Here is a 113,981-nt window from a genome sequence, read left to right on the forward strand (position 1 = left end):
TCGACCAGGCGGTGACCGACGTCGCGCGCGGCCTGATCGCGGTCGGCGCCACCCCCGGCGACTCGGTCGGGATCTTCCTGCCCAACCGCGCCGAGTACCTGCCGGCCTGGTTCGGCGCCGCCCGCGCCGGCCTCGTCGAGGTCCCGGTCAACACCGCCTACAAAGGACAGTTCCTCGACCACGCGCTCCGCCGCGCCGACGTGCGGATCCTGGTCACCGAGGCGCCGCTGCTCGACCTCGTCGCGGACCTGGCCGAACCGCCGGAAACCCTGCACACCGTCGTGCTGCTCGACGAAGCCCGGCCCCGCCGTACTCCCCCCGGAGTCCGGGTGCTGAGCTGGCGCGAACTGCTCGACGCCGGCGATCCGGCGAGCGGGCTCCCCCCGGTCGGCCCGGCCGATCCGGTGGCCATCATGCTCACCTCCGGCACCACCGGACGCAGCAAGGGCGTGGTGTACCCGAACCGGATGCAGGTGGTCGCCGCGCGGGAGTGCGCGGCGCAGATGGGCACCACGCCCGACGAACGGCTCTACACCTGCCTGCCGCTGTTCCACGGCGCCGCGCAGGTCAACCTCTGCCTGCACGCCCTCTCCGCCGGGGCGACCCTGGTGCTCGGCCGCCGGTTCAGCGCGAGCCGGTTCTGGAACGAGGTCCGCACGCACCGGGTCACCCAGTTCAACGCGCTCGGTTCGATCCTGCCCATGCTGCTGGCCCAGCCGCCGTCCGCCCGGGACCGCGATCACCAGGCGCGCAAGGCGTTCGCCGCGCCCGCGCCACCACAGGTGCTGCACCCGTTCGAGGAACGCTTCGGCGTACACCTCGTCGAGGGCTACGGGCTGACGGAGATCAAGAACGTCCTGTACAACCCGCTCGACGCGCGTAAGGTCGGCTCGATCGGCCTGCCCACCGAATCCTCCATCGTGGCGGTTCACGACGAGGCGGGCCGGCGCACCGGGCCGGGGCAGGCCGGGGAGATCGTGTACCGGCCACGCCTGCCGCACGTCATGTTCTCCGGCTACCACCGAGATCCGGAAGCGACGCTCGCGACGATCCAGGACCTGTGGTGGCACACCGGGGATCTGGGCTACACCGACGAAGACGGCTACTTCTATTTCCTCGACCGCAAGAAGGACGCGCTGCGCCGCCGCGGCGAGAACATCTCCTCCCACGAGGTCGAGTCGGTCCTGCTGGCCTACCCCGGCGTGACCGCGGCGGCCGCGATCGGCACGCCCTCGGACCTCGGCGAAGACGAGGTGCTCGCCGTCGTACAGCTGGAATCCGGGCAGCGGCTGGACTTCGCCAAGCTGTTCGCGCACTGCGACGCGTCCATGCCGCACTTCATGGTTCCCCGCTACTACCGCGTCGTCGACCAGCTACCCGTCACGCCGACCGGCAAGGTGGGCAAGGCCGACCTTCGCGGCCAGGGCCGGGGCGACGCCTGGGACGCGCACGCCGCCGGGCTCACCCCGACCCGTCACGTCTGAAGGAAACCGCGCCTGCCGGAAACACCGTCTGAAGGAACCAGTGCCTGAAGGAAACGCCATGCCCCCAGAAGTACGCATCCGCGAGATCGCGCCCCGCCTGGCCTTCCAGGACCATCTCGTCCCGGCCGAGGTGAAGATCGAGCTCTGCCGACGGCTCCTCGACGCCGGGATCCGCGCCTTCGAGCTGTCTTCCTTCGTCCGGCCCGACCTGATCCCGGGCCTCGCCGACGCCGAGGCGGTGTTCGCGAACGTGCCGCGCGTTCCCGGGCTCAGCCTCGGCTGCTGCGTCGGCAACACCCGCGGGCTCGCCCGCGCCGTCGACGCGGGTGCCGGCACCGCGGCGTTCCTGCTGTCCGCCGACGAAGAGTTCGCCCGCGCCAACATCGGCCGGTCCACAGAGGACTCATTGGCGGAGCTGGAACGCATGGCCGCGTTCGCCGCGGACCGCGACATCGTGCTCAGCACCTACGTCATCTTCGCGTGGGGCGGCCCCACCGGTCCCGGACGCGGCGCCGAACACCTCGAACCGCTGGCCCGGCGGCTCATCGAGATCGGCGTGGATCACTGGATCCTCGCCGACTCCGCCGGGTACGCCGCACCGCCCCAGATCCGCGAGCTCGTCACCGCGGCGCTCGCACACGTGCCCGCCGAGAACCTCACCGTCCAGATCCACGACGACCGCGGCCTGGGGCTGGCCGCCCTGCTGCCGCTGCTCGACCTCGGCGTCCGCCACTTCGACACCGCCCTCGCGGGCAGCGGCGGCCATCCCGCGATCCCCGGCCACCGGGGCGGCGGCCTCTGCACCGAGGACGCCGTGCAGCTGCTCGAACTGTCCGGTGTGGACACCGGCGTCGACCTGCCGCGGCTGATCGAGGCCGCGAACTGGCTGGCCACCGAGATCGGTGTGCCCGGCAAGGGATTCGTCCGGCACACCGGTGCCGTGCCCGGCCTCGGTCAAGCCGTGCCGCCCCTCGACTTCTCTTGGTGAAGACCACCATCCCGACTAGGAGGACCAGTGACGAAACCAGCGTTGCCCCGCGTTCCGACGGTGATCGTGGCCGGCACCGGACTGGCCGGGCTCTCCGCGGCGATCTCCGCGCGCGAGGCCGGGGCGAACGTGCTGCTCCTGGAGAAAGGCGGCCGCGAAGACGTCGGTGGCAACGCCGCGTTTTCCGGCGGGCTGTTCCTGTTCTGCTACGACGGGCCGGACGACCTGACGTCGATCACCCAGGACTTCGAGCCGGGCATGCGGGCCGACCGGATCGAGGCGCCGCCCTTCACCAGCGCCGCCTACGCGGCCGAGCTGATGGCGATGAGCAGCGATCAAGCCGACCGTCGACTGATCGACGCGCTCGCGGAACGCTCGCTGGACACTGTCCGGTGGCTCACGACGAAAGGGGTGCGATTCACGTTCAACCGCACCCTGGGCGCGGCAGTGCACGACGACGTTCTGCGGGTGCCGCCCGGTCAGGTCCTGACCAGTTCGGGTGAGGGGATGTCGCGCGGATTCGAGGTGATCAAGCCCCTGCTTCGGCACGCCGAGGCCATCGGCGTCGAGAGCCGCTGGTACACCCCGCTGGTGGACGTGGTCCGCGACAACGGCCAGGTCACCGGCGTCACGGCCGGCGACACCGGCGAGTTCTTGGCGGCCGACGCCGTGGTGATCGCCAGCGGCGGTTTCCAGGCCAGTCGTGAGCTCCGCCGCCGGTTTCTGGGGCAGGAATGGGAAACGGTCCGGCTGCGCGGATCCCGGCTGTCCACCGGCGACGGCATCTCGGCCGCGCTCCGGGCCGGGGCGGGCAAAGCCGGGACCTGGTCGAAAGCCCACTCGGCCGCGGTCGACCCGACCATGCCCTCACCCCAGCGCAGCGAGGCGTCCCCGCCGTACCCGTTGCACGGCTTCTGGCTCGGCGTGCTCGTCAACCGCGACGGCGAGCGGTTCGTGGACGAGGGCCCCGGCCCGTGGGTCAAGAACTATTCGAGGATGGGCAAGGCGATCAGGCCCCAGCCCGGCCACGAGGCGTTCGAGATCTTCGATCAGCGCACCGCCGCGCGCGTGGCCGACGAGTTCGCCGGAGCGGCTGTGCCGGTCACCGCGCCCACCATTCCCGAACTCGCCGAGCGGCTCGGGCTGCCCGCCGACCGGCTCGCGCACACCATCGAGACGTACAACCGCGCCTGCCAGCCTGACGACGGCATCGCCGAAGACCGTGGCACAGCGGGCATCGACCCGCCCAAGTCGCACTGGGCCGCGCCGCTGGACCAGCCGCCGTTCGTCGCCTACCACGCGGTCGCCGGGCTCACCTTCAGCTTCGGCGGCGTGCGGATCGACCCCGACGGCCGAGCGCTCGATCCTGACGGGACAGTGGTGCCCGGCCTGTACGCGGCGGGCGAAGCCACCGGCGGATTGTTCTACGGCGACTACCCCGGGGGTGCCGCCCTCATGCGGGCCGCCGTGTTCGGCCGGGCGGCCGGGCGAACCGCCGTGGCCGAAGCAATGGTGTCGGATCAGTGAATCCCGGCCGATCGGCACCGTCCGAATCGGACAGTTCCGGCCGGGCACCGGGAGGACGGGTGGCGAAGCGCGGTCAACAATCCGGACAGGGCCGGGGCGCGGTCGAGACCTCCGCCAGCACGTCGGCGATGTGCTCACTCATGACGTGTCCGCCTCGACGGTGGCCGGGGTAGCGTTTTACGATAAGGATGCTTACACTAGGTTCGCATGCTTACTACATCAACGGCCCCGGGACTCCAGACACTCAAGCCGCTCCGGAAAGGACCTTCGCGATGCTGTACGAACTCACCAAGCTCGCGCTCAAGCTCTACACCGTGCCGAAAGCCCTCTCCGCCCTGGAGTCCTACACCACGACCGGCACCGCGCACGGCCGGCTGCTCGGCTGCTGGGAGACCGAGCACGGCGTCATCGTCGGCCGGCTGCTCCTGCTCCGGGAGTTCGACGACGCCGGCGCGCTCGCCGACGAACGGCAGCGCGTCCTGACCAGCTCCGACCCCTTCGGCATCGGCGAGCACCTCGAGTCCTTCGAGGTCGAAAGCTACGCGCAGTTTCCGTTCCTGCCGCCGATCCGTCCCGGCCGGTTCGGCGACGTCTACGAGTTCCGCACCTACCGGCTCAAGGTCGGCGGGCTCGTGCCGACGATGGCGGGCTGGGAGGCCGCGGTGCCGGAGCGCACCAAGCTCTTTCCGCTCACCACCGCGATGTACGGCCTGGACGGCGCGCCCCGGATCACCCACATCTGGCCCTTCCCCAGCCTCGATGAACGGCTGGCGATCCGGCGGACGTCCTACGAGCGCGGGATCTGGCCACCCGTCAACGGCCCGGAGAACATCGCGCACGCGACCTCCACCATCGCCTTCCCCGTCGGCTTCTCCCCGCTGTCCTGAAACTGTCCTGAAAACCGGCGCACCGGCCGAGCGGGGACCCCTCCCGGGCCCGGGTCGATAGACTGCGTCGCATGACGGAGCTGGTAGGGCCTCCGGCCCCGGCCGGGCGGACGCCCAGGCGCCGGCGCTGGCCGTGGCTGATGCTGGCCGTGGTGGTGCTGGCCGGGGCGGGCGTCACCGTTTTCCTGCTGTCCCGTCCGGCGGCGAGGCCAACTGATCCCCATGGCATCGCGGAGGCCGTTGTCGCGGCGATGACCCAGTCGCCGAGCGCCGAGCTGCGCAGTTACCAATGCCCGCCGGGACCGTCCGATCCGCCGGCGGGCGACCCGGTCTACGACGCGGGCTCCTACACCCTCGGTGACGAGCTCCACCTGTCCGCCGACATCGAGATCGCGAAGGTGCTGAACCCGAACGACCCGGACGTGCGCTATTCGCTGTACCTGGTCAACTACCACGGCGGCTGGTGCCTCGGCACTCTCGCCAGGTGCAGCCGCACCAAGGACGGCAGCTACCTCGTCACGGGCGGCCCGTTCTGCCACGAGGCGTATCCGGAGATCCCGGCCTACTGACGGAATCCTGCTTCACGGGAGAGCCCGGGTCAGCCAGACCACTTCACCCTTGCCAGCTTCCGCCCGGTCGCGATCGCCGCGTCGAGCACCGCGCGCGCCGGACCAAGCCGGAACAACTCGTAAGCAATCTCCGGCCCTCAATGGTCACCCGGCCGATGATCAGCCCGCACTATCCGATGAAGGCACCCTCGACGCAGCGGCCATCGGCGGGTATGAGGTCACGTCTGCCAACCTACGAGACCACCAGGTGTGCGAAAACCACGGTGTTGTCCCGGTATTGCCGGGTGTTCCGGTCGAAGCTGCCGCCGCAGGTGATCAGCCGCAAGGACGGTTGCGGGGTGTAGCCGTAGACGGTCTGCTGGGGGAAGCCGGATTTCGGGTACGCCTTCACCGCGTCGATGGCGAACGTGGTCACTGTGTGGTCGGCGCGGACGACCCGCACCTGCTCTCCGGGCTTCAGGCCACCGAGGTCGAAGAACACCGACGGTCCGTTCCGGGCGGAGTCGATGTGCCCGAGGATCACCGATGGCCCGACCTCGCCGGGGGCCGGCGAGCCGCGGAACCAGGCGGGCTGGTCGTACTGCGACCCCTCTTGGGGAACCTGCACGGTGCCGTCCGGGTTCAAGCCCACCTCGTTGACCACGGACGACACCCCGATCGCCGGGATCGAGATGGACACCGGCGGGGACGCGGGCAGGCCAGGCGTCGCCGTGAGACCCGGGCTCTGGGGCGGCGGGCCGACGACGGGTACCGCCTGGGCCGGCTCCGGTGCGCTCTGCTGATCAGTGAGCGCGTAACCGATCGCGGATGCCCCGGCCAACGCGAGGACAGCGGCGAACACGATCGCCATCCGGCGCCACCCGGGTGGCTTTCCGTTGGTGGGCTTTGACATCACAACACCCGATCCGGCCGAAGTGGACGGTCCCGCGGGCCGGCAGTGAAGGCCGGCCCGCGAGATCAGAAGAACGCGGGACCAGAAGAACTCAGTGGCGGTCGGTGGCGCGAGCCGCCCCGCGCCGCCGGATCACGACGAACCCCGTCGCCGCCGCGAGCAGCACTGCCGCCGCGCCGCCGGTGAGCAGGCCGGTGTGCTCCAGGCCGGCCGTGCTGCCACCGCCGGTGTCGACCCCACCTGCGGGCATCTGCTTCATATGCCCCGGCAGCGCGACCACGATCGTCGCGATACCGATGGTGATGCCGCCCTTCAGCGCGTCGGTCTTGAACGCGCCGTTCAACGCCTGGGCCGCACCGTCGGACAGCTTGACCGTGGTGCCGGTCAAGGTCGCGGTGCCGGCCGCCGCGTCCGTGGTAATCGGCTTGAGCGTCGAGCCGTCCAGGTCGAACAGCACCGTGCTCGGCGCGACGACCTGGCCGCCCGCCTGCACACGCCCGCTCAGCGTGGCCGGTTTGCCCGGGTCGACGACGAAGTTGTCCAGCTCCACCTCCGTGTCACCCTTGGTCAGCTTCAGCCCGCTCCCCTGGTGCTCGATGCTGCCCTGGACGTACGGGTCCTCCTCGCCCGGCTGGTAAACGGTCACGTGGCCGCCGGTGATCGGGAACGACGCGACGCCGTCCTTCACGCTCGCGGTACCCGAAGGAGACGGCGCGACGCCCAGCGACTGCAACGCACTCACGAACCCCGAGTCCAGCGCCACCGACGTGGACTCGCCGGTCAGAGCGGGAATCGACGCCACCGGGGTGGCCGCCGAAGCGGTCACCAGGCCGTTGCCCCATCCGCCCAGGGTCAGCGCCGCGGCACCGGCCAGCACCAGTGCGGCACCTCGTCGTGTCTTGTTCATCCTCAGCTCCTCGACTCGCTTGATCCGGCGAGGTCTGGGCCGAGATGTCAGTGCTTATTCGTCGCCGGCGCGGGTTTGGCTTGGTGGAGCGGCACAATCCCGCAGCCGGGCCGCGAGCGACCGCCGGGGAGCGCGCCGCCCGGTCGGCGGCGGTGTCAGCAGGGACCCGGCCCAGCGGTCGGCCCAGCCGGACGGCAGCCGCGGTGCCGGAGCGTCGACCGGCCGGCTCACTGTTTGTTCACGGCCGGCCCGCTCGCGAGCGGTCGGCCGAAAACCGGATATCGCCATAAGTGCTCTCCCCGTTCGAGGCGAGACCACCGGGTTCTGGAGCGGCTCAGGACGTGCCCGCACTGTCACGCGGATATTCACGGCAAACGCCGGTCCGGCCGGGTGGGCAGCCCGGCACAGGGTGATTCGCAGCCCTCCGGACGCCGGATTGGGTGCTCCACCGCAGTACGTGCCAACCGGGAAACGGAGTGCGAGCGAGGTAGGGTGAGGTGGATACCGCCGGGGCGCCCAGAGCCTGCTCTCAGACGTGCATCGTCCAGCACCAGGCCGCCCCGTGCGCCGCGCTCGTGTTCCGTTCGGTCGGGACCGGGAGTGGCCGGCAACCATCACGAGCCGATCGTGATACCGAATCGGCCCTACGCACCCGGAACGCCCGGCTGGTTCATCGACCGGGCGGAATGGGTACTTCACCCACAGGTTGGAAAACAGCCACGCCCGGGACCCCGGCGGACGCAGGACCGACCAGTCCGAAACTGTCCACTGAGGATTCATCATGACTACGTCCCGAACGGCTTCAGCCGGCCCCAGCGGCGGGACCGCCGGCCTTTCCCCACCTCACTCAGCACTGGACGTGGCCGGTTTCCCCGACCTTCAGCGGATCGTGGCCGGCGCCGGCCTGCTGGGCCGGCGTCGTGGTTATTACGGCGTGAAGGTCGGTTTGACGCTGCTGGCCTTCGCCGGCGGGTGCGCCGCCTTCGTGCTGCTGGGCGACAGCTGGTGGCAACTGTTCACGGCCGCGTTCTTCGCGGTGATGTCCACCCAGCTCGCCTTCGTCGGCCACGACGCCGGCCACCGGCAGATCTTCCGCACCCGGCAGGCCAACAACGCCGTCGGCTACGCGCACGCCGGGCTCGTCGGCATCAGCTTCGGCTGGTGGATCGACAAGCACAACCGGCACCACACCAGCCCGAACCACGAGCAGGACGATCCCGACCTCGACATCCCCATGCTGGCGTTCACCACCACGCAGTCCCGCGACCGGAAATGGTTCGTCCGGTTCACCGCCCGGTACCAGGCGTTCCTGTTCTTCCCGCTGCTGCTGCTCGAAGGGCTCAACCTGCACTGGGCCAGCGCCACGGCGGTCTGGCGCGGCACCGTCAAGGCCCGCCGGCTGGAGGCGGCGCTGTTGCTGCTGCACACGGCCGGGTACCTGACCGCGGTGTTCCTCGTCCTGTCGCCGCCGGTGGCGGTGCTGTTCATCGCCGTGCACCAGGGGCTGTGGGGCGTGTACATGGGCTGTTCCTTCGCCCCCGGGCACAAGGGCATGCCCACCTACACCGACGGCACCGCGCCGGACTTCCTGCGCCGGCAGGTGCTCAGCAGCCGCAACGTCCGCGGTGGCCCGATGGTCGACTTCGCCCTCGGCGGCCTGAACTACCAGGTGGAACACCACCTGTTCCCGAGCATGCCCCGGGCCAACCTGCGGGCCGCCCAGCGCCTGGTCCGGCAGTTCTGCAGCCAGCACGGCATCGAGTACACCCAGTGCGGCCTCCTGCGGTCCTACGGCCACGTCCTGCAGCACCTGCACCGCGTCGGCGCGCCCCTGCGCGTCCGGACCGCGAGGGGTGACCTCACGTGAACCAGGCCCGGCGGCTTCCCGGTCCCGTGGCGGACAGCTGGGAATGGCAGCTGCGAGGGGCCTGCCGCGGCTGCCCGGTACTGGCCCAGTGCCGGGCGCACGCCCTGACCGCGCAGGAACTGTACGGCGTGTGGGGCGGCTTGTCCGAGACCGATCGCCGCGCCTCCAGCCTGTCGGCCGGGTACTGACATGCCACCCGCGCGATGAGCACCGAACGGCACGTCGAGCTGCTGGGCCTGCTCGACACCGGCAACAAAGACCCCGCGACGCTGCTGCGGCGGGTGTGCAGCCTCAGCGTCGAGGTCTGCGCGGTCACCGGCGCGGCAGTGACCGTCCAGGGCGGCGACGACAACACCGCGCAGGCGGTGGCCTGCGCGACCGACGGGACCAGCCTGGTCCTCGACGATCTGCAGCGCACAGTCGGCGAAGGACCCAGGCTCGCGGCGCACAAGCACGGCGGCCCCGTACTGGTCGCCGATCTGGCGGCCGCGGGCGCCCGCTGGCCCGGCTTCGCCCCCGGAGCCAGGGCCGCCGGGGTGGCCGCGGTGTTCTCGTTCCCGCTGCGTGTCGGCGCGGTCCGGCTCGGGACGCTCGACCTGTACCGCACCAGCACGGGTTCCCTGAGCCGGGCCGGGCTACGGGACGCGCTGGTGCTGGCCGACATCGCCACGCACGCCGTCCTCGACGACCTGCGCAGCCCGGACCCGATGGACATCGGCTGGCTCTCCGACGTCCACCCGGTGGTCCACCAGGCCACCGGGGCCGTCACCGCGCAGCTGGACGTGAGCATGCGCGACGCGTTGCTGCTCATCCGCGCCCACGCCTACGCCCATCAGACGCCGCTGGACCAGGTGTCCCGGCAGATCATCGACCACCAACTCCGGCTCAAGACAGGAGACTGACCCATGTCCGAACACCAGGCCCGGACCCTCCCGGACACGGCCCCGGCCCCCGGCCGCGAACAGCGGCTGGCCGACACCTTCGTCGCGCTCGCCGACACCATGGTCGACGACTTCGACGTGCTGGAGTTCCTGCACATGCTGTGCGACCAGTGCGTCGCGCTGCTCGAGGTGTCCGCGGCCGGGGTGATCCTGCTCGACGAGCGCGGCGGGCTCCGCATGGCGGCCGCGTCCTCGGAACGCGCGGAGGTGCTGGAGATGTTCGCCGTGCAGACCGACGACGGGCCCTGCATCGACTGCGTGCGCAGCGGCACCCCGGTCGCGAGCGCGGACCTCACCGCGGACACCGCCCGCTGGCCACGCTTCGCCGCGGCCGCGCACGAATGCGGATTCCGTGCTGTGCAAGCGGTTCCGATGCGGCTGCGCCAGCAGGTCATCGGCGTGCTGACCCTGCTCAAGGTCGACCAGAACGGGGTCGACGACACCAGCACCCGGCTCGGCCAGGCCCTCGCCGACGTCGCCACCATCGGTTTGCTGCAGCAACGCGCCATCGGCAGCGCGGACCTGCTCGCCGAGCAGCTGCAGACCGCGCTCAACAGCCGGGTCATCATCGAACAGGCCAAAGGCGTGCTCTCCGTCCGCGGCGGCGACCTCGACATGGAAACAGCGTTCGCCGCCCTGCGCGGCTACGCCCGCTCCCACAACCAGCGCCTCTCGGAACTCGCCCGCGCCGTGGCGGAAGGCACCGCGGACATCGCCGAAATCCTTGCGCAGCACACCCGCGCTTAGATCGCCCGCGTGTCCGTCAGGCCGTCGGCCGCGCGAGCAGCTCGCGCACGGTCTGCGGTTCACGGCCGAGGAGGGTGCCGAGCAGCGGGTCGACCCCGGCGAAGAAGCCGTCGCGGGCGGCCTCGTACATGCCGAGCAGGAAGCGCGCCATGGTCTCCTGCTGCCCCGCGGCGACCTGGGTGGCGATCCACTCGTCGCTACTGATCACCGCGAGCTTGATCGTGCGGCCGGTCAGCTCGGACGCGATCGCCGCGACGTCCTCGAACGTGGGCGCGGCGGCGGCGGTGAGGGTCGTGGGGCCGTCGTAAGCGCCGTTCGAGGCAAGGATGACGGCCGCGGCCTCGGCAGCGTCCTCGCGAGCCGTCCAGGACACCGGTCCGTCCGCCGGAACCTCGATGACGCCGGTGTCGCGCCACGGCCCCGCCAGCAAGTTGAGGCTGTGCGCGTAGAAGCCATTGCGCAGCGACGTCCAGGCGACGCCGGACTCGGCCAGCAGTTGCTCGGTCGCCGCGTGATCACGCCCCGGCCAGAACGGTGTGTCGAGCGCGGCGCCCTGATGGCTCGTGTACAGGATCCGCCCGGCTCCGGCGCTGACGGCGGCGTTGACGGCGGTGCGGTGCAGGCTCACCCCGTCGGCGGCCGGGTCGTTCGACGACACCAGAAGCACCTGGTCGGCGCCCTCGAACGCGCCCGGCAGCGAGTCCGGTTCGGCGTAGTCGCCGCGCCGCACGGTGACGCCGCGGTCCGCGAAACGCTGGGCTTTGGCGGTGTCGCGCGCGACGACGACCAGCTCCTCCGCCGGCACATGGCCGAGAAGGTGGTCGACAGTCGCGCCGTTGAGTGCGCCGGTCGCTCCGGTGATGACGATCATGGTCAGCCTTCCGTTAACGATGGAATCAGTTTGATGATACCAACGGAAACAGACGGTAGCAGTGATGCGTTATCATTGGCAACATGATCGAGACGACCAGCAGCCGGAGCGAAACGCGGTCGAAGATCGTCGACGTCGCGGCGCGGCTGCTCCGAGAGCAAGGACCGGCGGCAGTCACCACGCGCGGGGTCGCGGAGGGAGCCGGGGTGCAGGCGCCGACGATCTACCGCCTGTTCGGCGACAAGGACGGCCTGCTCGACGCCGTGGCCGAGCACGTGATGGCCACCTACGTCTCCACCAAGGCCGCGATCGTGGAGGCCGCGTCGGCCGGGGACGTCGACCCCATCGACGATCTGCGCGCCGGGTGGGAAATGCAGATCGGCTTCGGCGTCGCGAACCCGACGCTCTTCGTCCTCCTGAGCGACCCGGCGCGGGCGCTGCGCTCGCCCGCGACGCAATCGGGCCAGCACGTGCTGGCATCGCGAGTCCACCGGGTCGCGCTGACCGGGCGGCTGCGGGTCAGCGAAAAGCGCGCGGTCGACCTGATCCACGCGGCCGGCACCGGCGCCGTGCTCACGCTCCTGTCGACGCCGCCCGAGCAACGCGATCCTCAACTGGCCGACGACCTCTTCGACACCGTTCTCCGGCGCATCGTCACGGACGCTCCCGAACGCCCCGAAACCAGTCCCGCGGCATCAGCGGTCGCCGTACGCGCCATCGCGTCCCAGCTCACCATGCTGAGCGACGCCGAACGGCAGCTCCTGACCGAGTGGCTCGACCGCGCAATCGGTGCCCTGTAAGCGATCCTCGCGAGCAGGCCGGGCTGCTGCGCGACGGGGCATCCCCGGCACCTTGGTCCGCATGATGATCGGCTTAATCCACAGGCGCGCCGGGCGACCGGTTGTCCAGCAAGTGGCGGGTGTAGTCGTAGAGACGGCGGGCGTCCTCGATGGTTGACACCTCAAGGTCAAGCGGCAGAGCACGGCCCTCGTCCACCGCGGTGATACGGCCGTAGCCGCCGGGTTCCAGGAAAGGCAGGATCTCGTCGACAGCGGCTTCGACGGGCTTTCCGGTCACGCGCAGCTGGGCGATCTGGGCCGCGGTCGTCGGGTCGTGGTCACCGGCGAAGCTCGTGGAGACGGTGCCAGGGAAGTTGTTCACGTAGCGGACATTCGACGCGGGATACCGGTCGACGAAGTCCACCGCGAGCAACGCGTTCAATATCCCCGCGTGAACCATCGCGGAAAGACCGTGATAATTAGTCCGCTGCTGGAGGTCATTCCATTGTGGAGTCCCGAAACTGCCCGCACCGCCGAAATTGAGCACAACGGGGTCGCCGGCGCGATCGAGCAGGCCGATCAGCCCGTGGCTGAGCAGGAACCGGCTGAGGTAGGACAGGGCGAAGTTCGACTCCACCCCGTCGGCCGTCTCGACCCGGGCCGACCGGAGGTATCGGGCGCCCAGGACGAGGACGTTCACCTGGTCGAGCTCGGCGGACAGCTGCTCGGTCAGCCTGATGTTCTCGTTGATGAGTTCGAGGTCGGCTTGGATGAAGGAAGCTCGCGCTTCGGCGCCCAGGCGGCGCGCGGCCGCCAGGAAGGACTGGCCTTTCGCCTGGTTGGTGCCGATGACCACAGCCCGGTCGCCCCGCTCCAGATAAGCCTGGGCGAGACCGCGGCCGATGCCGTCCGTGCCACCGGTGATCACGATCGTCTTCACGAGGACGCCCCGGCGGCGGCAGTGCCGAGCGGCGCGGTCCGGAGACCGCGGAAGAAGTCCTGGACATCGGCGACGAGCAGGTCGGGTGCTTGCAGGGCGGCGAAGTGCCCGCCACGATCGTAATTCCGCCAGCGAGTGACCTTGTTGGACAGTTGCGCCAGATCCCGGATGGCCTGGTCCCCCAGGAAGTTCGCCACCGCCGTCGGGACGCCGGACGGGGCGGGGCGTCCGGCCTGCAGCTCGGGCCCGACCTCGAAGTACAGGCGGGCCGCCGAGCCCGCGGTCCCGGTCAGCCAGAAAATCGTCACGTTGGTCAGGATCGCGTCACGGTCGACGGGGGTCTGTTTCGTCTGAGTGGGGTCGTAGTCGACGAACCACTCCAGGTTCCAGGCCAGCTGGCCGACCGGCGAATCGTTGAGTGCGTAAGCGATCGTCTGCGGACGGGTGCTCATTTCGTGCATGTAGCCGGAGCGGCCGTACCACCAGCGTTCGTTGGACAGCGCCGTTTCCCGGTCCGGTTCACTCAGCCGCTCGAGCTCATCCGGGGCCATCGGCGAGGCGGCGAAGGCCAGGGCGTTGACGTGGACTCCGATCACGCGTTCAGGGACTACCCGGGCGAGCTCGGGCGCGATGACGCTGCCGAAATCCCCGCCCTGCACCGCATAACGCTCGTAGCCCAGGCGGCTCATCAGCTCGGCCCAGGCGCGGGCGGTGCGGTTGACGCCCCAGCCCTGTTCGCGGGTCGGCCCCGAGAAGGCGTATCCGGGCAGCGAAGGGGCGATGATGTGGAAGGCGTCGGCCGGGTCGCCCCCGTGGGCGCGGGGATCGCTCAGCGGCCCGAGGATCGCGGAGAAATCGGCGATCGTGCTCGGCCAGCCGTGGGTGATGATCAACGGCGTCGCGTCCGGCTCGGGCGAGCGCAGGTGCAGGAAGTGGATGTTCTGCCCGTCGATTTCGACGGTGAACTGCGGGTACGCGTTCAGCGCGGCCTCCTGCGCCCGCCAGTCGTAACCGGTGCGCCAATAGTCGACGAGGTCCCGCAGCCATTCCCGGTTGACGCCGTAGGACCACCCGGCGCCGGGCAGCTCGTCCGGCCACCGGGTGCGGTCCAGGCGCTCGGCCAGATCCCTGAGTTCGGCTTCCGGGACATCGATGCGGAACGGCTGGGGCGCGGACGTCATTCGGTTCTCCTGGGATCTCGGGCCACGACATATGACAGCAGGCTGTCGTAGTGGCAATCTAGCAATATGACAGGCTGCTGTCAAAGATGGGCCCCAGGGCTCAGCCCACGCCCACGCGCTGCCAGCCGGGCTCGATGAGGGCGACGATCAGCTCCCGGTCACGCGAGTAGGCGGCGCCGCTGTACTTGTTCGCGATCCGGTCGATGACCTCCCAGGCGGCCTCCCCCGAGAGCCACTCGACCACCTCGCCGCGGAGGATGACCGGCCGGTACAGGTCGTCGGCCGGGGCCAGGGAGAGCGCGACCCGCGGGTCGCGCCGGAGGTTGCGCGCCTTGCGGGAGTCGGGGCCGGTGAAGATCGCGAGCCGGTCGCCGTGCGTGCCGATCCAGACCGGAACGGAGTGGGGTCCGCCATCGGGCAGGACGGTGGCGAGATGGGCGAACGAGGCACCGTCGAGCACTCGGCGGGCGTCGGGGTCGAGCATGGTGAGCATCTCCCGAAACGAGGTTACGAGGGACTGTCCAACAGGGATTCATCGTTCGACAGCACTGAAGGAAGGCGCGACAGCAGCGGCCGGGGCGGTCTGTCGCAGGACGACCCGCCGGCTATGACGTAACATGACAGCATGCTGCCAGCAGTGGACAACGTAGCAACACGACAGCCTGCTGTCAAAACTGCCGAGGAGGCCTGCGGGGCCTACACCGCGCTCCTCGACCAGGTCGTCAAGCTCGCCGAGGTCGTCGAGGCGGTCGGCAACGGGCTGGCCCGGCCGGTCGGCCAGAGCCGGGCGCGCTGGCAGGTGCTGGCGGCCGTCGAAGACGAGGCCGCTCCCGTCGGGGCGATCGCCTGCACCCTCGGGCACACGCGCCAGAGCGTCCAGCGCGTCGCGGACCTCCTCGTCGACGAGGGACTCGGCCGCTACCGGCCCAACCCCGCGCATCAGCGCGCCAAGCTGTTCGAAGTCACCGCCAAGGGCCGCACGGCACTGCGGAAGATCCAGGCGGCCGAGTCCCAGTGCGCCCGTCGCGCCGCCGCGGGCATGGACCCCGAGAGCTTCGATGTCGCCCGCCAGACCCTCAGCGAACTGCAGCAACGCCTCGAATCCGAGCTGGCCTGATGCGGATCGGCGAGCTGTCCAAGCGCACGGGCGCGAGCCCGCGCTCACTGCGGTACTACGAGGAGCAGGGCCTGCTGACCAGCTCGCGCTCCGACACCGGGCAGCGTCACTATTCCGATTCCGAGGTCCAGCGCGTGTCGCTCATCCGGCAGCTGTTCGACGCGGGTATGTCCAGCCGGGTGATCGCGAGTGTGCTGCCGTGTGTGGAGACCCCCGGCGACGTGGGTGTCGTCGAGTCGGCGTTCGCGACGATGACGCGCGAGCGCGACCGGATCGACGCCGACATCGCGCACCTGGTCGAGACCCGGGCCGCGCTCGACGTGCTGATCGAGGCCAACAGCCGGCACCAGGCGGAGATGTCCGCCGCCCCGGAAGCGGTGGCCCAGCCGGCCTGATGCCGTGACCTGCGTCCCAGCCGGTTGCCTCTGACATCGGTGTGAGCGGTGAGGATGGCCGCAGGGCCCGGAACCACCGGGCCCGGTGATCCGGGAGGCGGCGGAAAATGGGGCAGGCGTGGGGTTTCGGCAGGTATGGCGGGCCCGAGGTGCAGGAGTTCTTCGAGCGTCCCGATCCCGTCCCCGGTCGCGGCGAGGTGCTGATCCGGGTCGACGTCGCCGGCGTGAATCCCCTTGACCATCTGCTGCGCGCGGGTCTGGTCCCCGGGCTCGACGGCGGGCGCCCGTTCCCCCGCGTGCTGGGTGTGGAGGCGGCGGGCACCGTTCTCGCCCTGGGTGAGGACGTCGATGGGCTCGAGGTGGGCGACGCGGTCTTCGGCTTCGCGCTCACTGGTGGCGGCACGTACGCCGAGACGACCGTGCTGTCCGCGCCGAACACCGCGCGCGTCCCGGCGGGCCTGTCCGCGACCGTGGCGGCAACGCTGCCGGTGGCCGGGACGACCGCGGTGGACGCGCTCGACCAGCTCGGCCTCCCGGCCGGGGCCACGGTCCTGGTCAACGGGGTCGGAGGCGGGGTCGGCCTCGCCGTCGCCCGGCTGGCCGTCGCGCGCGAGCTGCGGGTGATCGGCACCGGCAGTGCCGCCAAACGCGAGCACGCCGAGGCCGTCGGGGCGCGGTTCCTCGACTACACCGCCGAGGACGTCGTCGCCGAGGCCCGCGAGCTGGTCCCGGACGGCTTCGACGGGATCGTCGACCTGGTCGGCGGCACCTCGCTGCGGACGGTCGCCCCGCTGGCCCGGGATCCCCGCAACGTCATCGCCGTCGGTGACATGTCGGTGCCCGAGCTCGGTGGGCGTTTCGTCGAACGCCGTCTCGACCGCGAGAACCTGGAACGGTCCGCCCGGCTGGCCCTCGACGGAGTCCTCGCGCCCGTGATCACCGCGATCCATCCGCTCTCCGACGCCCCGGCCGCCCTCGCCACCGTCGAAAACGGCCACACATCGGGCAAGGTCGTCATCAAGGTGGCCTGAGAAGTGCCCCGCAGTCCCTCCGTTACTAATCCGACCGGAAGTAGGCGGATACGGTCTGCAGCCGATCTGCTTGTAGGGACCCGTTTCCGCCGTGGCTGTAGCCGGATTAGTAACGAACGGCACAGTACGGATCGGATTACTCTGTCGGCCCGGTCGTGCGTCCACGAGACTGACCTGCGGAATCAGTTCGGCAACGGAGGGGAAGTGAGCTGGTCGTGACGCGCGGAATCAGCGGGATCGGACGATGGGCGGTGGCCGGAGCGGTGGCCGCCATGGCCACCTTGTTCTTGAGTTCCCCGGCCTCGGCCGCTCCGCAGACGGCGGACAACATCTGCGTCAAGGTGTACCTGCACGACGTCGGGTGGCAGGACCAGCAGTGTGGTGCGGCGGGCAACGCCGTGACCGCCGGCTCGCCGGGAGCGGGCCACCAGGTGGAGGCGATGACGGCCACGGTCACCGGAAGCAGCCTCTGCCTCATGGCCAACATGCAGGGCTCCGGATGGGACCCGTCGTGGTCCTGCGCCGGTGACGGCCAGTCGGTCACGATCGGCAAGGCCGGTCAGGGCCTGCGCCTGGAGGCGGTGCAGTTCGGCGTGCAGTCCGGGGTGATCTGCGGGAACTCCTTCGTGACGGGCGTGGGCTGGAACCCGAACTGGTACTGCGGGGTCGACGGCGGGACCAACTCGATCGGCACCACCGGGCAGGACCAGCCCATGGAGGCCGTGGGCTTCGAGATCTGCCGGCCGGAGGGCTGCTGACTTTTCTTACGGGGCAGGGACTTCCTGTTTGGCCGGAAGTCCCTGCCGCGACACCTTGGCAACCGGGCCACGCCGGTTCAAGCGCGCCGTACGGTGACCTCGTCGATCAGCGTGCCGTCCTCGGCGAGCGCGCGCACCGTCATCTGGGCGGAGGCGCCGCCCGCCGCCGGAGCGACGTCGACCGCCACCAGGCCGTAACCCCGGTAGCGCACCCGGGACCACGTGACCGCGGTGTCCGTGTGGCTGGTGCTGTTCTTCTTGAAGCACTTCATCGTCGGGGTGCCACTGCTGCTTTCGTGGTCCAGATAGCTCTCCGGGGGATTCTTGTAAAACGTGTCGAGGCTCTGGCCACCGCCGCCGGCCGTGACGTAAGTGGTGCCGTCCAGTGACGGCGTGACCGTGCCCCGGGGTTTCACCGGTTTGGTGCCCTTGCCCGCCCGGATCGGGTCCGTGCGCTCGTAGAGACGGTTGTGCGCGTTCAGCACCAGGTCGACCTTGTGCTTGTCGAACAGCGGCGCCCACTTCTGCTGGGCGACGCTCTCGGCCCCGCCGGCGTCGGCGGTGGAGTACGGGGCGTGGTGGAGGTAGACCACGACGAAGTCGATCGTGGGATCAGCGCGGAAACTGCCGAGTCTGCCGTCCAGCCAGGTGGCCTGCCGGCCCTGGGTGTAGTCGGCGTTCCCGGTGTTGCGGGAGCAGATGTCGTTGCCGTCCAAGCTGATCAGCCCGACGTTCTGGTACCGCCACGAGTAGATGCCGGTGGAGCCGCTCCACGCGTTGTCCGGCATGGTGAATCGCGCCTTGGTCCCGTCGTAGCCGTTGGTGGCGTACCAGTCCTCCATCTCGCGGTTGCCCAGCGCGATCATCCACGGGGTCCCGGCGGCGACGAGCTCGTTCTGGGCGAGGTAGGAGTCCCACTTCCCGGCGTCGTACTTGTCGCTGTCCGTGTGCCCGCCTTCGGCGTTGGTCGTGCCCGAAGTGATGGCGTAGCTCAGGTTCCCGAGGGCGAGGGTGAAGGCCGGCGCGAGATCCGCGAGCTGGCTGTTCGCCCGGCGCGCGTTGTAGCCGACGCCTTGGTCGCCGAAAGCGGTGAAGGTGAACGACTCGGTGCCCCCGGCGGCCGGGGCGGTGCGGAAGGTGGCGATTTCGCCGGGACGTCCGCTCGCAGTGGGGTCGTAATCCTGGTGCCCCACAACGTAGTGGTACGTCGTGGCGGGCGTCAGGTTGTCGAGCCGGACGTGCAGGTAGTACTGGCTCATGGTGTCCGGCGCGTGCGGCGGGAAGTCGTGTTCGGGCTCCTGCCACGAAAGCTCGCTCTTCAGCGTGCGGGCCTCGGCGGCGATCGGGGAGCCGAAAGCGCCCGAGCCGGTGGCGATCCGGACGTACGGCCCGGTCACCGCGCCGAGTTCCTGCCAGGAGATCACCACCTGCGTGGACGGGTCCTGGCCGTAGGCGAGGTGCCGCCCGAGCGGGCGCAGTTTCAGGGCGGCGCTGGATGCTTTTTTATTGGGCGCTGCTGTATTGGGCGCGGCCGTCACGGCACCGGGGAGCAGTGCGCCGGCGGTGAGGACCGCGCCGCCCACGGCGCCCGCCCTGAACAACGCCCGCCGCGAGTACTTTTCTTCGTTCTGCGGAGTCTCAGCCATGAAGGAGCCTTCTCAGCTAGGTCGTGGGTAGACGTGATTGTCGTTGCCGCGCGCGGTAAAGCCGCCCGTCAGCTGCGCCGCACGGTGATCTCGTCGACCGGTGTCCCCGTCTCGGTGAGCGCGCGCACCTTCATCTGGGCGGGGCTGCCGTTCGCGGCCGGGGTGACGTCGACCGTGACCAGGCTGTAGCCGCGGTAGCGCACGCGGGACCAGGTGACCTTGGCCGAATGCCCCTCCCCGTCCTCGTCGTCGAACCGCATCGTGGCCGTGGCGTCCTTGACGTGGCCGTCGTAGGAATCGTCGATCTTCGAGTCGACCCACTCGTTGACGCCCTCGCCGCCACCGCCGGCGGTGATGTAGGTGGTGCCGTCCTTGACCGGGTCGACGGTGCTCCGGATGGCCGCCTTCTTGCCGGCCTTGCCCGCGCGGATGGGGTCGGTGCGTTCGTAGACGTGGTTGTGCCCGTTGAGCACCAGGTCCACCTGGTACTGGTCGAACAGCGGGGCCCACTTCTGCTGCGCGCCGAGCTCCGCGCCGTTGGACGACGAGGTGGAGTACGTGCACTGGTGGCAGTAGACGACGATGAAGTCGATCGTCGGATCGCCGCGGAACCGGGCCAGCTGCGCCTTGAGCCAGGCCAGCTGCTTGCCCTCGGTGTAGTCCAGATTGGACGGACTGTTGTAGCAGATGTCGTTGCCGTCCAGGCTGATCAGCCCGACGTTCTGGTATCGCCACGAGTAGATGCAGGTGGAGCCGTCCCACGCGTTGTCCGGCATGGTGAACCGGGCCCGCGCCCCGCTGTAGCCGTGGTAGTCGTACCACCCCTCCATCTCGTGGTTGCCGAGCGCGACCATCCACGGGACCTCGGCGGCGATGGATTCGTTCTGCGCGAAGAACGAATCCCACTTGCGCGCGTCGTAGACGTCCTCGTCCGGGTGCCCGCCCTCGCCGTTGAGCGCGTAGCTCATATCGCCCATGGCGAGGTGGAACCGGGGCGCGAGATCGGCGACCAGGCTGTTGGTCGCGACCGCGTTGTAGCCGACCCCCTGGTCACCGAAGGCGGTGAAGGAGAACGCGGTGGTGCTCGCCGTCGCCGGAGCGGTGCGGAAGGTGGCGACCTCACCGAGCCGTCCGCTGGTGACGGGGTCGTAGCCCTGGTGGCCCACGACGTAGTAGTAGGTGGTGCCAGGCACCAGGTTGTCCAGCCGCGCGTGCAGGTAGTACTGGGTCACGGCTTTCCCGAGATGCGGCGAAAACGTGTGGTCCGGCTTCTGCCAGGCCAGGTCGCTGACCAGCGCCCGCGTCTCGGCCGGCACCGGCTCGCCGTACTCCCCCGCAACGGTGCCGAACCGCAGGTAGGGCGCGGTCACCTGGGCGGGCGTCTGCCAGGAGACCACCACCGCGCGCGAGGAGTCCGCGCCGTACGCGAGGTGCCGCCCGAACGGCCGCAACACCGATCCGGCGACCGTCTCGGCGTTGAGCAGCACGGTCGGGACGGCAAACGGACTGGCCGCCGCGGTGCCGGGGAGCAGAACACCACCGGACGTGAGCGCGACGCCCCCCATCGCGCCCATCCGGAAGACGTTCCGGCGGGAGTACCGCCGCATGACGTCGTCGTATTGTTCCTGCAAACGGGGCTGCCGGGCGGGATAGCGGGAGGATCGAGTGCTCCTGCGCCGCGGAGTCTCTGACATGGCTGAATGTTAGGAAACTTTCCTAACATGGTCAATGGGCCACCTGGACTACGCCTGCCACGTCGAACGGGTGGTCGGCGGTGGCAGGTCGAACGGGTGGTCGGCGGGTGGCACGACTCGCGGCTCACCCCCCGCCGGCCGTCGGGGCGCCCGCGCGTCCACCAGATCGTCGTGACGCACGGTGGCACCTTGGCCTTCGTCGTCGCGCACTGGATCGGGATGCCGATCCAGTCGCTGGGCCAGGTGAATTTCCGAGTGTCCCCGGGCAGCATCACCACAGTGCGCGAAGACGACTACTTTCACAGCCGGCAGGTCGTCAGCCTTGGCGATACCCGCCATCTCGAGCACTAGGCTCGCCCGGTGAACGCCCGCAACCGGCCGTTGAGGAGCAGCGATGGATGGTCCCGCACCGAAATTCAGCCACTTCGACAACACCCGGCACGAGCACTGGACGATCATCGGTGTCGCGGATTCGCCCGATGACCCGGGCGTGCGGTCGATCGAAATCTTCCAGGGCCCGGACCGCAACGAGCCTCGGCTGGTGCTCACGCCCGAGGAGGTGCCCCAGTTCGTCGCAGGGCTCATCGCCACGGTCGTGCCCGGTGACCTGACGGCGGAAGAAGAAGACTGATCCCCACCCGGGCTTGACCGATCAACCCACCGGACGGTGGCGCGGGATGGTTCAGCCGTTGGGCGCGGAGTCCTTTTCGGACAGAACCGGGTGCGCGGTCGCCAGTGCCGCGTACGTTTCCGGCTTGCGGCGGCGCAAATACGCGGCCACGCCGAGCCCGGCCACGATCAGGATCGGCAGCAACCACGGCAGCAGCGCGATCCAGCCCGCGGCCGAACCGGCCATGGTCGGGAAGTTCAGCACGGCCAGCACGATCACCACGATCAGCCCGGCCCCGCCGATTCCCGGGGCGGCACACGTGCTCCACCAGTGCGGATCGCGCCGCCGGCGGAAGAAGACCACCACCGCGATCGACGCCATCGCCTGCAGGACGAGGATCGCCAGCGTGCCGAACCCCGTCATCGACGCGGTCAGGAACGCGACCGGATCCAGGCCGAGCACCGCGAAAACGGCGGCGACCACGGTGGCGAACGCGATCTGCGCCGCACTGGCGTTACGGGGAGTGCCGGACGCGGTCCGGGCCAGCGCCTTCGGCAGCACCCCGTCCCGGGCGAGGGCGAAGATGTAGCGGCTCGCTGAGTTGTGCAGTGCGAGCAGCGCGGCGAACAGGCTCACCACCAGCAGCAGCTGCATCACGTCGGTCAGGGCGGGGCCGAGCACGCCCTGCGAGGTGGCCAGCAACAGGTCGCCCGTGGCGAGGTGCCGCACCGCGACCGGCTGCGCGTCGGGCACGCCGATCGCGCTCACCAGCGCCAGCGAGGTGATCGCCGCGAAGATCCCGATGGAGACGACCGCGATGTAGGTGGCGCGCGGCACCGACCGGTTCGGGTCCCGCGCCTCCTCGCTGAACAGCGCCGTCGCCTCGAACCCGATGAAACACGTGGCCGCGAAGAGCAGCCCGAGGCCGACCGACCCGGACGCGACGACGGACGGCGAGAACGCCGCGAGCGAATAACCCGAGCGCACGAGCACCGCGACGTCGAACACGACCAGGATGCCGACCTCGAGGATCAGCGACACCGCGAGCACTTTCGCCGAGACGTCCACCCCGCGCCGGCTGAGCAGGAACACCGCGGCCACCGACACCGCCGACCAGAGCTCCCACGGCAGGTCGAGGTGGAACACGCTGTTCATCACGCCCGAAGTGAGCGCGCCGGACGTGCCAACGGCGCCTGCGACGAAGCAGTTGTACCCGGCGAGCGCGACGAACGCCCCGGAGAGCCCGGCCGGACGTCCGAGCGCGGCGGTGATGTAGGCGTAGAAACCGCCGACGTTGGACACGTACTTGCTCATCCGCGCGTAACCAATCCCGAACAGCAGCAGCACCACCCCGGCGAGCAGGAACGACGCCGGCATGCCCCCACCGTTGCCGAGTGCGATGCCGAGCCCCGCGATCACCACCATCCCGGTCAACGGTGCGACCGCGGCGAGCACCAGGAAGGCGATCCCGCCGGTGCCGAGCGCGTTGGCGCGCAGCCGCCCGGCGCGCTCGGGTGTCGACGGCTGCTGTGGCATCGGGCCCTCCTGCGGTCAGGATCCACTCGCGGCACGGCGATGCCCGCGGGGCGTCCCAGCGTGCCGCGACGGGGCCGGAAGTGCTTGTCACAGCAGGAAGACCTGTTGCCGATCCGCGCACCTACGCCGCGTCCCGTTGCCGGGTGCCTTGCGCCGGGTGCCTCTCCGCCAGCGCACTCCCGCGCCAGGCACCCCGGCGCCAGCGCACGCTGCGCCAGGCGCTCCTGCGCCAACACACCCTATGCCGGGCGCTCCGCCAGACACTCTGCGCCAACGCACCCTGTGCCGGGTGCCTCTCCGCCAGCGCAGTCCCGCGCCAGGCACCCTGCGGCAGCGCACGCTGTGCCGAGCGCTCCGCCAGACACCCTGCGCCAGGCACCCCTCCGCCAACACACCCCTGTACCAGGCACCCCTGCGCCGGGCACCCCGTCAGCCAGCGCACCCCTGCGCCAGGCACCCCAGTGCCGGGCGCTTCGCCAGACACCCTGCGCCGGGCGCTCCCCCGCCAGCACACCTCGCGCCAGGCACCCCTGCGCCAACGCACCCTATGCCGGGCGCTCCGCCAGACGCCTTGCGCCGGGCGCTCCCCCGCCAGCACACCTCGCGCCAGGCACCCCTGCGCCAACGCACCCTATGCCGGGCGCTCCGCCAGACGCCTTGCGCCGGGCGCTCCCCCGCCAGCACACCTCGCGCCAGGCACCCCTGCGCCAACGCACCCTATGCCGGGCGCTCCGCCAGACGCCTTGCGCCGGGCGCCCCTCCGCCAGCACACCCCGCGCCGGGCACCCCCTGCGCCAGCACACCCCTGCGCCGGGCACCCCTCGGCCAGCACACCCCTGCGCCGGGCACCCCTCGGCCAGCGCGCCCCCGCGCCGGGCACCCCTGCGCCGGGCGCCCCGGTGCCAGGCACCCCTCTCTCAGCGCACCCCTCTGCCAACGCGCCCCGTGCCAGGCGCCCCTCCGCCGGGCACGCGTCCAGCCCGTGCGGCAAGCGGCACGCGCCCACTCGGCCGAGTCCACAGTGGACCATCCGGACCTACAGCCGCCACACCTCCCGCGCAACGCCTACCCGACCGAGCGGGCCGTCCGGCTCAGATGACCCCGGCGGCGATCAGCTGTTGCCAGACCACGCTCTGGTCGACCACCTCCACGTCGAACTTCTCGGCCTTGGTCAGTTTGCTCGCCCCGACCTCGGCGCCGGTGATCAGCAGGTCCGTGCTCGCCGAGACTGAGGACGCGATGGTCGCGCCGGCCTTCTCGCACAGCCGCTGGAAGGTCGGGCGGGGGACCTTCTCCCCGGACCGCGGGTCGCTGATCGCGCCGGTGACCACCACCGTCTTGTCCGCCAGCGGCGCGCCCGCCGCCACGACGGGCGGCAGGTCCTCCTCGCGCACGTCCAGGGACACCCCGCGCTCCCGCAGCCGCTCGAGTTCGGGGCGCAGCCGGGTCAGGTGCTCGATCAGCGAGGCGGCGACCTTCGGGCCGATGTCCTCCACCGCCACCAGCCCGTCGACGCCCGCCTCGGCGACCGCCTCCAGCGAGCCGAACCCCGCCCGGCACAACCGCGCGGCGGTGCCCTCCGAGGCCATCGGGATCGCCAGCCCGATCAACGCCCGGCGCAGGCCCACCTGCCGGCTCGCGTCGATCGACTCGACCATGCGCGCGGCCGAGACCTCGCCGATGCGGTCGAACTCCAGCAGCCGCTCCTCGGTCAGCCGGTAGAAGTCCGACGGGTGCTCCAGGTCCCCGGCCTCGGCCAGCCGCTCGATCCACACCCCGCCGATCGCGTCGATGTCCGCCGCCGCCCGCGACGCCCAGTGGATCAGCCGCCGCACCGTCTGGGCCGGGCACGCGACGTTGGTGCAGAACAGTTCCCGGCTGTTTCCCTGCTCGGTCAACGGCTGCTCGCACGACGGGCATGTGGCCGGCGGCACGATCTCCCGCTCCGCCCCGGTGCGCTTCGAAGCGTCCAGCACCCCGGCGACGAACGGGATCACGTCGCCGGCGCGGCGCACCAGCACGGTGTCGCCGATCCTGATGCCGCGGGCGCGGATCACCTCCTGGTTGGCCAGCGTCGCGCGGGTGACCGTCGTGCCGCCCACGAACACCGGCTCCAGCCAGGCGACCGGGGCGATCTTGCCCGTCTTGCCCACGTCCCAGACCACATCGGCCAGCACCGTGGTCTTCTCCTCCGCGGCGAACTTGAACGCCAGCGCGCCCCGCGGTGAGCTCGACCGGGTCCCCGCGGCGGCGTAGGCCCCGCGGTCGGCCAGCCGCAGCACCGCGCCGTCCAGGTCGTAGTCCAGCTCGTTGCGCTGCTGCTCGATCGTGGTGATCACCGCCTGCGCCTCCTCCGCGTCCGCGCAGCGGCGCATGTCGGCGGCGGTGAACCCGAGCGTCCGCAGCGCGCCGTCCAGGTCGGTCTCCACACTGTCGGGCTCGGTGTCCAGGTCGAAGGCGAAGAATCGCAGCCGCCGCTCGGCGACCGCGGCCGGGTCCTTGGCCCGCAAGGTGCCCGCGGCCGCGTTACGCGGGTTGATCAGCGGCTTGTCCGGGTGCGCGATGTTGTAGGCGGCGAAAGTGGAGCGCAGCATGACCGCCTCGCCCCGCACCTCGACCCGCCCCGGCGCGCCGACCTGGTCCGGGATCCCGTCGGTCAACGCCCGCACCAGCACGGTCACGTCGTCGCCGGTCGTCCCGTCACCGCGGGTGACCGCGCGCGCCAGCCGGCCGCCCTCGTAGACCAGGGCCAGCGACAGGCCGTCCAGCTTCGGCATGACCACCACCGGCTGGCCCGGGAACCGGTCGAAGAACGCCGCCACCTGCTCGGGCTTGGTCGCCTTGTCCAGCGACAGCATCGGCCGCGAGTGCCGGATCGGCGCGTGCAGCACCGCCGGCGCACCCACCTGCTCCAGCGGGTTCGGATCCGGCGCCAGCCCCGGATTCGCCTCGATCAGCCCCCTCAACTCGTCCTCGATCGCGTCGTACTCCGCGTCCGCCACCACCGGCGAACCCCGGTAGTACGCGTCCCGCAGCGCCACGACCTGGTCAGCCAGCCCTTGAATGCGCTCCCCAACGTTCACGAGGCAAGACGTTACCCACCGCCACCGACAAAACCGGACGACCCGGTCATCACCATGAGGAAATCGCATACGGATCATGTCCATCATGCGTTGGACACACAGCCCGGCCCGGCCTACGTTCGAAGTGCGGCCCCCGGAAACCGGCCGCAGCGAAGGAAAAGAGAGCTATCCCATGCCGATGACCAAGATCTACCTGCGAGCGGGCAGCACGCCCGAGCACAAACGAGCCATCTCCGACGCGGTGCACGAAGCGCTCGTCGCGGTGCTCGGCATCCCCGAAGACGACCGGTTCCACATCTTCCACGAGCTGGCCGACGAGAACTTCCTCCACGAACCGGTCATGTTCGGCCTGGAACGCCGCCGCCAGGTCGTCGCCCTCCAGCTCTACTTCGGCCCGCGCCCGGTGGAAGTCCTGAACGAGCTGTTCACGGCGCTCGTGGCCAACCTGACGCGCAAGACCAGCCTGGAGAGGCGCGACATCCTCCTCAACGTGATCGAGTCGCCCTCCCCCAACTGGTGGGTCGAGGGGCGCGTGCTCAATCCGGAGACGGGCTTCGACGAGCGCATCGCCGAGGACAAGGTCCCCAGCTGAGACCTCAGGCGAGCGGAAGCCCGGCCGCGGCCTCACGCAGGCAGTCGGCGAGCGCGGTCGTCGCGGCAGTGGCCGCGCCCGGCAGGCGGGCCATCACCACGCGTCCGGGGACCGGATCGCCGTCGGCGACCCGGACGAGCCGCACGCTCGCCGGAACCAGGCCGACGAGGTAGGGCGGGATCGTCGTGACGCCATGGCCTGAGCCGACCAGCGTGAGCTTGCCGAGCCAGTCACGGGCCACGTGCCTGACGGCGGGCCGCCGGGGCAGGGCCGGCCACACCCCCATGGCCGGCTCGCCCGCCGTCTGCGGGCTCGCGATCCACGGCGTCCCGGCCAGCTCCGCCACCGTCACCGAGCCGTCGAGGCCGAGGTCCCCGCGTGCCGGCACCGCGACCAGCAGATCGCCCTCGATCAACGTTTCGAGCTCCAGCGGGGGCTCCTGATCGTCGGGCGGGCGGTAGGGCAGGCGCGAGGAAATCACGGCCACGTTCATCGTCCCGGCCCGCACGCTCCGCGTGAGCGCCGGCGTGGACCCCTCACGAGTGGTGACCTCCACCTCCGGCGCGCGGCGCCGCATCAGGGCCAGCGTCTCGGGCAGCAGCGCGGGGCCAACGCTCGTGAACACGCCCAGGCGGACCGGGACCACGCTGGGAGCGGCTCCGCTCAGCTGGCGTTCGGCGCGGTCGACCTCGTCCAGCGCGGCCGAAGCGTGCCGCAGCAGGACCGATCCGGCCGCGGTGAGACGGGCCCCGGCGGGCCCCCGGTCGACCAGTCGTTCACCCGCCGCCCGCTCGAGGGCGGCGATCTGCCGGGAGACCGCGGACTGGCTGTACCCGAGGGCCGCCGCGGCCGCGGTAAACGAACCGGTCTCGGCGAGCGCTCGATACATCCGCAGCGTCGTCGAGGACCATTCCATGACCAAACAACATACTCGGCGCCGGCACTAGGCGGTTTCCGCATCGCACGACCGAACGGAGCACCATGTCCGACCACCTCGGCGGCCGCTTGCCGCTGCTGCGCCCGGCCGACCTCGACGACGAGCAAAGGCAGTTCTACGACCTCCTGACCCGGGTCGTCGTCCCGGAGGCGGCGGCGGGCGGGTTCACCGCCCAGCTCGCCGACGGGAGGTTCATCGGCCCGTTCAACGCCCTGCTGCGCGCGCCGCGAATCGCGCTGGGCCTCGGCGGCTGGACGCGCGAGATCACCCAGGCCGGGCTCGCCGAAGACGTGCGGCAGGCGGTGATCCTGACCGTCGGCAGCGCCTGGAACGCGGCGTACGAGATCGACGCGCACACGGCCGCCGCCCGCGTGGCCGGCCTGCCCGAGGCGGCCATCACCGCGCTTGTCGAGGGCACCGCGCCGACCGGATTGAGCGCCGACGCCGACCTCGCCCATCGGCTGACCGCCGGCCTCCTGACCGATCATGGCGTTCCCGACGCGCTCTACGCCGAGGCGATCGGCCGCTTCGGCGAGCCGGGCGTCCTCGCGATCCTGTGCCTGATCGGCCAGTACCAGACGATCTCCTCGATCCTCGTCTGCTTCCAGGTGCCAGTGCCCGAGCGCTCAGCCCCGCGAACTGCCGATCAGCTCACCTCGTGACCGCACCTTGAGCTTTCGCAGCACATTGGCCACGTGCTGCTCCACCGTTCGGCGCGACAGGAACAGCACCTCCGCGATCTCCCGGTTCGTGTGCCCGTCCGCCAGCAGCTGCACGACGTCCCGCTCGCGCGGGGACAGCTCGTCGCCGTAGCCCCGGCGGCCTCGGCGGGACGGGGCCGTCGCGCCCGTCGAACGGAACGTGTGGCGGCAGCGGGCCGCGTCGCGAGTCGCGCCCAGTGCGTCGAAACCGTCCGCCAGCGTGCTGAACGTCGTCGCGTCACAGTCTCCATAGGACAGTCGGCAGCGGGCGAGCCGTTCCGTCACGAGGGCCGCGTGGTACGGCGCCGGCAGGCGTTCGTAGCGGGCCCGGGCGTCCTCGAAGAACTTGACCGCGTCCGGGACCTCGCCCTGGTGGGCGGCCACGATCCCGCGGCCCGCCGCCAGCCCGGCCTGGGCCAGCGGGGCCGCCAGCGCACCCGTCTCCCGTTCCAGCTCCGCGAGCAGCTCACTCGCCGCGCCAGGCCGTCCGATCCGGCAGAACGCCTCCGCCGCCGGGGGGATCAGGTCCCCCGCCCATGCCCAGACTCCCTTGGTACGCAACAAATCCAGCCCGCGTTCCGCCTCGGCCGCGGCCGCTTCGACGGCGTCCTGCGCCAGCAGCATGCCCGCGATCCCGCCGTGCGCGGCGATCGCCACCGGCGTGAACGCGTTTTCCGGCTCGTCGACGCCGGTCGCCGCGAAGCACACCGCCGCGCGTTCCCAGGCGCCGCGGGCCGTCGCCAGCAGGCCGCGCACCAGGGACAGCTCGCTGGTCACCGGCAGCAGGTCGTGGTACTCCGCCAGCAGCGCGCGGGCCCGCTCGTCGAGCCCGGCCCAGCTCCCGGTCAGCCAGTCGATGTGCAGCCCGGTCGTCCGCGCGGTGCTGACCACGTACGGCGTGCCCGAGTCCGCCGCGAGCTGCATGCCGCGCCGCAGCAGGCCGCCCGCGCGCCGGTGGTGGCCGGTCCACGCGCCCGCGTCGGCCGCGTTGCAGTACAGCCGGGCCAGCTGACGCTGTTCCTCGGGTGAACCGGCGCTCGCGGACACCGCGTCGAGCGACGTCCAGGCGCGCGGATCGCCGATCTGCAGCCGGGACGGGATGTTGTTGGCCATCAGGGTGAGCTCGAGAGCGCGGTCCGGCGCCTGCGCGATGAGCGCGTCGACGCGGTCGAGCCAGGGCAGGTGCGTGCGCAGCGGCGTCGAGCCGACCCACGGCTGGGCCAGCGCGGCCATCCCCCGCCCGGCCAGGTCCGGCCGGTGCGCGAGGCCGGCTACGGCCACCTCGATCTCGACGCGCGCGGCCTCCAGCCCGCCGGCCTGGCGGAGCAGGATGAGGCCGAGGCTCAGCCGGATCTCCGCGGCCAGCCCGCCGGACAGCCGGTCGTCGGCGAGCAGGCGCTCCAGCGCGGTGATCACCTCCGCCTGGGCGAGGCCGTTCGTGGCGACCGCGGCGAGCTTCATCGCCAATCTGTCCACATCGGACGGTTCGAGGCCCTGGCCGGCGACCAGCGCCCGCAGCAGCCCGATCGCGGTGGCCGGGTCGCCCACCTCGATCGCCCGGTCGGCCGCCGCTTCGCCGTAACGCAGGGCGTCGGCGGGCTGCCCGGCCTTGCGGCTGTGTTCGGCGAGCCGCATCAGCGGCGCCGGTCTCCGCTCGCGCAACGCGGCCACGGCGCGCGCGTGCAGTTCCTGCCGCAACGGCCCGGGAATGGTGCCGTACGCGGCTTGCTGTGCCAGCGCGTGCCGGAAGCCGTAACGGCATTCCGGGGACTCGATCAGCACCGCCTTCTCGAGCGCGTGCACCAGGGCGTGCCGTCCGCGGGCCTCCCCCAGCCCGGCCACCGTCGCCAGCAGGTCGGCCGGGACGGGCTCGGCGAGCACCGCGGCGGCTTCGGTGATCCGCCGCGCCGCGAGCGGCAGCGCGCCGAGCCGTTCGACGGTCGCTTCTCGCAGCAGCGCGGGCACCCCGGCGGAGTCGAGCAGCCGACGGGCGGCCGCGCCGTCGGCGTGGACCGCGCCCGCCGGGTTGCGCAGCGCGTGCAGTGTTTCCTCGACGACAAAAGGGATCCCGGCCGTGCGCTCGTGCAGCCGGGCGGCGAACCCGGCGGAGACGTCCGGCTCGCCGAGCAGCGCCGCGGCCAGCCGGCGCACGCCGCCGGGGCCGAGCGGGTCGAGCCGCACCAGCGTGCTCGTGCTGCCCGGCGCCGGGCGGTGCGCGCGGCCGAGCGGGATGCCGCCCGGCACCTCCTCGGGCCGGTAGCTCACCAGCAGCGACAGCCCGGACGGCGGTTCGCTCATCAGGAACCGCAGCAGCCGGCGGGTGCCGTCGTCGGCCCAGTGCAGGTCCTCGACCACGAGCAGCAGCGGGCCCAGCGCGTCGAGCAGTTCCCGCACCGCGCGGAAGAACCGGTGCGCCTCGGCCTGCCGGTCGCCCAGCGGCGCGGGCGGCGACGGCAGCCGGCCCGCGAGCTCCGGCAGGTACCGGCCGAGGACGCCGGCCAGCGGGCTCAGCGGCGCCGCGGGCAGGTACCGGCCCGCGCCCCTCAGCGCTTCGACGACCACGCCGTACGGGAAGGGCTCGCGGAGTTGCTGGCAGCAGCCGGAGAACACCCGCCGCCCGGCCAGCTCGGGGCGGGCCAGCAGCTCGCCGGCCAGCCGCGTCTTGCCGACGCCGGCCTCACCCTCGACCATGACCACCGCCGGTGGGCGGACGACGGCCGACAGCAGGGCCGCGAGCTCGTCGTCCCGCCCGATCAGGACCGGCGAACTGGTCCTCGCCACGATCCCGTTGGTCATCGGCTGGCCCCCGATCCGGTCACCGAAATGCGGCACGGCCCCCCAAACCACCCTGTCCGGGTGGTCGGAGCCTATGTCGGCCGATCGGGCTCGGGAAGCCGCGCGGGGCAGCCCGGAACTTTCGTAGGGGCGCCGCCGGACGCATTAGTTACGTAGTCATACGGGTCGCTGCCTCGCTTGTTCGGGCAGGTGAGCGCCCCTGACAGTGAGACCACGGTGGCTCTCGGTCACCATCTGCGCCGCGGCTGACCGCGACGTGATTCACCTGTTCGAGTGAGTGGAGCTGAAGCATGCGAACAGTCCATCCGAAGCGCAAACTCCTGGTCGCGGGCGCGACCGCCCTGTTCGCCCTCGGGCTGGCCGGCACCGCCGCCGCGGCCCAGCCCGAAGGCACCGTGATCCCGGCCAAGCAGCACTACGGCGACCAGTACATCGTGGTGCTGAAGGACACCCAGGCCCTCGCCGGGTCGTCGTCGCTGCTCCAGCGGTACGGCGGCGAGCTGCGGTCGACGTACTCCCGCACGCTGCACGGCTTCTCGGCGCGGCACCTCACCGAGCAGCAGGCCCGGCGGCTCGCGGCCGACCCGGGCGTGGCGGCGGTGTACCAGGACGGCACGGCCCGGATCGCCGGCACCCAGGCGAACCCGACCTGGGGCCTGGACCGGATCGACCAGAAGAGCCTGCCGCGGGACAACTCCTACACCTATCCCAACACCGGCGAGGGCGTCACCGCCTACGACCTCGACACCGGCATCAAGACCGGCAACCCGGAGTACGAAGGCCGCGCCTCGATCGGCAAGGACTTCGTCGGCGGCGACGGCACCGACTGCAACGGCCACGGCACGCACACCGCCGGCACGATCGGCAGCAAGACCTACGGCGTGGCCAAGAAGGTCAAGATCGTCGCGCTCAAGGTGCTGGGCAACGACTGCTCCGGCAACGGCCCGGACTCCGCCGCGGTCGACGCGATGGAGTGGGTGACGGCCAACGCCGCCAAGCCCGCGGTGGCGAACATGAGCCTCACCATGGACCAGGTCGGGGTCGGCGACGACGCGATCAAGAAGTCGATCGCGGCCGGGATCGTCTACTCGGTGGCCGCGGGCAACAGCTCCACCGACGCCTGCGGCACCAGCCCGGCCCGGGTGCCGGAGGCGATCACGGTGAACGCCACCGACGAGAACGACAACCGCGCGTCGTTCTCGAACTACGGCAGCTGCACCGACATCTTCGCGCCGGGCAACAACATCACGTCGCTCGGGCTGTCCGACGGCAGCACCGCCAACATGAGCGGCACGTCGATGGCGACCCCGCACGTGACCGGCGCGGCCGCGCTGTACCTGGCGGCCAACCCGGGCGCCACCGCGCAGCAGGCGAGGGACGCGCTCGTCGGCGGTGCCACCGACGGCGTGGTCAAGAACGCCGGCAGCGGCTCGCCGAACAAGCTGCTCAACGTCTCGTTCATCGGCGGCGGCACCCCGCCGTCGAAGTGCGGGGCGAAGTCGAACACCACGCCGGTGTCCATTCCGGACGCCGGGGCCGCGGTGACCAGCTCGGTGACGCAGGACGGCTGCGACGGCAAGGCTTCCCCTTCACTGGCGGTGAAGGTGGACATCAGCCACACCTACTCCGGTGACCTGGCGATCGACCTGGTCGGCCCGAGCGGCGCGGTCTACCCGCTGCAGAAGTCCGGCGGGGCCGGCTCCGCGGCCGGCGTGCACACCAGCTACACGGTGAACGCGTCGTCGGAGACGGCGAACGGCACCTGGCAGCTGCGGGCGCAGGACGTCTACCGGTTCGACACCGGGACGATCGACGGGTTCACGATCACCTTCTGACCCCGCCCGGCGAGTGCGCCCCAATGTGGCGTTGGTTGCGTTGAACGCACCCAATGTGGCGTTCGGTGCGTCCAACGCACCGAACGCCACATTGGGGCGTAACACCGCGGCGGCCTCCCCCTTTGTCCTTATTGGACAGTCAGGGTGTACTTCGCCGTGGCCGTCTTGCCGCTCGTGTCCTTCGCGGTCACCGTGACCGGGTAGGTCCCCTTCTGGAACGGCGCCGCGACCTGCATCTGCGACGTCCCGGCGCCGGCCACCGTCGAAGGGCTGAAGAACGGCGCGAACGGCAGCCCCGGGCCCGCCGCGGACAGCGTGACGGTGCCGGTGCCGCCGGCCACGGTCACCGTGACGTTGGCGAAGAAACCGGGCTGCACGGTGCCGGAGCCGGGGCTCACGCTCACCTTGAGGTCACCGGTGGGCTGGCCCGCCCCCACCGTCAAGGTCAGCTTCGCGGTGGCCGAGCCGCTCGGGCCGGTGCCGGTGATCGTGAGCGGGTAGTCCTTCTGCGGGGTGTCCGCCGCCGTCTCGATGGTGACCTTCGCGCTGTCACCGGAATTGATCGACTGCGGCTGGAACGTCGCCTTCGCACCGTCCGGCAGCCCCGACACCGACAAGTCGACCTTCTCGCTGCCGTTCTTCCCCGCGGTGCTGGTCACGGTCGCCGAGACGTACTTTCCGGGATCGACCTTCACGGCCGACGGCGAGGTGCCGAGGGAGAACGTCTCCGGCGGCGTGACGGTCCCGATCTGCTGCTGGACCCAGTCGCCCATGTCGTTGTTCAGGCGGCCGTAGACGCTGTACCACTTGAAGTCGCTGCGGCTCCACGAAGCGACACCGGTCACCTTGCCGTCGACGACCAGCGGCCCGCCGCTGTCGCCGGGCAGGATCGAGACGTGACCGTCGCTGTAGCCGCTGCAGATCATCGTGGCGTCCTGGAAACCCGCGCCGACGCCGCTGCAGTTGCTGCCGGCCACGATCGGCAGGCTGAACTTCGACAGGGTCACGTCGCGGGTGGAGTCGTTGAAGTCCTTCTTGCCGTAGCCGAGGCCGAGGCCGGTCTTGCCGGGCTTGTTCAGGTCGGTGTCGGCCGACGTCGCAACCTGCGCGTACTTGCCGCCGGGCACCGGGATGTCGCGGTCGGTGGTCACGACCGCGACGTCGTAGCCCTGGTCGAAGTTGACGTACTTCGGATGCGTGTCGTAGCTGACGACGCCGATCTGGGTGCCGCCGCCGGCGTTCAGGTCGTCGAGCCCGTACAGGAACGACTTCTCGCCCTCGGCCGCCTTGCAGTGCGCGGCGATGACGATCTTGCGCGGCGCGACGACCGAGCCGGTGCACGTCTGGCCCAGCGGACGCGGCCCGCCGTCGCGCAGGCCGGCGATGATGAACGGGTAGTCCTTCACTGAAGCCGGGGACCCGCCGACGGACGAGGGGGAGACACCGGCCGGCAGTTCGGTGCCGCCCAGCGGGGCGACCGCGGGCGGATTAGCGGACGGGTTCGTGAGTGGGGTCGTGGTTGGGTTCGGGGACGGGTTCGCGGCGGCACTCGCGGCCGGCACGGTCAGCAGGGGCAGGGCGAGCACGGCGGCCAACGTGCCCAGGAAGCGTTGTCTCGGGTTCACAGGAGCTCCTTCCAAGGTTGCCGCCGGTCACTCTCCGGTGACGCCGTGTGCCAGAACAACCGGGGACCCGGCCCGTACGGCTACGGATCTATTGGCGGGGACCGGAAATTCGGCCGTCGTACACCCGCGGGACAGCAGCGGGCCATGATCGCTCGGGGTGGCTCGCTTACGTTCTCGGAAGACACGTGACGTGAGGAGTATTCGGGTTATGGATCGCAGGGCGTTCATGGCGGCCGCCGGTGCCGCGGCGGGCACGGTACTCGTGCCCGGGCAGGCGGAGGCGGCGGAGGCCACGGGCCGGGGCTGGCCCGGATCGGTGGTCCGCTTCAACATCCTCAGCGACATCCAGGGGGACCTCGACGACTTCGGCCGCGCGCTCGACGACCTGCGCTCGATCAACCCGGGCAGCGCGGGCCTCGGCATCGCGGGCGACATCACCTCGCGCGGTTACGACTTCGAGTACGCCGAAGTGCGCGCGACCCTCGACAAGCACCCGCACCCGCGGGAAGTCGCGTGGGCGATCGGCAATCACGAGTTCTACGTGCCGAAATGGCGGGACCCGGACACCCTCGCCCAGGAAACCTGGCCCAACGGCACGACGGAGGACTCGCTCTTCCGCAGTTTCTTCCGCTTCGCGGGCCGCAACACGATCTACAGCGAAACGTCGTTCGGCGGGGTTCCGGTGCTCTGCCTCGGCACCGAGCGTTACGCGAAGTACCACGATCCGAAGCTCTGGGACGAGGTGTGGATCAGCGACCAGCAGTTCACCTGGCTCGAACGGCGGCTGGCGTTCTGGGCGCGCTTCCGGAAACCGGTGATGGTGCTGACCCACCACCCGTTGCCGAACACCGTTTCCGGCACCCACAACAAGCTCTACCTGTCCGACTACCTGCAGCCCGACCGGCTGCTGTCGATCCTCGGCCGGTATCCGGACGTGTTCCTGTTCTCCGGGCACACCCACTGGGACCTGAACCTGTCCGACTGGGTGGTGCGCCGGGTCGTGCCGGGCACCGGCAACCTCGAGGGCTTCACCGTCGTCAACACCGCCGCCGTACAGGTCGGATGGATGGACGACGGCAAGGGCGGCGAGGTCTCCCTCGGCGGCGCGTTCAACCAGGGCCTGCAGATCGAGGTCTCGCCTCGTGCCGTGGTCATCAAGGCCCGCGACTTCACCACCCGCACCTGGCTGAAGCAGATCACCGTCCCGATCACCGGAAGACTTGGTTGAGGGACGAGCGCCCGTCGGATAACATCCGATGAATCGTCCCGTTGTGTGATGCCGCCGCACAAAAACCGTCAAGCAATACCGTGCGGAGGAAAACGTGCTCAAGCTGTTCACCCGGCCTGCGGTCACCGTCACGTGCGCACTCGCCCTGGCCGCCCTTTCCGTGGGCCCGGTCCAGGCCGGCGCCCGTTCGCCGCTCTGGTCGGCGGATCCGAGCAAGGGCGTGGGGGCGTTCAAGTCGATCCAGTGCGACACGAACACGTTCACCACCACGACTTCTCCGGCCAAGGGGCCGGTGTGGCAGGTGAAGCAGCTCGCGAACCAGGAACGGTGCGAAGCGGAGGGACCGGACGTGTCCCACGGCAGCACCTACTATCTCGGCTGGTCCTCGAAATTCGCCATCACCGACTCGACCAGCCGCTACCTCTTCCAGCTGAAGTGCAGCCCCAGCACCGGCACCGCGAACCACCCCATCGTCCTCGAGGTCATCGGCGGTGAGATCCAGCTGCAGAACTGGACGCACGAGCACGAGAAGGTGCTGCTCTGGTCTGCCAAAGCGGTGAACAACCAATGGAACGACTACGTGCTCAAGGTCTCCGAGGACCAGCAGAAGGGCACGATCCAGTTCTGGTTCAACGGTGTGCTCCAGAAACTCAGCAATGGCTCGGACACCTTCACCGGGACCACGTACGACGGAACCCGGAACTACCTGAAATGGGGCCTCTACCACCCGGCTCCCGCTTCGGCGACGCAATGGCTCAGCACCATCAAAATGGGCACGAGCCTGGCCGATGTGACCGGCTGACCGAGGTGAGCCCCGGCGACCGGCGTCTCGTCCGGCGGTGCAAGGTTCCTTCAAGGTGGCCTGACTAGCTTCCACCCCGGTGTCGCCGGTGTCGCCGCACCGGACGGCCGCGGCACCGTCGTCGAGCCTCGGTGTCGACACCGTCGCGCAGTGTGAGAACTACGTGCGAAGCATCGGCGGCACCGTCGGGCCGATCACTCGCGACGCTTGTGGTAAAGGCGCGCAGGGCGACCGGGACTTCTGCGAAAGCCAATTGCAGAACCCGGCCGGTTGACTCGCAAAGAGGCGCAAACCGCCTGCGACTTCGCGGTGCTTCGTTAGCCGTCCCCCGTCGCGGGCGCTCCCGCCCGCGACGGGTGGGGTGCTGGGCCCAAGCGCCGGCCGGGGATCGTCACCTACAGTTCGATCATGGCACCCGGCCGCGTCATCCTGCTCAACGGACCGTCGAGTTCCGGAAAGTCCGGCATCGGGCGGGCGATGCTGCCCCTGCTGCCCGATCCCTGGTTCCTCGTCCCGGTCGACGGCATCAGCGGGATGCGGTCGACGCAGCACACCCGAGTCCTCGACGAGGCTGAAATCCAGCAGATGCTGCGACGAACCCGGCTCGGCTACCACCGCGTCGTCGCGGCGCTCGTATCGACGGGCAACAACGTGATCATGGACTACCCGCTCAGCGAACCGTGGCGCATCGAAGACCTCCTCGCCGTCCTCGACGGCTACGACGTCACCCTGGTCGACGTCCACTGCTCCGCCGAAGAACTCAACCGACGCGAACGCTCGCGCCGGGACCGCCCTCTTGGTCTCGCCGCCTCGCAGACGCACGTCTATTCCCATGGGGACAACGACATCGTCGTGGACACTACCCATCGCAGCGCCGAAGGCTGCGCCCGCGAGATCGTCGACCGCCTCGACGCCCTTGGTGGCCCGAAGGCGTTCGAGCGGCTCCGGGTCGCTCATACCCCGTGATCGATAACTTTGCGAAGGAATACCTGCACGGCGACCTGCGGGAGATCCGCGAAGTGCTGCTCCGGAAGCTCGACGGGCTGTCCGAGTACGACATCCGCCGTCCGCTGACCGCGACCGGGACCAACCTCCTCGGGCTGGTCAAGCACTTGGCGGTATGGGAGTCGCGGTACTTCGGCGAGGTCTTCGACCGGCCGTTCCCCGGGCCCGTCCCCCGCTGGGACGACCTCGGGCAGCGCGGCGCCGACCTCTGGGCGGCCGAGCACGAGACGCGCGAGGAGATCACCGGCCACTACCGGCGCGTCTGGGAGCACTCCGACGCGACGATCACCGCGCTGGTCATCGACTCGCCCGGCTACGTGCCCTGGTGGCCGCGTCCCGACGTGATGCTGTTCAACGTCCTGGTCCACATGCTCACGGAGACCAGCCGGCACGCCGGGCACGCCGACATCCTGCGCGAACAGCTGGACGGCGAGGTCGAGATGGACCAGGACGGCATGGCCCGGCGGGGGCAGGACGCGGCGTTCTGGGCGGGCCGGCGCGCGGAGATCGAGCGAGCGGCCAAAGCAGCCGAGGCCTGACCAGCCCGTATCGGGCGGTCGTCGGCCCGTCCGCTGGGCGCATCGACCGCGTCGTGGTCGACATCGACGAGAAGATCGCCCCGCCGCAAGGGTTCCCACCGTGGCCCACCGCGACGCCGAAATCGAGTTGTCCGCTACCCGTCGCCCCGCAGATACTCGGCGGCGTGTCCCGGGCCAGAGCAGTGACCGCGCCCCTGCGTCATCCCGACTTCCGGCGGCTGGTCACCGGGCGCACCTTCGCGGAGTTCGGCAACGCGATCGCGCCGGTCGCGATCGCGTTCGCCGTGCTGGACCTGACCGGGTCCGCAGTCGACCTCGGGCTGGTGGTCGGCGCGCGCTCGGTGGCCAACGTGGTGCTCGTGCTCTTCGGCGGCGTGCTCGCCGACCGGCTTCCCCGCTCGGTGATCCTGCAGGGCACCGAAACCGCCGCCGCGCTCACCCAGGCCACGATCGCGGTGAGCGTGCTCAGCGGGTTCGCTTCGATCCCGCTGCTGGTCGGGCTCAGCGTGGCCAACGGTGCGGTGTCGGCCATCGCGCTGCCCGCGTCCTCGTCGATCGTCCCGCAGACCGTGCCCGCTTCGCTGCTGCAGCAGGCCAACGCCGTGAACCGGATCCTGTCCAACACGGGCCGGTTCGCCGGCGCCGCGGCGGGCGGGGTGCTCGTGGCCGCGTTCGGCTCGGGCTGGGCGATCGGCGCGAACGCCGGGCTGTTCCTCGTCGCCGCGCTCGTTTACCGGCGGCTGCGGGCGGCCCGCCCCGAGCGGTCCGGCCGGACGCGGCCCTTCGCCGAGCTGGCCGAAGGCTGGCACGAATTCCGTTCGCGCACTTGGCTCTGGGTGGTCGTGCTCCAGTTCATGATCGTGAACGCCGTCGCGGCGGGCGGGATCCTGGTGCTCGGGCCCGCCATCGCCGACGAGGCCTTCGGCCGGGCGGGCTGGGGCCTGGTGCTCGCCGCCGAAACCGCGGGCTGGGTGCTCGGCGGGGTGCTGGCCGCGCACTGGCGGCCGCACCGCGCGCTGGCGATCGGCGTCGTTTTGGTGCTCAGCAACGCGATTCCACTGGTGGCGCTGGCAAAAGCGCCGAACCTGGTGCTGCTGGTGGTCGTCATGCTGCTGACCGGTGGCGCCATCGAACTGGGCGCCGTCGCGTGGGACGTCTCGATGCAGGAGAACGTGCCGGCCGACAAGCTCGCCCGGGTCTACTCCTACGACGTGCTCGGTTCGATCATCGCGGTGCCGATCGGGCAGTTGGCCGCCGGGCCGCTCGCCGAGCGCTGGGGCCGCGAGCCGGTGCTGCTCACCGGTGCCGCGCTGATCGTGGCCGCGACCCTGCTTGCCTTGTGCAGCAGGCAGGTCCGCGGCCTGCGACGGCTCACACCCGCTCCCGTTTCCTAGCGACGCGCGCCACCGACTACGCGGTCAGCTAACGCCCTGCCACCGCCACCGTCCGCAGCTGCGGCGAGCGGCCGATCTGGTCCTCGCTGTAGCGCTCGGTCACCCATTGCTTGCGCGAGAACAGCTGTGTCTGGTCGTTGTGGTGCGGCGAGGTCGGGTCGGTGGACTGCGAGTACGTCAGCAACGTCGTCGTGTGCGGGCCGGTGGTGGTCAGCTCGGTCGCCATCACGAAGCTCGACCCGAAGGTCACCGGCGGGAACCGGCCGTCCGCGCCCAGCGGAACGCCCTGGCCGACGACGTTGTAACAGCCCTCCGCGCCCGTGCAGCCGGGCACCGGCACCGCCGGGCCGCCGACCGTGGTCTGCTGCGCGGCGGAAAGCGGCGCGTCGAGCGGGACGCCGAGGTCGGCCATCCGCTGCACGGCCGCGGCGAGGGCCTGCCTGACGCCCGCGCTCGCCTGATTCAGAGTGCTGGGCGTCGTCGTCGGGTGCTGCGGGTCGAACGGCACGCTCCACAGGTCGGACGCGCGGCTCGCGCCGGTCCAGAATTGGCGCCACAGCACGGAACCCCGGCTGTCCGGATCGCCCCGCAGGTCCCAGCCGGCGAGCACCGGGCAGGCCGCGGCGACGTCCACGGTGCGGCCGTCCGCCGTGGTGAGCCGGGGATTTTCCCGGCACAGGGCCACCACCGCGTCCCGCGCCTGCTCGGCGCTGTAGTTCCGGTCGCCGTACCAGAGCTGCTGCATGCTCGTCAGGTCGAACTTCGCGGGCCCGAGCCCGTCGGCGCCCTGCAGGCGCTCGGAGATCTGCGCCAGCCCCAGCCGGGTCCGCAGCGACCGCGGGGTGCCGACGTCGCCGTAGATCCGCGGGTACGTCAGCGGCGCCGCCGGGTTCGTGAGCCACGTGCTGTCGTTGCTGTTGGTGGTGAAGTCCGTGCGCGTCAGCGCGGGATTCGTGCGCGGGCCGAAGATCCCGGGCTGGATCGCGTCGGGGTCACTGCCCCAGGCGCAGCCCGACTTCGCCCCGTCGAGCACGATCTGCGCCGGGTACTGGGCTTTCCCCAGCGGCGAGTCGACGCACCGGGCCGCGAGCTCGTCGGTCACGTGCGGCACGACGGACGAGTCCGCGGTGTAGGAGACCCCGCTCGAATCCGCCGCGATCGTGTTCACGAACGGGATGCCCTGGTACCGGTCCTGCGCGGCCCGCAGCTGCGCCACGCTGTCCGACCGGCCCATCGCGAGCCATTCGTTGAGCGAGCGCATGTTGTCCGTGTTGACGCCCTTTATCGAAAGCGCGGTCGTGCCCGTCCAGTTCGACGCGAGCAGCGGGCCGTACCGCGACGAGTAGAGCGTGCGGGTCACCGTGGACCCGCCGCCGACCGGGACCGTGATCTGCTGGTGTGTCATGGCTTCCGGCTTGCCGTCCACTGTGTACGACGTCGGATCGCCGGGCGTGAGCGCGAGCTGGTACAGCGTGAAGCGCTGAGCCGTGGAGACGGTGTGCGACCAGGCGAGGTGCTGCGTGTGGCCGATCTCGACGACCGGGCTGCCGTACAGGCTCGCCCCGCTGACGTCCATCGTGCCCGGGATCGTGAGCTGCACCTGGTAGAACCGCTCCCCGCCGACCCACGGGAAGTGCGGGTTGGCCAGCAGCACGCCGTCACCGGCCTTCGTGCCGTCGCGGCCCACGGAGATCGCGTTGCTGCCCGCCGGCGGCGGCGCCGGCTCGTTCAAGGCCGCGGCCGCACCCGGCGCGGCGTTCGCGATCAGCGGCTTCACCGCGTCGGTGCCGCCGAACTGGTTGAGGCCGTACATCACCCGGTAGATGTCGAGGTCGGTGATCGGGCGTACCCACGGCTTGGCGCGGCAGGTCGGATCGGTGAGGTGCGCCGCGCCGGTGTCGCGCAGAAAACGGTTCGCCCCGGCCACGTAACCGCTGACGAGCTGCTTGGCCTCACCCGTGGGCCCGAGCGGCGCGGGCTGCGCCACGAGCCGTTCGATCCGCTGGTCGTCCGCGATCGCGCGGTAATACACGTCGCTGTCGAGGTTCGACACCGGTTGCGACGCCAGCGCGTCCCCGGAGTCCGCGTCCGGGCCGAACACCGCGGACCGCCCACCGGAGGCCGTGAGCACGCTGTTTTCCAGCGCGCACAGGTTGTCCTGCGCGAACGCGTACCCGTAGCCGTAACCCAGCCCGCCGAAGTCGGCCGCGAGCACGTGCGGAATCCCGAACTCGGTCCGCCGCACGACCGCCGAGTACTGGCCGTCCCGCGCCGTCTGAGCCGTCTGGACCGCCTGAGCCGCCTCGGCCGACGGTGGCGCCACCAGCCCCGCGGCCGCCACGACCGCCAGCGCCATCGGCCTGAAACCCCGCATGCCCATCCCCGATCCCTCCGGCCAAGACCCGTCGAAACGATCTTATCGAGATCGAACCCGCGTGGACGGCCGCGTTCGGTATCGGTCTGCTCCTGGCGGACGGCCGCCGTGTGCGAAACTGGCGGAATCGGTTCCGGTCGTGAGGGGGTCACATGCGGCGCGTCTCGCTCGCAGATGTCGCGAAGGCGGCGGGGGTGGCCAAGGCGACCGCGTCGCGGGCATTGTCGGCCCAGCAGCACGACGTGGGCGCGGCGACGCGAGCGCGGATCCAGGAGGTCGCCGCGGATCTGGGCTACCGGCCGAACCGGGCCGCCCAGAGCCTGCGCACCGGGCGGCGGCAGTTGCTCGGCGCGGTGGTCCCGGCCGGGGCGACGGGCTGGGAGCCGGTGCTGCGGGGCGCGGCCGAGCAGGCCCGGAAACGGGGCTATCACCTGGTTTTGCACACCGTCGGCACCGGCTTCGACGCCACGCGGCTGGCCGCGGACCTGACTGAGCTCACCATCGACGGAGTACTCCTGATCGGTCTGGGACGCGCGTTGCCCGCGCCCTCTCGCGAAGACGGTCAACCGCTGTCCACCGTCCTCGTCGACGAAGAGCTGACTCACGCCGACGGCACCATCGTGCGCACCGCCCTGTGGAACGCCGGCCGCACCGCCGCCCGCCACTTGCTGGACGAGGGACGGACGGCGCCGGCAGTGCTGGCCCCGCTCGAAAGCACGGAGAGCACAACGGCACTGACACAGGGCTTCCGCGACACGTGCGCGGAGGCCGGCCACCCCGTCCCGGACGACCGGATCCTGGGCATCGACCCGGCCGCGACCGGTGGCCTGGAATCGTTCCTGCGTCCCGTCGACGGCTTGTTCGCCTGCACCGGACTGCTGGCCGTGACCGCGTTGCGGACGTTGCGCCGGATGGACGTCGCCGTCCCGCGTTCCGCATCGGTAATCGCTTACGGCGACGGCGATCTGCTTCGCCACGCCGATCCGCCGCTCACGGTCCTGCGGCTGCCCCACGAGACCCTCGGCGCCCGGGCGGCCGACGTGCTCGTGGACACGATCGAGCAGGTCATCGCACCGCCGGTGATGGTCGAACTGGCGGCCGAGCTGGTCGTACGGGGTTCGTCCGCGCCGTAAGCCGCAGGGCCTGTCGTGGGGCCTGCCGCCGGGCCAGCCGCCGGGCCTGCCGCCGGGCTTGACCAGATCCAACTCGGGTGCCAGACTCTCCGGAATCGGTTCCGGAATCGATTCCAGTGGGCGGCGCTGCTCTCCGGTCCGACAGTCGCCGTGGTCAAGAAGCGGAGGCTTTCGCGTTGGGCGAGCGCACGTGGTTCCTGTTGGTGATCCTGGTCGTGGCCATCGGGTTGCTGGTGACGTTGATCAACTCCCGGTTGCGGCTGCACCCCTTCGTCGCGCTGCTGGTGGTGTCGCTGGCCACCGGCCTGGCCGCCGGGGAGCCCGCGGGCCAGATCGCGAAGTCGATGGAAACCGGGGCCGGCGACATCCTCGGCAACGTCGGCGTCACGCTGGCGCTGGGCACGATGCTCGGCCGCCTGCTCGCCGATTCCGGGGCCACCGACCGGATCGCGGCCGCGGTGGTGGAGCGGTCGACGCCGCGGACGCTGCCGTGGCTGATGACGCTGGCGGCGTTCATCATCGGCATCCCGATGTTCTTCGAGGTCGGCCTCATCGTGTTGCTGCCGCTCGTGTTCAGCGTCGCCGAACGGCTCCGTCTGAGCGGCGGCGCCGGCAAAGCCTCGTCCTACACCCTGCTCGCGACGCCGACCATCGCCGCGCTGGCCACCCTGCACGGCATGGTGCCGCCGCACCCCGGCCCGCTGATCGCGGTTTCCGGGCTGCACGCCGACCTCGGCAAGACCATCCTGGTCGGCCTGGTCTGCGCCGTGCCGACGGTGATCCTCGCGGGTCCCGTCTTCGGCCGCTGGCTGTCCACCCGGCTGAGCATCGAGCCGGACCGGGCGCTGGTGGACCAGTTCACCCATCGCGGCGCCATCGACGAGCGCGACGGCGAGCGCGACCTGGCCGGAGCCGGTGTGCCCGCGCGGGAAACCGGCTCCGGCGGCGGCCCGTGCCGGGCGGTGCCGACGCGGACCGCGGTCGTCTCCATCCTGGTGCCGGTCGCCCTGATGCTCCTGCGGACGCTGACCGAGATCGTCCTGCCCGACGGCAACGGGTTCCGCGCGGCCACGGTGCTGCTCGGCGAACCCGTCATCGCCATGCTGGCCGGCTTCCTGTTCGCGCTGTTCGCCCTCGCCCTGCTGCGCGGGCGCGACGGGGAATCCGTCCGGCGGTCACTGGCGGACAGCCTGAAGCCGGTCGTCGGCATCCTGCTCATCATCGGCGGCGGCGGCGCGTTCAACGAGGTGCTGCAGGACTCGGGCATCAGCGACGCGGTCGGGTCCGCGGCCGGCGGGCTCAGCATCAGCGTGCTGGTGCTCGGCTGGCTGCTGGCGCTGCTGCTCTCGGCCTCCACCGGCTCGGCGACGGTCGGGATCGTCGCCTCGACCGGGATCGTCGCACCCCTGCTGCACAACGGCGGCGGCTGGTACACCTCGATGGTCGTGGTCGCCATCGGCGCCGGCTCGATCGGGCTGAACTACGTCAACCACGCGGGTTTCTGGCTGGTGAAGGAGTCGTTCGGCATGTCGATGGGCCAGGCGACGAAACTGCACACGACCGTGCAGACGCTGGTCAGCGTGCTGGGCCTGCTCATGCTCCTCGTGCTCAACCTGTTCGTCTGAGCGGTTTTCACCTCGGAAGTGGCGCGGTGAGGTTCTCCGCCACAGGTCGTCGCGGGTCGTACTCGGCCCAGCCCGGGTCCCCGGTCCGGGCGAACGCGACCCAGGCCGCGTGCACCCGGGCCGCGAGACCGGGCGGGGCGGGGTCGGGGCCGAGCAGGCCCGTTTCCCCGTGCAGCCAAGGTTTGTCGGCGACGTCGAAGACAAAAGGCAGCTCGACGGTGTGGGCAGCGCCGAGCCGCCCGTTCAGCGCCGTCGAGCGGTAGCCGAACGAGTAGACGTGCGTGCGGCCGCCCGAGATCCGCGCGTGGGCCCGCGCCAGGCGCGCCGTGCCGGCCCCGAACAGGGCCTGCCCGAGCACCGCGGAGCGTAGTTCGCCCGGTGTCGCGTCCGGCCGGGCCGCGCGGTGCGCCGCGACCTCGGCCTCCGGGGCCGTGGCCACCCGCGCGGCGAGCGCGAGCACGTCAGTGTCCGTAGAGGACTCCAGATTTCCTTGCGGTACCAGGTAAAGGTGCCCCTCCTCGGTATTGGTGCCGATCAGCAGGCCGACGTCGCCGGCCGGGCCCGCGGCGAGACCGTCGGCAGGCTGGACCGGGAGGACCAGGCTGAACGGGCTCAGTCCGGCGAGCGGGTCGGCGGCGGTTTCGGTGCGCAGGTCGAGCCCGGCCAGCGCGGGCAGGACCTCCAGGAATCGCTCGTCCGGGATCGGGGCGAACGCCTCGGCCGTCGGTTCGACGCCCAGCGCGGCCGCCGCCGCGACGGTGACCCGCTGCGCCTGCTCCGGGGTGAAGGCGCCGGCGCCGTTCCCGCTCTGGACGATCGCCCGCCGGAACAGGCCCTTGGCCTCCGGCGTCGCGAGCAGCGCGCCGGTGAGCGTGGCGCCCGCGGACTGGCCGAAAAGCGTGACGTTGTCCGGGTCGCCGCCGAACTCCGCGACCGTGTCGCGCACCCAGCCGAGCGCGGCCAGCACGTCGAGCAGCCCGCGGTTGGCCGGAGCGCCCTTCAGGTCAAGGAACCCGGGGACGCCGACGCGGTAGTTCACCGTCACGAGGACGACGCCGTCCCGGGCGAACGCGCTGCCGTCGTAGAGCGCGGCGCGGGTCGAACCGGTGACGAACCCGCCGCCGTGCACGAAAACCATCACCGGCCGCCGGCCGTTGTCGGCGGCGGGCGTGCGGACGTCGACGGTCAGGTATTCCTCGCCCCGTACCCAACCTGGCCCGAAGTAAGGGGTCAGGTCGAGCCGGCCGAAATCGCGGGACGGCTGGGGCGCCGTCGGCGAGGGTTGGGTGCCGTCGCGGACACCGGACCAGCCCGGGTGCGGTGCGGGCGGGGCGAAACGGCCGGCGCCGGTCGGGGCGGCCGCGTACGGGATGGCGCGGTAAAGCTCGCCGGAGTCGTCGCGGACGCCGCGCACGGCGCCCGCCGGGGTTTCGACGACCGGGTTTACCTGCTGGGTCACGGGAAACACTTCCTTTCCGGGGAGCATCAAGCGATACGGGACAGGCCCGCCCACTCCTTGATCGTGAACTTCGAACCGGTGCGCTCGACCTGCACGGCGCCCTGGCCGCCGAAGTGCGCCGGGAAGACGAGCGCGTGGTTCTCCGCGGCGTGGCCCAGCAGCTTGTGCCGGGTGGCCCGCGACTCGGCCGGGTCCTCGCAGAAGCAGGAATTGGTCGCCGGCTCCTCGATCTGCAGCGGGCTGTGCACCAGGTCCCCGACGAACAGGGCCCGGTCGCCGCCGGACTCCAGCGTGAGCACGGACGAGCCGGGGGTGTGCCCGGGGGCCAGGTCGAGGCGCAGGTTCTTGTCGATCCGGTACGAGCCCTCCCACTGGTGGGCCAGCCCCGCCTGGTGGACCGGCACGACGCTGTCCTCGAAGACGTTCTGGTTGCCGCGGCCGAACACGGTCTTGTGCTCGTTGGCCGGGTCCCAGAACTCGAAGTCCCGCTGGGTCATCAGGTATGTCGCGTTCGGGAAGGTCGGCACCCAGGCGCGGCCGTCGAGCCGGGTGTTCCAGCCGACGTGGTCGATGTGCAGGTGGGTGTTGACCACGATGTCGACGTCCTCGGGCCGCACTCCGGCGGCGGCGAGGTTGTCCAGGTAAGCCGTGTCCAAGCGGCTCCAGACCGGCGCGTACGGCCGGTCCTTGTGGTTGCCCACGCCGGTGTCGACCAGGATCGTGCGGCCCTCGCTGCGCAGCAGCCAGGACTGGAGCGCCGACTGGCACTCGCCGGTCTCCGGGTTCCAGAAGTCGGGCGCCAGCCCGTTCCACGCGCCGTCGGGGCTGTCCGGGAAGAACTCGCGCGGGGTCATCTCGACCGAGCCGTAGAACTCCTTGATGCGGGTGACGGTGACGTCGCCAAGGGTGATCTGTTCCATGACACCGAGCCTGGACACCCGGGCGGGCGCGGACCGCTCCCGCGTTGTCCTACCCCTCACAGGGTGTGGCTGGGCCCGGCCGGCGGCGCGGATACTGGCGTCATGGACGGACCTGGCCCCCTCGGCGACTTCCTGCAGGCCCGGCGAGCCCGGCTGCGACCGGAGGACGTCGGCCTGCGCGACCTCGGGCCCCGACGGCGCGTCAGTGGCCTGCGGCGGGAAGAGCTGGCCCAGCTGGCAGGCGTCAGCGTCTCGTACTACACGCGGCTGGAGCAGGGCCTGTCCCGCGGGGCCTCGGCCGAGGTGCTCGACGCGATCGCCCGCGCGCTGCTGCTCGACGACCACGAGCGCGCCCACCTCGACCGGCTCGCCGGTGCCTCTCGTCACACGCCCCGGGTGCGCCGGCCGCGGCCCGAAAAGCTCGCCGACGAGACGCGGGACCTCCTGCGCGCCGTCGACGGCGTCCCGGCGCTGGTGCTCGGCCGGCGCACGGACGTGCTGGCGTGGAACCCCCTCGGGCACGCCCTGCTGGCCGGCCACCTGGACTTCCTCAGCCCGGAAACCCCGGCGCGACGGCCGAACATGAGCCGGCTGCTGTTCCTCGACCCGCACTGCCGCGAGCTGTACACGGACTGGAAGCGCAAGGTCCGCGCGGTGGTCGGCAACCTGCGCATCGCCGTCGGCAAGCACCCGGACGACCCGCTGCTCGCCGAGCTGATCGGCGAGCTGACGATGAAGAGCCCGGAGTTCGTCGCGCTGTGGGCCGACCACCGCGTGCTGCCCTGTGACGCCGCGTCCTACGAGCTGCACCATCCCGTCGTCGGCACGGTGACGGTGACTCAGCAGACCCTGGCGGTCGCCCGTTCCCCGGAACAGTCGCTGATCGTGTGCACGACCCCCGCCGGGTCTCCTTCCGAGGAAGCCGTCGCGCTGCTCCGGCAGGCGAGCGGGCCGTCCGCGGAGCACGAGCGCGGTGCTCAGGCGGCGGTCGCCTTCGGGTAGTGGGGCCGGAGGCTGGCGGCGAGGATCCGGTCGAGGAGCCGGTCCGGCAGGACGCGGGAGAGCCGGGTGAGCAGCGCGGCGTCCCGGCCGATGGTGTAGCGGGTGCGGGGCCGGCGGTCGGTGACCGCCCGCGCGATCACGAGGGCGGCCTTCTCGGCGGGCAGCCCGTTGCGGGTCATGGCGGCCGACTGCGCGACGATCGCCTGGACGAGCGGGCCGTAGCGGTCGTTCTGCCCGTCGGTCATGCCGCCGGACTTCGCGGCGCAGGGAGTCGCTGACCGCTTCGAAGGCGAACTTCGTTCCGGCGTACGCCCCGTAGGTGGCCATGGCGATCTTGCCGCCGACCGAACTGATGTTGACCACCCGCCCGGAGCCGGCCAGCAGCGCGGGCATGAGCGCCTGGGTCACGGCGATGTGGCCGAAGAGGTTCACCTCGAACTGCCGCCGCCACTCGTCGAGGGGAAGCGTCTCCACCGGGGCGTTCACGGCGAACGCCGGCGAGGACGTGAAAGCCCCTTCTGGCCAGCTCGCGGGCAGCGGCCGCGCCCATCCCGGTGGAGGCGGCGGGCATGGTCACCCGTCTGGAGTCCGCGGCCGCCACCCGCCGGGCCCTCATCGATGCCGGCGTGCGAGCCGCCTCCCGCGCGCAGGAGGAGTTCCTGTCGATCGTCGCGGCCGTCGTCGGGCCGGACGAGACACGACGGTACGGCGCGCTGCTGTTCACCAGCGCCCACGGCATCGCCGGGACGGAGCTGAGCGGGCATTTGACCAGGGAGAAGTGGGACACCACCGCTGAAGACATCGTCGGCACCCTGGTCGCCATGACCGAGCGCCGGCCCGGATAGGCGCGTGCGCCGTCACCCTGAACGCGAGCCGGACGGCAACCCCCTGCTGCGTCCACTTCGGACAATGGCGAACCCGATCAGCACCAGCGCGCCGGCCACACCGATCCACGAGACCGCGTCACCGATAACCCGGTAGAGCGTCGACACCCCCCGAGTGGGGACGTCGGAGTACCAGATCTCCGAGTCGACCGTTGTGTCCTTTGTGGACAGAAGGCGGCCGTACGGGTCGTAGGCGCCGGACTGGCCGTTGAAGTCCTGGCGCACCAGGGAGTAGCCGTTCTCGATCGCGCGCAGGCCGGCCATCCGGGTGTGGGTGCGGCCGAACTCTGGCCAGTCGCCGCCGGGCACCAGCAGGATGTCGGCGTCCGGGTGCACGATCGCCGGGAAGTCGGCGTCGTAGCAGATCACGGTGGAAAGGCGGCCGTACGGGGTGTCGACCACCGGGGCCGCGTTGTCTCCGGGAGTGTAGATTTCCAGTCCTGGTATGGGTTTCGCCTTCTGGTAGGCCCAGAGTTCGCGCCCGTCCGGCCCGAAGAGGTGGGTCTCGTCGCGGCCGTGGGGCGCGGCGGGCAGGTAGACCAGCTCGGCGACGTCCAGGTAGATGCCCTCGGTGTCCGCGAGCCGGGCCGCCTCGGCCAGGAACGCCGCCTGTCCGGATTCGACCACCCGTGCGGCGTTTTCCGACCAGACAACGATCTTCGCCCCGGCCCGCGCCGCCTGCCGGGTCTGTGCGAACAGGTCGGCGAGCATCGGGGCGGTCGCCGCCGCGATCTTGTCCCGGTCGGCGAGCCGCGGGTCCGTCACCGCCAGCCGTGACTTCCCGAGCACGGCGGTTTCCGCGTCGAGGGCCGCCGCTCCCGGGTTGATCCCCGCGACGCGCACCGTCGGCGACGCCGTGTCGGCGACGGCGAGCCGCGCCTGACCGCCGAGCAGGATGAGGCCCAGCACCGCGGCGTAGACCGCCACGACGCGGACCGTGTGCCGCACGAGGCCGCGCTCCCAGACGGCGTTGACCACCGTGGCGAGCGCGCCGACCAGGAAGGCGATCGCATAAGGACCGGTGAGCGCGGTCACCTGCAGCAGATCGGTTTCGGTGTGCAACGTCGCGGCAAGCAGGCCGTAAGCCGTGCCGAACGGGCCGAAGGCGCCGAGCAGGAACTCCACCGTCATCAGCACGGCGGGGAACAGCAGCACCCGGCCGGCCGCGCCCAGCCGGTGGACGAGCAGCCGGTCGGCCACGTACGGCACGACCAGGACGGTCCCGAACGCCAGATCACCGGCGACGGTCACCGGCGTCAGCGGCACTGCGGACAGCGCCATCCAGGAAACCGCAGCCACGACGGACATCAGCCAGACCGCGAGGAGCGCGATGGCCGGACGGCTCACTCGCGCGAATCGCAGCAGGAACACCGGAGCAAGCCACGCGGCGAGCGGCAGATCCCACCGGCCGCCGACGGCGAGCAGAGTGGCGGCTGCGCCGAGGGCGAGCCACAGATACCGGCGGCGGTCACGAATAGCGGTGTCCGGCCCGGAACTTTCCCTCGTGGTGAGAGCGGAGGTCATGCCGTCACCTCCGAATTCGGCGCCACGACGTCCGAAACCCGGTCGAAGCCCGCTTTCCTGGTGATCCGGGCGGTGATCGTCGCGACGCGGCGGCGAGGCAGGAAACGGGCGCCCCAGGTCTTGCGACGGTTGCTCGCCCGGCCCGGGTAGGACGCGTGCTTGCCGCTCGCGAAGTCGTCGAGTGTCCCCGCGGCGACCGCTTCGGGAGTGTCGGTGGTCCGGGGGTCCATGGTGGCGGTGGTGCCGTCGAAGAACCCGGTGTCGACCGGGCCGGGATGCGCGGCCATCACCCGGATTCCCGACCCGCTCAGTTCTTCCGCGAGAGCCTCGCTGAACGAGAGGACAAACGCCTTTGTCGCCGCGTAGCCGGCTTGGTAGGGCATGGGCTGGAAGGCGGCCGTCGAGGCGACGTTGATGATCCCGCCGCGCCGCCGGGCCCGCATGCCCTGGCCGAGGAGGTGGGTGAGGGCCAGGAGTCCGGTGATGTTGACGTCCACGGAAAGCGCCTGCTGCTCGAACGGCCGATCGAGAAACGGCCCCACTGAGCCAAGACCGGCGTTGTTGAGCAGCAGGTCGACGTCGATGGCCCGCGCACGCAGCTCTTCGGCGACGCGCGACGGACCGGTCCGGTCGCCGAGGTCGGCGGCGATCACCTCCACTCGCACGCCGTGCGCTTCGCGGATTCGAGTCGCCAGACGTTCGAGGGCGTCGGAGGATCGGGCGACGAGAACGAGGTTCGCGCCCCGGCGCGCGAGTTCGAGGGCATAGGCGGTGCCGAGCCCCTTCGACGCGCCGGTCACCAGCGCCGTGATTCCGGTGTACTCGTTCACTTCGCCACCGAGTCTCGCGCGCCAAGGCCGGAGGTCGCGAGATGCCCCGGTAACCAAGCGCGGTAACGACGCCGGGCGCGGGCCCGGCGGAGCCGTTCGCCCAGGAGCGCGAGCAGCGCCGGTCGCCGGGTGACGCCGGCCCCTCCCCCGGCGAGGCGGACGAACTGCCGCAGGGCGAGCGCCTGCGCGGCCGCGGCGGCGAGGGACTTGTCCCGGATTCTGACGCGACGCAGCGGCGCGGCGGCTTCGTCGCCAGCGAGCCATTGCTTCGGCGAGTCGGGGGCCATGGCGAACGCCGTTGCCGCGCCCACCATCGCGACCCCGCCGGCGAGGACCTGCTCGGCGACGGTGCGCCGCCGGATCCCGCCGGTGACCATGAGCGGCATCGACGCCGTGGCGACGAGGCGTTCGGCGAACTCGAGGAAGTAGGCCTCCCTGGCGAGCGTCCGGCCGTCGGCCGGGGTGCCCGAGGTGGCCAGGCTTTCGATGCTGCCGCCGGAAAGCCCAACGAGGTCGACGGCGTGGGCGCCGAGCATCCCGAGCACCTCCCCGGCGTCGTCGACGTCGAACCCGCCGCGCTGGAAGTCCGCCGAGTTGAGCTTGACCGCGACCGCGAACCCCGGTGACACCGCCGCTCGCACCGCGTCGACCACCGCGAGCAGGAGCCGGGCCCGGTTTTCGAGGGAGCCGCCCCAGCGGTCGGTGCGGAGGTTGGTCATCGGCGAGAGGAACTGCGAGATCAGGTAGCCGTGGGCGGCGTGGATCTCGACCCCGTCGAATCCCGCGGCTTCGGCGCGCGCGGCGGTCGTGGCGAACCGGCTGATCGTCTCGGCGAGCTCCGCCTCGCTCATCGGCCGCGGCCGGCCGAACAGGCCGGAGAAGGCGCCCATGTCGATCGGCACGTCGGAGGCCGACCGGGTGGGCGTGCCCAGGTCCTTCTGCACGACGCGGCCCGGGTGGTTGATCTGCATCCACGCCCGCGCCCCGCCCTACTTCGCCGACGCCGCCCACTGCCGGAACGGTTCGAGCGGGGTCGCCGCCTCGAGCACGACGTCCGCGGGCTGCGCGAGCGCGCGGGAGTCGATCATGACGTGACCGGTGATGAGCAGGCCCGCGCCGCCGCCGGACCAGCGCCGGTACAGCTCGGCGAGCTCGCGCCCTGGCACCTGGCCGCCGGCCGCGAGGTTCTCCTCCGTCGCCGCCTTGGCGATCCGGTTCGGCAGCACCGCCCCGCTTCCGAGCACCAGCGGATCACGCAACCCCACCATCGAAATCTCCTGTCGAGCCGGGTCCCCGGCCAAGTCCTTCGAGCCTCGAAGTATATTTCGACTGTAACAGCTTCAAGACTCGAAGCAAATGACTAGACTGCGGGCATGGACGGTTCGGACCTGGAGCGCGTGGTGCGCGGCGGCCACGAGATCTTCATGCTCACCAACGACCGGATCGCGGCCGTGCTCGCCGAGCACGGCCTCACCTACGCGACAGCGCAGGCGCTGTGGGCCATCGAACCGGGCAAGCCGCCGGCGTCGATGAAGGTCATGGCCGAGCGGCTGTTCTGCAACGCGCCGAACCTGACCTTCGTGGCCGGCCAGCTCGCCGCCCGCGGGCTCGTCGAGCGCGCCGTCGACCCGGCCGACCGGCGTTCACGCGTGCTCGTCCTGACCGAAGAGGGCGTCCGCGTGCGCGCGGAGGTCATGCGCGTAACCCTCGAGCAGTCGCCGTTCGCGAACCTCGACCGGGATCAGCTGGCGACACTGCTGCACCTCTTCGGCGTCGCCCTCGACGCTCCGGCCAGGGAAACCACTGAGGACGCCGAAACCCGCTAACAATCGGAAACCCGCCAGCGATAGCGCGAAGGTGAAACTGTGCGCAAAGTACGCAGCCGTCGCACTCCTCATCGGCGGGCTGACCGCCGGGGCCGGGCTGGTGCCCTCGGCACAGGCCGACACCGCGGACAAGCCCGCCTGGTGCGCCGACCATTCGGACGTCTCCATCATCGGGACCTCCGCGGACACCGGCTACGGCACCACCGGCTACCCCGCCGGCCGCGAACTCCCGGCGCCCACCCAGTACGGCTGGACGACGAAGTTCACCAACGACCTGCACGCGGAGTGGGGCACCACGGTCGACAACCGGGCCCACAACGGCGCCATGGCCAGTGATTTCCTGCCCGGCGGCCGGTGGAGCGACACCACCACGGCCACCTCGGACATGGCCCGGTCCCAGCCGGACCTCGTGGTCATCGACCTCGGCGGCAACGAGTTCCTGATCCAGAAGGACCCCGCCCAGTTCGCCGCCGACTTCGCGAAGGTGGTCGACAACGTCCGCGCCGCCCGGCCGGACGCGACCATCCTGCTGTCCATCTACGCCGAGCTCAAGTGGACGCAGACCCCGTCGTCCCCGCCCACCCAGACCCACACCTGGAGCGAGTACGCGGCCAAGATCTACAACACCGCCGTCACCAAGGGCGTCGCACTCGTAGACCTCCGCCAGTACATCCCGCCCGCCGCGTCCGCGACGCTGCCCAACCCCTCGCCGTGGCTCTCCGACAACGTCCATCTCAACGACGCCGGCAACCTCGCCGAGTACGGCGCCTACTGGGGCTGGGCGTCCTCCATCGCCTCGATCTGCTGAAATCGTCTACTGTGGACGGCCGGGTCAGCGCTCGAAGACGCCGGTCAGCCGGGCACGGCCCAGCACGGGTGCGGTGATCGCGGCCAGCGCTGCGCGGGGCCGGGCCGCTGATGGTCCGTCCAGGGGCTCCGACAGGGCGAACAGCTGGAAGACGTAGCGATGCGGCCCGTGGCCCTTGATGGGCGCGGGACCGTGGTAGCCCCGTCCGATCGTGGAACGGAGCACCCGCACCCCGGCAGCGGGCCGCCGCGCGTCGAGGGCGCCGGGGTCGAGGTGCCCGGCCGCCGGGTCGATCAGGGCGAGGCAGTGCACGGCCGGCTTGCTCAGGGGGACGTCGATGTCTTCGACGACCAGGAGGAGCTGGGCGGTGCCGGGAGGTGGCGGCGTCCAGGCCAGGTGGGGCGACCGGTCGTCGCCGCCGATGTTCTTCGCGCAGTTCTCCAGCGGCATGGCCTCGCCGTCGCCGAACTGACGGCTGGTGAGGACCAGCGGTTCAGGGCCTTGCAGGTTGGGCCGGTTCCACGCCAGGTGGGTCTCGCCGGCCCTGCGGTTGGTCAGGATTCGGCCGAGCAGTGTCATGACAGTTGTTTCTCCCGTGGTTGTTTGCTGATAACCGGGTTGGTGCCGCGCAAGAGGGACGCGATCGCGGCGAGGAAGGCGAGGGTGGCGCCGAAGGCGAACACGATGACCAGGCCGGAGTGGAAGGGGCCGGCGATCAGCGACGGGAAGAACTCGCGTCCGGTCAGGGTCTGTTGCTGCGCCGCGGTCAGGTGGGCCAGGGTGCCGCCGGGCTGGAGCAGGTGCTGGATCGGGTTGACGCCCAGCTGAGCGGCGAACAGCGACGAGACCGGGGGCAGGCTCCCGATCTGGGCCGCGACGCCGGCCGGTACACCCTGCTGCTGCAGTCCGCTGGTGAGCGTGTGCGGCAGGCTGCCGGCCAGTCCGGCGATCATGAGCGAGAAGAACAGCCCGATGGAGACGGCGGTGCCGGAGTTCTGGAAGGTCGCGCGCATGCCGGAGGCGACGCCGCGCGACCGCTCGGGCACGCTGCCCATGATCGAGGACGAGTTGGGGGAGGCGAACATGCCGCTGGAGATCCCGTTGAGCGCGATCAGCACGGCGAAGACCCAGTAGCTGAAGTTGATCGGCAGGAGCATCAGCCCGAGGAAGGTGGCGCCGAACAGCACCGCGCCGCCGGTGGCCAGGCCCCGCGAGCCGAGCCGGTCGGACAGGTAGCCGGAAACCGGGCCCGCGGCAAGGAATCCGGCGGTCAGCGGCAGCATGAAGATGCCTGCCCACAGCGGTGTGTCGCTGTAGTCGTAGCCGTGCAACGGAAGCCAGATGCCCTGCAGCCAGATGATCAGCACGAACTGCATCCCGCCGCGGCCGATCGCGATGGCCAGGCCCGCCAGGTTGCCGAAAGTGAAGGCCCGTAAGCGAAAGAGCGACAGCTGGATCATCGGCGCGGACACGCGGTTCTCGACGGCGACGAAGGCCGCCAGCAGGACCAGCCCGCCGGCGATCAGCCCGTCGACCACCGGGTTGGTCCAGCCCATGGTGTGCCCGCCGTAGGGCTGCAGGCCGAAGGTGACCGCGATCAGGACCGAGCTGAGGCCCACCGCGAAGGTGATGTTGCCCCACCAGTCGATCCGGCCGCCGCCGCGCCGGCCGGTCTCACGCAGGGTCCGGTAGGCCCAGATCGTGAAGAACAGCCCGACCGGCACGTTCACCCAGAACACCGCCCGCCAGTCCCACGCCGACAGCAGCCCGCCGGCGACCAGGCCGATGAACATCCCGGCCAGGCCGGCGACCTGGTTGATGCCCAGGGCGAAGCCGCGCTGCTCCCGGGGGAAGGCGTCGGTCAGGAGCGCGGCCGAGTTCGCGGTCAGCATCGAGCCGCCGACGGCCTGCAGCACGCGCCAGCCGATCAGCCACATCGCCCCGTGGCCGCCGTCGAAGGGGTCGAACGACAGCAGGATCGACGCGAGGGTGAAGACCGCGAACCCGGCGTTGTAGATCCGGACCCGGCCGTACATGTCCCCCAGCCGGCCCACCGTGACCACCAGGACGGCCTGGACCAGCCGGTAGCCCATGATCATCCACAGCAGGTAGGCGATGTTGCCCGGCGCCAGCGGGTCCAGGTCCACGCCCCGGAAGATCGCCGGCAGGGCGATCAGCACGATGGATCCGTCCAATGAGGACATGAAGACCGCGGCGGTCGTGTTCGTCAGCGCCGTCCACTTGTAACGGTCACCGGGCGCGCGAAGCGGGGCACGCGACTGCGGAGAATCCGTCATCAGCTTGCTCCCTCGAAGTCTCCGCTCGCGTCCGATGTTCTGGGGTCAGATGTTCTGGGCCAGCCGCTCCAGCAGCGGTGCGGCCGCCGCGAGCTGCTCCAGCTCCTTCGGGGTGAACGCGCCGCTGGTCAGGACCTGGGCGATGAGCTCGGTCCGCGCGTTGCGCTTGTTCTTCAGCGCCTGACGGCCGGCGTCGGTCACAGTCAGCACCACACGCCGGCCGTCGTCCGGGTCCGGGCCGCGCTCGACCAGGCCCTGGGCCCGCAACGAGCCGAGCGTCGCCCCCATGGCCTGTGCGGTGATCTGCGCTTCCCGGGCCAGCGCCGAAGAAGTGGTGGGGCCGGCGCGGTCCAGGCGGGACAGGGCGTGCCGCTCGGGCATCGTGAGCCCGCCGTCGATGGGCACCTGGCGCACCCGCCGCACCAGCACGCCGATGCCCGCCAGGAGGGCCGCGGCGACTCCGTCCGGGTCCAGGTCGTCGTTCATATACTAAGGTTAGCTTATCAACCTACCTTAGTAAATTCTCCCCCTCAGCCCGCCCGGATCAGCGACCGGGCGTCCATGCCCTCGACGAGCTCGTGCAGGTGTTTCGCGATCGCGGCCAGCGTGCTCCGGTATCGCTTGGTGGAGCTGCGCAATCCCTCGGCGGCCGTCTCGTCGTGCGGCGCCGTCGTGAGCAGCACACGGATGACACTGCCGTGCTCCTCGCGCGCCGCCCGGCTGGCCGAGGCCAGCACCTCCTGCGGGTCACGCAGCTCCGCCAGGCGCGTCAGGCTCTCCCGCAGGATCGGCGCCCCCTGGTCGACCAGGATCCGCAACAGGCCCTGCTTTCCGCCGGTGACCCCGGGCAACACCCAGGCGTCGGCGATCATGATCGCCGAACGGGCGGTTCCCGCATCGCCCACGCCACAGCCTGACGTGCGCGGAGCTACCGGCTCAGCGACTGGCGAGTTCGGCGAAGATCTCCACCAGCTCGGGCCGCTCGAACGGGCCGACGTGAGGCGCCGCGACGCTGCGCACGTCGGTCAGGTTGTCCGGGGTGAGGCGGTCGGCCTCGGCGATGAACCGGTCCTGCAGCGCCGGCGGGATCAGCCGGTCGCGGGTGAAACGCACGTACGTCCGGGGGATCCGGCCCCAGGTGTGCGCTTCGCCGCGAGCGTCGGCCAGCGGGATGCCGGCGGGCTCGTCCGGCTCGAGCAGGTTGAGCAGCCGGCCCATCGCCTCGTCGGTGAAGTCGCCGGCGAGGCACTGCCTGATGCCGTCGATCACCGACGGGTCGGCCGAGCGCCAGTTGATCCGGGCCACCCCCACGACCGCCGGATCGGCGACCATCGCCCGGGTCACCAGGGGCAGCAGGCTTTCGCGGTTCTCCGGCGTTTCGAGGTAGGCGGTCATGTTCGGCAGGTCGACGCAGCAGTACGCGGACAGGTACACGACCCGTTCGAGCAGTTCGGGGATGGCGTTGCCGACCCGGCTCAGCGTGACGCCGCCCTGGCTGGCGCCGGCCAGGATCACCGGCCCGTGGCGGCGGGCGCGGCGCACCACGTCGACAACGCGCTCGACGTAGTCGTCAACGGTGATCTTGGCGAGCGGCGACGGCTCGGTCGCCAGCCCCTCGACGTCCTGCGGCGCCTGGTAGGAGCGGGGGAAGAACCCTTCGGTGCCGTGCCCCGGCAGGTCGACGGCCACGCACCGGTGGCCCCGCAAGGTGAGTTCGGCGATCAGTCCCGAGCAGAAGTACGCCGAGGAATTGGTGCCGTGGACGAAAACCAGGGTCGGCGGCCGGCGGTCAGCGGTGGTGTCAGTCGTCATCGAGTTTCTCCCTTGTAGTGGTGGAATTCGTGGAATGGACCGAGCGGTCAACGGCGCGGTCGCCACATCGGCCACAGCGGCGGGCTGTCCGCCACGAGAACCGGCTCGCCGAGGTCTTCGAAGCCGTACCGCAGGTAGAGGGCGCGGCTCCGCGGTGAACTCGCCTCCAGGTACGCGGCGAGCCCGTCGGCGTCCGCCCGCGCCAGCCCGTGACGCAGCATGAGCGAACCGAGGCCGGCGCCCTGCCGTCCGCGCACCACCCCCATGCACGAGAGGTAGAGGTGCGGCTCACCGCGGGGATGCCGTTCGGCCAGCGCCTGCCCCAGGACCTGCAACCGCGCGCCGTTCTCGCCGAAAACTGAGCTGGGCGCGTCCTCTTCGAGGGCCTGGCCCGCGGCCAGCGCCAGCCACACCGAGGCGCCCTCGCCCATCAGGTAAGCCTCAACGGCGGCGCTGTCCAGCAGCTGCCCGTAGAAATGGGCCTGGAGACGACCGCGTTCCGCCGACGCCGGGAAAAGCCAGCAGGCGACCGGATCGTTCATGAATGCCTCGACGAGGACGTCCGACACCGCCTGCCGGTCCGCGTCATTCGTCTGCCGCACGAGTGCGTACGGTGTATCTTCGACCATGCGTACACCGTATCTAAGCGACGCCCGGATTCCCCTTAAATCCGCCGGTCAACCAGATAAAGTGTACTAGCCACGCGGAGAGTGAACTAGTACATTGCCAGCGCACCAGCAGATCGGAGAGCACCCCATGCCTTCCCCGGCGCAGCGCCCGGACCCGCCGTACCTGCGAATCGTCGAGGAGATCCGCGGCCGCATCCTGAGCGGCGAGCTGCGGCCGGGCGACCGGATCCCGTCCGTCCGGCAGGTCGCCCAGCGCTGGGGCGTCGCGGTGGCGACCGCGACCAGGGCGATGGCCACTCTCCGCGACGATGGGCTGATCGAAGCGACCGTCGGTTCCGGCACGGTGGTGAGCAGGCACCCGAGCCGCAAGCCCCCGGCCGCGCCGCAGCGGGCCGGCGCGCCCAAGCCGCTGGGCAAGCAACCCCTGAGCCGGAACCACGTTCTCCGTGCCGCCATGACGATCGCCGACGTCGAAGGACTCGACGCCGTGTCGATGCGGCGGCTGGCAGCCGACCTCGGCGTCGGTCCGATGTCGCTTTACCGGCACGTGGCGAACAAGGACGAGCTGGTGACGCAGATGGCCGACGAAGCGTTCGGCGAAGCCGAGTTACCCGCCGCAGGACCGGACGGGTGGCGGGCGAAGCTCGAACTGATCGCCCGCTGTCAATGGGAGCTGTGCCGTCGGCATCTCTGGCTGCCCCGGGCCGTCTCCTTCACCCGCCCGGCGCTCGTGCCCACCATGATGGCGCACACCGAATGGACCCTGCGCGCGCTCGACGGGCTCGGCCTGCCCATGGCGACCCGGACCCGCGAAGCGCTCACGCTTCACGGACTGGTCATCACCGTCGCACTGTCCATGGCGGCCGAGATCGAGTCGGAGCAGGAAACCGGGGTGACGCTCGACGGGTGGCGGCTGGCCCAGCGCCGGCGCGCCGACCGGCTCCTCGACAGCGGACGGTTTCCCTTGCTGGCCACGATCCCGGCGGAAACGGCGTCCGACCTCAATGGACTGTTCGAGTACGGCCTCGCCCGCCATCTCGACGGTTTCGCCGCCCTGATCGGGAATCCGGCCTGACGCCCGCGGTCACCCCGTCGCGATGGCCGGATCGCTGGTCGACGCCTTCCCGGTCTCGACGTGGCCGGAGAAGCGGCGGACGTAAGCCTCGTCGGTGTCGATCGCCACGGTGATGTCGTACCACTGGTTCGCCTGGCTGACGCCCCAGTCGGGCACGGTCTGGGACGTGCCGGCCGCGACGTTGTAGGCGTAGCTCTTGGACGGGTCGTAGGCGTCGGTCCCGACGAATTGAACGGGCCCGCTGCTGGGATTGACGAAGGTGAGGGTGACGTGGCCGCTCGTGGCGTCGTCCCGGGCGACGACCTCCGGCCCCACCTTGCCGACGGTGCCGCCCAGTTCGCGCAGCCAGCCGTTCGGGCCGAAGATCGAGAGCTGGAACGCCGCGTCGTCTCCGCCCTGCAGGGCCCAGCTGTCGGTCTCGGACGCGCCCGCGCCGACGGTGTACACCCACGGCGTGTCCTTGCGGATCTTCGACGTGATGTAGAAGGCCGCCCCGGCCTCACCGGAGTTGACGAAGGTCAGGTACATACGGCCGTCCTTCGCCTCGTAGTCGACGGCGAGGGCGTACGGCAGCGGGCGGGCCTTGCGCAAACCGCTTTCCTGCTGGGGAAGCGACCCGTCGGCAGGCGGCACCGGGGTGTAGACGGGCGGCGTGCTGTGGTCGGCAGGGGGCGCGTAACCGCCGGTGTCGGGCAGGCCGGGGACCGTGCTGTTCGCCCCGGTGAAGTCGAACGCGCGGGTCAGGTCACCGCACACCGCGCGCCGCCACGGCGAAACGTTCGGGCTGCGCACGCCGAAGCGCTGTTCGATGAACTGGATGACCGAGGTGTGGTCGAAGGTCTGGGAGCAGACCCAGCCGCCCACGCTCCACGGGGACAGCGCCAGCAGCGGAACCCGCGGCCCTAGCCCGTACGGGTTGTCCTTGCCGTAGTCGGCCGAGGCACCACCCTGGTAGACCTCGTTCGTGGTGTCCGCAGTGGACAGTCCCCAGTTCGCGTTCAGCGGCGGGAACGGCGGCACGACGTGGTCGAAGAAGCCGTCGTTCTCGTCGTAGGTGATCAGGAAGACCGTCTTGCTCCACACCTCCGGGTTCGAGGTGAGCGCGTCGAGGATCCCCGAGATGTACCAGGCGCCGTAGTTGGCCGGCCAGGACGGGTGCTCGCAGTAGGCCTCGGGCGCGGCGATCCAGGACACCGACGGCAGGCTGCCCGACTGCACGTCCGCCCGCAGGTGGTCGAACAGGCCGTCGCCGTTCTCCACGCGGGTGCCGGTGCGGGCCTTGTCGTAAAGCGGGTCACCGGCCTGGGTGTTCTGGTACTGCTTGAAATACAGCAGCGAATTGTCGCCGTAGTTGCCGATGTACGGGTCGTCCGTCGTCCAGCCCCAGCCGTGCTCGAGGTCCAAGCCGTGGCCCGCGTCCTGGTAGACCTTCCACGAGATCCCGGCCTGCTCCAGCACTTCCGGGAACGTCGACCAGCCGTAGCCCGCCTCCTCGTTCCCGAGCACCGGCCCGCCGCCCGAACCGTCGTTGCCCACCCACCCGGAATACAGGTAATAACGGTTGGGATCGGTGGAGGTCATCAGCGAACAATGGTAGGCGTCGCACACGGTGAACGCGTCGGCGAGCGCGTAGTGGAAAGGAATGTCCCGCCGGTCCAGGTAAGCCATCGTCGGCGGGCTCTTCGCGGGGACCCACCCGTTCCAGGCGCCCCGGGCCCACGCGTTGTGCGTTCCGTTCCAGTCGTGGTTCAGGTCGTTGAAGAACGTCAGGCCGAGATTGTCCTCGTCGGGCCGGAACGGCAGGGTCACCTGCCCGCCGGAATCGGGCTGGTGCCAGACGGACTGGCCGCCCGGCAGGTAGACCGGCCGCGGGTCGCCGAAGCCGCGAACCCCGTTCATCGTGCCGAAGTAATGGTCGAACGACCGGTTCTCCTGCATCAGGACGACGATGTGCTCCACGTCGGCGAGCGTGCCGCTCCGGATCGCGGCCGGAATCGACGCCGCGCGGGCGATGCTCGGTATCGCCGAGGTCGCGGCCGTGGCCGCGGCGAGCTGGAGGAATCTGCGGCGATTGACTGCTGACATCGTTGTCTCCTCGCTGCCGCCGACCGCGAGATCCGTTGTCTCCCAACCGGGTTGCAAACGTCGAAAGGATGCGGTGGACGCCCGCGCCGTGTCAACCGACGATCGGCCCTACCGTGGGCCGGAAGGACTTCCGGGCATCCGGTCGTGCCCGAACGGACGCCCCGCGCGCCGGCGGTGGCTGCCCACCGCCGGCGCGCGGGATCACCGGCGGTATTTGGCGGCGACCTGTTCGGCGAGTTCCTGGGAGCGCTGCAGTGCTTCCTTGGCCGAAAGGTCACCGGCGATCGCGGAGCTGAACAACTGCGAGGTCTTGTTGCCGAGGTCCTGGAACTCCGGCACGTCGACGAACTGGATCCCCGGCGTCGGCCGGGGCTGGACCCCCGGTTTCAGCGGATTGACCGATTCGATGGCGAGTTCGGTCGGGCTCGCGAACGCCCCCGAATCCGCCAGGTACTGCGGGTCGGCGTAGGTCGACTTGCGCTTGCCCGCCGGCACCTTCGCCCCGCCCAGCAGCTGGGCGGCCAGCTGCTCGTACTTCTTGCCCGAGGCCCAGGAGATGAACTTCCAGGCCGCGTCCTGGTGTTTGCTCGCCCGCTCCATGCCCCACGCCCACGCGTAGAGCCAGCCCGAGGAGCTGGTGTTCGTCACCGGCGCGGAGAGGTAGCCGACCTTGCCCCGGACCAGGCTGTTCGGGGCTTCGAGCTGGGTGGCGCCCGCGGTCGAGTCGTACCACATCGCGACCTTTCCCTGCAGCATCGCGTCGAGGCATTCCGCGTAACCGGAGTTGGCGGCGTTGTCCTCCCCGTGGTCGTGCGCCAGGTTGATGTAGAACTTCGCGGCGGCGCTGAATTCGGGCGAGTCGACGGTCGCCCGCCAGTCCTGGCTGAACCAGGCGCCGCCGAAGGTGTTCACCACCGTGGTCATCGGCGCGATCATCTCGCCCCAGCCCGGCTGGCCGCGCAGGCAGATGCCCCGCATGCCCTTGTCCGGCTGGTCGGCCGCGGCCGCCGCGTCGGCGACCTGCTGCCAGGTCGGGGTGGCCGGCAGCTTGATCCCGAGCTGGTTCAGCACGTCCAGCCGGTACATCAGGAACGACGACTCGCCGTAGAACGGCTCGGCGTAGACCTTGCCGTCGTCCCCGGTGAGCGAAGACCGGATGGAATCGATGATGTCATCCTGGTCGAAATCCGCGTCGTCGGCGGCGTAGTCCGACAGCGGCGAAAGCAGGTTCTGCCGGGCGAACAACGGCGCCTCGAAGTTGCTGATCGAGGCGATGTCGTACCGGCCGGCCTGGGCGGTGAACTCTTTCGTCACCTCGTCGCGCAGCTGGTTCTCCGGCCGCAGGGTGAAATTGACCTTGATGCCGGTGTCCCGGGTGAAGACGTTCGCGGTGAGCTGCTGAAGCTCGACCATCTGCGGATTGTTGACCATCAGCACGTTGATGGTCTCGTCCTGCTGCTGCGTCCCGCAGGCCTGAGCGCCCAAGAGCACCACGGCCGACGAAAGAATGAGGAGAACCCTGCCACGACGCACACTCTCGACCATCCAGCCGTTCCTCCCACCTCATGGGCGCGGCCCCGATCTCCAGCGATCGCGGAATCACTGGAAAGGGTGGCGGCGTCGTCACCATCGGTACGTGTGAACGACGGAAGCTACCCGACCTAACCCGATCAGGCGAGCTGAACGGCGCATTGGGGCAAGTAGCCGTCACGAGCTGACGCGAACGGCACGGTTCGGCCGGGCACTCTCGCCGCGGCCGGCCGGCCGGCCGGACCCGGAACCGGTTCCTCCACTCCGCCCGGGTGACGGCCCGCGGCAGGAAGCCGCTCATTCGCGACGCCTTGCCGGAACCGTGCCCCGGACGGGGTGAACGCCGTCCCCTGAAAATGCGCGGGCGATCACCGGTGAATAAGGGTGAACCGATTTCCTCGCCCAGTCGGGGGTATTCCGGCCGTACAGTTGCGCCCGATGGGCTGAATGAGGCAAGAATCGGACTCATGCGCGCAAGGCGGTTCGCCTCGATCTCAGCCAGTGTCGCCGCCGCCGTGTGCGTGGTGGCCATTGTGGCCTCTCCCGGCGCGGCCGCCGCGCCGTTGCCGGGCGGGCTCGGCCCGTGCCTGGGAAGCGCGTGTCCCCATCCTTATCCACCAGTGAACAATGGCTCGTTCGCCGGCCGGGACGAAGGCATCAACGTTTTCGTCGGCGGTGACTTCCGGGTGGGTGGCGCGGCCGCGGAAGCCGAAGGAAAACTGGTGGCACTCGGCGATTTCGGGATGGCGAAGCGACCTGGTGTGTCCTCTGTGTACAACATCGGCATCGTGGGCGCCGGTTCGCGGGTGCCGCCGCCCGACGGGTCGGATTTCCTGACCACCGGCGGCAACGTGACCATCGCCCCGGGGCAGCGGCTGCTCGCCGAAGACGGGGTCGTCCGGCACGCGGGAACCCTGACCGGGACCGTCAACGGCACGACGGTGGCCGACCCGGACGCGGCCAAGCCCTACCGCGACCTGCGCGCCCAGCTGAGCCAGGCCAGTAACTGCTACGCGCACCCGGACTCCGGCCCGCGGCCCGCCACGGGCACGGCCCGCAACGAGGGGTACCGGACGCTGTTCACCGGCGACGGGAAGTCCCCGCTGCAGGTGTTCACTGTGGACTTCGACCTGACCGGGGCCGGCGGCGGAATGCAGGGCATCGAATTCCAGGACATCCCGGCCGGGGCGACCGTGCTGGTCAACCTGACCGGTGCCGCCCGCACGATCAACACCTACAGCGGCGACCCCGGCGACCAGGACCAGCTGAACACACTGCGGGAACAGCTCCTGTGGAACTTCCCGGACGCCACCAGCGTGCGGATCGCCGGGGGCGCGCAGTTCCAGGGCAGCGTGCTGGTCGGCAACCCGGGCAGCCTCTCGACGATCACCGCGTCCGGGATGAACGGCCGCTTCTTCACCACCGGCTCCCTGCTGCACACCTCGGAGGCCACCGGCGGCGGCGGGCAGGAACTCCACGCCTACCCGTTCGACGGCGACCTGCCCGACTGCACCACGGCGCCGACCACGACTCCCACGACCTCGACCTCAAGCAGCACGACCTCCAGCAGCACGACGAGCAGCCCCACCACGAGCACGACACCGACCAGCTCGACGACTCCGACGAGCAGCACGAGCACCACCACCAGCACGACCCCGACGACAAGCACCACGTCGTCCACTCCGACGTCCAGCACCACATCCAGCACGAGCACGACCAGCACGACGCCGACCACCAGCACCTCGTCCGCGACATCAAGCACCACGTCCAGCGCGACGCCGACCACGAACCCCACGTCCACGGCACCAAGCACCACATCCAGCACCACCACCCCCGGCCCAGGCGTGACCACCGGCACCACACCGGACCACCCGGTGGGCCCCGGAACCGGTCCGGGCGGCGGCCCCTCCGGCGACAAACCGCTGGCCTCGACCGGATCCGACCTCCGCGGCACGCTGACCGTCGGGGCTTTCCTGCTCACCCTCGGCGGCGCACTGGTGGCGTTGACAATCCGGCGTAAACGCCGCGAATCCTGATTCGCCCAGGCGGCAGCCCCCCAATCCGCTGAGGGACTGCTGTAATGGCCTGATGAACCCGACGATTCGCCAGAATCTGGATGACATTCACGGGCCGGACAAAGCGGCCCAGAACCGCGCGTACGAGGCCGTCATCGCGGCCACGGACAGCTCCGTCGAGTGGGCGTACGACGTCTGGGACGAGGTCGTCACCGACTTGCGGCACAAGGACAATCACGTCCGCGCGATCGCTGCCCAGCTGCTGTGCAATCTGGCGAAGAGCGACCCGGAAGTGCGCATTACCTCCGACTTCCCGGCACTACTGAACGTGACCCGAGACGAGCGATTCGTGACAGCTCGTCACTGTCTCCAGTCACTGTGGAAGGTCGGCGTCGCCGGTCCGCCCCAGCAGAAAATCTGGCGCGAAGGCGTAGTCCTGCGCTTCACCGAATGTCGGACGGAGAAGAATTGGTCGTTGATTCGCTACGACATTCTCCAGAGCATGCGCAACGTCTACGACGTCACCCCGGACGACGGGATACGCACCGCGGCCCAAGAGCTGATCGACAGCGAAACCGACGACAAGTACCGCAAGAAGTACGCCAAGCCGTGGAAGGACGTCTGACCACCAGGCCGGGTCAGGGCTGGTGGTCAGGCCAACGACGAGGCGAGCTTGATCCAACGGTCGAGCAGCCCGGCGGCGGCACCGCTGTCCACGGCGGCACGCGCCCGGTCCAGGCCGTCGGCGAAGGCGTCCTCGAAGGACGTCACACCCCCGCCGATCCCGCTGTGGGCGGCCAGGCCGCCGGCGGCGTTCGCGAGGACGGCGTCGCGCGCGGCTCCGGGCGCGCCGCTGAGCACGGTGTGGACGGCCTTCGCGTTGTACGCGGCGTCGCCGCCACGCAGCCCGTCCGGCTGTGGGCGGGCCAGGCCGAAGCGGACGGTGTCGAACGTGGTCCTGCGCACGTCACCGTCGGCAGAGGTCATCCACACATCGGTGGGCGCGGCGGTGGTGATCTCGTCCAGGCCGTCGTGGCCGTGCACCACCAGCGCGCTCGCGCCACGTTCGGCCAGCACGGCGGCCAGGACGGGGGCGAGCTGGACGTTGGAGCAGCCGACCAGCGCGGCACCGGGGCGGGCGGGGTTGGTCAGCGGCGCGAGGTAGTTGATCGCGGTGGGCACGCCGAGGATGCGCCGGACCGGGGCCGCGTGTCTGAGGCCCAGGTGGAAGGCCGGGGCGAAGGTGAAGCCGATCCCGAGGTCGGTGACGCACCGGGCGACCTGCCCGGCGCTCAGCGTCAGCGGCAGGCCGAGGGCTTCCAGGACATCGGCGGAGCCGCTCTTGGACGAGACCGAGCGTCCGCCGTGCTTCACCACCGGAGCACCGGCGGCGGCCGTGACGATCGCGGCCATGGTGGAGATGTTCACCGTATGCGCGCCATCGCCACCGGTGCCGACGATGTCGACGACGCCGGACCCGTCGACCGGCAACGGCACCACCCGCGCCATCAGGGCATCGAGCAGGCCGCTGATCTCCGCGGCGGTCTCCCCCTTGGCGCGCAGCGCGACCAGCAGCCCCGCGAAGGCGACCGGCTCGTGGGCGTCGTTCATGACCTCGCCCATGGCCCACCGGGTGTCGTCCGCGGTCAGGTCCTCACCGCGCAGGAGCGTGGCGAGAAGCTGGGGCCAGGTGCGGACGGGTGCGGTCACGGCGGTCCCCTCGATGCGGCCCCGGATCGCAGGCCGGGCCGGGCGTGTCTGCTTCGGACGCCCGAGCATAACGAGTGGCGGCCCCGTCACCGGCCTGGGTGCGCGGCCGCCGGCACCGCAGAACAGTGCCCGCTCGGAGTCACCCCGATCATCCACAATGGACACAATGGCGCTCGCCGGATCCGGCGAGCCGGTGACCACGTTTTCCTTAGCCGCTTGACGAATCCCCCGTCGCCACGCGGCCGGTTTCGGCAGACTGGCCGCATGACAAGTCTGACCGGCGAACTCGTGGTCGATGCCCATGCCCCGCAGGCCCCGGCGCTCGCCCCGGACGGGCGCCGCCTTTGCTACGTCCTGACCCCCACCAGCCGGACCGGCGACCACCTCGACACCGAGCTGTGGCTCGCCGAAACCGACGTCGGCACGGCCGCCGCACCACGCCGGCTGACCACCGGCACCGCGACGGAATCCCAGCCACGCTGGTCCCCGGACTCGGCCGCGGTGTTCTTCCTCTCCGACCAGGCCCAGCGCGGCACCCCGCAGTTGCACCGGTTCACCGTCGCCGACGGCACGGTGACCACGCTGACCGGCTGGCGCGCCGGCCTCACCGGCCACCTCCCCCTCACCGACCCCAACCTGATCGCGCTGCTCGCGGAGCCCGAACCCACCGAGGAGGACGCGCGCCGCGCCCAGGACCGGGACGACGCCATCGTTGTCGGCGAGCGAGAAGCCCGCGCCCGGTTACGCCTGCTCGACCTGCGCACCGGCCAGGTGACGACTCCCGAGGTGTTCGCCGATCGGCACGTCGTCGAGCTGCGGCAACGCCCGGACGGCGGCCCGCTCGCCGTGCTCACCCAGTCCGGCGCTGACAACGACTACGGCCCGCGCACCGTCGAACTGCACCTGTTCGACCCGGTCACCGGCGCGGGCGAGGACCTCGGGCCGGTCGAGGCGACAGCCGGTTCGCTGGCCTGGTGGCTGGCCGATGACGGCTGGCATCTCGGCTACGTCGCCCTCACCCCGCCGGTGCTCCAGGCCGGCACCGCGGTCTTCGACCTGGCCCTGGACACCCGCGTCCGCCGTAACCGCACCGCCGGCCTGCCGATGTGCCCGGCCGAACTGCACCAGACCGACGCGGCCCCCTTGGTCCTGTTCGCCGACGGGCTCGACACCACCCTGGCCCGGCTCGATCCCGACGGCCCGGTCGCGCTGGCCCGGCACCCCGGCCGCCTCGACGGCCTCACCGCCACCCCGGCCGGCGACCGGATCGCGGTCCTCGCCGGTACCCGCTACCAGCCCGCGAACGTCCACATAGGACCGCCGGCAGGTCCGCTGCGCCGGCTCACCGACACCCGCCCGGAACTGCACGACGTCACCTTCGGCACCCAGCAACCATTGTCGTACCGCGCCGCCGACGGCCTTGACCTGGACGGCCTGCTCGTCCTGCCCGCCGGGAAAACCGCGTCCGACGGCCCGTTTCCACTGGTCACCGTCCCGCACGGCGGCCCGTACGGCCGTTACACCGACAATTGCCAGCTGTCCTGGGCTCTCAGCGCGCAATGGCTGGCCACCGCCGGTTACGCGGTGTTCCTGCCCAACCCGCGCGGCGGCGAGGGCCATGGCCACGAGTTCGCGGCCGGCGTGGCCGGCCGGGTCGGCCAGGAGGAGTGGACGGACGTCGAGAGCGGCATCGACCTGCTCATCGCCGAGGGCGTCGCCGACCCGGACCGGCTGGGCATCGCCGGCTGGAGCCACGGCGGGTTCATGGCGGCCTGGGCCGTCGGGCAGACCGGCCGGTTCCGCGCCGCGCTGGTGGGAGCCGGTATCGCCGACTGGGGCATGCTCGTCGCGACCGGCGAGTACGGCCAGTTCGAGGCCGCGCTCGGCGGCAGCAGCGGCTGGTCCGGCACCGGCCCGCACCCGCACGACGCCGTCAGCCCGATCTCCTTCGCCGCCCGCATCCGCACCCCGGTGCTCATCCTGCACGGCGCCGAGGACACCAATGTGCCCATCAGCCAGGCCGAATACCTCCACCGCGCCCTTCGCCACTTCGGCGCCGAGCACGAGTACGTGATCTACCCGAGGGAGAACCACTCCATCCGGGAGCGTAACCACCAGCTCGACGTGCTGCGCCGTACCCGCGCCTGGTTCGACCGCTGGCTCCAGCCCTGACGCCGACCTGCGGAAAGGCGCGTCGCGGGGCCTGGCCGCATCCCCCGCGCGGGGGTTCGTGCTCAGCGCGCACGTCATACGTCCACGCGGCGGAGGTTCCACCGGCGTACCCGGTCGCGTCGTCGTCGCGCGGGCGGGTGCGGGGATGAGGCGCCGGGCCCGCGTAGGGGGCGGGCCCGGCGCCAACCCCCATCCCTGCCGGTGTACGAACGGGCAGCCGACGTCCGGATCGGCAACCCCTCGGGCGATCGGGCGTCTGGTCCAGTGAGTAGTTTGACGGGGAAAAGATCACGAAGAAGGGACGACAGTGGTGAAGCTGCGACAGGCAGGCGGGCGGGCGATTCTGCTCGCGACGGGGGCGCTCGCCGTGGCGGCGGTGGCCGCTTGCGGGGGAGGCAGCCAGACGGCGTCGGGCAGCTCTGCCGGCTCCACGCCCGCTGCGGCCCCGGAGACCAGCCAGGACCCGGCCGGAGCAGCCGGCGGGGGCCAGCCGGCCACCGCGAACGCGCCCCACAAGAGCGGCGCGTGCCGGGCCGCCGACCTGAAGGCCGCCTTGGGCCCGAAGCAGGAGGTGCCCACGGACGAGCAGGGTCAGCTCGGCGCCGCCGGCACGCACTACTCGGTCAACCTCGTGTGGACCAACAAATCCGGCCAGGCGTGCACCATGCAGGGCTTCGGCGGGGTCGACGTGGCCGGCCCGGACCAGGGAGCGGCCGGCCGCCCGACGTACTCGCTGCCCCGCGCGGCCCTCACCCCGGACACGGTCAAGCTCGCGGCGGGCGGGACCGCGCACACCACGATCCGGTACATCGACCCGAGCGGCTCCCAGCCCGGCGCCGCTCAGCTGTGGACACCGACCCACCTGTCGGTGACTCCGCCGGACGAGACCACCCACATCTCCGTCCCGTGGACGGCCGGCACGCCGTTCTACCAGGACGCGGCGGACGGCGCCGTCGCCGCCAGCATCTCCCCCGTCCTCGGCGGCTCCTGAGCCAGGCGCACGAAACCAGCTCCGGGTCAGTGCCGGCCCAGCGTCGCGATCAGTCCACTGTAGATCCAGAACATCGGCTTCGGCCGGTAGTCGTCGGTCATCAGGCCGAAGTTGTCGAACGCGCTGGCGGACCCGGTGACGTCGTCCCGCAGGTCGAACATTTCGTAGCTGACCACGTTGTCGACCGTCCGATCCCGGTCCACGGCCAGGATTTCGGTGGTCAGCGCCTGCGCCTGGCGGGCCGGGCCGCGCTCGGCGGTGTCGGTGGACCAGCCGCTCTCCGAAACCCGGATCGGCACGTCCGCGCCGAGGCCGGCGATCGGCATCTCCTCGGTGCGCACCACCCGCAGGGTCTGGTCGATGAACCCGGCCAGGTCCGGGACGTCCGGGACGCCGGGCAGCCCGGAGCCCGGGTAGAGGTCGACCCCGACGAACCCGACCGAGCCGGCGAACTCCGCGCCCCCGAGCTTGGCCAGGTCCTGCCAGAACGCGGTGAACGGCTGGGTGAAGGCGACCTCGTCGAACCCGATCCGCAGCCGGTCGAACCGCTCCCGCACGGCCGCCTGCTTGGCGGCGATCACACCCTGCACCAGCGCGGCGTCCCCGTTGGGCTGCGGCAGCACGTTCTGTTCCAGCGTCACCGAAATCGTGTCGGTGACCGGGCCGTAACGCTGGACGTCCTGCCGCACGCACGCCAGCCAGTCCGGCAGGCTCTCACCCGCGTAGCTGATCACCAGGTCGAGCCGCCGTCCCGGGGTGAGCAGCGGCATCTCGGCGTCGGGGAACGGGCTGCCGCAGCCGACGTAGTCGCGCAGCAGGAACGGCGAGTGCCCGGACTGCACTGTGGACAGTGCCGCGCCGATCTTCGCCGGGTCGTCGGGCTTGCCGGTGGTGGAGCCCCCGCCCGCGTAACCGCCGGGATAGATGCCGAAGGTCAGCGGCGGCACCGTCCGCGGCGCCGCGCTCGCGGCCCCGGGTGCCACCACGAGCACCCCGGCCGTGACCACGGCCACCGCTACCATTGTCAAGCTGCGTAATGGTTTCATGGCCTGAGTATCGGTAGCCGCGAGGGACGGCCGGGGTGACGGATGTCATTGCCGGACCACGGCATCCGTCAGGCTCGCCGCGGCCGGGCGGGCTACTTGCGGCTCGCCGTGTAGTTCCGGAACAGCAGGTAGGTGTCGACGATGTCCGAGGACGCGCTCTGCACCGACCGGTAGATGCCCCACTTGGGACGCACGTAGTCGCCCTGGTCGGGGATGTTCACCTCGGTCATGCTGCCCTGCGCGGCGATCGGGGCGGTGCTACCGGCGCCGTCGCGGATGAGGAAGGCCGCGGTGCCCTTGGCGCCGATCGTCAGCGTCCACTGCACGCTGACCCACTTGTCCCGCAACGGGGCCAGCTCGGCCGACGCGATGCTGGGCGAGCCGGAGTTGGCGTAGGCCCGCGCCGAGATGAGTTCCTTGCCGCCGCTCCGGGTCAGGTCCAGCGTCACCCACGGCCCCGCGTTGGTCGAGGGCGTTTTGGTCTGGAAGATGTGCGTGAACTTGCTCGTGCCGTGCAGGGTGGACGGCAGGTACATGTCGTAGGCGATGGTCCAGGTCTCGCCGTCGTGCATCTTGAGCGCGGTGCCGTCCTGCACCATGCCCTTGACCTCGGTGCGCTGCCGGTCGCCGCCGCCGGTGGTGTCCCGGTCGTCGCGCCAGATGGCGAACCGGTAATGGTCACCCTCGGCGTAGACGTACTTGCGGTTCGGGTGGAGGTGGCCCCGGTCGGCCTCGACGCCCTCGAAGGCCTTCAGGCCGTCGGTGGCCGGCACCGGATGCCACAGCGCGGCCGCCTTCGGCGGGCGAGGTGCCGTGGCCGCGCCGGCCGGCTGCCCGAGCACGGCGGGCACGGCGACCGCGGCGACGGCCAGTGAGCGGAGCGCGGTCCGGCGGGGGAACGCGCGGGAAAACGGGGAGTCCGACATGTCGGTGTGTCCTTCCTGGCTGCGGTGCGCAGGGGGTACACATCGGGCGGCGGGCGGAACCGGCCCGGCGACCGGAACATCCGATGTCTTACGCTACGACGGTAGGGCCGAGCAGCCGGCCGTGTCAACGCGCCAACCCGGCGACCCAGGCCGCGCCGCCGAGCGGCGAAGCACGCCGGGCTGCCATCCGGCCTTGGATTTCTGTTCTCCAGCAAGGGATTCCATGACGTTTTGGCCAGACAAGACCACCATCACCCCGTAACGGGACCCGGCACGGATCGAGCGCCGGAACGAGTGGACGGGCAGCCAGGTGATCGGACCCCCGCCCGGCGGGAACCGGGACTTGGGAGACCTGGTCGCCAGACTTCGAAGACCGCGTCACCCGCGTCCGGAGTCACCACAAAAGCACTACCCAGAGCAGTGCCGGGTAACTTTGGGTGACAACCAGCGTGGTGTGGAGACGCCCGCCCACGAGTCACTAACGTAGGGATCCGCAGTACCGGCGCCGCGATCTCAGGGAGTAGTCAACCGTGTCCGATTCGTTCGTCCACCTGCATGTGCACACCGAATACTCCATGCTGGACGGCGCGGCCAAGGTCAAGCCCCTGCTCGCCGAGGCCGAGCGGCTGGAGATGCCGGCGATCGCGATGACCGACCACGGGACGATGTCCGCGGCCGCCGAGTTCTACCGGGTCGCGAAGAAGAGCCCGGTCAAGCCGATCATCGGGGTCGAGGCCTACGTGGCGCCGGAGAGCCGGTTCCACAAGAAGCCGGTGTTCTGGGGGCAGCGCAACCAGCGCGGGTCGGACGAGTTCGGTGAGGGCGGCGACGTCTCCGGCGCGGGCTCGTACACGCACATGACGATGTGGGCGCGCAACTCCGACGGCCTGCGGAACCTGCTCCGGATGTCCTCGCTGGCGTCGTTCGAGGGCTACTACCGCAAGCCGCGCATGGACCGCGACCTGCTGGTCGAGCACCACGAAGGCATCATGGCCACCACCGGCTGCCCGTCCGGCGAAGTGCAGACGCGGCTGCGGCTGGGCCAGCGTGAGCAGGCGATCCAGGCGGCATCGGACTACAAGGACCTCTTCGGCGCGGACAACTTCTTCCTCGAGCTGATGGACCACGGCCTGCCGATCGAGCGGTCGGTGCGCGAGGGCCTGCTCGAGATCGGCCGGCTGCTCGACCTGAAGCCGGTGGCGACCAACGACTCGCACTACGTCACCCAGGACCAGGCCGAAGCGCACTCGGCGCTGCTGTGCGTGCAGGCGGGCAAGACCCTCAACGACCCGACCCGGTTCAAGTTCGACGGCGACGGCTATTACCTCAAGTCGGCCGACGCGATGCGGGAGTACTGGGACAAGGAGGTCCCGGGCGCCGCGGACAACACCCTGCTGATCGCCGAGCGGGTCGAGTCCTACGCCGACGTGTTCGACTTCAAGGACCGGATGCCGCGGTTCCCGGTGCCCGAGGGCAAGACCGAGGACGACCTGCTGCGCGAAGAGGTCGACAAGTTCGTCCCGAGCCGGTTCCCGGGCGGCCTGAACCAGGAGTACAAGGACCGGATCGACCGTGAGCTGGGCATCATGGCGAAGATGGGCTTCTCGGCCTACTTCCTCGTGGTCGGCGACCTGGTGCGGTGGGCGAAGAACGAGAAGATCCGGGTCGGCCCCGGCCGTGGCTCGGCCACCGGTTCGCTGGTCGCCTTCATCCTGCACATCACCGACCTCGACCCGATCGAGCACAGCCTGCTGTTCGAACGGTTCCTCAACCCCGAGCGCGTCAGCCCGCCCGACATCGACCTCGACTTCGACGACCGCCGCCGCGGCGAGGTCCTGCAGTACACGATCGAAAAGTGGGGCGCGGAGAACGTCGCCCAGGTCATCACCTTCGGCACGATCAAGACCAAGGCCGCGATCAAGGACTCGGCGCGGGTGCACTTCGGGCAGCCCGGCTTCTCCATCGCCGACCGGATCACCAAGGCTCTGCCCCCGCCCATCGCGGCGCAGGACATCCCGCTCTCGGGCATCTTCGACCCCCAGCACGAGCGGTACAAGGAAGCGACCGAAGTCCGCACCCTGACCGACACCGACCCCGAGGTCTCCCAGATCATGGGCACCGCCCGGGGCCTCGAAGGGCTGATCCGCAACGCCGGCGTGCACGCCTGCGCGGTCATCCTCTCGTCCGAGCCGCTGCTGGACGTGATCCCGCTGTGGCGGCGCGACGACGGCTCCACCATCACCGGCTTCGACTACCCCTCGTGTGAAGACATGGGGCTGCTGAAGATGGACTTCCTGGGTCTGTCGACGCTGACCATCATCGAGGACACCGTCCGCGCGGTGAAGGAGAACCACGGCCGGGACATCGACCTCGCCACCCTCGAGCTCGACGACAAGAAGACGTACGAGCTGCTGGCCAGGGGTGACACCCTCGGCGTGTTCCAGCTGGACGGCGCGGCCATGCGGAGCCTGCTGCGCGCGATGGCGCCCACCCACTTCGGTGACATCGCCGCGGTCCTCGCGCTCTACCGGCCGGGTCCGATGGCCGCGAACGCGCACACCGACTACGCCGAGCGCTCGAACGGACGGCAGCGGATCACCCCGATCCACCCCGACCTGAAGGACGCGCTCGAGCCGATCCTCGGCGAGACCTACCACCTGCTGGTCTACCAAGAGCAGGTCATGGCCATCGCGCAGCAGCTCGCCGGCTACAGCCTCGGCGGCGCCGACCTGCTCCGCCGCGCGATGGGTAAGAAGAAGAAAGAGATCATCGAGAAGGAGTTCGAGCAGTTCCGCGCCGGCATGCTCGGCAAGGGCTTCTCCGAACAGGCGTGCCAGACGCTCTGGGACGTCATGCTCCCGTTCGCCGGGTACGCGTTCAACAAGTCCCACACCGCCGGTTACGGGCTGGTGTCGTACTGGACCGCCTACCTCAAGGCCAACTACCCGGCCGAGTTCATGGCGGCCCAGCTGACCTCCAACGGCGACAACAAGGACAAGTCCGCGATCTACCTCGCGGAGTGCCGCCGGATGGGCATCAAGGTCCTGCCGCCGTGCGTGAACCAGTCGAACCTGCAGTTCCGCGCGATCGGCTCCGACATCCGCTTCGGCCTGGGCGCGGTCCGCAACGTCGGCGCCAACGTCGTCGACTCCATCGTCAAGACCCGCAAGGCCAAGGGCGAGTACACCTCGTTCAGCGACTTCCTCGACAAGTCGGAACTGGTCGCCTGCAACAAGCGGGTGCTGGAATCGCTGATCAAGGCCGGCGGGTTCGACTCCTTCGACACGACCCGGCTCTCGATGGTCAAGGTGCACGAGGACGCCGTCGAAGCGGTGGTGCCGCTCAAGCGCCAGGAAGCCATGGGCCAGTTCGACCTGTTCGGCTTCGGCGGCGAAGAGGACGGCGACGCCGAGGTGGCCGCGTCCTCGTCACCGCTGGCCCACCTGAAGTTCGAGGACGAGGAGTACCCGCGCAAGCAGCTGCTCGCCTACGAGCGGGACATGCTCGGCCTGTACGTCTCGGCCCACCCGCTCGACGGCGCGGAGCGCATCCTGCGCCAGCACGCGCCGAAGCCGATCGCGGCGCTGATCGACGACGCGCCCAAGGAAGGCGAAGTCGTGCTGTCCGGCATGATCTCCGTCGTCGACCGCCGGGTCAACAAGAAGGGCGAGCCCTGGGCGATCGTCGCGGTCGAAGACCTCGACGCGTCCATGGAAGTCCTGTTCTTCGCCAAGTCCTACTCGATGTGGCAGGCCGAGCTCGTCCAGGACTCCGCCGTCGCGATCAAGGGCCGGGTCAACTGGCGCGACGACAAGATGTCCGTCTTCGGCGGCAACGTCATCACGCTCGACATCAGCGACGCCGAACGCAATCCCTCGGACGGGCCGCCCCCGTTTGTCATCCGCGCGGACGCCGTGAAGATCGACCGCGACGTCGTCGCCGAGCTACGCGGCACCCTCACGGCCCACCGCGGCGACACCCCCGTGCACCTCGTGCTCGCCGGAAGCCGGGAAACCGTCTTCGTGCTCGACAACTACTCGGTGAACGCGACCGCGTCGCTGGCCGGTGAGCTGAAGGGCATCCGCGGCATCTCGATCGGCGCGTAACCGGCCTCGCCTTTACGAGGCACTGCCCAGTCGTCTGACCAAACGGAGACCGGCGTCCGTGAAGCCGGCGCGGTGGTAGAAGCGCACCGCGCCGGCGTTGCGGTGGTGGATTCCGGCTGACAGGTACCGGATCCCCTGCTCGGTGGCCCACCGTTGCGCCGCCTCCAGGAGCGCCGTGCCGGCTCCCCCGCCGCGGACGTCGCCCAGCACAACCGTGTGGACGTCCGCGGACGGCTCCGGCCGCAGGATCTGGTGCTCCGGCGGCCCGGGGTGGCGCAGCACCTCGACCATGCCGACGACCCGGCCGCCGGGGGTCTCGGCGACGAAAACCGCGTCCTGTCCCGTGCCGTCGGCCAGCACGGCCGCGAAGTGCCGGGCCACCACGTCCCGCGACGGGACGCGGTAGGTGCCCGGGTCGAGAGCCACGTGCGCCTCGGCGTTGGCGACGCGCAACTCCACCAGGGCAGCGACATCCGCCGCGCTCGCCGGCCGAACCTTCACCTCTGTCGTCTCCACGACGGCGATCCTAGGCTGGCGCAGCACCCCGGCTCGGGCTGAGTGGCAGGCGGGCGGCGGCTGCGGCGACGGTGGCCAGGTCGTCGCTCGAGAAGCCGGCGCGACTCAGCACCGCCAGGGATTTGTTCGTTGCCAGCGTGCACAACGCCAGCTCTGCCGCCTCCTGCCCATCGGCCCCCGCCGCCAGCAACGCCTGCTCCAGCATCGCCCGCAAACTGTCGATCATGGCGCGGACCATCGCCTGGCCCTCCGCGTCGAGGGCCGGGAACTGCGTTGCCGACACCGTGAGCAGGCAGCCGTCCGGGACCGCCGGGTCGGCGATGCGGTTCAGGGTGACCTGCAGGTAGGCGGCCACCACGGCGCCCGGGCCCGGGTGGGGGCCGGACAGCGCCTGGTCGTACAACGGGTGGTAGGTCCGCGCGTACCGCTGGAGGCTTTTCCGGAAGAGGGCGCTCTTGTCGCCGAAGGTGCTGTAGAGCGAGCTCCGGCCCAGGCCCGTGCCCTCGGTCAGGCGGTCGATCGAGGCCTCCGAATAGCCCCAGCGCCAGAAGACGTGCATCGCGCGTCGTAGCGCCTCGTCCACGTCGAATTGCTTGCGGCCCGCCATGGTTCGTCAGCCTACACATCTTGCACCGATCGTTTCAAGATGTGTAGGGTCCCCGGCATGACAAGTTGCACTGATCGTTCCATGATGGGCTTGAGTTCGCTGCGGCTGCCCGACGGGTTCACCGACGTCTTCACCAGCCGGCTCGTGGAGCTGAACGGGCTGCGGCTGCACGCGGTCACCGGCGGGGACGGCCCGCCGCTGCTGCTGGTCGGCGGGTGGCCGCAGACCTGGTACGCCTGGCGGGAAGTGATGCCCGCGCTCGCCCGCGAGCACACCGTCGTCGCCGTCGACTCGCGCGGGGCCGGGCTCTCCGACAAGCCCGACGACGGTTACGACGCCGGCACGCTGGCCGCCGATCTGGTCGCGCTGATGGCCGCGCTCGGGCACGACCGGTTCGACGTGGCCGGCCACGACATCGGCATGTGGACCGGATACGCCCTCGCCGCCGATCACCCCGGGCGGGTGGGCCGGCTCGCCGTCGTCGACGCCATCATCCCCGGTCTCACGCCGGCCCCGCCGGCCTTCAGCCCGGCCGCGGTCAACCAGCGGTTCTGGCACTTCGGCTTCAACCGGCTGACCGACCTCAACGAGGAGCTGGTCCGGGGGCGGGAGCGGCTCTTCTTCGGCTACCAGTTCGCCAAGAAGGCAGCCACCCCGGACGCGATCCCCGCGTACGCCGTCGATGTCTACGTCGATGCGATCGTCGCGGATCCTCGCGGGCTGCGGGCGAGCTTCGCGTACTACCGGGCGCTGGACGAGACGATCGCGCAGAACGAGCAGCGCAAGAAGACCCGGCTGACGCTGCCGGTGCTCGCCGTCGGCGGCGCGCAGTACAGCGGCGCGATGGCCGCCGAGACGATGCGGCTGGCGGCCGACGACGTCACCGAGGTGGTCCTCGACGACTGCGGCCATTACGTGGCCGAGGAGCAGCCGGCGCGGTTTGCCGAGATCCTGGCGGACTTCCTCGGTGGCAAACCGGCAGCAGGCGTGCCGCACGGCTGAAACATTCGTGGCGGAGTTTCGCCCTGTCTGTCTTGCGCGCCCCCTCATTCACGGTGCAGCGCCTCCCTCGCGCCAAGAATCGACGGCGATGCGCATGCCGTCGGTGGTGCGAGGAAGGATGTCGATGTCCACAGTGAGGTTTCTCAGTGGGGCTGGGTGGGGTGGGTGTTGTCGTGAGGTGAGGCGTGGGGCCGCTGGTGGGACTGGATCTGCGAAGATCGAATCCTAGAGTCCAGGGGCCCCACGTGATTTCCTGTGGTGCCACGCTTGACGGGGCGCGCGAGCTGGCCCTGTTCGTCGCCGGCGTGCTGGGTGCCGAGCGCCGGCGCCGGGGCACTCGCCGCGGTCGGCGCGCGTTGACCCCGTATCGGCAGGCAGTGCTGGTGCTGCGCTGGTTCCGGGACGCCACCCCCGTGCACTGGCTCGCTGCCGATCACCACATCAGCATCGCCACCGCCTACCGCTACCTGCACGAAGCCATCACCGCCTTGGATGCCCACACCCCGGACCTGCACCAGGTCCTGCAGCAACGCCGGGCCGCCGGCGACACCCACGTGATCCTCGACGGCACCCCCATCCCCGCCGCACGCGTCGCGGCCACCACCATCAAGACCAAGGGGAAGAACCGCGGGGCCACGGTGCATCTGTGGTACTCGGGTAAGCACCGCAGCTTCGGCGGGAACATCCAATTCCTGGCCGGCGCCGACGGATTCCCACTCTGGGCCTCCCCGGTACTGCCCGGCTCCCGCAACGACCTCTCCGCCACCGGCATCCTGACACCGGTCAAGAAAGCCACCGGCCAACCACCCCTCGCCACCGACCAGCAGACCAGCAACCTGCTCCACACCCGGCTACGCGCTCTCGGCGAACGCGCCGCCGCGCTCCTCAAAACCCGCCGGCAAGCCCTGCACCGCATCACCCTCTGCCCCGAACACATCGGCACCATCGTCCAAGCAGCACTCGTCCTCACCCACCACGAACACCACAGACGCTACTGAGAAAACCTCAATGTGGCACCGACGGCCGAGGCGGAGCGGAGCGACCAGGTAAGGACAGCGGAATCTCGCGGCGCTGACCCAGCTTTGGAGGTTCCTCGCTATGTGCCGGGGTCAGGCGGCTGCCTCGCGCCCGGCCCCGCCTGCGGTGTCTCTCGCCCGGCTCTCGTGCAGTGGCGGTGGCGTTGTCGCATACACCCGCCCGGTCGGTGTGGTGATCGTGCCTTCACCGCCAGGCGCCGTGGTGCAGGACCAGTCGGGTTCGTCTTTGAGGCGGTGGTGTCGCCGACAACGCGGGCCAAGGTTGTCTTCGGCGGTCTGGCCGCCCTGTGCGAAGTCCCGGGTGTGGTCGATATCGCTGAACTGCGACGGACGACGACAGCCCGGGTGCTGGCACACCCGGTCCCGCACCTGCACCAGGTCGGCGAGGGCGGCTGGTGGCCGGTAGCGGGTCCGGCCGACACTGAGCACCTGCCCGGTGTCGGGCTCGGTGATGATCCGCCGCCACACCGAATTCGAGTCCGCCGCAAGCTCCCTCGCCAGCCACGCCGGAACCGTGCCACAACCCGACAACTCGGCGGGCTCCTCGTTCAATCCAGCCAGCGTCAAAAGGTCCACATAGACATAGACAACGGGCTTGATGCCGCTCTCGCCCGGCGCCCGGTTCAGCAGCCGATCGACCAGGACGTCCGCACGCAGCTGCTCCAGCGTCCGGGCTTCGTCTCCGCGACGGAGCTTCCGTGCTTGGTGGTCGAGGGTGGTGTAGATCGCCGAGGCTTGTTCCACGGGAAGATCGCACAGCAACGTGGACATCGTCTCATCCTGATGAATCAAGCAGACGTTACGCTCGCGCCGCCGCGCCCGGGATCTTCGCTCATATCCTTCGGCGTCCACCTTCTGCACCACCCGATTCACGGCGGCCCGTAACGACGACGGATTCTTCCCCGTCAACCGGGTCGCCACAATAGCGTCGACCTGGCGAGCCATTTCATCGGACAAGGCGATGGTCGGCTCGAATATCATTCGCGCTTTGAAACCATCGATCTCCCCACGCTGGAACGCCGCGAACGTTGCCGGGAGCCGGGTTGTCAGTGCCTGCGCCAACGCGACATCGGCCCCGGTGCGCCGTTCTGTCATCGACAACTCCAACGCCAACTCGGCCGCGACGGACCGGGCAGAACCACCTGTCGCCGCGAACAACGCGACATCAGCAGCCTGCTCGGCCTCCAGCTGCGCCACTCGAATGGCCCGTTCATGAATCCGAGACAAAACATCGGAAGCAGCATCTCTAAAACAACTCACCCTTTAATTTTACCGACGCCACCAACCAAAAACGTCACCAAATAGAGTGAACAAAACATCTCCATATCGGCTACTGAGAAAACCTCATTGGGGACGCAAACCAGCCAGAGTCACAAGACAGCTAGACAACCCGCCCCAACCCACCATGCCGTCCGGCGATCTTGCCGATCACCGGCAGCAGCGCGGCCAGGGCGGGGTTGTCGTTGCTGCGCCGCCAGGCCAGGCCGAGCTTTACCGGGTTCGCGTCGATTCCGGTGACCGGGCGCAGCACCAGCCCGCGGTAGTGCAGCGCCGTTGCCGCGGCGGGGACCAGTGCGATGCCGAGGCCGGCCTTCACCAGCGCGAGCATGCTGTGCACCTGGCTGAGGTACTGGACGTAGTGCGGCGCCACTTCGGCGTTGCGGAAGATGCTGACCAGGATCTCGTGGAAGTACCGCGCCTCCGAAGGCGAGTACATGATGAACGGCTGACCGTCGAGGTCGTGCACGCTCGGGGCGGCCTTCCGCGTCGCGAGTGGGTGGCTTTCGGGCAGTGCGGCCAGTAGCGGTTCGCGGTAGAGCAGGGTGGCCTCCAGGTCCGCGCCGGCCACCGGTGGCCGGATCAGGCCGACGTCGATGCCGCCTTCCAGCAGCTCCTCGACCTGGGCCGAGGTGACCATCTCGCGCAGCCCCAGCTCGACGTTCGGCAGCTCGGTGCTCGCCGCGGCCACCACGTGTTCGAGGAACGAGTACGCCGTCGTCGCGGTGAAACCCAGGGTCACGACGCCGGATTCGCCGCGGGGTGTGCGGCGCGCCGAAAGCGCCGCCTCGTGCGAAAGGTGCAGTAGCCGCCGGGCGTCGGCGAGGAAGACCCGGCCCGCCGGGGTCAGCCTGATCGCGCGGTGCGCGCGGTCGAACAGCAGCACCCCCAGCTCGTCCTCCAGCTGCTTGATCTTGCGGCTCAGCGGCGGCTGGGTCATCGACAGCCGCGCCGCGGCCCGGCCGAAGTGCAGCTCCTCGGCGACCGCGACGAAGCCCTGAAGCTGCTCTAGGGAGAACACCGATACAGATTAGGCATCGGATCATCCAAAACAAGTGTTGGACGGGTATCGGTAGCCGGACTTACCGTGACCGCCAAGCAGTCCACGATGTCCGCCCGCCGGCGAAGATGCCCGGTTCCGGAGGTCGCGCCCCTGGACGGGCCCGCGCGATCCGAGACGAGCGGGCCGAACCAGGAGGTGCCGCCGCACGAGCAAGTTCTCCCTCTGGTAGTTCCCCCGCCGCCCTGAGAAAAACCGGAGACGTCAATGTCGCTGTCGTCCGACCAGCCGCTGTCCGTCGAGGACCCCGCCTACCGCCGGGCGGTGCGCAAGTTCTTCCGCCGCATGATGCCGCTCGTGGTGTTCATGCTGGTGGTCAACCAGATGGACCGGACCAACATCGGGTTCATCCAGTCCCACCTCAAAACCGACCTCGGCATCGGCGCGGCCGCGTACGGCCTGGGCGCCGGGCTGTTCTTCGTCGGGTACGCCCTGTTCGAAGTGCCGAGCAACGTCCTGATGGAACGCTTCGGCGCCCGGGTCTGGCTGACCCGGATCATGATCAGCTGGGGTGTCGTGGTGGCACTGACCGCGTTCACCACGGACGCGAACATGTTCTACCTCCTCCGGTTCCTGCTCGGCATCGCCGAAGCCGGCTTCTTCCCGGGCGTCATGTACTACTTCACGAAGTGGCTGCCGAACGCCGAACGCGGCCGGGCCACCGCGATCTTCCTCGGCGGCTCGGCGACGGCGTACATCGTGACCGGGCCGGTCAGCGGTGCGCTGCTGGAGATGCACGGGCTCGGCGGGATCGCGGGCTGGAAGTGGATGTTCCTGCTGGAAGGCGGCTTCTCCGTCCTGATCGGCATCATCGGCGGCTTCCTGCTGGTGTCCCGGGTCAAGGACGCGAAATGGCTCAGCGCCGAGGAAAAGACGGCACTGAGCGCGGCCGTCGAACGGGACGAGCTGGCCCGCCAGAGCACCACGACCGTGAAGACGTCCCGCTGGAAGCTCGCCACCCAGCCGCAGGTGCTCCTGCTGTGCTGGCTGTTCTTCGCGATGAGCATGACCGGGTACGCCATCACGTTCTGGCTGCCGAGCATCGTGAAGAACATGGGCGACCTGTCCGACTTCCAGGTCGGGCTGCTCTCGGCCGTCCCGTGGATCGTCGCGATCATCGCGATGTACTCGCTCGCCTGGTTCACCGACCGGACCGGGGTCCGGCGGCCGTGGGTCGCGGTCGGCCTGGTGCTCGGCGCCGTGGGCACGTTCCTCGCCACGACCGGGTCACCCTGGTTCGCGCTCGTCGCGGTGTGCCTGGCGGCGGCCGGGTTCAAGTGCGCGGCCTCGGCGTTCTGGCCGATGGCCCAGCACAGCCTCGACTTCAAGGTCGCCGCGGCCGGCATCGCGCTGATCAACTCCATCGGCAACCTCGGCGGCTTCGTCGGCCCCACCGTGCTGGGCTACTTCGAGGAGGCCACCGGCAAGACCACCGGCGGGCTGTGGGGCCTGTCCGCGGTCTCGGTGATCGCCGCCGTCACGGTGCTGCTGGTCCGCGCCCGGGACGACGCGGGCACGACGTCGGTCACGAGTCCCGCGGTGCCGCCGGTGGTGCACTGACCCGGCCCAGGGGACGCCTACCATGACGGCGGTCCCCTGAAGCCCGGCCGGGAACCCCGCGAGCGGACCCCGTGAACGTGCCCGGCCCCTGCGGCTAAGAACAGACGTGAGAACCATGATCGAGGAGCCGGCCGGCGACGGGCTGGCCACCTGGGACGGATCCGCCCGCCCGGACCTGTCGGGTGCTTCGCCGGGCCGGGATTTCGAAGAGCTGTTCATGCGGCACGCCGGGGAGCTGTACCGCTACCTGTCGAGATGGGTCGGGCCGGCGGCCGACGACCTGGTCGCCGACACCTTCGTGGCCGCGCTGAAGAGCCGGATGACCTACGACCCGGAGCGGGCCACCGCGCGCGCTTGGCTGTTCGGGATCTCCACCAACCTGCTGCGCACGCACTTGCGAAGCAGAAGCCGGGAGAACACCGCGACGGACCGGCTGGTGTCGTTCATGGTCACCGAGGTCGAAAGCCACGAGCGGCGGGTGGTGGAGCAGATCGACGCGGAGGACGACGTGCGCGCGCTCGCCACCGCGGTTTCGGCGCTCAGCCAGGACGACCGGGACGTGCTCCTGCTGACCTCGTGGGCCCGGCTCGATTCGAACGAAGTCGCCGCGGCACTGGAGATCCCGGTCGGCACCGTGCGTTCACGGCTGCACCGGGTCCGCCGTTCGCTGCGCATCCGGAGTGGCTGGGGGACCGGCCGATGACCGAAGAAGGAGCACGTGTGCACTCGATCCTGACCGACGACGGACTCGACGCGTCGCTGGCGGCGCTCTGCCCGGAACTGCCGTTCACCGACGACGTCCGGGCCCGGATCCGCGCGCGGGCCGGGCTGCCGGTGCAGGAGGAGCCGGAGGCTCAGCGGGCCAGGCCGCGTAAGCGCTGGTTCGCCGTTGCGGCGGCCGCGGCCGTCATCGCGGTGGCGGGGCTGGCGGTCAAGCCGCTGCTCGGTGACGACTTCGTGCCGGCCGCGAGTGCCGCCGCCGCGCAGGATCTCGAACACGCCGCGACGACGGCCGAAGGCGATCCGGACCTCGTGCCGGGACCGGGCGAGTACCTGTACGTCGGCGTCCGGGACGCGAGCCTGAGCAGCGCGTTCACCTACACCGGCAAGCCACTGACCGCCATTGTCGACACGTCGACCCAGGTGTGGATCCCCGCGGACCGGCAGCAGGAGTGGATGCGGCGGAGCAAGACGGACGAGCCGAAGCGGTGGCTGGTCGGCTCGGCGGACCTCGCCCGGCGCGAAGGCGACAACGGGATGCTGGACCCGAAGACGTTCGCGCCGAGCGAGGTCCGCGCGGCCTGCGGCGACTTCCCCGGGTGGAACGGGGAGGCCGGCGCCACCGGGCCGGCCGTGGCGACCGAGATCGGCCCGGGCTGCGACGGGGACTCCGGCGACTGGGGCCATGTGACGCCGGGGTTCCTGGCCGGCCTGCCCACCGACCCGCAGCGGCTCTACGACCGGATGCTCGCCGACATCGGGTCGCACGATCCGAGCCAGGTGCTCGGCCTCGCCACCGCCGTGCTGCGTTCGGGCCAGGCCGACCGTGAGCTGCGCACGAGCCTGTACCGGGCGCTCATGCTCGTGCCCGGCCTGGACATCACCGACGGCGAGGCGAACCTCGCCGGGCAGACCGGCGTCGGGCTCGGCGTCGTCCAGGGCACCCTGCGCAGCGAGATCGTGCTCGACCCCGCGACCGGCCGGTACCTGGGTGACCGCGAGGTCCTCCAGACGCCGGGAACCGGGGTGTGGCAAGGACTTCCGGCGGGCACGGTGGTCAGCTCGTCGGCGGTGACCACCGCGGTCGTGCGGGGCCTCGGCTCCGGGCCCCGATGACGCGGACCCGGGCGTGATGCGACGGCACGAGCGCCGGCAGCTCAGGGAGATCGAACGGGCCCTCCTGGCCACGGACCACGCCTGGGCGCGGTCCGTGTTCGGGGAGCTGTCCGGGCCGGAGCGGCGACGGCGGACCGCGGCGCGGGTGACGGCCGACCTGGCCGCGGTCACCGTGCTGGCGATCGGCGCGTTCACGGTGTCGATGCCGACGCTGTTCGCCGGGACAGTACTGGCCAACATCGCGCTGTGTTGCCACCTGGGCGGCGCCACCGGCCGGTCGCCGATGCCGCCGCCTGCCTAGGCCAACGGCCGCCGGTTCCCGTTCCCTTGACGGGACCCGGCGGCCTGCCGTATTTTTAGTGAAGTACCTCAATAAGTGGTATATCACTAAGTGGTACCTCCGAAGGTTGTACGGGGGAACGGGCGGTCGCTCACCCGGCCGCGGCGCGCAGCTTCGCCAACGTCGCCAGGAACGCCGCCCGCTCGTCGGCCGAAAGGCTCCCGAACACCTGCTCGTACGCGGCCATGAACGGCTTCCGGGAGGCCCGGAACGCGATCCGGCCCGCGTCGGTGATGGTGACCAGGCTGGCGCGCCGGTCGCCGGGGTCCGGTTGCCGCACCGCCAGTCCGTCGCGCTCCAAAGCGTCAACGGCCTGGGTGGCCGACCGCACCGCGGTGTGCGAATACGCGGCGAGGTCGGTGACCCGGCTCGGCCCGTGCTCCGCCAGGAGCTTGAGCAGCTTGCTGCGCGCGAGCGGCACGCCGGACTCCGTCATCGCGGTGTCCATGTACTTCCGCAGGAGGTGGGACAGGATGAAGAACTCGTCCCCGACCTGCTTGATCGCGGCTCGTTCGCTCGAGTTCGGCATCAGCCCGCTCCTGCCTGGCGTTGGTGAGGTACCTCCCGAAGAGGATACGGCTCGCACGAGGCCGATCTTCGACGGTCACAGAAAAGGGGATGCGCAGTGACGCAGCTGAACATGTTCCGCACCTTGGGCCGCTCCGGTCTGCGGGTCAGCCCGGTCACGCTGGGCACGATGATCTTCGGCGACGCCAAGTCCGGCGCCGACGAGGGGACCTCGGCCGCGATCCTCGACCGGTACCTCGACGCCGGCGGGAACGTCCTGGACACCGCGAACGCCTATCTCGCCGGCCGGTCCGAGGAGGTCATCGGCGCGTACCTGGCCAAGCGCCCGGGCAAACGGGACCGGCTGGTGCTCGCGAGCAAGTTCGCGGGCAACCTGTTCCCCGGCGACCCCAACGGCGGCGGCGCGGGCCGCAAGGCGATCCTCGACCAGGTCGAAGCGTCACTGCGCCGGCTGCGCACCGGCTACCTCGACCTGTACTGGCAGCACAACTGGGATCGGCACACCCCGCTCGAGGAGACGATCTCGACCCTCGACGACCTGGTCCGGGCCGGGAAGATCCGCTACGTCGGGCTGTCCGACACCCCGGCGTGGGCGGTGGCCCGGATGGCGACCATCGCGCAGCTGCGGGGCTGGGCGAACGTGGCCGCCATCCAGGTCGAGTACAACCTCCTGCAGCGCACCGTGGAAGGCGAGCTCTGGGGCGTCGCCCGGGAACTCGGCCTCGGGGTCACGCCGTGGAGCCCGCTGGCCAGCGGGGTGCTCACCGGGAAGTACACCCGCGAGAACACCTCGCCCGAAGGCTCGGGCCGAACCTGGCACGCGGCGCGGCGGATGAAGGAGGAGACCTTCGTCGTCCTCGACGTGCTCCGGCGGGTCAGCGACGAGCTGGGGGCCTCCATGGCCGCCGTCGCGCTGGCCTGGGTCCGCCAGCAGCGCGAGGTGACGTCGACCATCTTCGGCGCCCGCACCGTCGCGCAGCTCGACGCGAACCTCGACTCGCTGGAGGTGGCCATCCCGGACGAGCAGCTCGCGGAACTGGACGCGGTCAGCCGGCCACAGCTCGACTTCCCGGCCGATCTCCTGCGGGACGTCGCGCCCCGCTATCAGCAGGCCGGGGCCACGATCAACGGCGTCGAGTCCAGCGTGTTCAGCACCGACTGACCGGGGCCACACTCAGGCGTGCGGGCGGACGAACGGGAACAGCACCGTCTGCCGGATCGAGGTCCCGGTGAGGAGCATCAGCAGCCGGTCGATGCCGATCCCGAGGCCACCGGTCGGCGGCATGCCGTGTTCCAGCGCCTGCAGGAAGTCCTCGTCCAGTTCCATCGCCTCGACGTCGCCGCTCGCGGCCAGCAACGACTGAGCCTCCAGCCGGCGGCGCTGTTCGATCGGGTCGGTCAGCTCCGTGTACGCGGTGCCGACCTCCGAGCCGAACGCGATCAGGTCCCACCGCTCGGCCAGCCGGGGATCCACGCGGTGCTGCCGGGTCAGCGGCGAAACCTCGGTCGGGTAGTCGGTGTAGAACGTCGGCAGGACCGTGCTCGGCTCGACGAAGTGCTCGTGGGCCTTAAGAACCAGGTCCCCGGCACTGGCGTCCTCGGTGGCTTCGATTCCCGCTTTGGCGCACAACCGCCGAAGGACGTCCACCGGCGTCGAGGCGTCGACCTGCTCGCCCAACGCGGCGGAAACCGCGTCGTGCACGGAAACCACCGGCCAGTCACCGGAGATGTCGATCTCGACGAGGTTCCCGTCCGCGTCCGGTCGCCGCACAACCTGGGCGCCGTACGCGGCTTCGGCGGCATACTGGATCAGCTCGCGGGTCAGCACGCGCATCGAGTTGTAGTCGCCGTACGCCTGGTACGCCTCGAGCATGGTGAACTCGGGGTTGTGTGTGGCGTCCACGCCCTCGTTGCGGAAGTTCCGGTTCAGCTCGAAAACCCGCTCCACCCCCGCCACACACAGCCGCTTCAGATACAGCTCCGGCGCGATCCGCAGATACATCCGCATGTCATACGCATTGATGTGCGTGACGAACGGCCGCGCGTTCGCTCCACCGTGGACAGTCTGCAACATCGGCGTCTCGACCTCGAGATAATCACCCTGATGCAACCGCTCACGCACCGCCCGGACCACAGTGGACCGCAACCGCAACATCTGCGCCGACTCCGGATTCACCGCCAGGTCGAGATAACGCTGCCGCACCCGCGTCTCCGGATCCGTCAGCCCCTTCCGCTTGTCCGGCAACGGATGCAGACACTTCGCCGTCACCGTCCACTCATCCACCAGCACCGACAACTCACCACGCCGCGACGTCACCACCTGACCACTCACACCGACGTGATCACCGAGGTCAATACCACCGCGCCAGCCGGACAGGTCGAGCTCGCGTGCGTCGAGCATCAGCTGCAGCTCGCCTGAGAAGTCGCGAACCCTGGCGAAGCACAGCCCCCCGAGGTTCCGCAGGGCGATCACCCGGCCCGCGATCCGGACGCGGTGGCCCGTGCGCGAGTCCGGCGCGAGGCCGCTGAACTTCTTCACCACGTCGCCGAGCACGTCCGCCCGCTCGAAGCCGACCGGGTACGGGTCGATCCCGGCCGCGCGCAGCTTGTCCAGCTTGGCGATCCGGACACGCACCTGCTCCGGCCGCCGGGCTGCCTTCGAGACGAGCTGGGCGGCGTTCTCGTCGATTTCCTTGGCCTGGGCGACGAACTCGCCGGACACCGTCTCCAGCCGCAGCGCCCGCCGGGAAGTGCCAGTGGGCAGGAACCCTTCGAGCGCACCGGCCACGATGCTGACCCGCGGCAGTTTCCGCGCGGAGGAGTAGCAGAGGAACCGGGGCTCCCAATCGGGGCCGTACTTCGCGTTGGACCGGTACAGCGACTCCAGCTGGAAGAACCGCGACGCCCGGCTCAGGATCGCGCGCCACAACCGCAGCACGGGCCCGGCGCCGATCCGCTCACCCGCGGCGAACACCGCGCGGAACATCGCGAAGTTCAGCGAAATCCGTTGCGCGCCAAGCTGTTGGCCGGCCGCGACGACCTCCGCGATCAGGTACTCGTTGAGCCCGTTCTCGGCGTCGCGGTCCCGGCGCATCAGGTCGAGCGAAAGCCCGCGCCGGCCCCACGGCACGAATGAGAGGAGACCGCGCAGCTCGCCACGCGCGTCGTACGCCTCGACCATGACGCTTCGGCCGTCACTGGGATCGCCGAGCCGGCCCAGCGCCATCGAAAAGCCGCGCTCGGTCTCGTCGCCGCGCCACCGTTGCGCCTGGTTCCGCAGCACCGCCATCTCGCCGGCGGGGATCTCGCTGTGCCTGCGGACCTGCGCGGTGTAGCCGGCGCGCTCGATCCGTTTGACCGCCTGGCGGACCGAACGCCGGTCCGGCCCGGCGAGGCTGAAGTCGCGGACGTCGAGCACGGCCTCGTCGCCGATCTCCAGCGCCTTCAACCCCGCCGCGGCGTACACCTTCGCGCCCTGTTCGCTCGCCCCGAGCACGCCCGGGGTCCAGCCGTAGACCCGCGCTTCGTCGAGCCACGCGCGCACGGCGTCCGGCCACGCCTCGGGGTCGCCGATGGGGTCCGCGCTGGCGACGGTGGTGCCCGCGAGCACGCGGTAGGTCACGGCGGCCCGGCCGGACGGCGCGAAGACCACGCTCTTGTCCCGGCGGGTGGCGAAGTAGCCGAGGGAGTCGTCTTCGCCGTGTTCGGCGAGCAGCTTGCGCAGGCGCAGCTCTTCGGCGTCCGTCCTCATGCGACTGGAGCGCACCCCGCGGAAGAAGACGACCAGCGCGGCCACGCCGGCGAACGCCGCCAGCGCGTCGAGCGTCCCGTCGAGCCAGCCCGGCCCGGCGCCGATCCAGCGCAGCTGGAACAGCCCGCCGGTCGTGTGGTTGGCCACCCACGCGAGCTGGTCCCCGGTGCCGCGCAGCGTTCCGGGGACCACCTCGGTCACCAGGAAGCCGAGGACGATCACCGCGGCCAGCCCGCCCACCAGCACCGTCAGGCCCCGCCACCACGCGCCGCGGGCCAGCCGCGCCGGGAAGACCGGCCGCAACGCCAGGAGGAAACCGATCAGGACGGCCGAGATCACCGTGGCGCCGGCGTTCCAGATCACCTGGCCGGACACGTCCGGATAGTCGTCCACGTCGAGCGCCTCGCCGGGATCGGTGACCAGCACGGTGATCCACAGCAGGGACAGCACCGCGGAACCGACCTGGAACCAGACCAGCGTGAGCAACGCGGCGCGTTTGCGCGCCCGCAGCGCCGCACCCAGCGCGGCGAGCACCAGCACGATCACCAGCGCGCTCTCGACCGGCACACCGAGCACCGAGAACAGGGTCACCAGTCGATCGCCGAAGTCACCGCCTCCGTTGAACAGCAACAAGAACAGCGAGGCGACCGCGCCGGCCTGCACGACCGTGGCCACCACGCCGCCGGCCCGGTCCTTCCAGCGGCCAGCGGGCTTCGGTTCCGACGCGGGGTTCACGAGCGCCCCAGCCGGGTGAGGTAGATGTCGCGGGCGGACAGGCTGGCCGCCATGTGCTTGGCCAGCGGGTCGAAGAACGATTCGCGGTACTTGGCGTCGGTCACCGTCGATGCCGCGAAGTAGAGCCCGGAGAACGCGGCGATGAACAACGAAACCTGCAGCAGCTCGTTGGCCACCGGGACCTGGATCCCGAACAGCACACCGCCGGACGGCGGGCGGGCGATCCACGCCTTGATCACCTCGTTGCGGATGGCGACCGCGCCGAAGACGACGAAGAACACGAACATCAGCGTGGCGAAGACCACCGTCTGCAGGACCTGGGTGAGCATCAGCACCAGCACCATGTTCGCCTGCTCCAGCTTGCGCAGCGGGACCCGCGGCAGGTCCGTGGCGCCCGGGTCGGCGGCGATGACCCCGAACGGCGTGCCGCGCAGGGCGTCCACGGCGAACGGGATGCTGTGCGAATGCGTGAGCGTGCGGACCTCGTCGGACAGCATCGACGCCAGGAACACCACGGCCACCACGATGAAGAAGCCCACCACCAGCCACATCTGCGAGCGTGGCAGGGACGCGCAGACCTGCCAGATCTCGGTGGTGAAGAACCCGAAAACGGTGAACAGCAGCAACAGCGGCAACGCCCGGCTGGCCAGCACCCCCAGCGCCTGCGCCTGCCGGAACGCCGCCCGCAGCGCCCAGCCCACGATCGAGCCGCCGCCGACGAACGCCAGGCCCAGCAGCACCACGACGATGACGGCCTGGACCACCACGTCTTCCACGATCCCCTCGTCCGGCGAGATCAGGCGCGTGACGCTGGGCACGGCCGCGACGAACAGCGCCACCGCGACCGCCGCGAGGGTGATTCCCCGCTGGTCGACGATCCGGCGCCGGACCCAGCGGGCGGCCAGCCAGGCGGCCAGCGCCGGGACCACGACCAGTCCGGCCAGGAGGCCGTTGTAGGCCCACGCGTAACCCGGGTCCTCCATCAGCCGGTCGAACTCTTCGTCGGACTGGCCGTCGACGGCCGCCAGCACCGCGGAGAGCAGCTGCCAGAGCCCGGCGAAAACCACCGCGGGCACGATGCGCACGAGGAGCTGTTCCGGCCGTCCCCGCACCACCGCCGGCAGCCCGCGCCGCCGGAACCACTGCTCGGCGGCGGGCTCGTCCAGCTCGTCGGTCACCACTCGTCCTCCATCGCGGGATCGGGCTCGGGCAGGTCTGGTCATGATGGGGGCCGGACACTGTGGACAGCGTTCATCGCGGGCCGCCGCGCGGCGCCGTTCCTCCGGTAGCGTCATCGGGGACGGCGGCGGTTACCATCCGTAAATGGGCGTGCGGGCCCCCGCCGATCGGCGGGAATACGCCCCGCCAACCGGCTGGCCTAATCTCGGCCTGGCCCGGACCACTGGGGTGCGAGGAGGGGAACCGACGTGATCAGGGTAGTCGTGGTGGATGACGAAGCGCTGGTCCGCTCAGGCTTCCGGCTGATCCTCAACGCCGCCGCCGACATCGAGGTCGTGGCCACCGCGACCGGCGCGGAGGCAGTGCGCGAGATCACCGTGGGAAAGCCGGACGTCGTGCTGCTGGACGTGCGGATGCCCGACGTCGACGGGCTGACCATCCTGCGTGAGGTCCGCGCGCTGGCGAATCCGCCGGTCGTGGCCATGCTGACCACGTTCGACTCCGACGAGTACATCGCGGCCGCGCTGCGCTCGGGCGCGGCCGGGTTCCTGCTCAAGGACACCGATCCCGAACAGCTCGCCCACCTCGTGCGGACGCTCGCCGGCGGCGGTGTGGTGCTGTCGCCCAAAGTCACCCGATCGGTGGTGGACCGGTACCTCGACAGCGGAGCCGGCTCGCCGACGTCGGCCCGGATCGACAAGCTCAGCAACCGCGAGCGCGAGATCCTGATCCAGCTCGCCGAGGGACTGTCCAACAACGACATCGCCGCCGGGGTCCACCTGAGCGTCGGCACGGTCAAGGACCACGTCAGCGCGATCTTCACCAAGCTGAAAGTGTCCACGCGGGTGCAGGCCGCGCTGCTCGCCCAGCAGGCCGGGCTGCTGGCCCCGCGCGAAGATCGATGACCCCGCGCCTGCCGGCCGCGCTGGCGGCCGATGGCGCCCTCGTCGCGCTTGCCCTGCTCGACGTGTGGCTCAACCTCGACTACACCGATGACCTCGGGCTCGTGTGCGCCGTGGTGGCGGCCGTGGCCCTTGTCGTGCGCCGGCGTTACCCGTACGTGGTGTTCGCGCTGACCATGCCCGCGCTGTTCATCGGGCCGACGGTCATCGCGGCGCTCATCGCCCTCTACACGGTCGCCGTGCACGCCCGCGACCGTCGGGTGGTCATCGGGTGCGCGGTGATCGTGGCCATCGGCTGCGCCTTTCCGTGGCCGCCGTCCGGCGTCGGCGACGAGACCCGCTCAACGGTCCTGCTCGACGTGCTGTACGCGACGATGGCCGCCGCCGCACCGGCGTTGCTGGGGATCCTGACCAGGACGCGCAGCGAACTGTCCGAGCGGCTCGACGAGATCGAGCGGGCCCGTGAGCACGAGCGGGTGCTGATCGAGCAGACGACGCTGGCCCGGGAGCGCACGCAGTTGGCCAGGGAGATGCACGACGTCGTTTCGCATCAGGTGAGCTTGATCGCGGTCAGCGCGGGTGCGTTGCAGGTTGGTGCGCCGGATTCGGAGACGAAAGAAGCGGCGTCGACGATTCGCGCGTTGAGCGTCAACACGCTGGACGAGTTGCGGCACATGGTGACGCTGCTTCGGGCTTCAGGCAGCCAGCCGACCGAATTGACGCCCCAGCCCACCCTCGCCGAGCTGGAACGGCTCATCGCCACCAGCGGAGTCGACGCCGAGCTGCGGGGCGACCTCCCCGGCGACATCAGCGCGCCCCTGCAACGCGCGATCTACCGCACCGTCCAGGAATCGCTCACGAACGTCCGCAAGCACGCGCCCGGCGCGACCGTGGTGATCCACATCGGACAGACCGGCACCACACTGACCGTCGAGATCACCAACGGGCCGCCGACCCGCACCATCGTGCCGCTGCCGAGCGCGCAGCACGGGCTGATCGGCCTGCGTGAACGCGCGGAGCTGCTCGGCGGCACGCTGGACGCCGGGCCCACTCCCGGCGGCGGTTTCGCCCTGCGCCTGCGGGTCCCCGCCAACGCCGGCTGACGGAGGGGTTCCGGTCGACCGGCGGGTGCGGCCCCGACCGTCAACGGATGGTCGCGCGGGCGTCGCGGCGCGAAGCTGTTGAAGCACACAGCTTCCCGTTGCCCGTACCGCTGATCCTGGAGTTACCGATGACCATCGCGATCGTCCTGGTCGTACTCGCCGCTGTTGTCCTGCTGGTCCGCGCGGCCGTGCAACGCTGGCAGGCCACCAGGCAGCGTCAGCTCGACGACGCGGCCGCCGACGCCCGGCGGTGGATCGAACGGCTCGGCGGCCAGGTCCTGACCCTGACCGGCACGGACACCGCGTCGCAGCAGGCGCTCGCCGACGCCGCCGAGCGCTACAACGCCGCCGCCTCCCAGGTGGAGCAGGCGGAGAGCGCGGAGCAGGCCCGGCTGGCGAAGGAGACCGCGCTGGAAGGCCTGTACTACATCCGGGCCGCCCGCGTCGCCATGGACATGGACCCCGGCCCCGCGTTGCCGGACGAGGCCGAACGCGAGCGGGCGGGCAAGGTCACCGAGCACCGCGCGGTCGACGTGGACGGGCAGACCTACGCGGCGTCCCCGGAGCCGGGTCAGGACACCCCGCACTACTACCCCGGCGGCGAAGTCGCGGGCCGGCCGGTGCCGCAGGGGTGGTACAGCGAACCGTGGTGGAAGCCCGCGCTCATCGGCGGCGCGTGGGGCCTCGGCGCGGCGGTCCTGTTCGGCGCCATGTTCTCCGGCATGCCCGGCGTCACCGATGCGAACACTTGGCAGGACGGCTACGAAGCGGGACAGCACGACGTCGGCTTCGATGACGACGACGCCATTTTCTGAGCTGCACCCGAGAGACGAGGACGCGTCATTCCCCGCCGAAGACCGCCGTATCCCGGTCACCCGATCCAGCGATCGCGCGCCCGTTTCCCGGCACCGGCCGAAGGCCTTCATTACGCTTCCCCGGTGCGGGCTCCCGCGCATGCGTGACGGAAGAGGGTGCCGGTGATCCCCAGCGTGATCGCCGCGACGGTGGTCGTGCTGCTGTGGTCGCTGACCGCCGGACGGCTGGAGAAGTGGCGCGTCAGCGCGCCGATGGCGATGGTCGCCGCCGGACTGGCCATCGGCTTCACCACCCGCAACGTGCTCGGCGGCGGCCTCAACACCGAGATCGCCCAGCACATCGCCGAACTCATCCTCGCGCTGCTGCTGTTCGTCGATGCCACGGCGGTCAAAGGGGGCTACCTCGGGCACGACGGCCGCACCGTCATCCGGCTCCTGTTCGTGGCGCTGCCGCTGTCGATCCTGATCACCATGGGCGTGGGCCTGCTGGTGCTGCCGGGCCTGGGGTGGGCGGCGGCGCTGCTGATCGCCTGCATCATCATGCCGACCGACTTCGCCCCGGCGACGTCGGTGGTGCGGGACGCCCGCATCCCCGAACGCATCCGGCACGTCCTGAACGTCGAGAGCGGCTACTGCGCCGTTCGTTACTAATCCGACGGCAGCCACGGCGGAAACGGGTTTCTCCGAGCAGATCGGCTGCAGCCCGTGTCCGCCTACTTTCGGTCGGATTAGTAACAACGACGGCATCGTCGCCCCGGTGTTCATCTTCGCGCTCACCCTGGCCGGCAGCCACACCCAGGCGAACACCCCCGTCGAAGCGCTGCAGACCGCGGTTCCCGCGGCCGTGCTGGCCGTGGTCGTCGGCGTGCTGGTCGGCGGGCTGTCCGCGCTGGCCATGAACAAGGCGACCGCGCACCACTGGGCCACGGAACACTCCACCCGGGTCGCGACCGTCGCCATCCCGCTGCTGACCTACGGCATCGCGATCGCCGTCGGCGGAAACGGCTTCGTCGCGGCGTTCCTTTGTGGAATCGCGTACAAAGCCGCTCGTAAACACTCCACCGAAGCCGAGTTCGTCCTGGTCGACGACGTCAGCGCGTTGTGCGGCCTGGCGATGTGGTTCGTGTTCGGCCTCGCCGCGCTCCTCCTGCTCGACTTCGGCGTGACCTGGGGCGCGATCGTCGTCGCGGCGGTCGCGCTCACCGTCGCCAGGGCCGGGCCGGTCCTCGCCGTCCTGCTCGGCTCGGACCTGAAGTGGCGGGACCGGATGACCATCAGCTTCCTCGCCCCGCGCGGCGCCGCGTCCATTGTGTTCGGTCTGCTGGCGTTCAACTCGCTCGACAACGAAGCCGCGGACCTCGCGCTGGCCATCATGGTCATGACGGTGCTGGGCAGTGTCCTCGTCCACGGTGTCGGCACGTCGGTGCTCACCAATCGGAAACGCCGGTAGTCACAGCATTTTCGACTCGGCTGCAGGCCAGGCCTCGGTGCCGGGGATGCCGTCCATGCCGTCGAAGAGCCCGGTGAACACGGCCGCCGCGCCGGGCCCCCAGGTCCCGCGGATGACCGCGGGCTTCCACCAGGGAATGCTGTACCAGCCCTGCGGCACCGGACGTCCCGCGACGTTGCCGCCGGGATGGTAGTACGGCGTGTTGTCCGCGGGCTGCGGTGAGATTTCGTAGGTCTGGCCGTCGACGTCGACCTTGCGGTATCCGGTGACGGTCCCGGCGCCGGCGCGGGCCTCGCTGCCGGGCACGGTGAGGCCGGGGTCGAGGTCCATCGCGACCCGCGCGGCCCGGACGTAGGCCAGCCCCTCGAGCGCGGTTTCCCGCACCTCATCCGCTTGCTCCGTCGAACGTGCTTGCTCGAACCGGCGTCCGGCGACGTCGTAGCACTCGGCCGCCTCGGCGAGGGCCTGTTTCGAGGCGTCATTACGGCCGAGGATCTGGACGATCTGCCCGCCGAGCCGGTCGACCCATTGGCGGGCCTCGGCTTGCGCGTCTTCGAACCGGCGCTGCCGGGCCGCGGCCTGGGCGCGGGAGACGAAGATCGCGACGGCCGTGATCGTCATCAGCACGATCAGAACGAGGGTGATGCCCATCGATGGCTCCCGGGTCGAGGGGACCGGGCAGCGGTCGCCGGCCCGGCCGTACCGGTCAGCCTCGCGAAGAGCACGCGCCGGCACCATCCGTTGACTGTCCGGAGCGGGCCCGCCGGTCGGTGGGAATCCGCTCCGCCGGTCAGCTTTCCGCACGGGGGAGCCGCAGGTGGACGCGGTAGCCGCCGCCCGGCGCCGGGCCCGAATCGAACGAGCCGTCCAGCAGCTCGGCTCGTTCGCGCAGCCCGACGAGCCCGTGCTGCGCGCTGGGCAGGTTCAGCGTCGGCCGGGTCAGTGGGCCGTTCACGATGGTGACGTCGACTTCGGCGGTGGTGTGTTCGATGTGGACGGTGACGCGCGCGCCCGGAGCGTGCTTGCGCACGTTGGTCAGCGCTTCCTGGATCGTGCGGTAGATCGCGCGTTGCTGGGCCGCGCCGACCTCGGCGGACAGGTCACCGTGCAGCTGCACCGGAATGCCGCTGGTGGCGATGAGCCGTTCCAGCTCGGCGAGGGTGGGCTGGGGCGTCAGTTCGGTCGGCTGGCTGCCCGAGGCCCGCAGCAGTGTCACCATGTGCCGCAACTCGTCCAGGGTGTTGACGCTCAACGCGCGAATCGTGGACGCGGCTTCTTTTGTTCCTGGATCGGGTGCGCCGACCTGCAGCGCGCCCGCGCTGACCGCGATCAGGCTGACCTGGTGTGAGACGACGTCGTGCATTTCCCTGGCCAGCTGGGTGCGTTCCCGGGCCAGCGTCGTCTGTTCGATCAGCCGGCGCTCCTGTTCACGGGCCTGCTCGATCTCGTCGAGCCGCAGCGAAAGCTCACGGCTGGTGCGGGTGAGCAGGCCGAGGAACACCGGGGCCGCCGCGGTCATGGTGGCGTAGATCAGGCCCAGCAGGGTGTCGTTGTGGGAGATCGCCAGCAAGGATGGCCACGGGGTGGCGTAGCCGAGTGCGACGACCGTGGTGAGGCCCGCGAGCAGCCACCGGTTCCGGTAGTGGCCGCTGACCGTGTAGAGCGCGATCAGCGCGGGCAGGACGGACTCCGAGACGACCAGCGACGGGAGCGCGATCGCCAGCACCGTGAGCGGGAAGTGCCGGCGCAGCAGGAGCGCCACGGTCGCCACCGCCGCGGCCCCCAGCTCGTACGGCGTGACATGCTTGGCGTTGAGCCACGTGTCGAGCGCGGCGAGCCCGACCGGCGCGAGGTCGAAGACCCAGGACGGCAGCTCGGGCAGCCGCCGCGGGTAGCGGAACACCGCACCGCCACTGGTCATCCGGCCGCCTCGCTTCCGTCGCGTCGGCTGCCGACGGTAGTCCAGTCACCCGGCGGGGGCGGCTTCCCGCCGATCGGCGGGGGTGCTGCCCTTCGGTAAAAGTCCACAGTGGACTCAGATCGGGGACTTTCGCTCCCGGGCGCGTACTTCCGGGCGGTGCCGGTGACTCAGAACGGCCCGCCGAAGTCGCCGAACCCTCCTGGCCCACCGGGCCCTGGGCCGAACAGGTGGTGGTGGCCGCCGAAGCCGTCGAGCAGGGTGTCGAACAGCAGCGCCCCGCCGATCCCGGCCGCGCCGGCGACCAGAGCCGTTTTCCACCACGGCGTGCTGTACCAGCCGGACGGCACCGACCGGCCGCCGACCCGGCCGCCGGGGTAGTAGTACGGCGTGGCGTCACCCGGCTGGGACGAGGCGTAGTGCTCCTGGTTGCCGACCACGACCCGCTGCCGTCTGGTGATGCCCTTGGTTTGGTCCAGGGCCGGGACTTCGGGGCCAGGGTCCATCCCGAGCGCGACCCGGGCCGCGCGGATGTAGTGCAGGCCCTCGATCGCGGTCTGTCCCGCGAGCGTGAATTGGGTCGCCGAGCGGGCCTGCGCCAGCTCCGCGCCGGCCGCGTTGTGCCGCTCGGCCGCGTCCGCCAGCGCCTGCGTCGCGGCCGTGTTGCCCGTGCCGCTGAGGTTCGTGATCCCGGCACCGAGCCGGTCGACCCAGCGGCGGGCCTCGGCCGCGGCGTCCTGCTGCTCCGCCAGGGGAAAGCCGCCCCCGGAGGCACCGGACCGCCTGCGGAAAGCGGCGATCAGGCCGCCGGCGAGCACAACAAGGATGAGGAGGGAGAACAAGCCCATCGGAAGCCTCCTGTGGCCGAATACCGGGTCAGGTCGTCCGGTTGCTGACACCTGCGACTTTGGCCGCGGCTCCTGGGCCGGTGGTATGCGGAAGCTTCGAGCGAGCTGTGAAAGGTGCTACGGGTGTTTCCTCAGCGCCGCCCATTCCAAAGGACGCGTTCGACGGCGTGGTCGTCGACGGTGGTGGCCGAGTCGGTGTCGAAACGCATGGCGACGCGGTGACCCGGGGAGTAGGCGGGCCAGCCGGGGTCGCCGGTGGCGGCGAAGTCCACCCAGGCTTTGTGCATGGCGTCGGCCAATTGCCGCGGCGGCTGGTCTCCGAGCAAGGGCGCGAATCCGGGGTCGTCGAGATTGTCGAAGACGAAGGGGAGTTCGACGACATGGCAGGCGCCGAGCTTGTTGTCGAAGGCGGGCGAGCGCCAGGCGCATTCGTACACAAAGGTGCCCGGGTGTGCTTCCGCGAGGCGCAGCGCGGGAATCCGGTAGTACCAGTCGGTCACGATCGCGGAGAGCAGGTCGCCCGGGGTGGCGCCCGGGCGGCCGGTGCGATAACTGCGGACCGCGCGGAAGGCCGGCAGCCGATAGCGCAGCGCCGCGGCGTGGACGATGGGAGCGCTGATCTTCGCGTCGGCGCCGGTGGGGATCAGGAAGAGCCGGGCCTCCTCGCTGTTGGTGCCGATGAGCACGTCGACCTGCCGGCCCGCGCCCGCCGCGATGCGCTCGATGGGCGTGGCCGGCAGCAGGTCGCCGTCCACGACCGGCTCGAAGGGCATCACGTTGCGGGCGACCTCGCCCCACCGTTTTGTGCTCGGGCTCGCGATGACCTCCTGGCCGAGCTGCGCCTGCGCCGCGAGCAGCCGTGCCACGGGGACGCGGGCGATCGCCTCGCGGGTCGGCTCGACGTCCAGGATCGCGGCCAGCCGGGTGCCGATCAGCCGGGCGGTGGCCGGGGTGATGGTGCTGTGGCCGGCGCCGGACTCGGCGATGGCCCGGTGGAACAGGCCTTCCGCGGCGGGCATGGCGAGCAGGGTGCACACGCTCATCGCGCCGGCGGACTCGCCGAAGATGGTGACGTTGCCGGGGTCGCCGCCGAAGCCGCCGATGTTGTCGCGGACCCAGGCCAGCGCGGCGATCTGGTCGAGCAGGCCGAGATTCGGGGTGCCCTGGCCGAACCAGAGGAAGCCGTCCGCGCCGAGCCGGTAGTTGAGGGTCACCAGCACGACCCCGTCACGGGCGAAGCGGGTCCCGTCATAGCCGGAGAGCGAGCCGGAGCCACTGGTGAACGAGCCGCCGTGGATGAAGACCATGACCGGGAGCCGGCCGGCGGTGTCCGGGGTCCAGACGTTGAGGTTGAGGTAGTCGTCGCCGGGGATGACCACCCGGGGCGCCATCTCGGCCAGCGGTCCTTCCCCGCCGTCCTCTTGCGGCGCGGTGGGTCCGTAACGGGTGGCGTCGCGCGGCGCTGTCCACGGCTCGGGCGGCTGCGGCGGCTGGAAGCGGTTCGGGCCGACCGGCGGCGCGGCGTAGGGGATGCCTTTGAAGACAAGGACACCCTCGTCGGAGGCGTACCCGCGGACGTCCCCTTGTTTGGTGGTGACGCTGGTCAATGGTCCTCCGTGAGGTCGCGTGGTCGGTTTCGGCGGTGCCCGGTTTCCGGGGTCGCGGCCTTGCGCGCGGCCGAGAGCGCACCGCCCGCGGCGTGCAGCATCAAGTCCAGCAACTGGTCCTGGGGGAGATCCCGCCGCACGAGCCAGTCCGCGAGAACGCCTTCGATGAACCCGATCCAGCCCCGGACGGCATAACGCACCACCTCGCTCTCCCGGATGGGCGGCAGGCCGAGCTCCACCCGGGCGTCGCTCATCCCGGCCAGCATCAGGTCGACCTGCTTCTGCCGGGCGCGCCCCATGATCTCCTGCAACTCCGGATCGGCCCCGGCGCCTTGGCCGAGCAGGATCCGCAGCGCCTCGCCGTAACTGTCCGCCCAGGTGATCAGCGCGGCGAGGACCGCGGCGGTCCGCTGCGCCGCGGGCACGCCGGGGTCCGGTGTCGTGCAGCGAGCCAGCTCCTCGGCGGCGGCACGGACGGTCTCGACGTACAGCGCGCGTTTACTGGGGAAGTAGTAGTACAGCAGGCCTTTGGCCAGCCCGGCCTCGGCGGTGATGTCGTCGATGGACACGTGGTCGTACCCGTGCCGGACGAACAGGCGTGTGCCGACGTCGAGCAGCAGGACGCGGGGGTCGGGTTTCGCCGGTCGGGCACGCACCCGGGCTGGTCTTGGCACCGGTCGACCCTAACAGTTTGAATCAGAGTCAATATTGACTCTGATTCAAACTGGTGAGTAGCATCCTCCCGGTCGGCAGCCTGCGCAGTCTGTCGGTCAGCCGGCCCACACGAGTACGGGCACCGGTGGCCAGGGCGGGTGCCGGGGTTTCGTGACCGCATGTGACCGGTAAAGCTTCGGCCCTGGAGGCGTTATGAAGCGTTCGTTGGCGACTGCCGCACTACTGACCGCATGGGTGGTGACCGCGGCCGCAGGTCTTGTTCCCGCGCAAGCCACTCCGGCCCCCGCGAGCAGCTCGGGCGACGCGTTCTACACCCCGCCCGCCGGGTACGAGTCGGCCGCGCCGGGCACGATCCTGAAGTCACGGGAAACCCAGGCCTCGCTGTTCAGCCTGGTGCCACAGCGAGCGCAGGCGTGGCAGCTGCTGTACCGCACCACCGACCAGCTCGGGAATCCCGAAGCCACGGTTTCGACGGTGCTGCTGCCCGCTGGAGCGACGCCGGATCCGAAACGCCCGCTGGTCAGCTACCAGTACGCGACCGACAGCGCGGACCCGGACTGCGCGCCGTCCCGCACGATCACCGCCGGGAACCCGATCACCACCATCGCCGGGCAGGCCGAGATCCTCCTGGTGAACGCGCTGCTGGTGAAGGGGTACGCCGTCAGCATCCCCGACTACGAAGGCCCGAACGCCGCCTTCGGCGCGACTCGGCAAGCCGGGCAGGCGGTACTCGACGGAATCCGCGCGGCAGAGGGCTTCACACCGTTGGGCCTGGGCGGAAAGCAGACGCCGGTGGGGATGTTCGGCTATTCCGGCGGAGCCGTCGCCACCAACGGCGCCGCCGAAGCCCAGCCCGCCTACGCGCCCGAGCTCACCATCCGCGGCAGCGCGGCCGGCGGCTCCCTCGGAAACGATTTCCCCGGCGTCATCACCAACTTCAACGGCGGCCCGTTCGCGAGCCTGGCCGCCAGCGCGATCGCCGGCCTGTCCGAGGCCTACCCGGCGATCACCGACGTGCTCCTGCAGTACGCCAACGACAAAGGCAAGAAGGCCATCGAGTCCCTGAAACACATGTGCGTGACGGAAGCGGCACTGAACTTCCTGTTCGCGAACATCGACACCTTCACGACGGTCCCGCTCGCCCAGTTGCTCGCCCTGCCCGAAGTCAAGCAGGTCATCGCGGACGACTCGCCCGGCCAGCACACCCCTGCGGCACCGATGTACCTGTACCACGGTGTGTTCGACGAGGTCCTGCCCATCAAGGGCGTCGACAGCATGGTGCAGAACTTCTGTGCGAACGGGGCCACCATCACCTACAACCGCGACCTGCTCGCGGAACACGGGATCGCCCTGCTCACCGGGGTCGGCGGCGCGCTGAGCTGGCTGGACGACCGGCTTGACGGCCAGGCGCCGAACCCCGGCTGCCACACCAGCACCGTCCTGTCGGACATCTTCCAGCCCGGCACCGCCGAAGCCTTCGGCAGCCGGCTGATCTACGCCAACTTCCTGTCCCTGCTGGGACTTCCGGTCGGTCCTGCCGGTTTGTACGGACCTCCGGCCAACGCCACGAGCTGACCCGCGCCACCCGGCCGGTCAGGGCAGGTGCCGGACCTCGCCCGGGCCGGGGTCCGTGCGCAGCCGCGCGGCGTCCTGCCCGGGCGGGGCGCCGAACTGGCGGCGGTACTCCCGGTTGAACTGCGAGGGGCTGTCGTACCCGACGAGGTGCCCGACGCCGGCGATGTCGCCCGCGTGGGAGACCAGCAGCGAGCGGGCTTCCTGGAGCCGGATGCGCTTCTGGAACTGCAGCGGGCTCATCGCGGTGACGGCGCGGAAGTGCCGGTGGAACGCGGAAGCGCTCATCCCGGCCAGCTGGGCGAGGGCCTCGATCCGGACCGGTTCGGCGTAGTTCTCCCGGATCCACCGGATGGCCCGGCCGACGTGGGACAGGGTGCTGTCGGCCAGGCCGGCTTGGCGGACCAGCCCGCCGTGCGGGCCGGTGAGCAGCCGCCAGACGATCTCGCGTTCCACCATCGGGGCGAGCACGGGCGCGTCCTCGGGATGGTCGAGCAGCCGCAGTAGTCGGGTCACCGCGTCGAGCAGGTCGGGGCCGGCCTCGCCGGTCGCCATCGCGGGCAGTTCCGCCGCGGTCCGCGACCACCGGCCGGCGGGTGCGGCCAGCAGCAGCGGGGCGATCGTGGCCGGGCGCAGCGCCAGCCCCATGGCCAGCGAAGGGGCCTGCGGGCCGGCGTCGAGGAAGTGGCCGGTCACGGGCAGGTCGGTGGTGACCACCAGGCATTGTCCCGCCCGGTACTCGTACACCTGCTCACCGAGCAGCAGGCGTTTGCCGCCCTGGGCCATGACGACCAGCAGCGGCTCGGTCAGTGAGTGGTGCGGCTCCTCGCTGTCCACTTTAGACAGGTGCAGTCCGTCGATCGGCGTCCGGCCGTCCGATCGGGCATGGGCCGCGATGCTGCCGCGGATCTCGTCGAGGAGACCGGAGGTGGTCTGCATGCCTCACGGAAGCATCCCGGAGCGGCCTTGACAAGCCCGATCGGGGCGAGGCTGATCGGATCGGGCAATCATCGAAGCGGATCGACCTACCGTGGCCGGCCCGCTCGCGCTTCGATGAAGAGGACCATTTCGACCAGCACTGGAGCCATCCTCATGTCGCTCGATCACTACGTCACCCTCGGCCGCTCCGGGCTCCGGGTCAGCCCGTTCGCCCTCGGCGCAATGACCTTCGGCGACGATCCCGGCAGCGTCGGGTGCGGCGTCGAGGAGTCGGAGAAGATCCTCTCGACCTATCTCGATCTCGGCGGGAATTTCGTCGACACCGCGAACTTCTACACCAACGGCCACTCCGAGAAGATCCTCGGCGACTACTTCGCCGCACGCCCGGGGCAGCGCGAGCACGTGGTGCTGGCGTCGAAGTTCTTCTTCAACATGTTCCCCGGCGACCCCAACGGCGGTGGTGCCGGCCGCACGTCGATCATCGCCCAGCTCGACGAGTCGCTGCGCCGGCTGCGGACCGACCACCTCGACCTGTACTGGTTGCACAATTGGGACCGGAACACCCCGATCGAGGAAACCCTGCGCACCCTCGACGACCTGGTCCGCGCCGGCAAGATCCGGTATATCGGCTTCTCCAACACCCCGGCCTGGGTCACGGCGCAGGCCCAGACCACGGCGTTGCTGAAGAGCTGGACCCCGCTGATCGCGCTGCAGGTCGAGTACTCCCTGCTGGCCCGCACCGTCGAGGGTGAACTCGCCCCGCTCGCGCTTGATCAGGGCCTGGCGCTGGTTCCGTGGGGCCCGCTCAAGAACGGCTTCCTGTCCGGCAAGTACCGGCGGGGCGCCCAGGTGGCCGACTCCGCTCGCACGGCGTTCATCGGCAGCCCCGACGAGGACCAGTTCACGGTCATCGACGCCGTGGCCGCCATCGCCGACGAGCTCGGCACCACCTCGGCCGCGGTGTCGCTGGCTTGGCTGCGGGCCAGGAAAGGCACCGTCGTGCCCATCGTCGGCGCCCGGCGCGTCGAGCACCTTCAGGACAATCTCGCCGCCCTCGAACTGGCCCTCACCCCCGATCACCTCCGCACCCTGGACGAGGTCTCGGCCCCGACCCTGGACTACCCGGCCCCGATGCACGGCGCCGGCCGGGCGATGCTCCAGTTCGCCGGCGCCACCGTCGACGGCGAACCGTCCACTGTGTACCAAGCGCTACTGGCGAGCGACGTCCGGTACTGATGTTTCCCCGGGGCGGCGAGCGCTCGCCGCGATCACCCGTACTACCTGCCGGCGTCACCCGCGGCGGTCCGCCGTTACTACGCCGAGCTCGACACGACACTCGGCGCGGACGCCGAGCTGGCCGGGCTGCGGTCGGCCGCCGGGCCGAAGATCAGCGGGGAGACCACGGCCCGTGTCGCCGAGTACGTCGCCGCGTCACCCGCGGGTTTCGCCGTCTGCTCCGGGAACGACGTCGAGTTCGCGCACGTCGTGCGGGCCGGCGGCGCCGGTACCACCTCCGGTGTGTCCACCGCGAGGCGAACGGGTAGCCGCGTCAGCGCTCGTCGGTGAGGCGGTTCACCGTGTCTCGCTGGTCGCCAGCTGCCCGGTCTCGACGTCGCCGACCGCGGCGAGACGTTCGCGCACCCGGCAGGCCGCCATCACGTGCCGCGTGGCAGTGGCGACGGTGCGAGATCCGCGTAACGCCTTGCCGTCGACGGTGATCGCCCACTGGCCTGTCGCATCGCTTTGTCGAGTTTGGACGATGGGGTGGCGGCGACGCCGGCGCTGAGCAACGCCGCGATCATCGCGGCCGGGACTCTGCGGTAGCAGACTGCGGTTTTCTCAGTAACGTAATAGTTGGATATGAAGATTATTTGTTCACTCGATTCGGTGACGTTTTCAATGGGTGGCGTCGGTAGAATTACAGGGTGAGCTGCTATGGGGATTCTTCTTTGCATGACGCTTCCGATGTTTTGTCTCGGATTCATGAACGGGCCATTCGAGTGGCGCAGCTGGAGGCCGAGCAGGCTGCTGATGTCGCGTTGTTCGCGGCGACAGGTGGTTCTGCCCGGTCCGTCGCGGCCGAGTTGGCGTTGGAGTTGTCGATGACAGAACGGCGCACCGGGGCCGATGTCGCGTTGGCGCAGGCACTGACAACCCGGCTCCCGGCAACGTTCGCGGCGTTCCAGCGTGGGGAGATCGATGGTTTCAAAGCGCGAATGATATTCGAGCCGACCATCGCCTTGTCCGATGAAATGGCTCGCCAGGTCGACGCTATTGTGGCGACCCGGTTGACGGGGAAGAATCCGTCGTCGTTACGGGCCGCCGTGAATCGGGTGGTGCAGAAGGTGGACGCCGAAGGATATGAGCGAAGATCCCGGGCGCGGCGGCGCGATCGCAGTGTGTGCCTGGTTCATCAGGACGAGACCATGTCCACGTTGCTGTGTGATCTGCCCGTGGAACAAGCCTCGGCGATCTACACCTCCCTCGACCACCAAGCACGGAAGCTCCGTCGCGGAGGCGAGTCCCGGACACTGGATCAACTGCGCTCGGATGTCCTGGTTGATCGGCTGCTGAACCGGGCGCCGGGCGAGAGCGGCATCAAGCCCGTTGTCTATGTCTATGTGGACCTTTTGACGCTGGCCGGGTTGAACGAGGATCCCGCCGAGTTGTCGGGTTGTGGCACGGTTCCGGCGTGGCTGGCGCGGGCGCTCGCGGCGGACTCGGGCGTGTCATGACAACCGTGTAAGTCAGAGGTGTACCAAGATCGACTCGCTGGTTTGGCGGTCGGAAAGGACACCGAGTGACTCAGGACACATCGTCTCGTGAGGGTGACGAGACGGCGGCGCGGCGGCTCGCGGACGCGTTCTCGCCGTCTGCGATTGACGCGTTGCTGAAGGACGCGAAATCGGCCGGCACGCCGATCGACGGCGTGGACGGCCTGCTGAATCAGATGACCAAAGCGGTGCTGGAACGCGCTTTGCAGGCCGAGTTGACCGACCATTTGGGCTACGATGCCGGTGACCCGGCAGGTCATGGGTCCGGAAATTCTCGTAACGGAAAGTCCCGGAAAACTGTGTCGACCACGAATGGCCCGGTCGATATTGAGGTACCTCGTGACCGGAATGGCTCGTTCGAACCGGCTATCGTGCCGAAACGAGCACGGCGTATCGGCAACATTGATGACATGATCCTGTCGCTCTATTCGCGCGGTATGACGACACGTGATATCGAGGCGCATTTACGTGAAGTGTATGGCGTGAACGCGTCTCGGGAATTGATCTCGAATATCACCGACGTGGTGGTCGACGAGATCAAAGCATGGCAATCGCGCCCGCTGGACGAGGTTTATCCGATCCTGTATGTCGACGGAATCCGGATCCGGGTCAAGGACAACGGGGTCGTCACCACCAAGGTCGCTTACCTGGCCATCGGGGTCGACGTGGACGGCCGCAAGCACGCCCTGGGATGCTGGATCCAGGACACCGAAGGAGCGAAGTTCTGGCAGAAAGTCTTGTCCGACCTGCGTAACCGAGGTGTCAAGGACATCCTCATCGCCTGCTGCGACGGACTGACTGGCCTGCCCGACGCGATTCACGCGATCTTCCCGGACACTGTCGTGCAGACTTGTGTTGTGCACGTCATCCGCAACGCGATGCGATTCGTGTCCTACGGCGACCGCAAGAAGATCGTCAAAGCGATGAAAGAAATCTATACCGCACCCACTCTCGAAGCAGCCGAGCTCGGCCTGGCCGAATTCGACAAACAATTCGGTACCCAATACCCGGGCGCTGTCGACGTGTGGCACAACGCATGGGACGAGTTCATCCCATTCCTCGACTACCCACCCGAACTCCGCAAAATCGTCTACACCACCAACGCCATCGAGTCTATCAACTTCCAACTCCGCAAAATCACCAAGAATCGCGGCCACTTCCCCGACAAAGACGCCGCAATGAAACTTCTCTACCTCGGACTCCGCAACATATCCAGTCAACGCGGTGGTGAATCAGGAACCGGAACACGCGGCTGGAAGGTGGCACTCAACACACTGATCGACATCTTCCCCGGACGCATACTCTTCTGATAACCTACAAATGTAAGCAATCACCTCTAGCTTACACAAAAAAAGTGACAGGCTCGCGGACTCGAACTCGGTGTGGCGGCGGATCATCACCGAATCTGATACCGGGCAGGTGCTCAGTGTCGGCCGGACCCGCTACCGGCCACCCGCCGCGCTCGCGGACCTGGTGCAGGTGCGGGACCGGGTGTGCCAGCACCCGGGCTGTCGTCGTCCGTCGCAGTTCAGCGATATCGACCACACCCGGGACTTCGCACAGGGCGGCCAGACCGCCGAAGACAACCTTGGCCCGCGTTGTCGGCGACACCATCGCCTCAAAGATGAACCAGGCTGGTCCTGCACCACGGCGCCTGGCGGTGAAGGCACGATCACCACACCGACCGGGCGGGTGTATGCGACAACGCCACCGCCACTGCACGAGAGCCGGGCGAGAGACACCGCAGGCGGGGCCGGGCGCGAGGCAGCCGCCTGACCCCGGCACACAGCCACCGGCGACGAACAGGGCCAACTCACGCGCCACATCAAACGTGGCACCAGACGAAATCACGTAGGACCGCTGAACTCACGGACCCGGTCCTCACAAACCCAGCCCTACCAGCGGCCCCACACCTCACCCCACGACAACACACACCCCACCCAGCCCCACCGAGAAAACCTCAATGTGGCGTTCGGTGCGTTCAACGCAACCAACGCCGCATTGGGTGCGTCCAGCGCAACCAACGCCACATTGGGGCGCTGCAGGCCGAGCCGGAGCCCGGCGCGGCCGGTTGCCCGGCGACAGACGATCGCCGGGCCCGGCGCGGCCCGATCGGCCCGGCCCCAGGCCAGCCCAGCCCCAGGTCGGCCCGGCCCGATCAGCCCGGCCCCAGGCCAGCCCAGCGCGGCCCAGCCCAGCGCGGCGCGGCCCAGCCCAGCGCGGCGCGGCCCGATCAGCCCGGCCCCAGGTCAGCCGACAGCCACCGTTCCGGCCGCAGGTAGAGCGCGACGTGCTCACCGATCTGACTCCGTTCGTACTCCACAAAACCGGCCACCTTGTCCGGTGGCAGATACCGCGCAGCCATCTCCCACGCCAGCTCGTGACTGTCCGGCCCGGTCCTGAGCACCGGTCCTTCCACCGACACGTAACGAACGGTCGGCTCGGTCCGCTGCACCATCAGGCTGAACCGGCCGGCCGCGGCGATCGCGCGGGCCTTCCGAGAGCCGGGTGGCGTGCGTATCCACAACTCCCCGCCTGGGGTGTACTGGTACCAGATGGGGATCGTCAGCGGCGCACGATCAGGCCGCTCCACCACCGACAGCGCGCCGATGTGCGGCTCGGCCAGGAATTCTTCACGTTCTTCCACCGAAAGTGCCATGCGCAGGAAGCTACCCGACAGGTACGACAAAAAAACTCGACCGAGCCCGAGCCCCGAAGCGATGAGTCCTTTATGGACAGACAGCTCCGGGGCCTCAGCAGCTCAGCCCCGCAGCTTCTCGACCGCGGCTTTCAGCTCCGCCATCGCCGCGCGGTAGAAACCCGGGCCATAGGAAACCCTGGCCACGCCCAGCGACCGGAGCGTGGCCAGGTCCAGGTCCCCGCCGCTGTTTCCGTTGACCGGCCCGGGCAGTTCGGCGACCAAAGTGGCGAGGACGCCCTTGTCGCGTACGCCGATCGGGTAGAGGCAGTCGACGCCGGCGGTCCGGTAAAGCCGGCCTCGCCGGACCGCTTCCGCCAGCCGGTCCGGCTCCGGTATCCCGCCGGTGGGCAGGAAGGCGTCGATGCGGGCGTTGACCACGATCGAGACGCCGGCCTCGTCCGCGGCGGCGCGGACGCCGGCCAGCCGCTCGGCCTGCGCGCCCGCCTCCACCAGGCCACCCGCCCGGTGATCGGTGTCCTCCAGGTTGCAGCCGACCACACCGATCTCCAACAGCCGGTCCACCAGCTCACGCGGCCGCAGGCCGTACCCCGCCTCGGCGTCCACCGTGACCGGCACCGAAACCGCGCGGGCGACCCGGCCGGCCGCGGCGAACATCTCCGGCCACGGCGCCCCCTCGCCGTCGGGATAGCCGAGCATCGCCGAAACGGCGGCGCTGGCGGTGGCGATCGCGGGAAAACCGGCTTCGGCCACGACCGCCGCGCTGGCCGCGTCCCAGACATTGGGCAGCACCAGCATTTCCGCACTGGTCGAACCCACTCCGTGCAGCTCGCGGAGCCGTTCCGCGTGCGCCTTCAGATCCACAGCCATCAAAATCCTCCACATCCCAGGGTCTGGACCGAACTCAGTCGACGATGACCCCGCCGGTCAGGTTCGCGACCGTGCCCGTCATCGCGGCCGCCCGGTCGGAAGCCACGAAAGCGGCCACCTCGGCGAACTCCGCCAGCGTGGTCGCGCGTTTGCGGTGGGCCGTCTCGGAAATCGTGGTCGTGAACTGCTCTTTCGTGACGCCGAGCGCGTCGGCGTGCAGCCCGAAGACGACATCGATCGTCGAGGTCTCGACCATTCCGGTGGTACGCAAGCAGACGGCCCGCACCCCGTAGCGCGCATTCCACCGAAAGCTCCCGGTTGAGGGCTTCGAGCGCGGCCCAGGCCGGCCCCATCCCGCCGAGCATCGGGACGCCCACGCGGGCCGGTTCCGCCGTGTGCATCAGAATCACCCCGGACCGCTGGACCGTCATCCGGCGCGCGGCGGCCCTGGCGGTCACGAAATGCGCCTGGGCATACGTCGTGACCGGCCGGAGGAAACTCGCCACCGGCAACTCGGTGAGCGGGATCCCCTGCAGGCCCGGCTGCCGAATCCCGATGGCGTTGAAGGAGATGTCGATCCGTCCGGCCGCGTCGAAGTGCTTCTCGACGGCCTCCTCGTCCAGCGCGTCGACCACCGCCGTCTCGGCTACCCCACCGGCGGCCACGATCTCCTTGGCCAGCGCGTCGAGCGCACCGAGGTCCCGGCCGGTCAGGAAGACCCGCGCCCCTTCACGGGCGAAAGCGCGGGCCGCCGCACCGCCGGCCGCGCCCGCGGCCCCATAGATGACCGCGTTCTTGTTTTCCAGCAACATTTCCGGCTCTCCCACGGCCGATTTCACGATCGAACGGCACTGGCCGACGCGACCATCGCGTACTGACGCTCGAGTTCCTTCGCCGCGCTGGTGCGCCAGCTCTCGGCCTGGGACTCCGCCATGGCGTCGGGGAAGATGTCCTCCTCGCCTTTCTCCACGCCGTCGAAGATGTTGCGCGCCACGGACTCCGGGGAAGCTTTCGGCAGGTCGACGCCCCGTGACATCTCGGTGTCCACGATGCCGGTCAGGACGGCGTACACGCTGACGCCCTGTTCGGCGACCAGCGCGCGCAGCGATTGCGTCATGGAAAACGCGGCCGCCTTGGAGATCGAGTAGGCCGGAATGAGCGGCAACGGCGCGAAAGCGTTGACCGACAGATTGTTGACGACAGCTCCCCCGGAAAGCCTCAGCGCCGGCAGGAAGGCCTGCGTCACGCTGTGGGTGCCGAAGAGGTTGACGGCGAGGTGCTGCTGGAGGACCGAACGGTCGCTGAGGTCGTCATAGGACGCGATGCCCGCGTTGTTGACCAGGACATCGAGAGTCTTGATGTCCTGGGCGGCCCGCTGGATCTGCGCCGCGTCGGTCACGTCCAGAGCCAGCGGCGTGACCCGTCCGTCTGGGTGCGAGAGGGGCTGCCGCATACCGGCGTACACCCGCTTCGCGCCCCTCCGCAACGCTTCCTCGACGAGCGCCCGTCCGATGCCGCGGCTGCTCCCGGTGATCAGGACTGTTTTGTCCGCGATGCTCGTCATGCTGGTGATCTCCTCTGTCCCGGGTGGCGGATCGAGCCGCCCGAATAGAGACAATCGAGCTCGCCGGAACTCATCTCACCCAGTGGTGCGGCGAAAACCCGGCCCGCGACAGCGGCCAGCGGTGGCGACACGTCAAGCAGGCTCGTCGCCAGTTCGGCGGGAATGGGGTGGTCCGCCCCGCAGGCCCGCGAGATGTCCCAGGCATGCAGGACCATTTCCGCGGCGGCGGTGTACACGACGATCTCCGGGCGAACCCGCCGATCCCCCACCTGACACCAGCCGGCCCGTGGCGCGACGGCCCACGCGACCAGCAGGTCGACGGTGCGGGCGCGGACGGCCGCCACCGGATCGGCGTCCGGGCCGTCCAGGGGAGAACACCCCGTCAGCACCTCGGTGAGATCCGCCAAAGAGGACCGGACGTGGCCGAGGAGCCGGCCGAGATCCCAGCCCGGGCACGGGGTGGGCGCCGACAGGTCGGCGGCGCGCACCAGCCGGACGCTCCGCGCCAGATACCGGGCCGCACCGCCGAGCGCAGTCCGCTCGGTACCGTTCACATCCGGGCAGCGCTCGGTGCCGTGAACACCTCGGGCAGCTCGAAGGCCGTGACCAGGCTCGGGTCGAGGAAGGCGTTGATACGCGCGATCTGCCCGCCGATCAGCGAAAAGACCTGCACCCCGTAAGCGCGGAAGAGGCCATCGGTGGCGCGCTCGTACACGGCGACGGCGGGCGCGCCGTTGGCTCGCGTGGGGACCATGCGCCAGTGGTCCGGGATCGGCAGCACCACCCGGGCGAGGAACGCGCACACCACGTCGCGGCCGGTGAACCAGGTGCGAATCGGGGGCATTTCCAGCTCGACGTCGGCGCGCAGCAGGGCAGCCAGCGCGGCGACGTCCGAGTGCTCGAAGGCCGACGCGTAACGGTCGAGCAGGTTCCGCAGTTCGGGTTCCGCGGGCTCGGCGAGGTCGTCGGAAACCGGGCCGGTCTGCGCCAGCTGGCCGCGGGCGCGTTGCAGCGCGCTGTTGACCGCGGCGACGGAGGTGTCGAGCATCTCGGCGACCTCCTTCGCGTGCCAGCCGAGGACGTCACGCAGGATCAGGACCGCGCGCTGCCGGGCGGAAAGCTGCTGGAGGGCCGCGACGAACGCCAGCCGCACCCCGCTGCGGCCGGACACGATCGCCGCGGGGTCGGCGGTGGAGGCGTGCAGCAGGCTGTCGGGAGCCGGCTGCAGCCAGGGGACGCCCGGTTCCGGCCCGGCCAGCGTCACCCCGGCGTCGTCCGACGGCGCGCTGAGACCGGACGGCAGCGGTCGCCGCGCGCGGGTCTTCAGCGCGGTCAGGCAGGTGGTGGTCGCGATCTTGTACAGCCACAGCCGCACCGAGGAACGGCCCTCGAACCGGTCGTAGTACCGCCAGGCGCGCAGGTAGGTCTCCTGCACGAGGTCTTCCGACTCGTGCAGGGAGCCGAGCATGCGGTAACAGTGCGCGAGCAGTTCCGGGCGATAGCGGCCGGCGAGTTCCGCGAATTCCGCGGCGCTGGTGGCCGTCATCACCGGGCCACCCGGCCGGCGCCCGCCCTGGTGGCGAGGTGCATGAGGTTCTCCGTCCCGCCGGTTGACGCGCCGGCGCACTGATAGAGACAACCGGGCGTCCGGAAACTCATCGCGAAGTCAGCACCTCATCGACCTGGACAAGCAAACCACGGTTCCGGCGTCGCGCCCGCGAAGCGCTGGACGCGACGCCGGTGGGTCCGACGTCAGGCCGCCAGTGAAGACAGCGGCACCGCGAACACCGACCGGCCGCAGGTCTGGCCCTTCGCCGTGCAGTCGGCCGTCGACCACTCCGACTGCGACCACACCAGGCCGGTCGACCAATCGTAGGTCAGTGCTTCCGGGTGAACCGCCCAGCAGGCCGTCGTCGAAGGGGACCCGCAGGTCGCCGAGGTGCTCTCGGCCGTCGTCTGGGTCCAGAGCTGGCCGTTGAGCGTGGCCGAGCTGTGCGCGACGTACCACTTGCCGCCGTGGGACAGGACGCCCTGCATGTTGCCCACGGAGCTGCGGAACGCCTCGGTCGCCGGCGCCGTGCCGGACGACGTCGCGAGCAGGTAGTCCGTCCCCATCGCGTACCGGTAGAGCCGGCCGTGGCGGCTCTGGTCGGAGAAGTACTCCGTGGTCACC

106 protein-coding genes and 3 pseudogenes (2 of these 109 cut by a window edge) are annotated in these 113,981 nt (G+C 70.4%); 53 read left to right on the plus strand and 56 right to left on the minus strand.

The genetic code is table 11. The features are described 5' to 3' along the window. The 5 genes from OG943_RS25490 to OG943_RS25510 all read left to right on the plus strand — a co-directional run. Nucleotides 1-1,484, plus strand: the 3' portion of a protein-coding gene (locus OG943_RS25490; RefSeq protein WP_328603438.1) for an AMP-binding protein. The gene continues 130 nt to the left of window position 1, outside the view; the window shows 1,484 of its 1,614 coding nt (coding positions 131-1,614); the start codon falls outside the window, past its left edge; the stop codon is at nt 1,482-1,484. Nucleotides 1,485-1,542: 58 nt separating this feature from the next. Then, entirely contained in the window at nt 1,543-2,472 is a 930-nt protein-coding gene (locus tag OG943_RS25495) for a pyruvate carboxyltransferase (RefSeq protein ID WP_328603439.1), read from the plus strand. A gap of 27 nt (nt 2,473-2,499) precedes the next feature. After that, the gene (gene tcuA, locus OG943_RS25500) at nt 2,500-3,999 is read left to right on the plus strand and encodes an FAD-dependent tricarballylate dehydrogenase TcuA (protein WP_328603440.1); all 1,500 of its coding nucleotides are present in this window, start codon (nt 2,500-2,502) and stop codon (nt 3,997-3,999) included. A gap of 272 nt (nt 4,000-4,271) precedes the next feature. After that, the gene (locus OG943_RS25505) at nt 4,272-4,886 is read left to right on the plus strand and encodes an NIPSNAP family protein (RefSeq protein WP_328603441.1); all 615 of its coding nucleotides are present in this window, start codon (nt 4,272-4,274) and stop codon (nt 4,884-4,886) included. Between the two features lie 71 nt (nt 4,887-4,957). Next, a complete protein-coding gene (locus OG943_RS25510) occupies nt 4,958-5,455 on the plus strand; it encodes a hypothetical protein (RefSeq protein ID WP_328603442.1) in 498 nt (165 codons plus the stop codon). A gap of 232 nt (nt 5,456-5,687) precedes the next feature. Here the strand turns inward: OG943_RS25510 and OG943_RS25515 are convergent, their stop codons facing one another. Both OG943_RS25515 and OG943_RS25520 read right to left on the minus strand, forming a co-directional pair. Further along, nucleotides 5,688-6,305 carry a class F sortase gene (locus tag OG943_RS25515; RefSeq protein WP_328603443.1) on the minus strand — a complete coding sequence of 206 codons (618 nt, stop codon included), beginning with the start codon at nt 6,303-6,305 and terminating at the stop codon, nt 5,688-5,690. A 133-nt stretch (nt 6,306-6,438) separates the two neighbouring features. Then, nucleotides 6,439-7,254 (minus strand): hypothetical protein, encoded by an 816-nt coding sequence (locus OG943_RS25520; protein ID WP_328603444.1) that lies wholly within the window; start codon nt 7,252-7,254, stop codon nt 6,439-6,441. 781 nt (nt 7,255-8,035) lie between these two features. On the opposite strand from OG943_RS25520, the gene OG943_RS25525 reads away from it, so the two are divergent. Genes OG943_RS25525 through OG943_RS25540 form a run of 4 tightly spaced genes read left to right on the plus strand, consistent with a single transcriptional unit; the run spans nt 8,036 to nt 10,809 of the window. Beyond that, nucleotides 8,036-9,121, plus strand: a complete 1,086-nt coding sequence (locus tag OG943_RS25525; protein WP_328603445.1) for a fatty acid desaturase family protein — start codon at nt 8,036-8,038, stop codon at nt 9,119-9,121. Then, nucleotides 9,118-9,309, plus strand: coding sequence for a WhiB family transcriptional regulator (locus tag OG943_RS25530; RefSeq protein WP_328603446.1), 192 nt, complete (start codon nt 9,118-9,120; stop codon nt 9,307-9,309). The genes OG943_RS25525 and OG943_RS25530 overlap by 4 nt, the downstream gene beginning before the upstream one ends. A 15-nt stretch (nt 9,310-9,324) precedes the next feature. After that, nucleotides 9,325-10,023: a GAF and ANTAR domain-containing protein gene (locus OG943_RS25535; RefSeq protein ID WP_328603447.1), complete on the plus strand. Its 699-nt coding sequence runs from the start codon at nt 9,325-9,327 to the stop codon at nt 10,021-10,023. A 3-nt stretch (nt 10,024-10,026) separates the two neighbouring features. Then, nucleotides 10,027-10,809, plus strand: a complete 783-nt coding sequence (locus OG943_RS25540) for a GAF and ANTAR domain-containing protein (protein ID WP_328603448.1) — start codon at nt 10,027-10,029, stop codon at nt 10,807-10,809. Nucleotides 10,810-10,825: 16 nt separating this feature from the next. Here the strand turns inward: OG943_RS25540 and OG943_RS25545 are convergent, their stop codons facing one another. After that, complete coding sequence (locus OG943_RS25545) at nt 10,826-11,680, minus strand: NmrA family NAD(P)-binding protein (RefSeq protein WP_328603449.1); 855 nt, start codon at nt 11,678-11,680, stop codon at nt 10,826-10,828. 83 nt (nt 11,681-11,763) lie between these two features. On the opposite strand from OG943_RS25545, the gene OG943_RS25550 reads away from it, so the two are divergent. Continuing rightward, nucleotides 11,764-12,480: a TetR/AcrR family transcriptional regulator gene (locus OG943_RS25550; protein WP_328603450.1), complete on the plus strand. Its 717-nt coding sequence runs from the start codon at nt 11,764-11,766 to the stop codon at nt 12,478-12,480. Between the two features lie 73 nt (nt 12,481-12,553). On the opposite strand, the gene OG943_RS25555 is transcribed toward OG943_RS25550, so the two are convergent. The 3 genes from OG943_RS25555 to OG943_RS25565 form a co-directional block, all read right to left on the minus strand. Further along, the gene (locus tag OG943_RS25555) at nt 12,554-13,399 is read right to left on the minus strand and encodes an SDR family NAD(P)-dependent oxidoreductase (RefSeq protein WP_328603451.1); all 846 of its coding nucleotides are present in this window, start codon (nt 13,397-13,399) and stop codon (nt 12,554-12,556) included. Continuing rightward, a complete protein-coding gene (locus OG943_RS25560; RefSeq protein ID WP_328603452.1) occupies nt 13,396-14,580 on the minus strand; it encodes an epoxide hydrolase family protein in 1,185 nt (394 codons plus the stop codon). The genes OG943_RS25555 and OG943_RS25560 overlap by 4 nt, the downstream gene beginning before the upstream one ends. A 100-nt stretch (nt 14,581-14,680) precedes the next feature. Further along, the gene (locus OG943_RS25565) at nt 14,681-15,064 is read right to left on the minus strand and encodes a TIGR03618 family F420-dependent PPOX class oxidoreductase (RefSeq protein WP_328603453.1); all 384 of its coding nucleotides are present in this window, start codon (nt 15,062-15,064) and stop codon (nt 14,681-14,683) included. A gap of 141 nt (nt 15,065-15,205) precedes the next feature. Between OG943_RS25565 and OG943_RS25570 the strand changes: the two genes are divergently transcribed. From OG943_RS25570 to OG943_RS25585, 4 genes are all read left to right on the plus strand, one after another. Continuing rightward, on the plus strand, nt 15,206-15,697 hold the full coding sequence (locus OG943_RS25570; RefSeq protein ID WP_328603454.1) for a MarR family winged helix-turn-helix transcriptional regulator: 492 nt from the start codon (nt 15,206-15,208) through the stop codon (nt 15,695-15,697). Continuing rightward, nucleotides 15,697-16,092, plus strand: coding sequence for a MerR family transcriptional regulator (locus OG943_RS25575; RefSeq protein ID WP_328603455.1), 396 nt, complete (start codon nt 15,697-15,699; stop codon nt 16,090-16,092). The genes OG943_RS25570 and OG943_RS25575 overlap by 1 nt, the downstream gene beginning before the upstream one ends. A 107-nt stretch (nt 16,093-16,199) precedes the next feature. Continuing rightward, a complete protein-coding gene (locus OG943_RS25580; RefSeq protein WP_328603456.1) occupies nt 16,200-17,123 on the plus strand; it encodes an NADP-dependent oxidoreductase in 924 nt (307 codons plus the stop codon). Between the two features lie 272 nt (nt 17,124-17,395). Further along, a complete protein-coding gene (locus OG943_RS25585) occupies nt 17,396-17,881 on the plus strand; it encodes a hypothetical protein (protein WP_328603457.1) in 486 nt (161 codons plus the stop codon). A 77-nt stretch (nt 17,882-17,958) separates the two neighbouring features. Here OG943_RS25585 and OG943_RS25590 read toward each other — a convergent pair whose 3' ends face one another. The 3 genes from OG943_RS25590 to OG943_RS25600 all read right to left on the minus strand — a co-directional run bounded on the left by OG943_RS25590 (nt 17,959) and on the right by OG943_RS25600 (nt 21,401). After that, nucleotides 17,959-19,527, minus strand: coding sequence for a purple acid phosphatase family protein (locus tag OG943_RS25590; protein ID WP_328603458.1), 1,569 nt, complete (start codon nt 19,525-19,527; stop codon nt 17,959-17,961). Nucleotides 19,528-19,595: 68 nt separating this feature from the next. After that, nucleotides 19,596-21,101 (minus strand): purple acid phosphatase family protein, encoded by a 1,506-nt coding sequence (locus tag OG943_RS25595; protein ID WP_328603459.1) that lies wholly within the window; start codon nt 21,099-21,101, stop codon nt 19,596-19,598. Between the two features lie 168 nt (nt 21,102-21,269). After that, entirely contained in the window at nt 21,270-21,401 is a 132-nt protein-coding gene (locus OG943_RS25600) for a hypothetical protein (RefSeq protein WP_328603460.1), read from the minus strand. 9 nt (nt 21,402-21,410) lie between these two features. Between OG943_RS25600 and OG943_RS25605 the strand changes: the two genes are divergently transcribed. Together OG943_RS25605 and OG943_RS25610 are read left to right on the plus strand one after the other, a co-directional pair. Then, nucleotides 21,411-21,572 carry a hypothetical protein gene (locus OG943_RS25605; RefSeq protein WP_328603461.1) on the plus strand — a complete coding sequence of 54 codons (162 nt, stop codon included), beginning with the start codon at nt 21,411-21,413 and terminating at the stop codon, nt 21,570-21,572. Between the two features lie 43 nt (nt 21,573-21,615). Then, nucleotides 21,616-21,852 (plus strand): hypothetical protein, encoded by a 237-nt coding sequence (locus OG943_RS25610; RefSeq protein ID WP_328603462.1) that lies wholly within the window; start codon nt 21,616-21,618, stop codon nt 21,850-21,852. Between the two features lie 51 nt (nt 21,853-21,903). Here OG943_RS25610 and OG943_RS25615 read toward each other — a convergent pair whose 3' ends face one another. Continuing rightward, on the minus strand, nt 21,904-23,367 hold the full coding sequence (locus tag OG943_RS25615; protein WP_328603463.1) for an APC family permease: 1,464 nt from the start codon (nt 23,365-23,367) through the stop codon (nt 21,904-21,906). Nucleotides 23,368-24,458: 1,091 nt separating this feature from the next. Then, nucleotides 24,459-26,450, minus strand: coding sequence for an NAD-dependent DNA ligase LigA (gene ligA / locus OG943_RS25620; protein ID WP_328603464.1), 1,992 nt, complete (start codon nt 26,448-26,450; stop codon nt 24,459-24,461). A 172-nt stretch (nt 26,451-26,622) separates the two neighbouring features. On the opposite strand from ligA, the gene OG943_RS25625 reads away from it, so the two are divergent. Continuing rightward, entirely contained in the window at nt 26,623-27,042 is a 420-nt protein-coding gene (locus OG943_RS25625) for a tautomerase family protein (protein ID WP_328603465.1), read from the plus strand. 4 nt (nt 27,043-27,046) lie between these two features. Here the strand turns inward: OG943_RS25625 and OG943_RS25630 are convergent, their stop codons facing one another. Continuing rightward, on the minus strand, nt 27,047-27,958 hold the full coding sequence (locus OG943_RS25630; protein ID WP_328603466.1) for a LysR family transcriptional regulator: 912 nt from the start codon (nt 27,956-27,958) through the stop codon (nt 27,047-27,049). Between the two features lie 65 nt (nt 27,959-28,023). Between OG943_RS25630 and OG943_RS25635 the strand changes: the two genes are divergently transcribed. After that, nucleotides 28,024-28,641: a carboxymuconolactone decarboxylase family protein gene (locus tag OG943_RS25635; RefSeq protein WP_328603467.1), complete on the plus strand. Its 618-nt coding sequence runs from the start codon at nt 28,024-28,026 to the stop codon at nt 28,639-28,641. Here OG943_RS25635 and OG943_RS25640 read toward each other — a convergent pair. Then, nucleotides 28,606-31,476: an ATP-binding protein gene (locus OG943_RS25640; protein WP_328603468.1), complete on the minus strand. Its 2,871-nt coding sequence runs from the start codon at nt 31,474-31,476 to the stop codon at nt 28,606-28,608. The genes OG943_RS25635 and OG943_RS25640 overlap by 36 nt on opposite strands. 290 nt (nt 31,477-31,766) lie before the next feature. Between OG943_RS25640 and OG943_RS25645 the strand changes: the two genes are divergently transcribed. Next, entirely contained in the window at nt 31,767-33,311 is a 1,545-nt protein-coding gene (locus OG943_RS25645) for a S8 family peptidase (protein WP_328603469.1), read from the plus strand. Nucleotides 33,312-33,439: 128 nt separating this feature from the next. Here OG943_RS25645 and OG943_RS25650 read toward each other — a convergent pair whose 3' ends face one another. Then, the gene (locus OG943_RS25650) at nt 33,440-34,936 is read right to left on the minus strand and encodes a trypsin-like serine protease (protein WP_328603470.1); all 1,497 of its coding nucleotides are present in this window, start codon (nt 34,934-34,936) and stop codon (nt 33,440-33,442) included. A 208-nt stretch (nt 34,937-35,144) separates the two neighbouring features. Here OG943_RS25650 and OG943_RS25655 point away from each other — a divergent pair, with 208 nt between their 5' ends. From OG943_RS25655 to OG943_RS25680, 6 genes are all read left to right on the plus strand, one after another. Then, nucleotides 35,145-36,164, plus strand: coding sequence for a metallophosphoesterase family protein (locus tag OG943_RS25655; RefSeq protein WP_328603471.1), 1,020 nt, complete (start codon nt 35,145-35,147; stop codon nt 36,162-36,164). Nucleotides 36,165-36,258: 94 nt separating this feature from the next. Then, the gene (locus OG943_RS25660) at nt 36,259-36,966 is read left to right on the plus strand and encodes a heparin lyase I family protein (protein ID WP_328603472.1); all 708 of its coding nucleotides are present in this window, start codon (nt 36,259-36,261) and stop codon (nt 36,964-36,966) included. A gap of 79 nt (nt 36,967-37,045) precedes the next feature. Next, nucleotides 37,046-37,240 carry a hypothetical protein gene (locus OG943_RS25665; RefSeq protein ID WP_328603473.1) on the plus strand — a complete coding sequence of 65 codons (195 nt, stop codon included), beginning with the start codon at nt 37,046-37,048 and terminating at the stop codon, nt 37,238-37,240. Nucleotides 37,241-37,374: 134 nt separating this feature from the next. Next, the gene (locus OG943_RS25670) at nt 37,375-37,932 is read left to right on the plus strand and encodes a chloramphenicol phosphotransferase CPT family protein (protein WP_328603474.1); all 558 of its coding nucleotides are present in this window, start codon (nt 37,375-37,377) and stop codon (nt 37,930-37,932) included. Then, a complete protein-coding gene (locus OG943_RS25675; RefSeq protein ID WP_328603475.1) occupies nt 37,929-38,510 on the plus strand; it encodes a DinB family protein in 582 nt (193 codons plus the stop codon). The genes OG943_RS25670 and OG943_RS25675 overlap by 4 nt, the downstream gene beginning before the upstream one ends. A gap of 164 nt (nt 38,511-38,674) precedes the next feature. Beyond that, nucleotides 38,675-39,904, plus strand: a complete 1,230-nt coding sequence (locus OG943_RS25680; protein ID WP_328603476.1) for an MFS transporter — start codon at nt 38,675-38,677, stop codon at nt 39,902-39,904. Between the two features lie 28 nt (nt 39,905-39,932). Here the strand turns inward: OG943_RS25680 and OG943_RS25685 are convergent, their stop codons facing one another. Beyond that, nucleotides 39,933-42,278: a penicillin acylase family protein gene (locus OG943_RS25685; RefSeq protein WP_328603477.1), complete on the minus strand. Its 2,346-nt coding sequence runs from the start codon at nt 42,276-42,278 to the stop codon at nt 39,933-39,935. A gap of 152 nt (nt 42,279-42,430) precedes the next feature. Here OG943_RS25685 and OG943_RS25690 point away from each other — a divergent pair, with 152 nt between their 5' ends. Beyond that, a complete protein-coding gene (locus tag OG943_RS25690; RefSeq protein ID WP_328603478.1) occupies nt 42,431-43,411 on the plus strand; it encodes a LacI family DNA-binding transcriptional regulator in 981 nt (326 codons plus the stop codon). Between the two features lie 176 nt (nt 43,412-43,587). Beyond that, nucleotides 43,588-45,036, plus strand: coding sequence for a GntP family permease (locus tag OG943_RS25695; protein ID WP_328603479.1), 1,449 nt, complete (start codon nt 43,588-43,590; stop codon nt 45,034-45,036). A gap of 7 nt (nt 45,037-45,043) precedes the next feature. Here the strand turns inward: OG943_RS25695 and OG943_RS25700 are convergent, their stop codons facing one another. Both OG943_RS25700 and OG943_RS25705 read right to left on the minus strand, forming a co-directional pair. Continuing rightward, the gene (locus OG943_RS25700; RefSeq protein ID WP_328603480.1) at nt 45,044-46,495 is read right to left on the minus strand and encodes a carboxylesterase/lipase family protein; all 1,452 of its coding nucleotides are present in this window, start codon (nt 46,493-46,495) and stop codon (nt 45,044-45,046) included. A gap of 26 nt (nt 46,496-46,521) precedes the next feature. Then, nucleotides 46,522-47,415, minus strand: a complete 894-nt coding sequence (locus OG943_RS25705) for an MBL fold metallo-hydrolase (protein WP_328612147.1) — start codon at nt 47,413-47,415, stop codon at nt 46,522-46,524. Between the two features lie 102 nt (nt 47,416-47,517). Between OG943_RS25705 and OG943_RS25710 the strand changes: the two genes are divergently transcribed. Continuing rightward, the gene (locus tag OG943_RS25710) at nt 47,518-48,417 is read left to right on the plus strand and encodes a helix-turn-helix domain-containing protein (RefSeq protein WP_328603481.1); all 900 of its coding nucleotides are present in this window, start codon (nt 47,518-47,520) and stop codon (nt 48,415-48,417) included. Here the strand turns inward: OG943_RS25710 and OG943_RS25715 are convergent. Both OG943_RS25715 and OG943_RS25720 read right to left on the minus strand, forming a co-directional pair. Beyond that, nucleotides 48,393-48,662: a hypothetical protein gene (locus tag OG943_RS25715; RefSeq protein WP_328603482.1), complete on the minus strand. Its 270-nt coding sequence runs from the start codon at nt 48,660-48,662 to the stop codon at nt 48,393-48,395. The two genes, OG943_RS25710 and OG943_RS25715, sit on opposite strands and share 25 nt — an antisense overlap. A gap of 49 nt (nt 48,663-48,711) precedes the next feature. Further along, nucleotides 48,712-48,903 (minus strand): annotated as a pseudogene (locus OG943_RS25720) (SDR family NAD(P)-dependent oxidoreductase); the annotation flags it as partial. Nucleotides 48,904-48,986: 83 nt separating this feature from the next. Between OG943_RS25720 and OG943_RS25725 the strand changes: the two are divergent. Beyond that, the gene (locus tag OG943_RS25725; protein ID WP_328603483.1) at nt 48,987-49,262 is read left to right on the plus strand and encodes a hypothetical protein; all 276 of its coding nucleotides are present in this window, start codon (nt 48,987-48,989) and stop codon (nt 49,260-49,262) included. A 12-nt stretch (nt 49,263-49,274) separates the two neighbouring features. Here OG943_RS25725 and OG943_RS25730 read toward each other — a convergent pair whose 3' ends face one another. The 4 genes and pseudogenes from OG943_RS25730 to OG943_RS25745 all read right to left on the minus strand — a co-directional run bounded on the left by OG943_RS25730 (nt 49,275) and on the right by OG943_RS25745 (nt 52,923). Further along, entirely contained in the window at nt 49,275-50,825 is a 1,551-nt protein-coding gene (locus tag OG943_RS25730; protein ID WP_328603484.1) for a nitrilase-related carbon-nitrogen hydrolase, read from the minus strand. Then, complete coding sequence (locus OG943_RS25735; RefSeq protein ID WP_328603485.1) at nt 50,822-51,655, minus strand: SDR family NAD(P)-dependent oxidoreductase; 834 nt, start codon at nt 51,653-51,655, stop codon at nt 50,822-50,824. Before OG943_RS25735 ends, OG943_RS25730 begins: the two co-directional genes overlap by 4 nt. Further along, nucleotides 51,652-52,629: pseudogene (locus OG943_RS25740) on the minus strand (oxidoreductase); the annotation flags it as partial. The gene OG943_RS25735 and the pseudogene OG943_RS25740, both read right to left, overlap by 4 nt. Nucleotides 52,630-52,644: 15 nt before the next feature. Next, the gene (locus OG943_RS25745; RefSeq protein ID WP_328603486.1) at nt 52,645-52,923 is read right to left on the minus strand and encodes a hypothetical protein; all 279 of its coding nucleotides are present in this window, start codon (nt 52,921-52,923) and stop codon (nt 52,645-52,647) included. 105 nt (nt 52,924-53,028) lie between these two features. Here OG943_RS25745 and OG943_RS25750 point away from each other — a divergent pair, with 105 nt between their 5' ends. Both OG943_RS25750 and OG943_RS25755 read left to right on the plus strand, forming a co-directional pair. Further along, a complete protein-coding gene (locus OG943_RS25750) occupies nt 53,029-53,481 on the plus strand; it encodes a MarR family winged helix-turn-helix transcriptional regulator (RefSeq protein WP_328603487.1) in 453 nt (150 codons plus the stop codon). A gap of 31 nt (nt 53,482-53,512) precedes the next feature. Next, on the plus strand, nt 53,513-54,289 hold the full coding sequence (locus OG943_RS25755) for an SGNH/GDSL hydrolase family protein (protein ID WP_328603488.1): 777 nt from the start codon (nt 53,513-53,515) through the stop codon (nt 54,287-54,289). Nucleotides 54,290-54,313: 24 nt separating this feature from the next. Here OG943_RS25755 and OG943_RS25760 read toward each other — a convergent pair whose 3' ends face one another. From OG943_RS25760 to OG943_RS25785, 6 genes are read right to left on the minus strand one after another with little or no spacing between them, the layout of a single operon-like run. Continuing rightward, nucleotides 54,314-54,868: a YbhB/YbcL family Raf kinase inhibitor-like protein gene (locus OG943_RS25760; protein ID WP_328603489.1), complete on the minus strand. Its 555-nt coding sequence runs from the start codon at nt 54,866-54,868 to the stop codon at nt 54,314-54,316. Next, the gene (locus OG943_RS25765) at nt 54,865-56,586 is read right to left on the minus strand and encodes an MFS transporter (protein ID WP_328603490.1); all 1,722 of its coding nucleotides are present in this window, start codon (nt 56,584-56,586) and stop codon (nt 54,865-54,867) included. Before OG943_RS25765 ends, OG943_RS25760 begins: the two co-directional genes overlap by 4 nt. Nucleotides 56,587-56,631: 45 nt before the next feature. Further along, nucleotides 56,632-57,072 (minus strand): MarR family winged helix-turn-helix transcriptional regulator, encoded by a 441-nt coding sequence (locus OG943_RS25770; protein WP_328603491.1) that lies wholly within the window; start codon nt 57,070-57,072, stop codon nt 56,632-56,634. Between the two features lie 44 nt (nt 57,073-57,116). Continuing rightward, nucleotides 57,117-57,491, minus strand: a complete 375-nt coding sequence (locus OG943_RS25775; protein WP_328603492.1) for a hypothetical protein — start codon at nt 57,489-57,491, stop codon at nt 57,117-57,119. Between the two features lie 31 nt (nt 57,492-57,522). Next, a complete protein-coding gene (locus tag OG943_RS25780; protein WP_328603493.1) occupies nt 57,523-58,398 on the minus strand; it encodes an alpha/beta fold hydrolase in 876 nt (291 codons plus the stop codon). A gap of 47 nt (nt 58,399-58,445) precedes the next feature. Continuing rightward, complete coding sequence (locus OG943_RS25785) at nt 58,446-59,027, minus strand: GNAT family N-acetyltransferase (RefSeq protein WP_328603494.1); 582 nt, start codon at nt 59,025-59,027, stop codon at nt 58,446-58,448. A gap of 127 nt (nt 59,028-59,154) precedes the next feature. On the opposite strand from OG943_RS25785, the gene OG943_RS25790 reads away from it, so the two are divergent. Next, nucleotides 59,155-60,102 (plus strand): GntR family transcriptional regulator, encoded by a 948-nt coding sequence (locus OG943_RS25790; RefSeq protein WP_328603495.1) that lies wholly within the window; start codon nt 59,155-59,157, stop codon nt 60,100-60,102. Nucleotides 60,103-60,111: 9 nt separating this feature from the next. Here the strand turns inward: OG943_RS25790 and OG943_RS25795 are convergent, their stop codons facing one another. Continuing rightward, a complete protein-coding gene (locus OG943_RS25795; protein WP_328603496.1) occupies nt 60,112-62,187 on the minus strand; it encodes a phosphocholine-specific phospholipase C in 2,076 nt (691 codons plus the stop codon). Between the two features lie 201 nt (nt 62,188-62,388). Beyond that, nucleotides 62,389-63,732 (minus strand): extracellular solute-binding protein, encoded by a 1,344-nt coding sequence (locus OG943_RS25800; RefSeq protein ID WP_328603497.1) that lies wholly within the window; start codon nt 63,730-63,732, stop codon nt 62,389-62,391. Nucleotides 63,733-64,184: 452 nt separating this feature from the next. Here OG943_RS25800 and OG943_RS25805 point away from each other — a divergent pair, with 452 nt between their 5' ends. Together OG943_RS25805 and OG943_RS25810 are read left to right on the plus strand one after the other, a co-directional pair. After that, nucleotides 64,185-65,753 carry a choice-of-anchor A family protein gene (locus tag OG943_RS25805; RefSeq protein ID WP_328603498.1) on the plus strand — a complete coding sequence of 523 codons (1,569 nt, stop codon included), beginning with the start codon at nt 64,185-64,187 and terminating at the stop codon, nt 65,751-65,753. A 52-nt stretch (nt 65,754-65,805) separates the two neighbouring features. Then, nucleotides 65,806-66,357, plus strand: a complete 552-nt coding sequence (locus OG943_RS25810; RefSeq protein WP_328603499.1) for a hypothetical protein — start codon at nt 65,806-65,808, stop codon at nt 66,355-66,357. A 26-nt stretch (nt 66,358-66,383) separates the two neighbouring features. On the opposite strand, the gene trpD is transcribed toward OG943_RS25810, so the two are convergent. Then, nucleotides 66,384-67,442, minus strand: a complete 1,059-nt coding sequence (gene trpD, locus OG943_RS25815; RefSeq protein WP_328603500.1) for an anthranilate phosphoribosyltransferase — start codon at nt 67,440-67,442, stop codon at nt 66,384-66,386. A 264-nt stretch (nt 67,443-67,706) separates the two neighbouring features. Here trpD and OG943_RS25820 point away from each other — a divergent pair, with 264 nt between their 5' ends. Both OG943_RS25820 and OG943_RS25825 read left to right on the plus strand, forming a co-directional pair. After that, entirely contained in the window at nt 67,707-69,614 is a 1,908-nt protein-coding gene (locus OG943_RS25820; RefSeq protein WP_328603501.1) for a S9 family peptidase, read from the plus strand. A gap of 310 nt (nt 69,615-69,924) precedes the next feature. Then, entirely contained in the window at nt 69,925-70,605 is a 681-nt protein-coding gene (locus OG943_RS25825) for a DUF4232 domain-containing protein (RefSeq protein ID WP_328603502.1), read from the plus strand. A 26-nt stretch (nt 70,606-70,631) separates the two neighbouring features. Here OG943_RS25825 and OG943_RS25830 read toward each other — a convergent pair whose 3' ends face one another. Together OG943_RS25830 and OG943_RS25835 are read right to left on the minus strand one after the other, a co-directional pair. Further along, on the minus strand, nt 70,632-71,618 hold the full coding sequence (locus OG943_RS25830) for a hypothetical protein (protein ID WP_328603503.1): 987 nt from the start codon (nt 71,616-71,618) through the stop codon (nt 70,632-70,634). A gap of 125 nt (nt 71,619-71,743) precedes the next feature. After that, nucleotides 71,744-72,577 carry a hypothetical protein gene (locus OG943_RS25835; protein WP_328603504.1) on the minus strand — a complete coding sequence of 278 codons (834 nt, stop codon included), beginning with the start codon at nt 72,575-72,577 and terminating at the stop codon, nt 71,744-71,746. Nucleotides 72,578-73,152: 575 nt separating this feature from the next. Here OG943_RS25835 and dnaE point away from each other — a divergent pair. After that, nucleotides 73,153-76,683: a DNA polymerase III subunit alpha gene (gene dnaE / locus OG943_RS25840; RefSeq protein ID WP_442874809.1), complete on the plus strand. Its 3,531-nt coding sequence runs from the start codon at nt 73,153-73,155 to the stop codon at nt 76,681-76,683. Nucleotides 76,684-76,695: 12 nt separating this feature from the next. Here the strand turns inward: dnaE and OG943_RS25845 are convergent, their stop codons facing one another. Beyond that, a complete protein-coding gene (locus tag OG943_RS25845; RefSeq protein WP_328603506.1) occupies nt 76,696-77,199 on the minus strand; it encodes a GNAT family N-acetyltransferase in 504 nt (167 codons plus the stop codon). A 10-nt stretch (nt 77,200-77,209) separates the two neighbouring features. Continuing rightward, entirely contained in the window at nt 77,210-77,806 is a 597-nt protein-coding gene (locus OG943_RS25850) for a TetR/AcrR family transcriptional regulator (RefSeq protein WP_328603507.1), read from the minus strand. Nucleotides 77,807-77,890: 84 nt separating this feature from the next. On the opposite strand from OG943_RS25850, the gene OG943_RS25855 reads away from it, so the two are divergent. Together OG943_RS25855 and OG943_RS25860 are read left to right on the plus strand one after the other, a co-directional pair. Further along, the gene (locus tag OG943_RS25855) at nt 77,891-78,808 is read left to right on the plus strand and encodes an alpha/beta fold hydrolase (RefSeq protein ID WP_442874563.1); all 918 of its coding nucleotides are present in this window, start codon (nt 77,891-77,893) and stop codon (nt 78,806-78,808) included. A gap of 245 nt (nt 78,809-79,053) precedes the next feature. Further along, nucleotides 79,054-79,806 (plus strand): IS5/IS1182 family transposase, encoded by a 753-nt coding sequence (locus tag OG943_RS25860; RefSeq protein WP_328612149.1) that lies wholly within the window; start codon nt 79,054-79,056, stop codon nt 79,804-79,806. A gap of 111 nt (nt 79,807-79,917) precedes the next feature. Here the strand turns inward: OG943_RS25860 and OG943_RS25865 are convergent, their stop codons facing one another. Both OG943_RS25865 and OG943_RS25870 read right to left on the minus strand, forming a co-directional pair. Then, on the minus strand, nt 79,918-81,042 hold the full coding sequence (locus OG943_RS25865; RefSeq protein ID WP_328603508.1) for an HNH endonuclease signature motif containing protein: 1,125 nt from the start codon (nt 81,040-81,042) through the stop codon (nt 79,918-79,920). Between the two features lie 184 nt (nt 81,043-81,226). Beyond that, the gene (locus tag OG943_RS25870) at nt 81,227-82,144 is read right to left on the minus strand and encodes a LysR substrate-binding domain-containing protein (protein ID WP_328603509.1); all 918 of its coding nucleotides are present in this window, start codon (nt 82,142-82,144) and stop codon (nt 81,227-81,229) included. A gap of 246 nt (nt 82,145-82,390) precedes the next feature. Between OG943_RS25870 and OG943_RS25875 the strand changes: the two genes are divergently transcribed. The 4 genes from OG943_RS25875 (at nt 82,391) to OG943_RS25890 (ending at nt 85,880) form a co-directional block, all read left to right on the plus strand. Then, complete coding sequence (locus OG943_RS25875; protein WP_328603510.1) at nt 82,391-83,743, plus strand: MFS transporter; 1,353 nt, start codon at nt 82,391-82,393, stop codon at nt 83,741-83,743. A gap of 115 nt (nt 83,744-83,858) precedes the next feature. Beyond that, on the plus strand, nt 83,859-84,446 hold the full coding sequence (locus OG943_RS25880) for an RNA polymerase sigma factor (protein WP_328603511.1): 588 nt from the start codon (nt 83,859-83,861) through the stop codon (nt 84,444-84,446). After that, the gene (locus OG943_RS25885) at nt 84,443-85,579 is read left to right on the plus strand and encodes a CU044_5270 family protein (RefSeq protein ID WP_328603512.1); all 1,137 of its coding nucleotides are present in this window, start codon (nt 84,443-84,445) and stop codon (nt 85,577-85,579) included. Before OG943_RS25880 ends, OG943_RS25885 begins: the two co-directional genes overlap by 4 nt. Nucleotides 85,580-85,595: 16 nt before the next feature. Beyond that, a complete protein-coding gene (locus OG943_RS25890; RefSeq protein WP_328603513.1) occupies nt 85,596-85,880 on the plus strand; it encodes a DUF3040 domain-containing protein in 285 nt (94 codons plus the stop codon). Between the two features lie 130 nt (nt 85,881-86,010). Here OG943_RS25890 and OG943_RS25895 read toward each other — a convergent pair whose 3' ends face one another. Beyond that, nucleotides 86,011-86,448 (minus strand): MarR family winged helix-turn-helix transcriptional regulator, encoded by a 438-nt coding sequence (locus tag OG943_RS25895; protein ID WP_328603514.1) that lies wholly within the window; start codon nt 86,446-86,448, stop codon nt 86,011-86,013. 96 nt (nt 86,449-86,544) lie between these two features. Between OG943_RS25895 and OG943_RS25900 the strand changes: the two genes are divergently transcribed. Further along, a complete protein-coding gene (locus tag OG943_RS25900; RefSeq protein ID WP_328603515.1) occupies nt 86,545-87,609 on the plus strand; it encodes an aldo/keto reductase in 1,065 nt (354 codons plus the stop codon). 12 nt (nt 87,610-87,621) lie between these two features. Here the strand turns inward: OG943_RS25900 and lysX are convergent, their stop codons facing one another. Together lysX and OG943_RS25910 are read right to left on the minus strand one after the other, a co-directional pair. Next, nucleotides 87,622-90,933: a bifunctional lysylphosphatidylglycerol synthetase/lysine--tRNA ligase LysX gene (lysX, locus tag OG943_RS25905; RefSeq protein WP_328603516.1), complete on the minus strand. Its 3,312-nt coding sequence runs from the start codon at nt 90,931-90,933 to the stop codon at nt 87,622-87,624. Beyond that, nucleotides 90,930-92,111 carry a hypothetical protein gene (locus tag OG943_RS25910; RefSeq protein WP_328603517.1) on the minus strand — a complete coding sequence of 394 codons (1,182 nt, stop codon included), beginning with the start codon at nt 92,109-92,111 and terminating at the stop codon, nt 90,930-90,932. The genes lysX and OG943_RS25910 overlap by 4 nt, the downstream gene beginning before the upstream one ends. Before the next feature lie 249 nt (nt 92,112-92,360). Between OG943_RS25910 and OG943_RS25915 the strand changes: the two genes are divergently transcribed. The 5 genes from OG943_RS25915 (at nt 92,361) to OG943_RS25935 (ending at nt 96,382) form a co-directional block, all read left to right on the plus strand. Further along, complete coding sequence (locus OG943_RS25915; protein ID WP_328603518.1) at nt 92,361-93,017, plus strand: response regulator transcription factor; 657 nt, start codon at nt 92,361-92,363, stop codon at nt 93,015-93,017. Continuing rightward, nucleotides 93,014-94,117 carry a sensor histidine kinase gene (locus OG943_RS25920; protein WP_328603519.1) on the plus strand — a complete coding sequence of 368 codons (1,104 nt, stop codon included), beginning with the start codon at nt 93,014-93,016 and terminating at the stop codon, nt 94,115-94,117. Before OG943_RS25915 ends, OG943_RS25920 begins: the two co-directional genes overlap by 4 nt. 128 nt (nt 94,118-94,245) lie before the next feature. Next, nucleotides 94,246-94,932, plus strand: a complete 687-nt coding sequence (locus tag OG943_RS25925; RefSeq protein WP_328603520.1) for a hypothetical protein — start codon at nt 94,246-94,248, stop codon at nt 94,930-94,932. A gap of 162 nt (nt 94,933-95,094) precedes the next feature. Beyond that, nucleotides 95,095-95,583 (plus strand): cation:proton antiporter domain-containing protein, encoded by a 489-nt coding sequence (locus OG943_RS25930; protein ID WP_328603521.1) that lies wholly within the window; start codon nt 95,095-95,097, stop codon nt 95,581-95,583. Nucleotides 95,584-95,677: 94 nt separating this feature from the next. Further along, on the plus strand, nt 95,678-96,382 hold the full coding sequence (locus tag OG943_RS25935; protein WP_328612150.1) for a cation:proton antiporter domain-containing protein: 705 nt from the start codon (nt 95,678-95,680) through the stop codon (nt 96,380-96,382). On the opposite strand, the gene OG943_RS25940 is transcribed toward OG943_RS25935, so the two are convergent. The 5 genes from OG943_RS25940 to OG943_RS25960 form a co-directional block, all read right to left on the minus strand. Further along, nucleotides 96,383-97,033, minus strand: coding sequence for a hypothetical protein (locus tag OG943_RS25940; protein WP_328603522.1), 651 nt, complete (start codon nt 97,031-97,033; stop codon nt 96,383-96,385). Between the two features lie 139 nt (nt 97,034-97,172). Further along, complete coding sequence (locus OG943_RS25945; protein WP_328603523.1) at nt 97,173-98,303, minus strand: sensor histidine kinase; 1,131 nt, start codon at nt 98,301-98,303, stop codon at nt 97,173-97,175. A gap of 167 nt (nt 98,304-98,470) precedes the next feature. After that, nucleotides 98,471-99,148 carry a hypothetical protein gene (locus OG943_RS25950; RefSeq protein ID WP_328603524.1) on the minus strand — a complete coding sequence of 226 codons (678 nt, stop codon included), beginning with the start codon at nt 99,146-99,148 and terminating at the stop codon, nt 98,471-98,473. A 131-nt stretch (nt 99,149-99,279) separates the two neighbouring features. Further along, a complete protein-coding gene (locus tag OG943_RS25955) occupies nt 99,280-100,755 on the minus strand; it encodes a carboxylesterase/lipase family protein (protein ID WP_328603525.1) in 1,476 nt (491 codons plus the stop codon). Next, nucleotides 100,752-101,411, minus strand: a complete 660-nt coding sequence (locus tag OG943_RS25960; protein WP_328603526.1) for a TetR/AcrR family transcriptional regulator — start codon at nt 101,409-101,411, stop codon at nt 100,752-100,754. Before OG943_RS25960 ends, OG943_RS25955 begins: the two co-directional genes overlap by 4 nt. A 211-nt stretch (nt 101,412-101,622) precedes the next feature. Here OG943_RS25960 and OG943_RS25965 point away from each other — a divergent pair, with 211 nt between their 5' ends. After that, a complete protein-coding gene (locus tag OG943_RS25965; protein WP_328603527.1) occupies nt 101,623-103,005 on the plus strand; it encodes a lipase family protein in 1,383 nt (460 codons plus the stop codon). Nucleotides 103,006-103,023: 18 nt separating this feature from the next. On the opposite strand, the gene OG943_RS25970 is transcribed toward OG943_RS25965, so the two are convergent. Further along, entirely contained in the window at nt 103,024-103,941 is a 918-nt protein-coding gene (locus tag OG943_RS25970) for an AraC family transcriptional regulator (RefSeq protein WP_328603528.1), read from the minus strand. 153 nt (nt 103,942-104,094) lie between these two features. On the opposite strand from OG943_RS25970, the gene OG943_RS25975 reads away from it, so the two are divergent. Next, nucleotides 104,095-105,177: an aldo/keto reductase gene (locus OG943_RS25975; RefSeq protein ID WP_328603529.1), complete on the plus strand. Its 1,083-nt coding sequence runs from the start codon at nt 104,095-104,097 to the stop codon at nt 105,175-105,177. Between the two features lie 77 nt (nt 105,178-105,254). On the opposite strand, the gene OG943_RS25980 is transcribed toward OG943_RS25975, so the two are convergent. After that, nucleotides 105,255-105,467 (minus strand): hypothetical protein, encoded by a 213-nt coding sequence (locus OG943_RS25980; RefSeq protein WP_328603530.1) that lies wholly within the window; start codon nt 105,465-105,467, stop codon nt 105,255-105,257. A gap of 474 nt (nt 105,468-105,941) precedes the next feature. On the opposite strand from OG943_RS25980, the gene OG943_RS25985 reads away from it, so the two are divergent. Then, nucleotides 105,942-106,676, plus strand: a complete 735-nt coding sequence (locus OG943_RS25985; RefSeq protein WP_328603531.1) for a DUF222 domain-containing protein — start codon at nt 105,942-105,944, stop codon at nt 106,674-106,676. Between the two features lie 65 nt (nt 106,677-106,741). Beyond that, a complete protein-coding gene (locus tag OG943_RS25990) occupies nt 106,742-108,025 on the plus strand; it encodes an IS256 family transposase (protein ID WP_328603532.1) in 1,284 nt (427 codons plus the stop codon). Nucleotides 108,026-108,948: 923 nt separating this feature from the next. Here the strand turns inward: OG943_RS25990 and OG943_RS25995 are convergent. The 8 genes and pseudogenes from OG943_RS25995 to OG943_RS26030 all read right to left on the minus strand — a co-directional run. Then, a complete protein-coding gene (locus OG943_RS25995; protein ID WP_328612151.1) occupies nt 108,949-109,374 on the minus strand; it encodes a pyridoxamine 5'-phosphate oxidase family protein in 426 nt (141 codons plus the stop codon). 102 nt (nt 109,375-109,476) lie between these two features. Beyond that, nucleotides 109,477-110,244, minus strand: coding sequence for an isocitrate lyase/PEP mutase family protein (locus OG943_RS26000; protein ID WP_442874564.1), 768 nt, complete (start codon nt 110,242-110,244; stop codon nt 109,477-109,479). A 34-nt stretch (nt 110,245-110,278) separates the two neighbouring features. Next, nucleotides 110,279-110,515, minus strand: a complete 237-nt coding sequence (locus tag OG943_RS26005; RefSeq protein WP_328612370.1) for a hypothetical protein — start codon at nt 110,513-110,515, stop codon at nt 110,279-110,281. A 73-nt stretch (nt 110,516-110,588) separates the two neighbouring features. Beyond that, nucleotides 110,589-111,056: pseudogene (locus OG943_RS26010) on the minus strand (SDR family NAD(P)-dependent oxidoreductase); the annotation flags it as partial. Nucleotides 111,057-111,079: 23 nt separating this feature from the next. Next, complete coding sequence (locus tag OG943_RS26015) at nt 111,080-111,808, minus strand: SDR family NAD(P)-dependent oxidoreductase (RefSeq protein ID WP_328603533.1); 729 nt, start codon at nt 111,806-111,808, stop codon at nt 111,080-111,082. Continuing rightward, on the minus strand, nt 111,805-112,362 hold the full coding sequence (locus tag OG943_RS26020; RefSeq protein ID WP_328603534.1) for a maleylpyruvate isomerase family mycothiol-dependent enzyme: 558 nt from the start codon (nt 112,360-112,362) through the stop codon (nt 111,805-111,807). The genes OG943_RS26015 and OG943_RS26020 overlap by 4 nt, the downstream gene beginning before the upstream one ends. Further along, nucleotides 112,359-113,354 carry a sigma-70 family RNA polymerase sigma factor gene (locus tag OG943_RS26025; RefSeq protein WP_328603535.1) on the minus strand — a complete coding sequence of 332 codons (996 nt, stop codon included), beginning with the start codon at nt 113,352-113,354 and terminating at the stop codon, nt 112,359-112,361. Before OG943_RS26025 ends, OG943_RS26020 begins: the two co-directional genes overlap by 4 nt. Before the next feature lie 206 nt (nt 113,355-113,560). Then, a protein-coding gene (locus OG943_RS26030; protein WP_328603536.1) for a hypothetical protein crosses the window boundary here: on the minus strand, nt 113,561-113,981 show its final stretch. 830 nt of this gene lie beyond the right edge of the window; the window shows 421 of its 1,251 coding nt (coding positions 831-1,251); the start codon falls outside the window, past its right edge; it ends in the stop codon at nt 113,561-113,563.

Origin of the sequence: Amycolatopsis sp. NBC_00345, assembly GCF_036116635.1 — a bacterium.
In the GTDB taxonomy this organism is placed as follows: Bacteria; Actinomycetota; Actinomycetes; order Mycobacteriales; family Pseudonocardiaceae; genus Amycolatopsis.

Bases quoted from the DNA above. Each gene is read 5' to 3' on its own strand.
- OG943_RS25835 (WP_328603504.1), bottom strand. From the start codon at position 72,577: ATGTCGGACTCCCCGTTTTCCCGCGCGTTCCCCCGCCGGACCGCGCTC.
- OG943_RS25595 (WP_328603459.1), bottom strand. From the start codon at position 21,101: ATGGGCGCGATGGGGGGCGTCGCGCTCACGTCCGGTGGTGTTCTGCTC.
- OG943_RS25520 (WP_328603444.1), bottom strand. From the start codon at position 7,254: ATGAACAAGACACGACGAGGTGCCGCACTGGTGCTGGCCGGTGCCGCG.
- OG943_RS25540 (WP_328603448.1), top strand. From the start codon at position 10,027: ATGTCCGAACACCAGGCCCGGACCCTCCCGGACACGGCCCCGGCCCCC.
- OG943_RS25970 (WP_328603528.1), bottom strand. From the start codon at position 103,941: ATGCAGACCACCTCCGGTCTCCTCGACGAGATCCGCGGCAGCATCGCG.
- OG943_RS25705 (WP_328612147.1), bottom strand. From the start codon at position 47,415: ATGGAACAGATCACCCTTGGCGACGTCACCGTCACCCGCATCAAGGAG.
- OG943_RS25640 (WP_328603468.1), bottom strand. From the start codon at position 31,476: ATGACCAACGGGATCGTGGCGAGGACCAGTTCGCCGGTCCTGATCGGG.
- OG943_RS25895 (WP_328603514.1), bottom strand. From the start codon at position 86,448: ATGCCGAACTCGAGCGAACGAGCCGCGATCAAGCAGGTCGGGGACGAG.
- OG943_RS25630 (WP_328603466.1), bottom strand. From the start codon at position 27,958: ATGGAATGGTCCTCGACGACGCTGCGGATGTATCGAGCGCTCGCCGAG.
- OG943_RS25780 (WP_328603493.1), bottom strand. From the start codon at position 58,398: ATGACGACTGACACCACCGCTGACCGCCGGCCGCCGACCCTGGTTTTC.
- OG943_RS25805 (WP_328603498.1), top strand. From the start codon at position 64,185: ATGCGCGCAAGGCGGTTCGCCTCGATCTCAGCCAGTGTCGCCGCCGCC.
- OG943_RS25565 (WP_328603453.1), bottom strand. From the start codon at position 15,064: ATGCTCGACCCCGACGCCCGCCGAGTGCTCGACGGTGCCTCGTTCGCC.
- OG943_RS25940 (WP_328603522.1), bottom strand. From the start codon at position 97,033: ATGGGCATCACCCTCGTTCTGATCGTGCTGATGACGATCACGGCCGTC.
- OG943_RS25745 (WP_328603486.1), bottom strand. From the start codon at position 52,923: ATGGTGGGGTTGCGTGATCCGCTGGTGCTCGGAAGCGGGGCGGTGCTG.
- OG943_RS25585 (WP_328603457.1), top strand. From the start codon at position 17,396: ATGGCCACCTTGTTCTTGAGTTCCCCGGCCTCGGCCGCTCCGCAGACG.
- OG943_RS25795 (WP_328603496.1), bottom strand. From the start codon at position 62,187: ATGTCAGCAGTCAATCGCCGCAGATTCCTCCAGCTCGCCGCGGCCACG.
- OG943_RS25615 (WP_328603463.1), bottom strand. From the start codon at position 23,367: ATGCCACAGCAGCCGTCGACACCCGAGCGCGCCGGGCGGCTGCGCGCC.
- OG943_RS25510 (WP_328603442.1), top strand. From the start codon at position 4,958: ATGACGGAGCTGGTAGGGCCTCCGGCCCCGGCCGGGCGGACGCCCAGG.
- OG943_RS25610 (WP_328603462.1), top strand. From the start codon at position 21,616: ATGGATGGTCCCGCACCGAAATTCAGCCACTTCGACAACACCCGGCAC.
- OG943_RS25850 (WP_328603507.1), bottom strand. From the start codon at position 77,806: ATGGCGGGCCGCAAGCAATTCGACGTGGACGAGGCGCTACGACGCGCG.
- OG943_RS25885 (WP_328603512.1), top strand. From the start codon at position 84,443: ATGACCGAAGAAGGAGCACGTGTGCACTCGATCCTGACCGACGACGGA.
- OG943_RS25880 (WP_328603511.1), top strand. From the start codon at position 83,859: ATGATCGAGGAGCCGGCCGGCGACGGGCTGGCCACCTGGGACGGATCC.
- OG943_RS25890 (WP_328603513.1), top strand. From the start codon at position 85,596: ATGCGACGGCACGAGCGCCGGCAGCTCAGGGAGATCGAACGGGCCCTC.
- OG943_RS25725 (WP_328603483.1), top strand. From the start codon at position 48,987: ATGGTCACCCGTCTGGAGTCCGCGGCCGCCACCCGCCGGGCCCTCATC.
- OG943_RS25760 (WP_328603489.1), bottom strand. From the start codon at position 54,868: ATGACACTGCTCGGCCGAATCCTGACCAACCGCAGGGCCGGCGAGACC.
- OG943_RS25670 (WP_328603474.1), top strand. From the start codon at position 37,375: ATGGCACCCGGCCGCGTCATCCTGCTCAACGGACCGTCGAGTTCCGGA.
- dnaE (WP_442874809.1), top strand. From the start codon at position 73,153: ATGCTGGACGGCGCGGCCAAGGTCAAGCCCCTGCTCGCCGAGGCCGAG.
- OG943_RS25750 (WP_328603487.1), top strand. From the start codon at position 53,029: ATGGACGGTTCGGACCTGGAGCGCGTGGTGCGCGGCGGCCACGAGATC.
- OG943_RS25920 (WP_328603519.1), top strand. From the start codon at position 93,014: ATGACCCCGCGCCTGCCGGCCGCGCTGGCGGCCGATGGCGCCCTCGTC.
- OG943_RS25655 (WP_328603471.1), top strand. From the start codon at position 35,145: ATGGATCGCAGGGCGTTCATGGCGGCCGCCGGTGCCGCGGCGGGCACG.
- OG943_RS26000 (WP_442874564.1), bottom strand. From the start codon at position 110,244: ATGGCTGTGGATCTGAAGGCGCACGCGGAACGGCTCCGCGAGCTGCAC.
- OG943_RS26015 (WP_328603533.1), bottom strand. From the start codon at position 111,808: ATGACGAGCATCGCGGACAAAACAGTCCTGATCACCGGGAGCAGCCGC.
- OG943_RS25730 (WP_328603484.1), bottom strand. From the start codon at position 50,825: ATGACCTCCGCTCTCACCACGAGGGAAAGTTCCGGGCCGGACACCGCT.
- OG943_RS25790 (WP_328603495.1), top strand. From the start codon at position 59,155: ATGCCTTCCCCGGCGCAGCGCCCGGACCCGCCGTACCTGCGAATCGTC.
- OG943_RS25560 (WP_328603452.1), bottom strand. From the start codon at position 14,580: ATGACGTCCGCGCCCCAGCCGTTCCGCATCGATGTCCCGGAAGCCGAA.
- OG943_RS25635 (WP_328603467.1), top strand. From the start codon at position 28,024: ATGTCCGACCACCTCGGCGGCCGCTTGCCGCTGCTGCGCCCGGCCGAC.
- OG943_RS25875 (WP_328603510.1), top strand. From the start codon at position 82,391: ATGTCGCTGTCGTCCGACCAGCCGCTGTCCGTCGAGGACCCCGCCTAC.
- OG943_RS25625 (WP_328603465.1), top strand. From the start codon at position 26,623: ATGCCGATGACCAAGATCTACCTGCGAGCGGGCAGCACGCCCGAGCAC.
- OG943_RS25820 (WP_328603501.1), top strand. From the start codon at position 67,707: ATGACAAGTCTGACCGGCGAACTCGTGGTCGATGCCCATGCCCCGCAG.
- OG943_RS25810 (WP_328603499.1), top strand. From the start codon at position 65,806: ATGAACCCGACGATTCGCCAGAATCTGGATGACATTCACGGGCCGGAC.
- OG943_RS25685 (WP_328603477.1), bottom strand. From the start codon at position 42,278: ATGCGGGGTTTCAGGCCGATGGCGCTGGCGGTCGTGGCGGCCGCGGGG.
- OG943_RS25515 (WP_328603443.1), bottom strand. From the start codon at position 6,305: ATGGCGATCGTGTTCGCCGCTGTCCTCGCGTTGGCCGGGGCATCCGCG.
- OG943_RS25995 (WP_328612151.1), bottom strand. From the start codon at position 109,374: ATGGCACTTTCGGTGGAAGAACGTGAAGAATTCCTGGCCGAGCCGCAC.
- OG943_RS25575 (WP_328603455.1), top strand. From the start codon at position 15,697: ATGCGGATCGGCGAGCTGTCCAAGCGCACGGGCGCGAGCCCGCGCTCA.
- OG943_RS25855 (WP_442874563.1), top strand. From the start codon at position 77,891: ATGGGCTTGAGTTCGCTGCGGCTGCCCGACGGGTTCACCGACGTCTTC.
- OG943_RS25710 (WP_328603481.1), top strand. From the start codon at position 47,518: ATGGACGGACCTGGCCCCCTCGGCGACTTCCTGCAGGCCCGGCGAGCC.
- OG943_RS25945 (WP_328603523.1), bottom strand. From the start codon at position 98,303: ATGACCAGTGGCGGTGCGGTGTTCCGCTACCCGCGGCGGCTGCCCGAG.
- OG943_RS26025 (WP_328603535.1), bottom strand. From the start codon at position 113,354: ATGACGGCCACCAGCGCCGCGGAATTCGCGGAACTCGCCGGCCGCTAT.
- OG943_RS25975 (WP_328603529.1), top strand. From the start codon at position 104,095: ATGTCGCTCGATCACTACGTCACCCTCGGCCGCTCCGGGCTCCGGGTC.
- OG943_RS25800 (WP_328603497.1), bottom strand. From the start codon at position 63,732: ATGGTCGAGAGTGTGCGTCGTGGCAGGGTTCTCCTCATTCTTTCGTCG.
- OG943_RS25545 (WP_328603449.1), bottom strand. From the start codon at position 11,680: ATGATCGTCATCACCGGAGCGACCGGCGCACTCAACGGCGCGACTGTC.
- OG943_RS25580 (WP_328603456.1), top strand. From the start codon at position 16,200: ATGGGGCAGGCGTGGGGTTTCGGCAGGTATGGCGGGCCCGAGGTGCAG.
- OG943_RS25785 (WP_328603494.1), bottom strand. From the start codon at position 59,027: ATGGTCGAAGATACACCGTACGCACTCGTGCGGCAGACGAATGACGCG.
- OG943_RS25495 (WP_328603439.1), top strand. From the start codon at position 1,543: ATGCCCCCAGAAGTACGCATCCGCGAGATCGCGCCCCGCCTGGCCTTC.
- OG943_RS25570 (WP_328603454.1), top strand. From the start codon at position 15,206: ATGCTGCCAGCAGTGGACAACGTAGCAACACGACAGCCTGCTGTCAAA.
- OG943_RS25925 (WP_328603520.1), top strand. From the start codon at position 94,246: ATGACCATCGCGATCGTCCTGGTCGTACTCGCCGCTGTTGTCCTGCTG.
- OG943_RS25770 (WP_328603491.1), bottom strand. From the start codon at position 57,072: ATGAACGACGACCTGGACCCGGACGGAGTCGCCGCGGCCCTCCTGGCG.
- OG943_RS25715 (WP_328603482.1), bottom strand. From the start codon at position 48,662: ATGACCGACGGGCAGAACGACCGCTACGGCCCGCTCGTCCAGGCGATC.
- OG943_RS25645 (WP_328603469.1), top strand. From the start codon at position 31,767: ATGCGAACAGTCCATCCGAAGCGCAAACTCCTGGTCGCGGGCGCGACC.
- OG943_RS25535 (WP_328603447.1), top strand. From the start codon at position 9,325: ATGAGCACCGAACGGCACGTCGAGCTGCTGGGCCTGCTCGACACCGGC.
- OG943_RS25690 (WP_328603478.1), top strand. From the start codon at position 42,431: ATGCGGCGCGTCTCGCTCGCAGATGTCGCGAAGGCGGCGGGGGTGGCC.
- OG943_RS25525 (WP_328603445.1), top strand. From the start codon at position 8,036: ATGACTACGTCCCGAACGGCTTCAGCCGGCCCCAGCGGCGGGACCGCC.
- OG943_RS25590 (WP_328603458.1), bottom strand. From the start codon at position 19,527: ATGGCTGAGACTCCGCAGAACGAAGAAAAGTACTCGCGGCGGGCGTTG.
- OG943_RS25765 (WP_328603490.1), bottom strand. From the start codon at position 56,586: ATGACGGATTCTCCGCAGTCGCGTGCCCCGCTTCGCGCGCCCGGTGAC.
- OG943_RS25550 (WP_328603450.1), top strand. From the start codon at position 11,764: ATGATCGAGACGACCAGCAGCCGGAGCGAAACGCGGTCGAAGATCGTC.
- OG943_RS25965 (WP_328603527.1), top strand. From the start codon at position 101,623: ATGAAGCGTTCGTTGGCGACTGCCGCACTACTGACCGCATGGGTGGTG.
- OG943_RS25950 (WP_328603524.1), bottom strand. From the start codon at position 99,148: ATGGGCTTGTTCTCCCTCCTCATCCTTGTTGTGCTCGCCGGCGGCCTG.
- OG943_RS25505 (WP_328603441.1), top strand. From the start codon at position 4,272: ATGCTGTACGAACTCACCAAGCTCGCGCTCAAGCTCTACACCGTGCCG.